General features: G+C 42.6%; 89 protein-coding genes (2 of these 89 running past the window's edge). 44 read left to right on the top strand and 45 right to left on the bottom strand.

The genetic code is table 11. The annotated features are described in order from the left end of the window. From HUW51_RS13030 to HUW51_RS12995, 8 genes are all read left to right on the top strand, one after another. A protein-coding gene (locus HUW51_RS13030) for a transketolase (RefSeq protein WP_185270080.1) crosses the window boundary here: on the top strand, positions 1 to 126 show its end. 732 nt of this gene lie to the left of the window's left edge; only the last 126 of its 858 coding nucleotides appear in the window; the start codon falls outside the window, past its left edge; it ends in the stop codon at positions 124 to 126. A 157-nt stretch (positions 127 to 283) separates the two neighbouring features. Then, positions 284 to 1,681 (top strand): vWA domain-containing protein, encoded by a 1,398-nt coding sequence (locus HUW51_RS13025; RefSeq protein WP_185270079.1) that lies wholly within the window; start codon positions 284 to 286, stop codon positions 1,679 to 1,681. A gap of 6 nt (positions 1,682 to 1,687) precedes the next feature. Then, complete coding sequence (locus HUW51_RS13020; RefSeq protein WP_185270078.1) at positions 1,688 to 2,641, top strand: transketolase family protein; 954 nt, start codon at positions 1,688 to 1,690, stop codon at positions 2,639 to 2,641. Between the two features lie 84 nt (positions 2,642 to 2,725). Further along, entirely contained in the window at positions 2,726 to 3,265 is a 540-nt protein-coding gene (locus HUW51_RS13015; RefSeq protein ID WP_185270077.1) for an RNA polymerase sigma factor, read from the top strand. 30 nt (positions 3,266 to 3,295) lie between these two features. Beyond that, entirely contained in the window at positions 3,296 to 3,727 is a 432-nt protein-coding gene (locus tag HUW51_RS13010; RefSeq protein ID WP_185270076.1) for a hypothetical protein, read from the top strand. Between the two features lie 8 nt (positions 3,728 to 3,735). Further along, on the top strand, positions 3,736 to 4,215 hold the full coding sequence (locus HUW51_RS13005) for a hypothetical protein (RefSeq protein WP_185270075.1): 480 nt from the start codon (positions 3,736 to 3,738) through the stop codon (positions 4,213 to 4,215). 183 nt (positions 4,216 to 4,398) lie between these two features. Further along, complete coding sequence (locus HUW51_RS13000) at positions 4,399 to 5,592, top strand: aspartate aminotransferase family protein (protein WP_185270074.1); 1,194 nt, start codon at positions 4,399 to 4,401, stop codon at positions 5,590 to 5,592. A 281-nt stretch (positions 5,593 to 5,873) separates the two neighbouring features. Further along, a complete protein-coding gene (locus HUW51_RS12995) occupies positions 5,874 to 7,631 on the top strand; it encodes an SLC13 family permease (protein ID WP_185270073.1) in 1,758 nt (585 codons plus the stop codon). 75 nt (positions 7,632 to 7,706) lie between these two features. On the opposite strand, the gene HUW51_RS12990 is transcribed toward HUW51_RS12995, so the two are convergent. Beyond that, entirely contained in the window at positions 7,707 to 8,099 is a 393-nt protein-coding gene (locus tag HUW51_RS12990; RefSeq protein ID WP_228466601.1) for a TerB family tellurite resistance protein, read from the bottom strand. Positions 8,100 to 8,466: 367 nt separating this feature from the next. Between HUW51_RS12990 and pfkA the strand changes: the two genes are divergently transcribed. Beyond that, on the top strand, positions 8,467 to 9,438 hold the full coding sequence (gene pfkA, locus HUW51_RS12985) for a 6-phosphofructokinase (protein WP_185270071.1): 972 nt from the start codon (positions 8,467 to 8,469) through the stop codon (positions 9,436 to 9,438). A 192-nt stretch (positions 9,439 to 9,630) separates the two neighbouring features. Here the strand turns inward: pfkA and miaA are convergent, their stop codons facing one another. Both miaA and HUW51_RS12975 read right to left on the bottom strand, forming a co-directional pair. Continuing rightward, complete coding sequence (gene miaA, locus HUW51_RS12980) at positions 9,631 to 10,560, bottom strand: tRNA (adenosine(37)-N6)-dimethylallyltransferase MiaA (RefSeq protein ID WP_185270070.1); 930 nt, start codon at positions 10,558 to 10,560, stop codon at positions 9,631 to 9,633. Continuing rightward, positions 10,536 to 11,642 (bottom strand): glycosyltransferase, encoded by a 1,107-nt coding sequence (locus HUW51_RS12975; protein ID WP_185270069.1) that lies wholly within the window; start codon positions 11,640 to 11,642, stop codon positions 10,536 to 10,538. The genes miaA and HUW51_RS12975 overlap by 25 nt, the downstream gene beginning before the upstream one ends. A gap of 170 nt (positions 11,643 to 11,812) precedes the next feature. Here HUW51_RS12975 and HUW51_RS12970 point away from each other — a divergent pair, with 170 nt between their 5' ends. The 4 genes from HUW51_RS12970 to HUW51_RS12955 all read left to right on the top strand — a co-directional run bounded on the left by HUW51_RS12970 (position 11,813) and on the right by HUW51_RS12955 (position 19,676). Further along, on the top strand, positions 11,813 to 16,399 hold the full coding sequence (locus HUW51_RS12970; protein WP_185270068.1) for a PAS domain S-box protein: 4,587 nt from the start codon (positions 11,813 to 11,815) through the stop codon (positions 16,397 to 16,399). 6 nt (positions 16,400 to 16,405) lie between these two features. Beyond that, on the top strand, positions 16,406 to 16,783 hold the full coding sequence (locus HUW51_RS12965; protein WP_185270067.1) for a response regulator: 378 nt from the start codon (positions 16,406 to 16,408) through the stop codon (positions 16,781 to 16,783). A gap of 284 nt (positions 16,784 to 17,067) precedes the next feature. Further along, a complete protein-coding gene (locus HUW51_RS12960; protein WP_185270066.1) occupies positions 17,068 to 17,829 on the top strand; it encodes an MBL fold metallo-hydrolase in 762 nt (253 codons plus the stop codon). Between the two features lie 266 nt (positions 17,830 to 18,095). After that, positions 18,096 to 19,676, top strand: a complete 1,581-nt coding sequence (locus HUW51_RS12955; RefSeq protein ID WP_185270065.1) for an NFACT RNA binding domain-containing protein — start codon at positions 18,096 to 18,098, stop codon at positions 19,674 to 19,676. A gap of 157 nt (positions 19,677 to 19,833) precedes the next feature. Here HUW51_RS12955 and HUW51_RS12950 read toward each other — a convergent pair whose 3' ends face one another. Continuing rightward, positions 19,834 to 21,072 (bottom strand): MFS transporter, encoded by a 1,239-nt coding sequence (locus HUW51_RS12950; RefSeq protein WP_185270064.1) that lies wholly within the window; start codon positions 21,070 to 21,072, stop codon positions 19,834 to 19,836. Positions 21,073 to 21,172: 100 nt separating this feature from the next. After that, positions 21,173 to 21,919 carry a 3-keto-disaccharide hydrolase gene (locus HUW51_RS12945; protein WP_185270063.1) on the bottom strand — a complete coding sequence of 249 codons (747 nt, stop codon included), beginning with the start codon at positions 21,917 to 21,919 and terminating at the stop codon, positions 21,173 to 21,175. A gap of 453 nt (positions 21,920 to 22,372) precedes the next feature. Between HUW51_RS12945 and HUW51_RS12940 the strand changes: the two genes are divergently transcribed. After that, positions 22,373 to 25,768: a ThuA domain-containing protein gene (locus tag HUW51_RS12940; protein WP_228466597.1), complete on the top strand. Its 3,396-nt coding sequence runs from the start codon at positions 22,373 to 22,375 to the stop codon at positions 25,766 to 25,768. Positions 25,769 to 26,098: 330 nt separating this feature from the next. Beyond that, a complete protein-coding gene (locus HUW51_RS12935) occupies positions 26,099 to 26,698 on the top strand; it encodes a hypothetical protein (RefSeq protein WP_185270062.1) in 600 nt (199 codons plus the stop codon). A 225-nt stretch (positions 26,699 to 26,923) separates the two neighbouring features. Here HUW51_RS12935 and HUW51_RS12930 read toward each other — a convergent pair whose 3' ends face one another. After that, complete coding sequence (locus HUW51_RS12930) at positions 26,924 to 27,970, bottom strand: sugar phosphate isomerase/epimerase family protein (protein ID WP_185270061.1); 1,047 nt, start codon at positions 27,968 to 27,970, stop codon at positions 26,924 to 26,926. A gap of 158 nt (positions 27,971 to 28,128) precedes the next feature. Next, the gene (locus tag HUW51_RS12925) at positions 28,129 to 29,268 is read right to left on the bottom strand and encodes a Gfo/Idh/MocA family protein (protein ID WP_185274529.1); all 1,140 of its coding nucleotides are present in this window, start codon (positions 29,266 to 29,268) and stop codon (positions 28,129 to 28,131) included. Positions 29,269 to 29,726: 458 nt separating this feature from the next. On the opposite strand from HUW51_RS12925, the gene HUW51_RS12920 reads away from it, so the two are divergent. Further along, entirely contained in the window at positions 29,727 to 30,659 is a 933-nt protein-coding gene (locus HUW51_RS12920; protein WP_185270060.1) for a hydroxypyruvate isomerase family protein, read from the top strand. Positions 30,660 to 30,683: 24 nt separating this feature from the next. Beyond that, positions 30,684 to 33,770: a PVC-type heme-binding CxxCH protein gene (locus HUW51_RS12915; protein WP_185270059.1), complete on the top strand. Its 3,087-nt coding sequence runs from the start codon at positions 30,684 to 30,686 to the stop codon at positions 33,768 to 33,770. 1,007 nt (positions 33,771 to 34,777) lie between these two features. Here HUW51_RS12915 and feoB read toward each other — a convergent pair. The 4 genes from feoB to HUW51_RS12895 all read right to left on the bottom strand — a co-directional run bounded on the left by feoB (position 34,778) and on the right by HUW51_RS12895 (position 40,127). Next, entirely contained in the window at positions 34,778 to 36,931 is a 2,154-nt protein-coding gene (feoB, locus tag HUW51_RS12910) for a ferrous iron transport protein B (protein ID WP_185270058.1), read from the bottom strand. 8 nt (positions 36,932 to 36,939) lie between these two features. Further along, the gene (locus tag HUW51_RS12905) at positions 36,940 to 37,170 is read right to left on the bottom strand and encodes a FeoA family protein (protein WP_185270057.1); all 231 of its coding nucleotides are present in this window, start codon (positions 37,168 to 37,170) and stop codon (positions 36,940 to 36,942) included. Positions 37,171 to 37,372: 202 nt separating this feature from the next. Continuing rightward, the gene (locus HUW51_RS12900; protein ID WP_185270056.1) at positions 37,373 to 39,538 is read right to left on the bottom strand and encodes a cation:proton antiporter; all 2,166 of its coding nucleotides are present in this window, start codon (positions 39,536 to 39,538) and stop codon (positions 37,373 to 37,375) included. Between the two features lie 4 nt (positions 39,539 to 39,542). Further along, a complete protein-coding gene (locus HUW51_RS12895) occupies positions 39,543 to 40,127 on the bottom strand; it encodes a hypothetical protein (RefSeq protein ID WP_185270055.1) in 585 nt (194 codons plus the stop codon). A 385-nt stretch (positions 40,128 to 40,512) separates the two neighbouring features. Here HUW51_RS12895 and HUW51_RS12890 point away from each other — a divergent pair, with 385 nt between their 5' ends. Beyond that, positions 40,513 to 40,827 carry a hypothetical protein gene (locus HUW51_RS12890; protein WP_185270054.1) on the top strand — a complete coding sequence of 105 codons (315 nt, stop codon included), beginning with the start codon at positions 40,513 to 40,515 and terminating at the stop codon, positions 40,825 to 40,827. Positions 40,828 to 41,207: 380 nt separating this feature from the next. Here the strand turns inward: HUW51_RS12890 and HUW51_RS12885 are convergent, their stop codons facing one another. Beyond that, positions 41,208 to 43,691, bottom strand: coding sequence for a bifunctional UDP-N-acetylmuramoyl-tripeptide:D-alanyl-D-alanine ligase/alanine racemase (locus tag HUW51_RS12885; RefSeq protein ID WP_185270053.1), 2,484 nt, complete (start codon positions 43,689 to 43,691; stop codon positions 41,208 to 41,210). A gap of 380 nt (positions 43,692 to 44,071) precedes the next feature. Here HUW51_RS12885 and HUW51_RS12880 point away from each other — a divergent pair, with 380 nt between their 5' ends. The 5 genes from HUW51_RS12880 (at position 44,072) to asnB (ending at position 48,452) form a co-directional block, all read left to right on the top strand. Then, positions 44,072 to 44,392, top strand: a complete 321-nt coding sequence (locus tag HUW51_RS12880; RefSeq protein ID WP_185270052.1) for an ArsR/SmtB family transcription factor — start codon at positions 44,072 to 44,074, stop codon at positions 44,390 to 44,392. Between the two features lie 565 nt (positions 44,393 to 44,957). Continuing rightward, positions 44,958 to 45,557, top strand: coding sequence for an RNA polymerase sigma factor (locus HUW51_RS12875; RefSeq protein ID WP_185270051.1), 600 nt, complete (start codon positions 44,958 to 44,960; stop codon positions 45,555 to 45,557). Then, positions 45,532 to 45,762 (top strand): hypothetical protein, encoded by a 231-nt coding sequence (locus HUW51_RS12870; RefSeq protein ID WP_185270050.1) that lies wholly within the window; start codon positions 45,532 to 45,534, stop codon positions 45,760 to 45,762. Before HUW51_RS12875 ends, HUW51_RS12870 begins: the two co-directional genes overlap by 26 nt. Before the next feature lie 19 nt (positions 45,763 to 45,781). Then, the gene (gene nth, locus HUW51_RS12865; RefSeq protein ID WP_185270049.1) at positions 45,782 to 46,456 is read left to right on the top strand and encodes an endonuclease III; all 675 of its coding nucleotides are present in this window, start codon (positions 45,782 to 45,784) and stop codon (positions 46,454 to 46,456) included. A 121-nt stretch (positions 46,457 to 46,577) separates the two neighbouring features. Further along, entirely contained in the window at positions 46,578 to 48,452 is a 1,875-nt protein-coding gene (gene asnB / locus HUW51_RS12860; RefSeq protein ID WP_185270048.1) for an asparagine synthase (glutamine-hydrolyzing), read from the top strand. Positions 48,453 to 48,529: 77 nt separating this feature from the next. Here asnB and HUW51_RS12855 read toward each other — a convergent pair whose 3' ends face one another. The 11 genes from HUW51_RS12855 to HUW51_RS12805 all read right to left on the bottom strand — a co-directional run bounded on the left by HUW51_RS12855 (position 48,530) and on the right by HUW51_RS12805 (position 60,579). Continuing rightward, positions 48,530 to 48,916: a co-chaperone GroES gene (locus HUW51_RS12855; RefSeq protein ID WP_185270047.1), complete on the bottom strand. Its 387-nt coding sequence runs from the start codon at positions 48,914 to 48,916 to the stop codon at positions 48,530 to 48,532. A 165-nt stretch (positions 48,917 to 49,081) separates the two neighbouring features. Then, complete coding sequence (locus HUW51_RS12850; protein WP_185270046.1) at positions 49,082 to 49,615, bottom strand: hypothetical protein; 534 nt, start codon at positions 49,613 to 49,615, stop codon at positions 49,082 to 49,084. 227 nt (positions 49,616 to 49,842) lie between these two features. Next, on the bottom strand, positions 49,843 to 51,252 hold the full coding sequence (aspA, locus tag HUW51_RS12845; RefSeq protein WP_185270045.1) for an aspartate ammonia-lyase: 1,410 nt from the start codon (positions 51,250 to 51,252) through the stop codon (positions 49,843 to 49,845). 157 nt (positions 51,253 to 51,409) lie between these two features. Further along, the gene (locus HUW51_RS12840) at positions 51,410 to 51,898 is read right to left on the bottom strand and encodes a hypothetical protein (RefSeq protein ID WP_185270044.1); all 489 of its coding nucleotides are present in this window, start codon (positions 51,896 to 51,898) and stop codon (positions 51,410 to 51,412) included. A 3-nt stretch (positions 51,899 to 51,901) separates the two neighbouring features. Further along, positions 51,902 to 52,255: a DUF6152 family protein gene (locus HUW51_RS12835; protein WP_185270043.1), complete on the bottom strand. Its 354-nt coding sequence runs from the start codon at positions 52,253 to 52,255 to the stop codon at positions 51,902 to 51,904. A gap of 321 nt (positions 52,256 to 52,576) precedes the next feature. Then, positions 52,577 to 52,804 carry a hypothetical protein gene (locus HUW51_RS12830; protein WP_185270042.1) on the bottom strand — a complete coding sequence of 76 codons (228 nt, stop codon included), beginning with the start codon at positions 52,802 to 52,804 and terminating at the stop codon, positions 52,577 to 52,579. Positions 52,805 to 52,990: 186 nt separating this feature from the next. Beyond that, positions 52,991 to 54,706 carry a M28 family metallopeptidase gene (locus HUW51_RS12825; RefSeq protein ID WP_185270041.1) on the bottom strand — a complete coding sequence of 572 codons (1,716 nt, stop codon included), beginning with the start codon at positions 54,704 to 54,706 and terminating at the stop codon, positions 52,991 to 52,993. Between the two features lie 113 nt (positions 54,707 to 54,819). Further along, positions 54,820 to 55,359 carry a DUF421 domain-containing protein gene (locus HUW51_RS12820; protein WP_185270040.1) on the bottom strand — a complete coding sequence of 180 codons (540 nt, stop codon included), beginning with the start codon at positions 55,357 to 55,359 and terminating at the stop codon, positions 54,820 to 54,822. Between the two features lie 81 nt (positions 55,360 to 55,440). After that, positions 55,441 to 55,884: a response regulator gene (locus HUW51_RS12815; RefSeq protein WP_185270039.1), complete on the bottom strand. Its 444-nt coding sequence runs from the start codon at positions 55,882 to 55,884 to the stop codon at positions 55,441 to 55,443. After that, complete coding sequence (locus HUW51_RS12810; protein ID WP_185270038.1) at positions 55,881 to 58,607, bottom strand: PAS domain-containing sensor histidine kinase; 2,727 nt, start codon at positions 58,605 to 58,607, stop codon at positions 55,881 to 55,883. Before HUW51_RS12810 ends, HUW51_RS12815 begins: the two co-directional genes overlap by 4 nt. Before the next feature lie 295 nt (positions 58,608 to 58,902). Continuing rightward, the gene (locus HUW51_RS12805) at positions 58,903 to 60,579 is read right to left on the bottom strand and encodes a dipeptidyl-peptidase 3 family protein (RefSeq protein WP_185270037.1); all 1,677 of its coding nucleotides are present in this window, start codon (positions 60,577 to 60,579) and stop codon (positions 58,903 to 58,905) included. 420 nt (positions 60,580 to 60,999) lie between these two features. Between HUW51_RS12805 and HUW51_RS12800 the strand changes: the two genes are divergently transcribed. The 4 genes from HUW51_RS12800 (at position 61,000) to lpdA (ending at position 67,454) form a co-directional block, all read left to right on the top strand. Next, positions 61,000 to 63,771 (top strand): 2-oxoglutarate dehydrogenase E1 component, encoded by a 2,772-nt coding sequence (locus HUW51_RS12800; RefSeq protein ID WP_185270036.1) that lies wholly within the window; start codon positions 61,000 to 61,002, stop codon positions 63,769 to 63,771. A 113-nt stretch (positions 63,772 to 63,884) separates the two neighbouring features. Beyond that, a complete protein-coding gene (odhB, locus tag HUW51_RS12795) occupies positions 63,885 to 65,612 on the top strand; it encodes a 2-oxoglutarate dehydrogenase complex dihydrolipoyllysine-residue succinyltransferase (protein WP_185270035.1) in 1,728 nt (575 codons plus the stop codon). Positions 65,613 to 65,647: 35 nt separating this feature from the next. Further along, positions 65,648 to 66,013, top strand: a complete 366-nt coding sequence (locus HUW51_RS12790; protein WP_185270034.1) for a four helix bundle protein — start codon at positions 65,648 to 65,650, stop codon at positions 66,011 to 66,013. 37 nt (positions 66,014 to 66,050) lie between these two features. Further along, positions 66,051 to 67,454 carry a dihydrolipoyl dehydrogenase gene (gene lpdA, locus HUW51_RS12785; RefSeq protein WP_185270033.1) on the top strand — a complete coding sequence of 468 codons (1,404 nt, stop codon included), beginning with the start codon at positions 66,051 to 66,053 and terminating at the stop codon, positions 67,452 to 67,454. A 119-nt stretch (positions 67,455 to 67,573) separates the two neighbouring features. Here the strand turns inward: lpdA and HUW51_RS12780 are convergent, their stop codons facing one another. Then, positions 67,574 to 69,754 carry a TonB-dependent receptor family protein gene (locus HUW51_RS12780; RefSeq protein ID WP_228466595.1) on the bottom strand — a complete coding sequence of 727 codons (2,181 nt, stop codon included), beginning with the start codon at positions 69,752 to 69,754 and terminating at the stop codon, positions 67,574 to 67,576. A gap of 452 nt (positions 69,755 to 70,206) precedes the next feature. Here HUW51_RS12780 and HUW51_RS12775 point away from each other — a divergent pair, with 452 nt between their 5' ends. From HUW51_RS12775 to HUW51_RS12765, 3 genes are all read left to right on the top strand, one after another. Beyond that, the gene (locus tag HUW51_RS12775) at positions 70,207 to 70,578 is read left to right on the top strand and encodes a DUF3471 domain-containing protein (RefSeq protein WP_185270032.1); all 372 of its coding nucleotides are present in this window, start codon (positions 70,207 to 70,209) and stop codon (positions 70,576 to 70,578) included. 329 nt (positions 70,579 to 70,907) lie between these two features. Beyond that, a complete protein-coding gene (locus HUW51_RS12770; RefSeq protein ID WP_185270031.1) occupies positions 70,908 to 71,999 on the top strand; it encodes a DUF3616 domain-containing protein in 1,092 nt (363 codons plus the stop codon). 33 nt (positions 72,000 to 72,032) lie between these two features. Beyond that, positions 72,033 to 72,497, top strand: coding sequence for a GNAT family N-acetyltransferase (locus HUW51_RS12765; protein WP_185270030.1), 465 nt, complete (start codon positions 72,033 to 72,035; stop codon positions 72,495 to 72,497). A gap of 7 nt (positions 72,498 to 72,504) precedes the next feature. Here HUW51_RS12765 and HUW51_RS12760 read toward each other — a convergent pair whose 3' ends face one another. Further along, positions 72,505 to 73,236, bottom strand: a complete 732-nt coding sequence (locus tag HUW51_RS12760; RefSeq protein WP_185274398.1) for a class I SAM-dependent methyltransferase — start codon at positions 73,234 to 73,236, stop codon at positions 72,505 to 72,507. Between the two features lie 268 nt (positions 73,237 to 73,504). Between HUW51_RS12760 and HUW51_RS12755 the strand changes: the two genes are divergently transcribed. From HUW51_RS12755 to HUW51_RS12745, 3 genes are all read left to right on the top strand, one after another. Next, positions 73,505 to 73,774 (top strand): hypothetical protein, encoded by a 270-nt coding sequence (locus HUW51_RS12755; protein WP_185274397.1) that lies wholly within the window; start codon positions 73,505 to 73,507, stop codon positions 73,772 to 73,774. Positions 73,775 to 74,010: 236 nt separating this feature from the next. Further along, positions 74,011 to 74,514 carry a DUF421 domain-containing protein gene (locus tag HUW51_RS12750; RefSeq protein WP_185274396.1) on the top strand — a complete coding sequence of 168 codons (504 nt, stop codon included), beginning with the start codon at positions 74,011 to 74,013 and terminating at the stop codon, positions 74,512 to 74,514. 269 nt (positions 74,515 to 74,783) lie between these two features. Continuing rightward, entirely contained in the window at positions 74,784 to 75,305 is a 522-nt protein-coding gene (locus tag HUW51_RS12745; protein WP_185274395.1) for a hypothetical protein, read from the top strand. Between the two features lie 146 nt (positions 75,306 to 75,451). Here the strand turns inward: HUW51_RS12745 and HUW51_RS24760 are convergent, their stop codons facing one another. The 3 genes from HUW51_RS24760 to HUW51_RS12730 all read right to left on the bottom strand — a co-directional run bounded on the left by HUW51_RS24760 (position 75,452) and on the right by HUW51_RS12730 (position 77,894). Continuing rightward, positions 75,452 to 75,577 (bottom strand): hypothetical protein, encoded by a 126-nt coding sequence (locus HUW51_RS24760; RefSeq protein WP_262891331.1) that lies wholly within the window; start codon positions 75,575 to 75,577, stop codon positions 75,452 to 75,454. 237 nt (positions 75,578 to 75,814) lie between these two features. Beyond that, complete coding sequence (locus HUW51_RS12735) at positions 75,815 to 77,314, bottom strand: HTTM domain-containing protein (RefSeq protein ID WP_228467029.1); 1,500 nt, start codon at positions 77,312 to 77,314, stop codon at positions 75,815 to 75,817. A gap of 109 nt (positions 77,315 to 77,423) precedes the next feature. Beyond that, positions 77,424 to 77,894, bottom strand: coding sequence for a hypothetical protein (locus tag HUW51_RS12730; RefSeq protein WP_185274394.1), 471 nt, complete (start codon positions 77,892 to 77,894; stop codon positions 77,424 to 77,426). 279 nt (positions 77,895 to 78,173) lie between these two features. On the opposite strand from HUW51_RS12730, the gene HUW51_RS12725 reads away from it, so the two are divergent. After that, positions 78,174 to 78,578, top strand: coding sequence for a thiol-disulfide oxidoreductase DCC family protein (locus tag HUW51_RS12725; RefSeq protein ID WP_185274393.1), 405 nt, complete (start codon positions 78,174 to 78,176; stop codon positions 78,576 to 78,578). Positions 78,579 to 78,650: 72 nt separating this feature from the next. On the opposite strand, the gene HUW51_RS12720 is transcribed toward HUW51_RS12725, so the two are convergent. Next, positions 78,651 to 78,944, bottom strand: coding sequence for a hypothetical protein (locus HUW51_RS12720; RefSeq protein WP_185274392.1), 294 nt, complete (start codon positions 78,942 to 78,944; stop codon positions 78,651 to 78,653). A 104-nt stretch (positions 78,945 to 79,048) separates the two neighbouring features. Continuing rightward, positions 79,049 to 79,720, bottom strand: coding sequence for a tRNA (5-methylaminomethyl-2-thiouridine)(34)-methyltransferase MnmD (mnmD, locus tag HUW51_RS12715; RefSeq protein WP_185274391.1), 672 nt, complete (start codon positions 79,718 to 79,720; stop codon positions 79,049 to 79,051). A 200-nt stretch (positions 79,721 to 79,920) separates the two neighbouring features. Between mnmD and HUW51_RS12710 the strand changes: the two genes are divergently transcribed. Continuing rightward, positions 79,921 to 80,358, top strand: coding sequence for an acyl-CoA thioesterase (locus HUW51_RS12710; protein WP_185274390.1), 438 nt, complete (start codon positions 79,921 to 79,923; stop codon positions 80,356 to 80,358). Positions 80,359 to 80,527: 169 nt separating this feature from the next. After that, the gene (gene rlmN / locus HUW51_RS12705) at positions 80,528 to 81,589 is read left to right on the top strand and encodes a 23S rRNA (adenine(2503)-C(2))-methyltransferase RlmN (RefSeq protein ID WP_185274389.1); all 1,062 of its coding nucleotides are present in this window, start codon (positions 80,528 to 80,530) and stop codon (positions 81,587 to 81,589) included. A gap of 352 nt (positions 81,590 to 81,941) precedes the next feature. On the opposite strand, the gene HUW51_RS12700 is transcribed toward rlmN, so the two are convergent. The 4 genes from HUW51_RS12700 to HUW51_RS12685 form a co-directional block, all read right to left on the bottom strand. Further along, entirely contained in the window at positions 81,942 to 83,276 is a 1,335-nt protein-coding gene (locus tag HUW51_RS12700) for an LVIVD repeat-containing protein (protein WP_228467028.1), read from the bottom strand. A gap of 41 nt (positions 83,277 to 83,317) precedes the next feature. Next, positions 83,318 to 83,476, bottom strand: coding sequence for a hypothetical protein (locus HUW51_RS12695; RefSeq protein ID WP_185274388.1), 159 nt, complete (start codon positions 83,474 to 83,476; stop codon positions 83,318 to 83,320). Positions 83,477 to 83,923: 447 nt separating this feature from the next. Further along, on the bottom strand, positions 83,924 to 86,809 hold the full coding sequence (locus tag HUW51_RS12690) for a T9SS type A sorting domain-containing protein (protein WP_228467027.1): 2,886 nt from the start codon (positions 86,807 to 86,809) through the stop codon (positions 83,924 to 83,926). A 543-nt stretch (positions 86,810 to 87,352) separates the two neighbouring features. Then, complete coding sequence (locus tag HUW51_RS12685) at positions 87,353 to 88,318, bottom strand: YihY/virulence factor BrkB family protein (protein ID WP_185274386.1); 966 nt, start codon at positions 88,316 to 88,318, stop codon at positions 87,353 to 87,355. Positions 88,319 to 88,665: 347 nt separating this feature from the next. Here HUW51_RS12685 and HUW51_RS12680 point away from each other — a divergent pair, with 347 nt between their 5' ends. Beyond that, entirely contained in the window at positions 88,666 to 89,418 is a 753-nt protein-coding gene (locus tag HUW51_RS12680; protein ID WP_185274385.1) for a hypothetical protein, read from the top strand. Between the two features lie 278 nt (positions 89,419 to 89,696). Here HUW51_RS12680 and HUW51_RS12675 read toward each other — a convergent pair whose 3' ends face one another. Next, positions 89,697 to 91,928: a heavy metal translocating P-type ATPase gene (locus HUW51_RS12675; protein WP_185274384.1), complete on the bottom strand. Its 2,232-nt coding sequence runs from the start codon at positions 91,926 to 91,928 to the stop codon at positions 89,697 to 89,699. A 224-nt stretch (positions 91,929 to 92,152) separates the two neighbouring features. Between HUW51_RS12675 and HUW51_RS12670 the strand changes: the two genes are divergently transcribed. After that, positions 92,153 to 92,974, top strand: a complete 822-nt coding sequence (locus HUW51_RS12670; RefSeq protein WP_185274383.1) for a cyanophycinase — start codon at positions 92,153 to 92,155, stop codon at positions 92,972 to 92,974. A 213-nt stretch (positions 92,975 to 93,187) separates the two neighbouring features. On the opposite strand, the gene def is transcribed toward HUW51_RS12670, so the two are convergent. Together def and ruvX are read right to left on the bottom strand one after the other, a co-directional pair. Continuing rightward, on the bottom strand, positions 93,188 to 93,754 hold the full coding sequence (gene def / locus HUW51_RS12665) for a peptide deformylase (protein WP_185274382.1): 567 nt from the start codon (positions 93,752 to 93,754) through the stop codon (positions 93,188 to 93,190). 268 nt (positions 93,755 to 94,022) lie between these two features. Beyond that, positions 94,023 to 94,436 carry a Holliday junction resolvase RuvX gene (ruvX, locus tag HUW51_RS12660; protein WP_185274381.1) on the bottom strand — a complete coding sequence of 138 codons (414 nt, stop codon included), beginning with the start codon at positions 94,434 to 94,436 and terminating at the stop codon, positions 94,023 to 94,025. Between the two features lie 488 nt (positions 94,437 to 94,924). Here ruvX and HUW51_RS12655 point away from each other — a divergent pair, with 488 nt between their 5' ends. After that, positions 94,925 to 96,592 (top strand): S41 family peptidase, encoded by a 1,668-nt coding sequence (locus HUW51_RS12655; RefSeq protein ID WP_185274380.1) that lies wholly within the window; start codon positions 94,925 to 94,927, stop codon positions 96,590 to 96,592. A 304-nt stretch (positions 96,593 to 96,896) separates the two neighbouring features. On the opposite strand, the gene HUW51_RS12650 is transcribed toward HUW51_RS12655, so the two are convergent. Then, entirely contained in the window at positions 96,897 to 98,072 is a 1,176-nt protein-coding gene (locus HUW51_RS12650; RefSeq protein WP_185274379.1) for a Gfo/Idh/MocA family protein, read from the bottom strand. 383 nt (positions 98,073 to 98,455) lie between these two features. Here HUW51_RS12650 and HUW51_RS12645 point away from each other — a divergent pair, with 383 nt between their 5' ends. The 3 genes from HUW51_RS12645 to HUW51_RS12635 all read left to right on the top strand — a co-directional run bounded on the left by HUW51_RS12645 (position 98,456) and on the right by HUW51_RS12635 (position 100,548). Continuing rightward, on the top strand, positions 98,456 to 98,743 hold the full coding sequence (locus HUW51_RS12645) for a hypothetical protein (protein ID WP_185274378.1): 288 nt from the start codon (positions 98,456 to 98,458) through the stop codon (positions 98,741 to 98,743). A gap of 119 nt (positions 98,744 to 98,862) precedes the next feature. After that, on the top strand, positions 98,863 to 99,729 hold the full coding sequence (locus HUW51_RS12640; protein ID WP_185274377.1) for an AraC family transcriptional regulator: 867 nt from the start codon (positions 98,863 to 98,865) through the stop codon (positions 99,727 to 99,729). Between the two features lie 81 nt (positions 99,730 to 99,810). Continuing rightward, positions 99,811 to 100,548, top strand: coding sequence for an SDR family oxidoreductase (locus tag HUW51_RS12635; protein ID WP_185274376.1), 738 nt, complete (start codon positions 99,811 to 99,813; stop codon positions 100,546 to 100,548). Between the two features lie 251 nt (positions 100,549 to 100,799). Here the strand turns inward: HUW51_RS12635 and HUW51_RS12630 are convergent, their stop codons facing one another. The 7 genes from HUW51_RS12630 to HUW51_RS12600 all read right to left on the bottom strand — a co-directional run bounded on the left by HUW51_RS12630 (position 100,800) and on the right by HUW51_RS12600 (position 111,842). Next, complete coding sequence (locus tag HUW51_RS12630) at positions 100,800 to 101,561, bottom strand: glucosamine-6-phosphate deaminase (RefSeq protein ID WP_185274375.1); 762 nt, start codon at positions 101,559 to 101,561, stop codon at positions 100,800 to 100,802. Positions 101,562 to 101,649: 88 nt separating this feature from the next. Further along, positions 101,650 to 102,924, bottom strand: a complete 1,275-nt coding sequence (locus HUW51_RS12625; protein WP_185274374.1) for a dienelactone hydrolase family protein — start codon at positions 102,922 to 102,924, stop codon at positions 101,650 to 101,652. A 388-nt stretch (positions 102,925 to 103,312) separates the two neighbouring features. Then, complete coding sequence (gene agaR / locus HUW51_RS12620) at positions 103,313 to 104,098, bottom strand: transcriptional repressor AgaR (RefSeq protein WP_185274373.1); 786 nt, start codon at positions 104,096 to 104,098, stop codon at positions 103,313 to 103,315. A gap of 190 nt (positions 104,099 to 104,288) precedes the next feature. Continuing rightward, complete coding sequence (locus HUW51_RS12615; protein WP_185274372.1) at positions 104,289 to 106,007, bottom strand: GMC oxidoreductase; 1,719 nt, start codon at positions 106,005 to 106,007, stop codon at positions 104,289 to 104,291. Positions 106,008 to 106,016: 9 nt separating this feature from the next. After that, positions 106,017 to 106,547, bottom strand: coding sequence for a gluconate 2-dehydrogenase subunit 3 family protein (locus HUW51_RS12610; RefSeq protein WP_185274371.1), 531 nt, complete (start codon positions 106,545 to 106,547; stop codon positions 106,017 to 106,019). Positions 106,548 to 106,922: 375 nt separating this feature from the next. After that, the gene (locus tag HUW51_RS12605) at positions 106,923 to 108,701 is read right to left on the bottom strand and encodes a RagB/SusD family nutrient uptake outer membrane protein (protein WP_185274370.1); all 1,779 of its coding nucleotides are present in this window, start codon (positions 108,699 to 108,701) and stop codon (positions 106,923 to 106,925) included. Positions 108,702 to 108,740: 39 nt separating this feature from the next. Further along, positions 108,741 to 111,842, bottom strand: coding sequence for a SusC/RagA family TonB-linked outer membrane protein (locus HUW51_RS12600; protein WP_185274369.1), 3,102 nt, complete (start codon positions 111,840 to 111,842; stop codon positions 108,741 to 108,743). Between the two features lie 1,131 nt (positions 111,843 to 112,973). On the opposite strand from HUW51_RS12600, the gene HUW51_RS12595 reads away from it, so the two are divergent. Together HUW51_RS12595 and HUW51_RS12590 are read left to right on the top strand one after the other, a co-directional pair. Next, complete coding sequence (locus HUW51_RS12595; protein ID WP_185274368.1) at positions 112,974 to 114,953, top strand: S9 family peptidase; 1,980 nt, start codon at positions 112,974 to 112,976, stop codon at positions 114,951 to 114,953. Positions 114,954 to 114,962: 9 nt separating this feature from the next. Next, a protein-coding gene (locus HUW51_RS12590) for a DMT family transporter (protein ID WP_185274367.1) crosses the window boundary here: on the top strand, positions 114,963 to 115,343 show its start. The gene runs 543 nt beyond the window's last position; the window shows 381 of its 924 coding nt (coding positions 1-381); the start codon lies at positions 114,963 to 114,965; its stop codon lies beyond the right edge, outside the window.

Below are 115,343 nucleotides of genomic sequence, written 5' to 3'. Positions count from 1 at the left end.
AATACCCAAATGGGATTTGGCGTTGACTTTATGATGGGTTCGCACAAATGGCATGGCGTAGCGCCGAACGATGCGCAATTACAAGAAGCTTTGTTGCAGTTAAAAGAAGCGCAAGACGATTATTGATTCATAAAAATTGATTCACTCAGAAGAAGCTTCTTTTATACGGCAGATCAGGAAGTTTCTTCCGAGTGAATTTTAATTTCTTCTGTTGTTTACGAGTTGCCTGGCTCGGCTTTTAGGTTCTGATTTATTAAAAATTTTAAAAATTTGCTTTTTCCGGTTGAAAGTAACGGTTAAAATAGGACTACTCATTGGCTTACTCCTGGCGGTTTACTCCGGGAGCTATGCCCAGACTGCCCTTAAAAAAATCGAACCGGTAAAGAAAACCCGCATCTTGTTCTTGCTCGACGGCTCAGGCAGCATGCTGGCCAAATGGGAAAGCAGCGACCGCATGAAAGTTGCCAAAGTGTTACTTTCTAAATTAGTGGATTCGCTGGCGCAATACGAAAACCTGGAACTTGCCTTGCGGGTATACGGCCATCAGTTTGATAGAGAAAAGAACAACTGTACCGACTCCCGGTTGGAAGTAGCTTTTAAAGAAGGCAACGAAGAGCAAATTAAAACCCGGCTGAAGCAAATTGTACCGCGCGGCAATACGCCCATCACGTATTCCCTGGAACAAGCGGCCAAAGATTTTCCGGTGGATAAAAATGCGCGAAACGTTTTGATTTTGATTACCGATGGCCTAGAATCCTGCGGCGGTGACCCATGTGCTACGGCAAAAGCGCTACAGAAAAAACGGATATTTTTAAAACCATTTGTGATTGGTATTGGCATCGAAAAGCAATTTGTACCCGAGTTGGCTTGTATGGGGCAGTACTTTAATGCCGCCGATATTAGTTCTTTCCGGCAGGTGCTGGATAATGTGGTAAAAATGGCCCTGAGCAAAACTACGGTATCCGTGGAGTTAAAAGACGAACAAGGCAAACCCGTGGAGAGCAACGTAAATTTAACGTTTGTTAATAACGTAACCGAAGAACCGGAGTACAACTACGTACATTATTTATCGGCAGCGGGCAAAACCGATGTGCTGGATATTGATGCTTTGCTGAGCTACGATTTAGTGGTAAATACGGTACCACCCGTGGTTTTAAAAAATTTAGATATTAAACCCGGCGAGCACAATGTATTTTCGGCTAAAACGCCGCAGGGCACTTTGTATTTGCGGCAAGATGCCGTATCGCCATTTGGCGTAACCGAGGCCATTGTGCGGGAGAATAATTCTAAAAATACCTTAATAGCCTTACGTTTCGGCAGCCGGCAAAAACTACTGGCTGGCACTTACGATTTAGAACTACTGACTTTGCCCCGCATCTACCTCAACAACGTGGAAATTAAGCAAGGCCAGACCAATACTATTACTTTTCCGCCGCCGGGTTTATTAAATATTCCCACAGAACTACAAGGCTTTGGCAGCTTGTACGTGCTGGAAAAAGATGGCACCCAGCGTTGGATTTACAATTTACCCGAGAGCAACAGCCGCACTAATTTACCTTTACAACCCGGCCAATACCGCTTGGTTTATCGCACCAAAACGGCCAATGCCAGTAAGTTTACCGATGTACAAAATTTTGAAATAAGATCTGCCGCAACCACAACCATAAAACTATTTCGCTAAATAATAATGAAAGACTTTCCTTACACCGAATCTAAAGACACCCGCTCCGGTTTCGGTGCCGGATTACACGAATTAGGCAAAACCAACCCCAACGTGGTAGCGCTTTGCGCCGATTTAACGGGTTCTTTAAAAATGGACGCTTTTAAAAAAGATTTTCCGGAGCGTTTCTTCCAGGTAGGTATCGCCGAAGCCAACATGATTGGTTTAGCCGCCGGTATGACCATAGGCGGTAAAATTCCGTTTACCGGTACTTTTGCTAACTTTTCGACTGGGCGGGTGTACGATCAAATCCGGCAATCGGTGGCTTACTCCGGTAAAAACGTAAAAATCTGCGCGTCGCACGCCGGTTTAACTTTAGGCGAAGATGGCGCCACCCACCAGATTCTGGAAGACGTGGGCATGATGCGCATGTTACCCCACATGACCGTAATTAATCCTTGCGATTTTAATCAAACCAAAGCCGCCACTATTGCTATTGCCGAGTACGATGGTCCGGTTTACCTGCGTTTTGGTCGCCCGGTAGTACCCAACTTTACGCCTGCCGATCAGAAATTTGAAATTGGTAAGGCTGTTATTTTAAACGAAGGCGCCGATGTAAGTATTTTTGCGACCGGCCACTTGGTTTGGAAAGCTATTTTGGCGGGTAAATTGTTAGCCGAGCAAGGCATCGATGCCGAAATAATAAATATCCACACCATTAAACCTTTAGACGAAGAAGCTGTCTTAGCATCGGTGAGTAAAACCCGCTGCGTAGTAACTGCCGAAGAGCACCAATTAAATGGTGGTTTAGGCGACAGCATCGCGCAATTATTGGCCCGGAAAATACCGTTACCAATAGAAATGGTAGGTGTAAACGACTCCTTTGGCGAAAGTGCTACGCCCGACCAGCTAATGGAAAAGTACGGCTTAAACGAAGCGGCCATAGTAAACGCCGTGCAAACCGTAATGGCCCGTAAGTAGTTTCGTTGTTTGTTGTGCGTTATTCGTTATTCGGGTAATAGCTTTATTCGAACAACGAATAACAAACAACAGATAACAACCTCTTTGGAAGATCAGGAAATAGTAGAAAAATTTAAAAATCCCGATTCCCGCAATTGGGCTTTTAACCAGCTGGTGCGCAAGTACCAGCAAAAAGTGTATTGGCACGTCCGGAAAATGGTAATTGACCACGACGAAGCCGATGATTTAACCCAAGAAGTTTTTATTAAAATCTGGAAGCACCTCCCCGACTTCCGCCAGGATGCCCAACTCTACACCTGGATTTACCGCATCGCCACCAACGAATGTCTCAGTTTTTTAAAATCTAAAAAGCGCCGGTTCTTTTTGCCCATCAACGATATCTCAGAAGAGTTATCTCAGAAGATAGACGCCAATGCCGGTCCGGATGCCGACCAAATTCAATTAAAACTGCAAAAAGCTTTGTTAAAACTACCCGACAAGCAACGCCTGGTGTTTAACATGCGCTACTACGACGAACTGAAATACGAAGAAATAGCTGAAATTTTGGGTACCTCGGTGGGGGCTCTAAAAGCATCGTACCACCACGCCGTAAAAAAAATCGAAGATTTTCTGACTAACTCTTAAACCTTTGGGCATTTCTATCATCTAAAAAGCATGAAACAAAATTTTAACCTGGAGGATATTCCGAAAGCAAACCTGTACCGGGTGCCGGATGATTATTTCCAGAAACTGCCGCAAGTAGTAATGAACCGGGTAGCTGGCCCGCAACAAACGCCGGCTAATTCCTGGTGGAGCGGCATTTCCTATGCTTACCGTACCAGTGTAGCTAGTTTTTTAATTTTAGTAAGTTTTGTGGCAGCTTTCTATTTTTCGCCAGGTTTAAACCAGGAAAATTCTAGCGCAAGACTGTCGGGTATTAACCAACAAGAAGCGCTGGAGTATTTTTTAACCCAGGATAATATAAATAGCAGCGAGTTAGCCGACTTAAACTTAGCCGATACAGATGTATCAGCGGATTTTATACATGTAACGTCCGGGGATATTCTGGAAACCGTGGATGATCAACAGTTAGAAGAAATATATTAACTAAAGTAATGAAATTTAAAAATTTTGCTTTTCTGATGTTCCTGATTTTTACCAGCGCACTTACCCAGGCGCAGCCCAGTCGGGGTTTTAAAGAACAAACCGACCAACAACGCCAGGAGCGGATGGAAAAAATTAAAAATGCCAAAATTGCTTACCTCACCGACAAGTTACAGCTAACTACCGAGCAAGCGCAAAAGTTCTGGCCCGTATACAACGCCTACGAAGCCGAACGCCGCCAGGCCCGGGTAAAGCCCCGGCTTATGAAAGAAGCAAACCTGGAAACCATGTCGGATACGCAATTACGCGAAGCCATTACCGAGATGCACAACGTGCGCCAAAACGAATTGAACGTAGAAAAACAATACGTCGACAAATTTCTGAAGGTAATTTCGGTGAAGCAACTCGCTACTCTGTACCGGAGCGAGCGGGAGTTTACCCGCGTACTACTCAAAAAATTAGATAATCATCGCCCGATGGGTTCAAGATAACTTAAAATACCTATTTTCTGTTTTGATTACTAGCCCGGCTTTTAGTAGAAGCCGGGCTTTTTTATGTTCTTTGCCGTACACTTGCGTAATGGGCATTTCTTGTTTAGTTAAATGCTCATGAAATTTAAAAAATTTAAAAAATGAACGTAGTCCGTAGACCATGGACTAAAAACTATTGACAACATGCTTTCACAAAGGCAATTATTTTTACAGTACCAGGCTCAAACCACCGATTTTCCTTTATTATTAGAAGTAGAACGAGCCGAAGGCGTTTACATGTACGGGCCTAACGGCGAACGTTATTTGGATTTAATTTCCGGCATTGGCGTGAGTAACGTAGGCCACCGGCACCCCGAAGTAATTGCGGCCATCCAACAACAACTCGATAAATACCTGCACTTAATGGTTTATGGCGAAGTAGTACAAGGCCCGCAGGTACAATTAGCGGCCAAACTAGTGGAAACTTTACCAGCGCATTTAAACAACGTGTACTTGGTTAATTCGGGTTCCGAAGCCGTGGAAGGCGCTTTAAAATTAGCGAAACGGTATACCGGCCGCACCGAACTTATTTCGTTTAATAACGCGTATCATGGCTCTACCCACGGTTCTTTATCGCTTAATGGCTCCGAAAATTTTAAAAATGCGTTTCGGCCATTATTGCCCGACGTGCGCCAGATTCAGCATAACAGCTTTCCGGGTTTAGAAAATATCACTACGCGCACCGCCGCCGTTATTCTGGAAACAGTGCAGGGCGAAGCTGGTGTGCGAATACCGGAACCGGGCTATTTACCGGCCTTGCGCGAACGTTGTAACCAAACCGGCACCTTACTGATTCTCGACGAAATTCAGGCTGGTTTTGGGCGAACCGGTACTTTTTGGGCTTTCGAGCAGTTTGGAATAAAGCCAGATATTCTGGTTTGCGCGAAAGGCATGGGTGGCGGTATGCCCATTGGGGCTTTTATCGCTTCGCAGGAAGTAATGGGTAGTTTAAAAAATGATCCTTTGCTGGGGCATATTACTACTTTTGGCGGACATCCGGTTTCTTGCGCCGCTTCATTAGCTACTTTACAGATTCTACAAAACAGTGATTTAATCGCGCAAGTACCCGCAAAAGCTAATTTATTCCGGCAATTACTGGTTCATCCCCGCATAAAATCTATCCGCAACTGTGGTTTATTAATGGCCGCAGAGTTCGAATCTTTTGCGGTTTTAAAACCTATCATCGACCGGGCTATCGAAAACGGAGTGCTCACCGATTGGTTTTTATTCTGCGATAATTCCATGCGGTTGGCCCCACCCTTAACTATCTCGGAAGAAGAAATTAAAGAAGCCTGCCAAATCATTATTCAATCTATCAACGAAGTCTTTCCGGATTAAAATTTTAAAATACTCCTGCCTAGTATTAGTGGTTTGCCGGCAGCACTGTTGTTTTACTCTGCTTTTTAACTCACTATGCCTAACCAGCAACGGGTAATTTTTAAATTTCACATCTATTGCTAGTATTTTAAGTAATCCACCAACTATCTTCTAAATTTCCAGTAAAAGGGTAGGTTTCACTCGGTAGGGTGGGCCGCCTTTTACCCGGTAAATTTTAAATAATTTAAAATTTACCGGGTTTACCTTAATTTGTCCGAAACTTTCCCCTTGGCTTCTATTCTATGGAAATAGTTATTGTGTTGGGTTTACTCCTGATTGCCATTATTCTGTTTGCTACCGAAAAAATCTCCGTAGATATCGTTACACTGATCATGCTGATCATTCTGTGTGCGACTCGCATTATCACGCCCGAAGAAGCTTTTGCCGGCTTTAGCAGCGATTTTATTGTAATTATTGCTTCGGTATTTGTATTAAGCGCCGCTTTGGAAGAAACTGGTATTTTGGACTTTGTTATTGTAAAGCTGGTACGGATAGCAGGCAAAAACGCGGGCTTTATGCTTTTTCTGGTAATGGTAATTGCGGGCGGCATTTCGGCTTTTATGAACAATACCACTGTAACGGCCATGTTTGTAAGTCCGCTGGTTTCGTTATCGCGGCAAATAAAAACCAGCAGTTCTAAATTACTCATGCCCCTCGCCTATGCTTCCATCTTGGGCGGCACCTGCACTTTAATTGGCACATCTACCAACGTGGCCGTAAGTGGTTATATTGATAAAGTAGGTTTAAACCCGGTTGGTTTATTCGAGATTACCCCCATTGGAATCGTAATTTTTGTGGTTGGCATTACTTACATGATGACCATCGGGAAGAAAATGCTGCCCGACCACCAGGATCATGGTTTAACCGAGGAATATAAAATCCAGAAATACATTACCGAAGTAGTGGTAATGGAAGAATCGCCGTTGGTAGGCCAAATTGCTTATTCATCGGACCTGGCAAAGCAAAAATTTAAAATTTTAAACATCATCCGGAACAAAGAAAAGTTTTTACCCGACCATCGCACCCGCATTCGGGCCAACGATATTATTCTGGTAGAAGGCGAAAAAGATGATTTGATAAAAATAAAAGAAACCAAAGGCGTAGAAATTATGGCCGATGTGATTTTGGAGGAAGCTTTGCAAAGCGATGAAATCCGGTTGGCCGAAATCCTGATTACCGCTCACTCCGATATGATTCGGCAATCTATTAAAGAAGTTGATTTTCAGCGGCGGTATGGTTTGGTGGTGCTGGCTATTTCGCGGCAAGGTGAACCAATTCGCACTAAAATTGGCGCGGTGCGATTAAAACTCGGCGATTTATTGTTGGTGCAAGGCTCGGCGCAGCGCCTCAGTTATTTAAGTTCTAATCAACACTTAGCCGTTCTGGATGCTTTTACCCCGGTTTTATTTAAAAAACAAAAAGGGCTCATTACCATTAGCTGTTTTATTCTGGCTATTCTGGTAGGTTCGCTTAATTTATTACCCTTATCCATTAGTTTTTTAACCGCGGCAGTTATTAGTATTTTGCTTAAATGCATTAACACCGATAAAGCTTACAGCGCTATTGACTGGCGCTTACTTATTTTAATTGGAGGCATGACGGCGTTTGGTACGGCGATGGAACGTTCCGGGGCGGCGGCTTATCTGGCCGAAAATATTGTATCACTCCTGGAGCCTTTTGGTAAGCTGGGTATTTTGGCGGGCTTTGTATTTTTAACGGTATTTCTTACGCAACCCATGTCGAATGCGGCCGCGGCTTTAGTAATTGTGCCGGTGGCGCTACAAACCGCTATTACCTTGGGGGCCAATCCGCGGTCTTTTGCCATTGCTATTATGCTGGCGGCTTCGGTATCTTTGGTTACGCCCTTCGAGCCTTCTTGTATTTTGGTTTACGGGCCCGGCAAATACAAATTCAACGATTTTATACGCGTAGGTTCTGGTTTAACTTTGGTGCTGGTGGTAATTATTTTAACCATGGTGCCTATTTTCTGGCCCTTATAAAACTTACCGCCTAAGCCATTCTACAACAACACAGAAAAAATCCGGCAAAGTAAAATTTTTAAAAAAATTAAATTATCAGGAATCCAGAAATGCCTGGGACTCTTGTTTAATGTGTTCGCGCGATTGGCCGTCTTTTACGCCCAAAGAAATATTGCGGACCAACACGCCCACAATCGCTTTTTTAAAACCTAGTTTTTCGGCCATCTCTACGCAGAAATCCATCTCGTTGTCATCCACAATCCCATCGGCGAGCATCATTTCTACCAAATCGTATATTTGATCAAACCGTTCGGAATCGTTGTGGGGCATCTCAAAGCTAATGGATTGTGCGTTGGCCAGTAAAGAACGTACTTCTTCTTGCCTTAAACCATTTTTTTTGCCAATGGCAATAATATAGTTCATCTCCGCCGAATCAACGTGGCCATCGATTTTAGCCAGAGCCCCCAGGTTTAAAATGTGACTCTTCACTCGTTTAATTTCCTCACTTTCAAAAAAGCTAAACATATCTTACAATATAGGTTTGGGATCAGGGCTTAATTACACTATTACTAATTTAACGAAAAACCGACAGGAATTATCTGCTTCATCTTAATTTTTTTAAGTTAAAAACAGACGCACCTGGGTGCGGCCTGTAAAGCTATACGCAAGTACCCGGAGTTGGTAGCAGCTTTTTGCACTAATTTTCAAGAAAGTAAATTTTTAAAAATTTTACTTATATTTTACTGATTTACAATAAACTAAGTAAAATCTGGTTAAATTTTACTTAAAAACTATTGGGCATTTACACGCTTTCACAAACTAAATTAGTTAATTTGCCGCCTTAACAAGATTAGCCATGAAACGTATTGCAGTACTAACTTCCGGGGGCGATTCACCTGGTATGAACGCTTGTATCCGGGCAGTTGTCCGAACGGCTATTTACTACGGGGTAGAGGTTTACGGTATTCGTAAAGGATATAATGGCCTGATTAAAGGCGAAATAATTAAAATGGATTCTGCCTCGGTTAGTAATACCATTCAAAAAGGCGGTACCATTCTAAAATCGGCCCGCAGCCAGACATTCATGACAAAAGAAGGCCGTCAGGAGGCCTACGAACAACTTCAAAAATTTGAAATTGAAGGTTTAGTGACCATTGGTGGGAATGGTACATTTACCGGTGCTACCTTATTTCACGAAGAATTTGGAATTCCGATTGTAGGAGCGCCCGGCACCATTGATAACGATTTATACGGCACCGATTATACCATCGGCTACGACACCGCGGTAAATACCGCCCTGGATGCCATTGATAAAATCCGGGATACGGCCGATAGCCACGAGCGGGTATTTTTTGTGGAGGTAATGGGCCGCGACTCGGGTTATATAGCCATGCCCTGCGCCATTGGCGGCGGGGCCGAAATAGTGCTGATTCCGGAAACCAAAACCACGATTCCGGATGTAATTTCTACGTTACAAAATGGCTGGAGCCGCTCAAAAACCTCGTTTATTATTGTGGTGGCCGAAGGCGACGAAGAAGGCAATGCCACCGAAATTGCTGCCCGCGTAAAAGAAGCTATTCCGCAAATGGATGCCCGGGTTACTATTCTGGGTCACGTACAACGGGGTGGACCTCCTACCGCCGCAGACCGGTTATTGGCCAGCCAGATAGGCATTGCCTGCGTGGAAGGCTTACTTAATGGCAAAAAAGACGTGATGGCTGGCTTTGTAAACAATCGTTTGGTATACACGCCTTTTAAAGACACCATCACCAAGAAAAAAATAATAAACCAACGCTTCGTGCGCATGGTCGAGATTTTAAGTGTGTAATTTGTTAGTTGAAAGGTTGGGAAGTTTAAAAGTTGGAAGGTTGATAAGTTGGAAAGTTGAAACGTTAATTTTCTGAAATTCTATAAGTTAAATATTTTGAATGTATTTTAACAGAAGTTTAAAAATTACTTCCAGAAGCACCAACACAGAATTGAATTTGAAGTATTACCAACTTTTAAACCTTCCAACTTTTCAACCATTCAACTCCTGCTCGATATAAGCCAGAATAGCATCCCAAGCCTGCGGGTGGAACCAGGTATAATCGTTGTTTTTGGTAAACCAGGTAAGCTGGCGTTTGGCGTAACGCCTACTGTTTCGCTTTAATAAGCGTATGGCTTCTTCCCAATCGTACTCCCCGTTTAAATAAGAAAAAATCTCCTGGTAACCTACAGTTTGTAAAGCATTATGCCCTTGATACGGTTTTAACTGTTCTACTTCCTGCAACAAACCGGCGGCTAGCATGTGGTCTACGCGGGTATCAATGCGGTGGTATAACTCGGCCCGTTCGCGGGTTAACCCGATTTTTAAAATTTTAAAAGGCCGGTCTACGGGTTGCTTCGTTCGAAAGGCAGAGTAGGGCTGGCCAGTAGCTAATGAGACTTCTAAAGCCCGGATAACCCGTTGGGAATTTGCCCGGTCTACCTGGTTGTAATAAACCGGATCCAGTTGCTGTAGTTGCTGCAATAAAGGCGCTAACCCGTGGACTTGTTTTTGCTGGTTGAGTTCTTCCCGAATGTGTGCCGGCACTTCCGGCATTTCGTCCATGCCGTCGGTAATTGCCCGTACATACAACCCCGAACCTCCCGTAAGGATTACACAGCGATGTTCTTCAAATAAGGTATCTAATAATGCCAGTACATCTTGCTCGTAGGCGCCGGCATTATACTCCTGGGTTATCGCATGCGAATCAATAAAATAATGCGTCACCCCTTGCATTTCGGCCGGTGTAGGTTTAGCCGTTCCGATATTCATTTCGCGGTAAAACTGCCGGGAATCGGCCGAAATGATTACCGTTTGCAAATGCTGGGCTAACCGGATGCTTAATTCTGTTTTACCTACTGCCGTGGGGCCAACCAGAACAATTAAAATGTTTTTTTTTAAATTTTCGGTGCTGGGCCCCATATGGTTTTATAAAAATCTAAAAGCTTTTTTTCTTCGTTTTGCCAATTCCAGTGCTGTCGGGCTATTAAACAATTTTGTACCAGTTTATCGTAATAAGCCGCATCGTGAATTAACTGATTTATCGCCGTGGCAATGGTTTCGGGGTCAAGAATAACTATTTTGGCTACCTCCCACTGGTTATTTAATTGCTGGTATTCCGGAAAGTCAACCACTAATTGCGGAACCCCGGCGTGCAAATAATCAAAAAACTTATTTCCTAAAGAGTAATAATAGTTCAATCCCCAGTTTTCCAGCAAATTTATACCTAAAAAAGCATTCCGGGTAATTTGCTTTAACTCTTCTGGCCGCACGTAATTTTTAAAAATAACTTTATCCTGCAGCCCCAGGTCTTTGCTTAACTTTTTTAAATAGTCGTATTTATCGCCCTTCCCGCAGAGTACCAGCTTTTTATCTACCAATACCATTGCCTGTAGTAATTGCTCTAATCCCCGGCCTTCGTTCAGCGCTCCCTGGTAAAGTAAGTAATCGCGGGAGTTAGGAGCGGGTAAAGTTAAATCAGGCTCCAGAATGGGGCAATTACGAATTACGGCAAACGGTACCTGGTAACGGTTGTAAAACAAACGGGCCAGCGAATCATTTACGGTGTAAGCAAAACGGGTGCGGGATAAAATAAACCGTTCGATGGCTAACCAAGTTTTTTGAATTATTGGCCGGTTAACTACCTCTACTACTTCGGTAAAATATTCGTGCGCATCGTATACAAAGGCTTTCTTACTAAGCCTTGCTTTTACATAAAGCGGCACGGCTGTATCTAAATCTATAGCTACAAACGCGTCGAAAGCTTTAAACAACAGGTAACAAAACAGCCGGATAGAGTATTCTAAATAAAACAACTTACCCTTGTTAAAAAAGCAATTTAAACGATGTTGTTTATACGTTCGCGGCAGCAGTGGCAGCGACTCCGGCCAGGTACGGCCCATTAGTAAAACCTGATAATCCGCTTGTGCCAGCGTAGTACAAATGCGTTGCATGCGTTGGTCATAATTCAGGTCGGTGGTTACTGCCAAAAAAATTTTTTTCATCAATCTTAGCTAAGTACAATACATTTCTAAGTTTTATGCACGTAATACACTAATATTAATGGTACCGCCTAGAAAGTTAAATTTATTTTCCTAAATTATTATTTATTTCGAAGCACCTTATTTGCTCTAACTACGTTGCGAATAAAACACAGGCTTATTTTTTGTTGCTCATGCCGACCAAAGATAATCAAATTACCCCTTTAGCTGACACCGTTGCCCTTGCCGAACAGGTGTTGGCAATAGCTACCGCATTAACCGCTCCCGAAACCATTATTTTTGTTTGTTTACCCAACGGAATAATTCAGGCGCAAAACGAAAATGCAGGTTTACTTTCAGATCCCAATTCTTTTTTCCGGGATAACAGGAACGTGTTAGAGCTGTTTGCGGATAGTACTCCCGAACTGGCCAGTACCTGGAATGTAGTACCAGGTTTTTCTGCGGTAAACGGCTCTTTACATTTAAAATCTACGACTAACCAAACCCGGAATTATACTTATCAGGTTTCGGCGTTGTTTTTAGATGGCCAGGAATTTAAAATTTTAAAATTAGACGGCGGTTCAGAGGATTCCCTGAAGAAATCCGCGGCACCGGAGCAAAATTTTAAAAATAATTCTATCTGGGATGCGGCCAATCCGGAAACTAAATTAAAAGAAGTAGAAGAAAAGTATCTTACTCTTTTTGAGAACGTTCCGGATGCCGTTTTACTGCTTAAAAATAAAACCATTATAGAGTGTAATTCCCAGGCGGCGGCTTTATTTAACACTTCTAAAAAAGAGTTACTGGGGGCGCCTCTGTGGAAATTTTTGCCTACGCAAAATACCGGGGTATTTTCCGGCGAACACCAGGCTCGGCAAATGAACGCCTACGCTATTGCGGATAAAGAATTAGCTCCTGGCCAAACTGAAAAAGTAGACTGGAAAATAATGCGGGCCGATGGCGTAGAACTGGACCTGGAAATTACTGTATCGGTTACGCATATAAACAACCAACGCTGCCGGCAAATTATTATCCGGAATGTTACGGCTACTAAATCAGAAGTGCTCTCGCAGCGACGTGAGGAAATTTTATACGAATCGGTAAAACACTTCCGCGATTTTCTGGGCAAAATAGAAATGGCCTACCTGAGCCTGGATGTGGAAGGCACCATTACTTTCGTAAACAATTATTTTTTAGAATACACCAATTATAACCGCGAAGAAGTTATCGGAGTTAACTTTTTCGACTCTTTTGTACCCGAATCGGAGCGCGAAGAACGGCGGCAGAATTATTTCGATATGATTCGCTCCAAAATCATCACCAGTTACAACGAACGCGATATCGAAACTAAATCCGGGATGGTGAAAACCTTGCGTTGGCAGCGCATGTTCGACTTTGACCGCGAAGGCAACATTATTGGCGTAACGCATTTAGGGCGCGATGTAACCGATAAAAAGATTGCCATGGAAGCGCTGAAAGACAATAAAAGCCGCCTCCAGGATATTTTTGATAATGCCCACGACTTAATTCAGAATATCTCCATCGATAATAAGTTTATTTTTGTAAACAAAGCCTGGAAAGAAAAACTAGGCTACGATGATTTTGATATTGAGCGTTTAACCCTGAACGACATTGTGCACCCGTATTACAAAGCTAAGCTTATTTACCAGCTTCGAAATTTGTACAAAGGCGAGCACGTTAACAAAATAGAAACGGTTTTTTTAACAAAAACTAATAAGCCAGTGCATTTAATTGGTAGTATTAGCTGCACCTGGCAAAACGGCAAACCGGTTTTATCGCGGGCCATTCTGCACGACATTACCGACCGGATTAAAGCCGAGCGTCTACAAAAAGTTTACTATAGCATTGCAAACCTGGCCATTAGCAGTAAAGATTTACAATCGCTTTATGGCGCCATTCACCGCGAGCTTAGTAAAATAATTGAAACCAATAACATTTTTATTGCCCTCTGCGACGACGAAAAAACTAAGTTACAATTTGTTTATTACGTCGATCAGTATAAAACCGAAGAAGAAAAGGTGGTAGAACGGCCTTTCTCTAACGGTATGGCGGAGTACATTATCAATACGGGTAAACCGGCGTATTTGCTCCGCGACGATATTATAGAACTGGAACAAAAGGGTTTGCTGCAATTAGTAGGCAAAATGCCCGAAGTAATGCTTTGCTCTCCGCTTTCGGTGGGAGAACGCATTATTGGTATTATTGCGGTGCAAGATTATAAAAAGCCGGATGTTTACGTTCAATCCGACATTGAAATCCTGCACTTTATCTCGAACCAGGTAGCCTTAGCCATTGAAAGAAAGCGGAACGAAGTTCAGATTAATAATCAGAACGCCCGCTTAAAAGCTATTTTCGAAAGTGGCTCGCACCAGATCTGGTCCATCGATAAAAATTCCTGCCTTACCTCGTTTAACCAAAACTATGCTACGGCCTTTTTAAAGCAGTATGGTTTTATGCCGCAATCAGAATTAAGTTTACGCGACATAAAAAACGATGACCTAAGCCCAACCCCGGCCGAAGAATGGAACGAATATTACGAGAGCGCATTAAAAGGAGTTCCGCAGCAATTTGAAATGAACTTGCCTTTACTGGATGGTTCCACCATTTGGCGGGAAGTTTACTTAAACCCAATTTACCTCGAAGACGGCTCTTTTGAAGAAGTATCCGGTATCGCCTTAGATATTACCGAGAAAAAACTTTCGCAAATGGCCCTGGCTAAAGAAGAAGAAAAATTCCGGAGTATTTTCGAATCTTTCCAGGATTTATACTACCGCACCGACGACGAAAACAAGGTGGTTCTGATGAGCCCATCGGTGCGGGATATGTTGGGCTACGCGCCAGACGAAGTAATTGGCAAACCGGCTACCAGCTTTTATGCTTACCCCGAAGAGCTCCTTAATTTAGTTTATACCTTAAAAAAAGAAGGAACGGTTCGTAACTTCGAAACCAACCTGGTAAGTAAATCGGGTACTATTATTCCTTTTCTTTTAAATGCCCACCTATTAAAAGATAAAGAAGGTCAGTATTTAGGAATTGAAGGGGTAGGCCGGGACATGACCGAACTGAAGCAAACCCAGTTAGAATTAATCCGCGCCAAAGAAGTTGCCGAAGATTCTGCACATGCCAAAACCTTGTTCCTGGCGAATATGAGCCACGAATTAAGAACGCCTATGAACGGTATCATCGGCATGATTGATTTACTGCATAGCACCGATACCTCCGAAGAACAGGTAGAATACATTGATACGCTCCGGAAATCTTCCGATGCTTTATTAGCTATCCTAAACGATATTCTGGATTTATCGAAAATACAGGCGGGCAAATTGCAACTGAGCGAAACCAGCATTGATTTACATTATTCCCTGGAAAAAATCCATTCGCTCTTTGCTAACCGGGCCAACCTAAAAGATCTGGACTTTAGCTATTCTATTTCGCCGCACACGCCCCGGTTTATTGTTACCGACGAAACCCGCTTGCTGCAGATTTTATCTAACTTAACTTCCAACGCCATTAAGTTTACTAATGCCGGTAAGGTTACGATTAATGTAAATAGCATTTTCTCCGACGGGGAATTCTATAACATTATGTTCCGGATAAAAGATAGTGGCATAGGCATTACGGATGCCGATAAAAAATTACTTTTTACTAATTTTACGCAGTTAGATAACACCTCCACTAAAACTTTTGGGGGAACCGGTCTGGGATTAGCAATTTCTAAACAATTAAGCGAACTTTTAGGCGGTGAGATTGGCGTAGAATCGGTTTATGGCCAAGGCAGTACTTTCTGGTTTACCATTCGGTGCCGGGAAGCGCACAACCACCAGGAAATACTGGATAACCGGAAGAAAAACAAAGAAAAACCTTTGGATACCGAAGTATTTAAAGACGAGCCGTACATTTTATTAGTAGACGATAACAGCATCAACCAAAAGGTAGCCCAAAAACTACTTGCCAAAATGGGATGCCGTACCGAACTGGCTTCTAACGGTTTTGAAGCCATTGAACAAGCTACTAAAAACCCGTACCAGGTAATTTTCATGGATATTCAAATGCCCGAAATGGATGGCATTGAAGCAACCGGCCGGATAAAAGAACAACTGGGTGATAAATGCCCACCCATTGTTGCCATGACGGCTTATTCCATGAAAGATGACGCCGAGAAATTTATGTCGCAGGGCATGGACGATTATGTGTCGAAGCCGATTAAAGCCGGCGACTTATACAACATGATTTTAAAATGGCGGCGGCAACCGGAACCCAGTAAAGATTGGGAAGCAGCCGAAGTTATTACGGAAGAACTTGAATCGCCCGCGCCACCGGTTATAGAAGCTACTGAACCAGCCGAACCAACCGCCGCAACACCAATAGCGGAGGAACAAAATAATGAAGAAGCCACAACAGAAAAAGCCATTGCGGAAGATGAACCTTTTATTGATGAAAAGGTAGTTCAGAGTTTGATTGACGTAGGCGACAAAGATTTTGCCCTGCAGTTATACATTGAATTTGAGGAAGAAGCGGAACCTTTAATTGCAGAAGCGAAAAAAGAAGTGGAAGCGAAACAATACGCTAATATTTTAAGTACTTTGCATCAAATGAAGGGTACGGGATTTACCTTGGGTTTAAACCAATTTGCCGAAGTTGTTAAAAAAATTGAGCACGATATTAAGCAAAAGAATGTAAGTACCGTAGAGCAGGATTTTCAGTTGTTAGAAGACCGCTTTGAATTTTATAAAAAAAATTATCGAAACAAATTTATATAAAATCAAATGGAAGAAAATAAAACCATATTAATTGCAGAAGATAGTTCTGTAATTCTAAACCTGACAAAAAAAATTCTGGAACTTCAAAATTATAAAATTTTAACTGCTAAAAATGGCACCGAGGTAATCAACCAGGTTCAAAACCAGAAGATTGATGCCATTTTAATGGATTTAAACATTCCTAAAAAAAACGGCATGGAATGTACCAAAGAAATCCGTAACAGCGATAATAAAGATATTGCCAGCATTCCGATTATTGCGGTTACCGGCAACGCCAATAATTATACCATGGAGCAGTTTAAAGAAGCAGGCATTAATGCTTACTTACCTAAACCGCTCGATTTTGATATGCTGGTGCAAACTGTTAAACAATACGTAGTGTAACCCAACTGGATGGAGTTAAAATATACACGTCATTTTTTAGGTAAGCTCGAAGAAATCTTTACGGAAGCGAACTATGTTTTGCGCTACGAAAAAGGAAATTTCAAATCGGGATTTTGCCTGATTAAAGATTCTAAAGTGGCTATTGTTAATAAATATTACCCGATAGAAGGTAAGATTAACTGCTTGTTTGATATTTTAAAAAACATGGCCCTGGATGAATCCTGTTTAAGTGAAAAAACCCGATTATTATACCAAGAAATTTGTCGGACAGAGCACTCCCATTAATGTTAACTTTTTTAGGTACCGGTACGTCGCAGGGTGTACCTGTTATTGGTTGTGAATGCGAAGTTTGCCAATCGGTAGACTACCGCGACAAACGTTTACGTACTTCGGCTCACCTGCAAATAGGGGGCAAAAGTATTATTATTGATTCAGGCCCGGATTTTAGGCAACAGGTGCTGCGGGAACGCATAAAAAGGTTAGATGCCCTTATTTATACCCACGAGCACAAAGATCATACCTCTGGCCTCGACGATATCCGGGCCTACAATTTTCTTCAAAACCGCGATATGCCCTTATACGGCGAGCCCCGGGTTTTATCGCAAATAAAAAACGAGTTTGCTTATATTTTCCATAATGCTTCGTACCCGGGGGTACCGCGTGTAGAGCTGTATCCCATTTCGGAAAACGCCTTTGAAGCCGAAGGAATTCTTTTTCAGCCTATCCGCATTATGCACCATAAATTACCTATCCTGGGGTTCCGGGTGGGTAATTTATCTTACATTACCGATGCCAACTTTATTTCTGACGAATCAAAAGAAATTATTCAAGGTTCCGAAATCATCGTGTTAAATGCCCTACGGCACGAACCGCACATTTCGCATTTTTCTTTAAGTGAGGCCATTGATTTATTACAGGAGCTAAAACCAAAAAAAGCTTATTTAACCCATATAAGTCATTTACTAGGCCTACACCACGAAGTTGAAGCCGAATTACCCGACTTTATTAAGTTAGCCTACGATGGCCTGAAGGTAGCCTTAAATTAAAAAAATGGAAGCTTAGGCTTTTACTTACCTCATAGAAAATCAGAAATTTTAAAATTTCAGGTAGTTAAGGCTAACCGTGAAACATTAGGTTAACGCAAATAGCATCATTGTTTAACTAACCGGCACTTATGAGAGTCTGAAAAACTAAATTTTCAAAATTTTAGTTTTTCAGACTTTTAGTTTCTAAACCATTGCCCGAAATTCTGTTATAACTTGCGGGTTTAATTCGCAGAAACGTTTGAAAAAGCTATTTCGTAAGTTGTACCGTGCATAATAACTACTATTTTCTACGCCAGTTAACTACCGCTTTAAAATCAGAACTGGTAAATTCCCGTATATCGGCTTGTTTTAGCCAGGATAAAGATGAACTTATTTTTTCTTTCGACCGGGCTGACCAAAGTAGTTCTTTTGTAATTAAAGCCATATTAACGGCTAATTTCTCCTCTTTGTACTTTCCCGATTATTTTAACCGGGCCCGGAGCAACTCCGTTAATTTATTTCCGGAAGTAATTGGGGAAACAGTGCTGGATATTATACAACACCAAAACGAACGAAGCTTTTATCTGGAATTAAGCAACCAAAAAGCCTTGCTTTTTAAATTATTCGGTAACCGGGCAAACATTGTTTATTTTGAGCAGGAGCAAGCAATAAGCTTATTCCATAAAAAATTTCCGAGAGATTTAGAGCTAAACCTGCAGCAAATGCACCGGCAATGGCAACCCGATAAGAATGAATTTATAATAAACCAGTCAGCGCCCGATAAGCTCTACCCTACTTTCGGCGATTTACCCGGAATTTATTTGAAAAATTGGGGATACAATGAGGCTTCGCCGGAACAAAAATGGAATTTGATTCAAGAAGTGAAACAAATTTTAGAAAATCCGCCGGCGTATTATATTGTTAAGGTAAATAATCAAACCCGCTTGTCGCTGCTACCCCTTGGCCAGATAAAAAAAGAGTTTGCTTCCCCAGTAATTACTTTAAAAGAATTTGTGCCGGCTTATTTGGCAGAATCTGGCTTTGAGAAAAACTACAAACAAGTCCATCAAAAATTACTTCGAAAAAAACAGCAGGCCGAGCAAATGATCCGCCACATTCAGAGTCGGTTAAAAGCCCTGCAATCCGAGGCATCTTACTCCCAAACGGCGGATGTGATTATGGCCAACTTAAGTAATATACCACAACGGGCGGAGGAGGTACTCTTGTTTGATTTCTACCAGGATCAGGAGCGCCTTTTTAAATTAAAAGCAACGGAAAGCCCGCAGAAGTTTGCCGAACGACTGTATAAAAAAAGCAAAAATCAGCAAATTGAGCTTGCCCAGTTACAGGAACGTTTAAGTCAAAAAGAAGAAGAACTGCTGGAAACAGAAATTTTGTTGCAGGAGCTTACGGCTATTGCGGATTACAAAACATTAAAGGCTTTTTTAAAAATTAACCTAGATGCCGTAGCCCCGCCGGACTCAACGGGCGAAAAGCCTTTCCGGGTATTTCAAACCAGTGGTTTTCAGATATGGGTAGGCAAAAGCGCCAAAAACAACGATGTACTTACGCAACAGTTTACTTATAAAGAAGATTTATGGCTCCACGCCAAAGATGTAAGTGGCTCGCACGTGGTAATAAAATACCAGGCTGGTAAAACTTTTCCGGAACCTGTAATTTATAAAGCAGCCCAACTGGCTGCTTACTATTCTAAACGCAAAACCGACTCACTCTGTCCGGTCTTATATACTCCCAAAAAATACGTGCGAAAACGCAAAGGCGCTGCCCCCGGCGAAGTAGTAGTGGAACGGGAAAAAGTTATTCTGGTACCGCCCGGTAACCCCTTCGAGAAAGTACCGGGTGCTTAAATGGAATAATGCGTGTTGCTTGTTAATGAAGCAAACCAAACCTTGTTTTTACTTTCTCTCCGGGAGAAATAAATTAAAAAAGTCCTTGCCAAAAGATATTAGCAAGGACTTTTGTTTAGCAAATAATTTGTACTAGAATACAATTTAAGCTTATTAATTAATAGTGACCTGCCATCTGCATTTCCTTTGTTTTTTTGGTATTTCTTTGCCAGAAGAACAGGATAGTAAATAATACAATTAAGATAGCTGGGAAAGCAATCATTTTTTGTAAAGTGTCCTGGCCCGTAGCTAACTCCAACGCATTTTCAGTTAATCCTTGCGCGGTAAATTTAGCTCGGGAACTATCAATCCAGCTACCAATAATCGGTTGGAAGATAGAAGAAGAAAACATACCTACGGCTCCAATAATAGACATACCCAAGGCACTGCTCAACGGCACTCGTTGCGCCACAGAACCTACCATTACTGGCCAGAAGTAGCAATAACCCAATGCAAAAATAACCGCAGCTAAGTAAGCGGTAGAACCCGTAACGGTACTAAACAAATAAATACCAATGGCCGAAAAGATTGCGCCAAATAAAAGCACCCCAGTTTGACCTAAGCTAGCTACTACTGGTCCGGCAAAGAAGCGGCCCACAGCTACTAATCCAGCTGTAAGTGCTAAAATTAACATTGGATCGGCACCGCTGCTGCTCAAAATAATACCTACCCACTGGCCAGGACCAAACTCGGTAATAGCTGTTAATGCCATACAAACAATCAAAAAGATGTATAACGGACTTAACATAGCCTTTAAGTTTTGGCCAATGGAGGTAGCACCTTCCACTTTTGGTTTTGGGAAAGTTTTTCCGAAGAATAAAAAGGCATAAATAACTGCAGGCAACAGGATAACCCACACTTGGGCTTGCCATGAAGTACCTAAATCAGTCATGAATTTTGATATAAGTGAGCCAATTAATATTCCACCAGGGAACCACATGTGGAACCGGTTTAGCATTTTATTTAGAGTTATGCCTGAGTACATATCCGCAATCATTGGATTACAAGCTGCTTCCGTACATCCGTTGGCAATCCCGATTAATAAGGTAGAAATAAGTAAACCGGTATATCCTCCAGCGTAAATGGTTAACAGAATACCCAATACGTGGCCAATTAATGCTACAGTCATAATAATTTTAGGCCCAACCGTGTGGTAAACTAACCCACCTATAACCATTGAAAGGGGAAAACCTAAAAACCACATGGAGTTGATAAAACCTAATTGTTCAGCGGATAAACCAAACTGTTCTCCTAACTGTGGTAAAATTCCGGCCCGGATTGAAAAAGTAAAGCCTGTGGTGATTAGCGCAAAGCAGCTCCCGTAAAACAGAGCGGATCTGTTAATGTTCTCGTTCATTATTATTTAAGTTTAGAAGTTTTTTAAATATAGATGTTCTTGAAAATTATAAAAGGAGGCATTTTATCTAAATAAAATAACCTCCTCTCATTAACAGCTTTTACAACTGCCGGATTTTAATGTTTTTGTACCACACCTTATCACCATGATCTTGCAGGGCAATATGGCCCTTTTTAATTTTACCGTAACCCGGCATAGAGGCAAATTTGCTTTCTTTTACCAATGCTTCCCACTCGGGGCTACCCAATTGGTACTCCACCACTTTTTTACCGTTTAACCAATGCTCTACGTGGCCTTTATTTACTACCAATTTTACGTGGTTCCATTGGCCTACAGGATTTACTGCCGGGGTAGATAACGGAATCATATCGTAGTTGGCACCCGCCTGGCGGTTGCCATTTTTACCTTGTTTCGCATCGGGGTGTTTTTCGTTATCTAAAACCTGCATTTCCGGACCGGTATGGTAAGTAGCGCCATACTGCGGGTCTTCCGACACGTTATATATTATACCGCTGTTACCGCCTTCCGAAATTTTCCAGTCCAGCAGTAATTCGTAATTTTCATATTGATTTTTGGTAATCAGGTCGCCGGCACCTTTACCCGTTAAAGTAATGGCACCATCTTCCACGGTCCAACCAGCCGGAACATTATCCTTCCGGAAACCACGCCACTGATTAATGGTTTTACCATCAAAAAGTAAGGTATAACCAGCCTTTTTTTCGGCGCTGGTTAAGGTGTTATCTTGTTTGGCCGCAGTCTTTTGTACCTGAATAACACCCGCATATGAGGCTGATACAGCTAAAACGGCAATAGCTATTAATTTTACTTTTTTAAGACTAATTTTCATTAAAACTTTTTTTAAGAGATAATCGTGTAAATGAAATTTGACTAAAAATAAAGAATTTAAAACGAAACAACGAAATAATTTTCCTTAATCTAGATTGAATTTTACTAATTTTGTAAAAAATACAATAATTAATTTACTTTAATAACACATTTAAAACAAAACAACCAAATCGTTGATTTTTGTTTAATTAGAGCCTAAATTGATTATTTTCTACTTATCTTTAAGCTACAATAAGGCTAAGCATCTAACCTTCTGAATTGTATTTGGGATAGACTTTATAGCCAACTATCTCGTTTGTATAGTAAGAAAAATATTTTATCATTTTTCTACAACGATTTATTTTAAAATAAATAATAATTTTAGAAACGCAGTATAATTTAGCAGTTGGTAGCCTCCCGTAAATAAATCGAATTACTTAAAACAAACAAATCCTTAATCGAATAAATAAACGTAATGAAAATTAAAAATTCCTGGCGGCTTATAGCCGGAAGTATCTTTGCGATGGTAATCGTTGGATTGTTTACTTTCAGCAAGCTGTTAGTCAAGCCAAAAATCCTGATTTTTAGTAAAACAGCGGGCTATCATCATGCTTCTATTGCTAAAGGCCAGCTTGCCCTTCTTAAACTAGCCCGCGAAAATAACATGGACGCGGACACTACTACTGATTCCACGGCTTTTAACGACAACAATTTAAAACAATATGCCGCTGTAGTTTTCTTAAGCACTACCGGCAACGTGTTAAACAACTACCAAGAAGCTGCTTTTGAACGCTATATTCAGGCGGGTGGCGGTTTTATGGGTATCCATGCCGCTGCCGACACGGAATACGATTGGGGCTGGTATGGCCGCTTGGTTGGCGCTTACTTTTTAAATCACCCCAAGCAACAAAATGCCGTTATTCAGGTAACTAATCGTAAACACGGCTCTACCAAACACTTACCAAAAAAATGGAAACGTTGGGATGAGTGGTACAGCTACAAAAAAATTAATCCGGATATTAAGGTGCTGATGAACCTGGATGAAAGCACTTACGAAGGTGGTAAAAACGGTAAAAACCATCCCATTGCCTGGTACCACGAGTACGATGGCGGCCGAGCCTTCTATACCGGTTTAGGCCACACCGACGAATCGTACGATGATCCGCAGTATTTAAAACACGTATTAGGAGGTCTTAAATACGCTATTGGCGAAAACAAACCACTGGATTACACCAAAGCTAAAACGCAGAACGTACCCGAAGATGACCGTTTTGTAAAAGTATTACTCGACCAGGGTAACTTTAATGAACCTACCGAAATGGCCATTCTGCCTAATCTGGATATTTTAGTAGCCCAGCGCCGGGGAGAGTTAATGCTTTACAGCCAGAAAGAGCAAAAAGTAAAGCAAGTGGGTGCCCTTAACGTCTATTTCCGGACGAATACTAAAGGAGTAAATGCTGAAGAAGGAATTTTAGGTATTGCCGCTGATCCGGATTTTAAAAATAATAATTACATCTACCTTTACTATAGCCCAGCCGATACATCAGTAAACCGGTTGTCGCGGTTTACTTTCCGGGGCGATTCCCTGGATCGTAAATCAGAAAAAATGATTTTACAGCTTTATTCACAGCGCGAAATCTGCTGCCATACCGGTGGTTCTATTGCCTTCGGCCCCGATAAATTATTATACTTATCTACCGGCGATAACTCTACTCCTTTTGATGAGCCTGGCCAGAAATACGTAAGCCACGGTTATGCGCCTCTGGACGACCGTCCCGGCCATTTACAGTACGATGTACGCCGGTCTTCGGGTAATACCAACGATTTGCGGGGTAAAATCCTACGCATTCGCGTAAAGCCAGATGGTTCTTACGAAATTCCGGAAGGCAACTTATTTCCGAAAGGCACTGCTAAAACCCGCCCGGAAATTTACACCATGGGCCATCGTAACCCGTACCGCATTACCGTAGACCAGAAAAACAGCATTTTGTACTGGGGCGAAGTTGGACCCGATGCCCGTGAAGACAGCATGGCCACCCGTGGCCCCCGCGGTTACGACGAAATAAACCAAGCCAAGAAAGCCGGTAATTTTGGCTGGCCATTATTTATCGGTAATAACTATCCTTACCGGGCTTATGACTATGCTACCGGCAAAAGCGGCGAAGCATTTAATCCGGCCAAACCAATTAATAATTCGCGCAATAATACTGGTTTAACCGAATTGCCGCCAACCACCCCAGCCTTTATCTGGTACCCATATGCAGAGTCGCCGGAATTCCCGCAAGTGGGTACTGGCGGCCGTAACGCTATGGCCGGGCCAGTTTATTACACTGATATGTTCCCGAAAGAAACCCGTTACCCGGATTATTACAACGGTAAGCTGTTTATCTACGAGTGGATTCGCGACTGGATAAAAGTAGTAACCCTGGATAAGGATATGAACTACGACAAAATGGAGCCTTTCATGCAAAACGCTAAACTAGCAGCCGCTATTGACATGGAAGTAGGTCCGGATGGCCGTTTGTACATTCTGGAATACGGCAAAGGCTGGTTCGCAAAAAACCCGGATGCCGGAATTTCCCGCGTAGATTACCTAGCTGGTAATCGCCCGCCAAAAGTATCTACAATAGATATCGACAACCTGAACGGCAATTTACCATTTACCTTTACGGCCAGCGTAAAAGCCACCGACCCGGAAAAAGATAATTTAACGTACGTGTGGAGCATTGGCGACATTAAAAAGGAAACCAAAGAACCGCAGTTAAAATACACTTTAAATAAAGCCGGCGACTACAAAGTACAAGTGCAAGTGCTAGACGATAAAAAAGCAGCAAGCAGCAGCAATGTGGTAACTGTTTATGCCGGTAATGAGCAGCCCGTGGTTAATATTACCATTCAGGGCAATAAATCTTTCTACTTCCCAAATAAGCCGGTTAATTACCAGGTTAAAGTAATCGACGAAGGAGCCAAAGTTGATCCTAAAAACTTGTTTGTTTCTACCGACTACATTCAGGGCCGCGATATGGCGGCAGCTTCTACCGGTCACCAGGTTATTTCGGAAGCTATTTTGGGCAAGAACCTGATGATGAATTCTGACTGTAAGGCTTGCCATAGCATTACCGAAAAATCCATTGGACCAGCCTTTACTGATGTGGCTAAACGTTACCAAAAAGATACCCGTGCCCACGATTACCTGATTAGCAAGATCATTAAAGGTGGTGGCGGTGTTTGGGGCGAAAACGTAATGCCAGCCCACTTAACCATGAAAGAAGGTGATGCCCGGCAAATTGTTACGTTTATTTTATCGTTAGCCAATGCCGACAATGCTAAAGCTAGCTTGCCAGCTACTGGTAAAATTGTGCCTACTGTAAATGAAGAGAAAAAGCGCAATAACGTATTCCGGTTAATGGCTACGTACACCGATGCCGGTGGAGCGGGTATTCAACCGCTTTCTGGTTCACAGGCTATTTACCTGCGCAATACGACTATGGACGTATCGGATTTCCAGGAAGTAAAAGGCTTTGCTCCTAAAGATTCGGCGGGTGCCCGTTACTTAACTCTGCCTACTACCGAAGGCTACATTAAAGGCGCACAACTGGATTTAACCGGCATTAGCCGCATTGAATTAGCTGGTTTTGGCAGCGGACGTCCGGGTAAATACCAGGTGGAGTTACGCAGTGGCCAGGCAAACGGCGCCGTAATTGGGCAAACTACCGTTGACTTTGCCGACAACCGGCAAAAAGTTACAGCTAGCGTGCCAGTACCTAAAAACGCCACGAATGGTCAGTTACAAGACATCTATCTGGTTGTAAAACCAGTGCAGCCGGGTGGTAGAGCTTACCTTAAAACAATTAGCTTTATACCCGAGTAAGATTTAGTTTAGTTCTTAAAAAAACCGCTTCAGCAAGTTAAATTTTTAGCTTCTGAAGCGGTTTTTTATTTTTAAATCATGCCTTACGGCTCCTGTAAGTTTAATTAAAGCGGCCTGCAGATTGCGTAACTACTTTTTACCGCTATTTTCCGGAATAATTTTTCAGATAGGCTTAGCCACAACAAACCGCTTATTTATAGTTATTTACAAGCCTCTAATTTTAAATCTAAGGTTTATACAGATAATAGAATCTGTACCTTGTTAAAACCTACTACTTATATTGTCGTTTTATAGGAATAAATGAAAGAACAATTTATTTAACGTAAAACTATGAAACGCACTTTTTCACTATTCTTATTTTGGTTGCTTTTGTTTTCCGGTGAACTTTCCGCACAAAACATACCTCAGCCACAAAACACTTCAGCAACGGCTTTTTCCTCCATTCAACGCGGTAATTGGTTAGTTGGTGCCGATCTTGGATCGATTGGCCAGAATTTTAAATCTAAAACTTTTAATTTCTCAGTACAGCCCCGGGCCGGCTATTTTGTTAGCGATAATGCGGTTCTCGGCGCCCAGATACAGCTAGGTTTTAACAGCGTTAAAGGGGGCGGTAATACGTTTATTTATGGTTTAACTCCTTTTGCCCGGTATTATTTCCCAGAGGGGGCAACGCCTACTCACAGATGGTTTGGGGAAGCACTAGCCGGTATTGGGGGCACCACTTATAAAAATGATGATATCGATCCGGTTGTTTCGGCAGTTTATGGGGTGCGTGCCGGCTACGCTCACTTTGTAGCATCTAATGTATCGTTAGAAGGTACGTTAAACTTAACCCGCAGCCATGCTGATATAGATGTAGGAAATGCGCAGACTGGTTTATCATTGGGCTTTGCCTTTCAGATATACCTGCCAGGACGAGGTAACCGATAAGGGCACTCTCCTTCGGATTTGAAAATTTTTAAATTTTAAAAATTCTTACCGTAATAAATAAACCCAGATGTTATAAAGGCTAACCTTTTAGTATTAAACCGGAGCAAAAAGCCCGTAGTTAATAACACCAGGTTGCCTATTTATCTGGTAAATAATAAAACCTTACCGGATACTCGTGTAAAACAAGTATCCGGTAGGGTTTTAAATTTTTAAGGATAGAAGAACTTAATCTAATCCCAGAACTTTGCGGTTGTACGCTTCGTCGGAGCCAGTGCCGGCAAAATCGTCAAAAGCTCGTTCGGTGCGGCGAATAATATGTTGCTGAATAAACGGCGCACCCTCCGCAGCACCATCCTCTGGATGTTTAATGGCGCACTCCCACTCCAACACGGCCCAGCCTTCGTAGTTGTACTGCGCCAGTTTACTGAAGATACCCATAAAGTCTACCTGGCCATCGCCTAATGAACGGAAACGTCCCGGACGATCAATCCAATCCTGGTAGCCACCGTACACCCCGGAACGGCCCGTAGGGTTAAACTCGGCATCTTTTACGTGGAACATTTTAATATGCTCGTGATAGATATCGATGTACTGTAAATAATCTAATTGTTGCAGCACAAAGTGGCTCGGATCGTAGAGTAAGTTTACTCGTTTGTGGTTACCGGTAGCGGCTAAGAAACGTTCAAAAGTTACGCCATCATGCAAGTCTTCGCCCGGGTGAATTTCGTAACATACATCTACCCCTACTTCATCAAAAGCATTTAAGATCGGTAACCAGCGATTAGCCAATTCTTTAAAACCAGTTTCTACTAAACCAGCCGGGCGCTGCGGCCAAGGGTAAACCGTATGCCATAGCAAAGCCCCCGAGAAAGTAGCGTGGGCCGTTAAGCCTAAGTTCTGGCTAGCTTTAGCGGCGTATTTCAATTGTTGTACGGCCCATTCGGTACGGGCTTTGGGGTTATTGTGGTATTCGGCCGGAGCAAAACCATCAAACATGGCATCGTAAGCCGGGTGAACGGCTACTAATTGCCCTTGTAAGTGCGTCGATAATTCGGTAATTTCTACGCCGGCGGCTTGGGCTATACCTTTAAACTCATCGGCGTAGGTTTTGCTTTCGGCTAATTGTTTTAAATCTACGATGCTGCTGGCCCAGGTAGGAATTTGTACACCTTTATAACCTAAACCGGCGGCCCATTTACAAATACTTTCATAAGAATTAAAAGGGGCTTCGTCGCCCAAAAACTGCGCTAAAAATATTCCGGGTCCTTTCATGAATAATTAGTCGATAGTCCATGGACGACAGTCCACGGAGGGGTTAAACAATATTTTATTTAGTCAATGATCCGTAAACCATAGTATACAAATGTTATTAAGTAATTTAGTCGATAACCACCTTCCTATTAGATTATCGACCATGGTTTGTTTATGGTCTAAATCACAAACTTCGTCCATTTCTGGTCGGAGTGGGCGGAAGCCAGGCAAGTATCAATAAACGCTAAGCCGCGAATACCCTCTTCAATGCCCGGAAAATCGGTGTAAATCGGATTAGGTTCTTCGCCGTTCATGCGGGCGCGTAAAGTAATGGCGAAATTGCGGTATAAATTGGCAAAAGCTTCCAGAAATGCCTCGGGATGACCAGCCGGTACCCGGATGTGGGCTTTGGTAGCTTCGGATTGCTGCCCTACTCCCGGCCGCAGGCGACGAGCACCTTCTTCGTTGGTTTTATAGATAAGCGTATTGGGGTCCATTTGCCACCACTGCAAGCCGCCAAACTCGCCGTAAACCCTGATATTTAAATCATTTTCCTCGCCGTTGGCAATCTGGCTGGCGTGTAATACGCCTTTGGCGCCGTTATCAAACCGCAACAACACGTTACCATCGTCTTCTAATTTGCGGCCTTCTACAAAAGTGGTTAAGTCAGCGCAAAGCTCCGTAATTTTTAAACCGGTAATGTATTCGGCTAAATTTTCGGCGTGAGTACCAATATCGCCCATGCAACCGGCAGCACCAGAACGGGCCGGGTCGGTGCGCCAATCGGCTTGCTTATTACCGGTAGCTTCCAGCAATTGGGCCAGCCAACCTTGCGGATATTCCACAATTACCTTCCGGATTTTACCCAGTTTACCACTTTGTACCATAGCCCGGGCTTCTTTTACCATAGGGTAGCCGGTATAATTATGCGTGAGGCAAAACAACAAACCGGTTTCGTCAATTACTTTTTTTAAATCTAAAGCTTCCTGCAAGTTTAAAGTAACCGGCTTATCGCACACTACATGGAAACCATTTTCTAACGCCATTTTAGCCGGCGGAAAGTGCATGTGGTTAGGCGTTACAATCGAAACAAAATCCATGCGTTCGCCCTCGGGCAGCTCTTTTTCTTTCAGGATCATTTCCTCAAAATTGGCATACACCCGATCCGGTGGTAAACGCAAAGCCTCGCCGGAAGCTTTTGATTTTTCTGCGTTGCTGCTGAAAGCGCCGCAAACAAACTCAATTTCACCATCTAAAGCAGCGGCCATGCGGTGTACAGCGCCAATAAAGGCATCTTTGCCCCCACCAATCATGCCCATTCTAAGTTTTCGGTTCATCATGTACAGTAAGCTTTTATCTTGTTTTGCTGATTTAATCAAATTTTAAGTACCAGTAGCACTAAAGTATGCTCCCTAGTTCCCAGCCTCGAAAATACGGCACTTTGCTTCTAAAACTAGTAGAAAATTAAAAAAATATAAAACCGAAACTTTTAAAAAAATTATAGTTTCCGAAATAGCGAACATCTTAATTCTGACGGATGCGGACAAGCGCAAACAGAAGCAAGCGAATAATAAAGTAAGACTACCATCTTATTGTACAATTAATACTAATTAGGTGTTTATACTACACTTCCTGCAACAAATAAGGCTTAGCCTTAGCTAATATGTAAAAAACCTAAGATAACGGTTCGCTCACTTGAAATATTTTAAATTAATATTCTATTTTAGATTCTTAAAACCGAATTATTTACTCTTTTAATAGCAAATACACCTTTCTTATGAACCGTAGAAATTTCTTTCAAAAAGGCTTAGCTGCCAGTGCTGCTGTGGCGCTGGGTTCGGCTTCGCTTAGTCCGGAACTACAGGCTGCTGCATCGGCAGTGGCTCCCAAACGCAAATTTAAGCTTAATTATGCCCCACACTTTGGCATGTTTAAAAATAGTGCCGGCGATGATGTGGTGGATCAGCTTAAGTTTATGGCCGATAATGGTTTCATGGCTCTGGAAGATAACGGTATGATGGGTCGCCCACCCGCCGAGCAAACTAAAATTGGCGACACTTTGGCTAAGCTGGGTATGACCATGGGCGTATTTGTGGTAGATAAAGGCGGAAATGGCCAAAACACCTTAGCCGCCGGCAAAAAAGAACACATTGATATTTTCTTGAATGGCTGCAAAAAAGCCGTAGAAACCGCTAAACGCGTAAACGCCAAATGGATGACCGTAGTACCCGGCGATTTTCACCGTAACATTCCGATTGGTATTCAAACGGGTAATGTAATTGAAGCTTTGCAACGCGGGGCCGAAATTCTGGAACCGCACAATCTGGTAATGGTACTGGAGCCGCTCAGCGATTCGCCAAATTTATTTTTACGCACCTCCGACCAAACCTACATGATTTGCAAAGGGGTAAAAAGCCCGGCTTGCAAAATCCTGTACGACGCTTATCACATGCAGAAAAACGAAGGACGCTTAATTTACAACATGGATCAATGCTGGGACGAAATTGCCTACATCCAGATTGGCGATGAGCCTGGCCGCAACGAGCCTACTACCGGCGAAATAAATTACAAAAAAGTATTTGAGCACATTTACAAAAAAGGCTACAAAGGGGTAATGGGCATGGAGCACGGCAACGCGACTCCGGGCAAAGAAGGCGAAAAAGCGTTAATTAATGCCTACGTTACTTCCGACGACTTTAGTGTAGCTTAATTTTTTATTTTTTAATTTTTAGTAATGAGTAAAAAAGGGAAATCTGCCGCACAACGGTCTGGGCAGTTAAGTAAACGGGTTTCGCTGGGAAGCACCAAAAACCGCTTGCTCGTTGGTGGCTTGCTATGCATAAGTGCTGCATTTAGCACCAATATTTACAAAATACGACCCGCCGACGACGATCTTACCAAAGGCTTTGAAGTAGCCAATGGTTTGGAAGTAAAAACGTTTGCCCAGGAACCATCGCTGCGCAACCCCACTAATATGGACATTGACGCTAAAGGCCGGGTGTGGGTGTGCGAAGGCGTAAATTACCGGCCTAAGCTCAATCCTAAAAATAAAACCCAGGAAGAAGGCGAGCGCATTTTAATTCTGGAAGATACTGACGGCGACGGCAAAGCCGATAAAGAAAAAGTATTTTACCAGGGCAATGATGTAAACTCGGCTTTAGGTATTGCGGTGCTGGGCAACAAGGTAATTGTATCGGTATCGCCCAACGTATTTGTATTTACCGATACCGACGGCGATGATAAAGCTGATAAAAAAGAGTTACTGTTTACCGGTATCGGCGGCGAGCAACACGACCATGCCGTGCATGCTTTTACCTTTGGCCCTGATGGCAAATTGTATTTTAACTTTGGTAACGAAGGCCAGCAAATAAAAGATAAAGACGGCAACCCCCTAAAAGATCGCGAAGGGAATGAAATTGCCAACAACGGCAAGCCTTACCGCCAGGGTATGGTATTCCGCTGCGACATGGATGGTTCTAACATTGAGGTACTGGGTCATAACTTCCGGAATAATTACGAAGTAGCCGTTGACTCCTACGGTACACTGTGGCAATCCGATAACGACGACGATGGAAACCGGGGTGTACGCATTAATTACGTGATGCCTTATGGCAATTATGGCTACCAGGACCAAATGACCGGCGCCAGTTGGCAATCGCCGCGCACCAACATGGAAGAAGAAATTCCGTTGCGCCACTGGCACCTGAATGATCCGGGCGTAGTTCCGAATCTGTTGCAAACCGGAGCGGGCTCTCCTACCGGTATGGTGCTGTACGAAGGTAATTTATTGCCTAGCCAGTTCCAGGGTCAGATGATTCACTCGGATGCCGGACCAAACGTGGTACGTGCCTACCCGGTGCAAAACGATGGCGCCGGTTATAAAGCTGAAATTGTAAATATTTTAAAAACCAAAGAAGATAAGTGGTTCCGGCCTTCGGATGTAACCATTGCCCCGGATGGATCTTTGTTTGTATCGGATTGGTACGATCCGGGCGTGGGTGGCCACCAGGTAGGTGATCTGGAAAAAGGCCGTATCTTCCGGTTAGCGCCTCCGGGTACCGCGTACACCGTACCTAAATTTGATTTATCTAATCCAGCCGGTGCCGCTGAAGCTTTAAAAAGCCCGAATTTGGCTACCCGCTACTTAGCCTACGAAAAACTCCAAGGCTGGGGTAAAAAGTCGGAGAAAGTACTGGCTAAAATGTTTAATTCCGATAGTAATCCCCGATTCCGTGCCCGGGCCTTTTGGTTGTTGAGCAAGCTGGATAAAAAAGGCAAAAAATATATTGATGCCGCCGTTAACGACTCCGATGCCAACATCCGCATGGCCGGTATACGCGCTGCCGAAGAGCTGAAGATGAACACCATTCCCATTTTAACTAAATTAGCTAAAGATCCATCGCCGCAGGTACGCCGCGAAGTAGCCGTAAACTTAAGGTTTAATAAATCGCCGGAAGCGGCTCAAATATGGACTACCCTGGCGAACCAGTACGATGGACAAGACCGTTGGTACCTGGAAGCATTGGGCATTGGCGCTGATCTGCAGTGGGATACTTTCTTTGCTAACTGGCAAAAACAAGGCAACCGCGATTTAAGTAACAAAGCCAACCGCGATATTATCTGGCGCGCCCGCACCCCGGAAGCTTTAAAAATGTTGCCTACGGTAATTGTTCAGGCTTCGGTGAACGAAAAAGAACGTCCCCGCTATTTCCGGGCTTTCGATTTTTACCCTGAAGATGACGCGAAGCAACAAATTTTAATTGGTTTACTAAACGGCAATAACCCGCAACAAGCGCAGATTACTTCGTTGGCTTTAAATCACATTGATGCTAAAAAATATGGTTCCGATCCGCAGGTACAAACCGCTTTAAAACGGGCCTTGCAAACTGTAAAAGGCCAGCACCAATTTGTGCAACTGGTAAAACGCTTTGATGTAAAAGACCAGAATGCCGAATTAGTACGCCTAGCCACCACCCAGCCCGAATCTGAAACTGGCGTAGAAGCTTCTAAAATCTTATTACGCACCGGACCCGACCAGATTATGCGTGTTTTAAACGGGAAAGAAGAAACCGCTTTAGCCATGATTACGGCCATGGGCCGCTACGAAGACAAAAAAGCGCAGGAACTGCTCGAAGATGTTGCCCTAAACGGCAACCGCACCCCGGAAGTTCGAAAAATGGCATTAAAGAAAATTGGCAGGGGTGGTTCCGGCGAAGCCCGGTTGCTTAATATTGTTAAAAACAATAAGCTTAGCCCGGAAATGCAGCAAGCGGCGGGTAGTGTTTTACTAAACTCCTGGCGCGAAAACATCCGGACCGAAGCGGCCCAATATTTAAAAACGCCTTCTCGCGAAGGTAACCCCCTGCCTCCCATCGACCAGTTAGCGGCTTTAAACGGCGACCCGGTAAATGGCAAGGCGGTGTTTTCACAATCATGTTTGGTTTGCCATAAAGTAAACGGCGAAGGTACTGCCTTTGGTCCGGAACTATCCGAAATTGGCAATAAATTACCAAAAGAGGCGCTTTACAAATCTATTCTGCACCCAGATGCCGGTATTAGTTTTGGTTACGAAGGGTATCAGTTAAAATTAAAAGATGGTAGCCAGGTAGTAGGTATTATTGCCAGCCAAACCGAAGACAAGTTAGACTTGCGCCAACCAGGTGGCTCCATTACCAGTTATGCCCTAGCCGATATAACTTCTAAAAAGCAAATGGATACCTCGTTAATGCCCTCTAACCTGCAACAAACCATGTCTGAGAAAGAACTGGTAAACCTGGTGGAATACTTAACTTCACTCAAAAAAGCTTCTGCTTCTAACTAAAATTTTTAAATTTTTGATAAAACACAAAAAAGCCTTCTGTTAAACAGAAGGCTTTTTTGTGTTTTATTGGTTTGTCTTGATTATCCTGATTACTTGGAGTCTTTTCAAGCCTCCAGGCTCTGGTTCCATCGTATTTGAACCGGCTGAGTTTGCCTCATGGCCGGCAGGCCTCGTTTAACCAGTTCGGACGGTCTAAGCTTCCTTTCCTCGACTCCGTCTGCGGAATTCTGCTGTGCAGAACCGAAACCTTAGAAGGTCCTCGCTGGCTATACTGGTATCTTTGCTTGTAGCTACTTAGTTGCAAGTATTAGAAAATACAGTTTTTGTTTTTGGTTTAGAATTAGCCTTTCTCCAAAACGATTACCAAAACCTAAGTACAAACTTGATCTACTCCCAAAGGCTGAAGTCAGAAAAGCCGTAGTGAAAAATAACTGATTCTAGTTTGGCTTTCTCGCACCTGCTACGGTTCCGTACTGCAAAGCAAAATTCCGAGAATAGGCAGTAATAAAGAAATAGCGCCATCTCCTCCCCTGTTTTTAGGGGAGGTTCCGCAGGGAGAGGGGTTTAACACCAGCCATGAGGCAAAATTTGAAGCCACCAAGCTAGAAGGCTCCACGTAAGGAAGGTAGAATATTAAATTTTTAAAAAATATGAAACTTCTAAAACTCACTTTTATCAACTTATTACAGCCAATGCGAGTTCTGCCTAAAGCCGGAGTAAAGTCAGAGACTTCACATGGCCGCTAGGCCCAAGTTGAATGGAAAACTTGCGCCAGAGAAAAAGGAAAACGTGCGTTAGGAAAAAGCTTGTAGCAATAAGGCAAACTTATTACTAATCAAATTAGATAGCACCAAGGCACGAAGGCTTGCAAAAGCTCCACGCAATCAAGATAAAACAATAAAAAGCAAAAGCCTTCTGATAAGCAGAAGGCTTTTGCTTTTTATTGTTTGGGTTAGTATAAGTTCAGCGTATGATTATAAAGAAAAGCTTTTCAAGCAATTACTAGTTTATTTAAAAATCTGGTACACGATAAACGAACACACGTAAGCTAAACCACTCATGTAAATTAACTGCATTACCGGCCAACGCCATGATTTAGTTTCGCGGTAAACTACGGCCAAGGTACTCATGCATTGCATGGCAAATACGTAAAAAATCAGCAGCGAAAAAGCCCGTGCTGGGGTAAAGAACGGATTACCAGCATCGTCTTTTTCGGTCATTAATTTTTCTTTAATGGTTTTGATATTCTCGGAATCACCTACGCTATAAATCGTGGACATGGTGCCTACAAAAACTTCGCGGGCAGCAAAAGAAGTGAGCAGGGCAATACCAATTTTCCAGTCGAAACCTAAAGGCCGGATTACCGGTTCTATCGCGTGCCCAAATACGCCGGCGTACGAAGATTCTAATTTCTCGGAGGACAAGCGGATGTTAGTTTCTTCTTGGGTCCAGTTGTTTTGCCGGGCTTGTTGCTGCACGGTTTGTTCGACCTGGGCCATGCGTTCGCCCGGTCCGTAAGAAGCCATCACCCACAAAATCACCGATATAGCAATAATTACCTTACCGGCTTCAAATACAAAAGCTTTTACTTTTTCGATAATAGTAAGTCCCACGTTTTTCCAACGGGGCATTTTATAAACCGGAAACTCCATGATAAAATAGCTGCGCTCCCGGGTTTTTAAAATTATTTTCATGACCCACGCCGAAAGTACCGCCGCTACAAAACCCAGTAAGTACAAGCCCATCAGCACCATACCTTGCAGGTTTAGAAAGCCCAGGTAATATTTTTCGGGCACTACCAAGGCAATTAAAACCGTGTAAACCGGAATCCGGGCGGAGCAACTCATGAGCGGTGTCACGAAAATGGTAATCATCCGGTCTTTCCAGTTATCAATGTTGCGGGCAGCCATTACCGCGGGCACCGCACAGGCTACGCCCGAAATAAGCGGCACAATACTTTTCCCGTTCAGGCCAAATTTGCGCATGATTTTATCCATCATAAAAGTAACCCGGGCCATGTAGCCGGTTTCTTCCAGAATGGCAATAAAGGCAAACAAAATAGCAATCTGCGGAATAAAAATTAAAATACCACCCAACCCGGCAATAACACCTTCGGTTAGCAAACTAATTAATGGTCCATCAAACCTTTCCTGAATAAATGCATTAACACCGGTCACACCAGCATCAATCAAATCCATCGGGTAGGTAGCCCAGGCAAAAATGGCCTGAAACATCATAAACAACACCGTAAAAAAGATCAGGTAACCCCACACTTTATGGGTTAAAATCTGATCTAAACGGTTGCTGAATTTTTCGTTATTATCGGCTTTTTCTACGCGTACCGAGTCGAGCAGTAACTCGTTAATCTGCGTGTAGCGCGTAATGGTTTCGTTGGCTTGTAAAGTGTTGGACGTAAACTCATATTGCTGGAGCAGATTCGAAATAAAACCTTTATCTGTCTCCGATAAAAATTTTAAATTTTGATATTGGTGGGCAAAATGCCAGGCCAGGTAATCAGTTTCCAGATCGAAATACTGGCGTATCTGCTGCACCAAGCCTTCTAAATTTTCCGGAATTTTAAAAAACGATCGTTTGGGGGCTTGCAGTTGCTGCGAGATTACAATTTTCAAGGCGGCAATACCGCTGCCATTGCGGGCATTTACAGGCACAATGGGCACGCCTAAATCTTGCTGCAACTGCTCCAGATTAATTTTTACACCTTCTTTGGTAGCAACATCCATCATGTTTAAGGCCAACACCGCCGGAATTTTTAAATCTACGAGTTGGGTAAACAAAAGCAGGTTGCGCTTTAAATTAGAAGCATCGGCGGTAACAATTACTAAATCCGGGTACAAATCCGACTGCTGGTTATACAGCAAATCAATAATTACTTTTTCATCGAGCGATTTAGGGTACAAACTGTACGTACCCGGCAAATCAATAATCCTGACTTTTTGATGCGAATTAAGCTGGCAAATACCGGTTTTTTTATCAACGGTAACGCCCGGAAAATTACCTACTTTCTGGTTTAAACCGGTTAACTGGTTAAATAAAGATGATTTCCCGGAGTTTGGATTCCCTATCAGCGCGATTTTGGTAATCGGCTTATTAACACTAGTACTTACTTCTATTTTCTCTTCCGGATGAATCAATTCGGCCATAGACGAAACTATTTAAGCTTGATGGTGGCGGCTTCGTCTAAACGTAAAGAAAGGGTATAATCGTTTACAATGATAGTAATAGGATCACCGAGGGGAGCTTTGCTGTTTAATTTAACCGGAGTACCGGGTATGCAACCCATTTCCAGCAGTTTTAAAGACATTTCCGGATCGCTGAGGCAGCAAATAGTACCGCTTTCGCCAATTTTTAAATCCCGGACACTTTTTTCGCGTTTCTGCACCTATACTTCCTTATTTAGACTTATTATAAACAGATGCAAGATACATTGTGTTCCGGGTTATTCCAAAATATGACGCTAAATCATTTACTTTTACCTGAATTTAAAGCTGAAAATAAAATTTAATTTAAGTAAAGCTTTGATTTAGCCAGCCTTACCTAAGCAATTTGCCAAATTTTAAATTTTTAAAATTTTTGCCTATCTCTTAAGCTTTGTTTTTAGAATTGTCCTCGTCGGGGTTAAAAATACTTTTTACGGAATCGCCCGCTTTATCTATTAGTTCTACATTTTCTTCCAGAGGTTTTAAATTTGGATCGGCGGTGTCTTCGGTTTGTTGCGGGTACAGAATGATATAACTATTCCGGACAAAGTATTTGGTTAGGTACTTCGGCAATTTTTCGGTTTCGGAGTTATAAGATAAATAGCCTTTGCGCGACGAGATAATAATAAATAAATCGTCTTGTTTTACTTCGCGGCTAAAAATTAAAAATTCTTCCCAGTTCTCGAAAGGCTCAAACACAATGGTGAGCGGGGTTTTGTTGTTTTCGTTTAGTTGCTGCAGTTCTTTTGCAGTTGCTGCGGTGGCATAAATAAACAAGGGCAAACCGGTTTCGCGGGCAATGGTTTTTACCCGATCAAACCATTGCTGAAAACCTAACTCAAACTCGGCTTTAGGCGGTACAGCCGTAACAATGCGTTTTAAAGTGTTAACCGGCTGCGCTACCTTATAAATAAAAATAGACTCGCTGGTTTTTTCCAGAATTCTTTCGGTTAAAGGCCCAAAAAATGCATTGCCCTCGTGGGCTAAATGGTGCAAGCCAATGATTACGTCGGTGATGTTGTGTTCTTTAATGGTGTAAATAATGCCATTGCTAATGTTTACATCAAACCGGGTTAAGGGCACAATATGGTTGTCGGTGGCGGCGGCGTGCTTAATTACTTTTTCCATCATTTTTTTTCCCGCCGATTGTTTGCTTTCCGAGGTATCTTGTTCGTCGCGCACGTGCAGGGCGTACACCGGCGCTTTGCTTTTGTGCGGTTTAATTAAAAAAGCCAGGTCCACTAAATCATTAACGGTTTCGGGGTAAGCCAAAGAAATTAAAATTCTTTCATCGGGGTCGCCTTCGGGGGTTTCGGCTGCTTCATTCTCCAGCAAAGCCATTTTGGCAGAAACTTTCTCTACAGTAAACGAGCTAATGGTGCAGGTAACCAAAATCATTAAAATAGTACCGTTCAAAACATCTTCGTTAAGTAAACGAATGGGCACCCCAGATGGCGTTTCACCCAAGATTACGTTGTACCCCACCAACACCACGGCCAGGGTTGCCCCCACCCGGGCATTGCTCAACCCAAAAATCATTTGCCGTTCGTCCTGGGATAAGCGAAAAGTTTTTTGGGTAAGCCAGGCTGCCAGAAACTTACCAATAACGGCCATCACAATCATAACGGCAGCTACTTTAAGCGCCCCGATGCCTTTAAACAGCACGCTAAAATCAACCAACATGCCTACGCCAATCAAAAAGAACGGAATAAATAAGGCATTACCCACAAATTCAATGCGGTTCATTAAAGGCGAAGAATGCGGAATAAACCGGTTAATGGCCAGCCCCGAAAGAAAAGCCCCGATAATCGCTTCCAAACCAGCCACTTCGGCCAGAAACGACCCCAGAAATACAATGGCTAATACAAAAATATACTGCGAGATATTGTCGTCGAATTTTTTAAAAAACCAACGGGCAATCAATGGAAAAACAAAAATAACGATCGCCGCAAAAACAATCGACGAAACAGCTAACCGGATCCAGAAAGCACTGCTTATATCGCCTTTGTACATGCCCACAATGGCCGCCAGAACCAATAAAGCCAGAATATCGGTAATAATGGTGCCCCCAATAGTGAGGGTAACCGAGCGGATGCGGTTAATACCGTAGCGGCTGGTAATGGGATAAGCCAGCAAAGTATGCGAGGCAAACATACTGGCCAATAAAACCGAAGAAGCAATATTAAACTCTAACAAATAAAAAGCCGCCGCGGTACCTAAAGTAATGGGCACAATAAAGGTAAAAATACCGAACACCAGGCTTTTTACCTGGTTTTTCTTAAACTCTTCCAGGTCTATCTCTAAACCGGCCGTGAACATGATGTACAACAGCCCAACAGTACCAAATAATACAATGCTGCTATCGCGGAGCAGTAAATTTAAACCGTAAGGGCCAATAATAATACCCGCCAGAATAAGCCCGATAATTGGCGGAACCTTTATTTTATTGAATACTATCGGCGCAAAAAGAATAATAAACAGTACCAGCGAAAATATAATTACCGGATTACGCAGGGGCAAGTCAAAGTTAAGCTCGCTTAATAATACCATAACCTTAATTTAAAAGAATAACGTTATTACCCTTGTCTAACTGCATGGAGTACACAATGCGGCAGTCGCCGGAACGTATAATTTGCCTTTGCCCTTCCAGCGTGTTATTAAGCAGCGTTAATCGTACAACTATTTCGGTAGCCGGGGTGTTCGGCGAAACCTCAATATTGTCTCTTAATTCCAGTAGATTATTATTGTAAGTACCTTCGTAAGTTCTTACTACTGTATTGTCGGTCATGGCTTTGGCTATTACCCGGTCGTTTTGGTAAGAAATATCCCAGATTTCGTTTTTTGTATCGCCAATGGCCGATCCGGTACAATTAGTTTCAACGCAAACCATACGTACGTTCCATGAACCGGTGATGCTTGGGTTATAAAACGCCGAATCGAGTTGCGTGCTATCCAATTTTTGTTGCTTTTTTGCCAGAGATTCTTCTTTCAGCCGCAAGGCTTCTTCGCGGGTTATTAACTCCTGCTCTTTCCGGGCCAGTTCTTTTTCTTTATTTTTCACTAATTTTTCGCGTTCCTGCATACCGCAACCTGACAGAACAATAAGGAGAAGAAAAGATAAAAAAAGAATTTGTTTCATGAGCAGCAATGGTTTAGGTAATTAATAACCAGCAAATCAGCAGCCGAACTGGTTACGTTGATACAGCTTTAAAAAGCGAATATAGAAACAAGGAGATTAAGCGCTTTCATAATTTTAAAATAAACACAAGGTAATTTATTAACCATAAGTACCGGCTTTAAGTTATTACAGTTACAAAACTGTTGGATTATGGGTTATTTTACCGTTCATTAAATTTTAATTTTTTTAAAATTTACAACTTTAAAACAGCCTGGAGTAAGTTCCAAACCAACCCAAACCTGGCCGGTGGGGCGTAACTTTTAGCCGAAATAAAAGTTTAATAACCTGTTATTATTTATAATGCTTGTTAAACGTAAAGTTTTATTTTTTTAAAAGCCTATCCTCTATGAAAAATTTAATTCGCCCGCTTGTTTTTAGCGTAATAATCTTTTTAGCTTCTGCCGGAGCCGGTATGGCCAATGACATTTACATCCCCAACAAGAAAAACATTTCGGCGCAACAGGAGCAGCGGCTACTGGAAATTCAGGCCCGGTTAGATGAAATTAAGGCGCTGGATAAATCAAAATTAACAAAAGCAGACCGAAAAGATTTACGGGCGGAGTTAACCGAATTAAAAAAAGAAGCCCGCCGGGGTGGAGGCATTTATCTTTCTACGGGGGCTGTTGTTATCATTGTTTTATTATTGATTTTACTGTTATAAATGCTTCGGTTTGGGTAAGCCCCACTAACAATATTTGCATTGTCTTTAGAAATGCATTTTTTAAAAATTAATATTTTTCCGGATAATCGCAGCTTCCTCCGCCATAGTTACGTACAGCCAAATAAACAAAACCAGCAATGCTATGGCCACGAAAAAGAAAACTTCCGAAAAGAAAGATCCGTGCTGGAACGGCTACGAACAAGAAGGCATGAAAAACAAGAACGGTAAAAAAGTACCGAACTGCGTGAAAAAAGATTAAAAATTTAAAAAATTAAATAGAAAAGCAGCTAATGAATCTATTAGCTGCTTTTCTATTTTAAACCTGTTGCCGTTCTTAAAAAGCTAACGAAAGCTATCCTGCATGCGCCGTTTTTAAAATTTTACTCTGAATAAAATACCCGCTTTACCCGGCTGCTGATATTGGTAAGCAGCTCGTACGGAATAGTACCAATGCGTTGCGCCATATCGGTAAGGGTACTGTTTTTCCCGAATATTTCTACGCTATCGCCTGCTTTTACCGAAAGGCCGGTTACATCTAGCATGCACATATCCATGCAAATATTACCAATGGTAGGTACTTGCTGGCCGTTAATAAATACCTGCCCTACGCCGTTCCCAAACCGGCGATCGTAGCCATCCGCGTAGCCAATGGCAATGGTGGCAATTTGTTTAGGTTCACGGGCAATTCCCCGACGGCTATAGCCCACTGTTTCGCCGGCAGCTACTACTTTTACCTGCGATACCGTGGTTTTAAGCTGGCTCACCATCCGCAGTGCATCTTGTTCTGAGCCAGTTGCCTCTACCCCGTACAAACCAATTCCCAACCGAACCATATCCAGTTGGTGTTCCGGGAAACGCACAATGCCCGCCGAATTTAAAATATGTTTAATTATGGCATAACCCAATCGTTGTTCTATTTGGCCAGTCATGGCCCGGAAACGGCTAATCTGCAATTGCGAGAAATCGTTATGCAGGGCTTCGTCGGCACCGGCTAAATGGCTGAACATACTTACTACCCGCAGTTGCGGTACAGCGGCTAATCGCGTAAATAATGCTTCTAAATCGTTTTCGGTAAAACCTAAGCGGTGCATACCGGTATCCAGCTTTAAATGAATTTTTTGATGATAGCTCTCATCGTCCGGTAAAGCCTGGATGCAGGCTTCTAAAATTTCTAAAGAATAAATTTCGGGCTCTAGCTGATATTGCTGCAATTTACCAAAAGACTCGGCAGAAGGGTTCATGACCATAATGGGCAAACTAATGCCGTGTTCCCGTAGTAAAATTCCCTCGTCGGTATAGGCTACCGTTAAATAATCTACCCGGTGGTACTGCAGCAGATTCGCAATTTCGTAGGAGCCGCTACCATAGGCAAAAGCTTTTACCATTACCATTAATTTAGTTTTGGGAGCAAGCCGGGCCCGGTAAAAATTTAAATTATGTACCAACGCATCCAGGTTTACTTCCAGCACCGTACCATGAATTTTCTGTTGAAAGGCTGCTACTATTTTTTCAAACTCAAATACCCGGGCGCCTTTTAACAAAATGGTTTCGTTACGAAAACTCTCGTTTTTAAAATTTTTTAAAAATTCAGCAGTGCTTGAATAAAATTCCTGGGGTAAATGAAACAGCGGCTGGTGCTGGCTAATAACCGGGCCAATGCCCACCAACCGATCAATGCGGTGAATCCGGACTAACTCGGCTACTTGTTGATACAAAACAGCTTCGGGCAAACCGGCTTCGAGCAAATCCGATAAAATCAGGGTTTTCTTTTTGGTGCGGGTTTGGTTTTGCAGAAAGTTTAAGGCAATGCTTAAGCCGCTTAAATCATTATTATACGAATCATCAATTAAATAGCAGCCGTTTATGGCCTCTTTCATTTCCAGGCGCATAGCTACCGGCGATAGCTTTAAAAACCGCTGCTGAATTTCGGATACGGGCACTTGCCGGCTCAGTAAAACCGCCAGGCAGTGCAAACCATTTTCGATAGATGCCTCATCGGTAAAAGGCAATACAACTAACCCGTTTTGATTCTGATACGCAAATTCCAGGGTATATTGGTTGCCCCGCACCGAACCCGTAAGTATACGTACATCTGCAGTTTGCTTGCGCGACCAGGTAAAAGCCGGAATTTGCGCAGCCGTAACCGCCGCGTGGATAGCAGCATGATCGCGGCAGTAAAACAGTTGCTTAACGTTTTTAAATAATTTTAATTTTTCCTCAATTTTCTGCTCCCGCGAAACAAAACCTTCGGCGTGAGCCTGGCCAATGTTGGTGAATATACCCCAAGTAGGCTGGATTATTTTTTCGAGTTTTTCCATTTCGGAGGGGCGCGAAATCCCGGCTTCGAAAATTCCCAGCGTGTGGTTCTGGTTTATTTGCCACACCGATAGCGGCACGCCAATTTGCGAATTATAACTCCGTGGGCTTTTCACGACGCGCTCGTCGGGGCTTAATAACTGGCTCAGCCATTCTTTTACAATGGTTTTACCGTTGCTCCCGGTAATGGCAAAAACCGGCAAGCTAAATTGCTGCCGGTAATAGGCGGTTAGTCGCTGCAAAGCCGCTAAACTGTTGCTTACCTGTAAAAAATTAGCTTCCGGGAAAAGCTGCTGCAGGGTAGTATTGTGGTTAATTTCCGGAATAGCCAGGTAATCTTCCAATACAAATTGCCGCACGCCTCTTTGGTATAAATTAAAAATATACCGGTGTCCATCGTTAAACGGGCCTTTTATGGCAAAAAACAAAGAACTAACCGGGTGGGCCAGTCGCCGGCTATCCGTTAATAAATGCTGAATGCCGTATTCTTGTTTTAATTGCAATAATGTGCCTGAAGTCAGGCCCGCAAGTTCTTCGAAGCGTATCATATGCTGTACTAATTCCTGCAAAGGTAAAGAACCCCGGAAGATTTTGATTCATGTGGGTTCTGGTTTATGATGGGTAAACAAAACCAGGTTCAGGAAACTTACCCAGCAAGATATCTTAAGTTGATTTTTTAAATTTTTTAAAATCTGGCTTATTTCGCCGGCAACTTAAACGACCCGATTTTGTTAGTTAACGTATTTTTATTTAAGCAACTACCCAAAATTGATTTGACACTCTAGTTCGTAAGATTGTTTTAATATTTGCTGAAAATCAAAATTAAAAAAAATAAAACTCTACCAGCTAATATCTACATACTTGCGCCTTTTTACTTCATTAAATTACTTGCTACCTTTCTAAAAATTACGGTTCATAAAAAACAATCATGTCTACGTCTAAAGCGGCTGCATTCGGGCAAAACGAAGTTACGCTGGCTGCCTATGCAAAAGCATTGGCGCATCCGGCCCGGATTGCTATTTTACGTATGCTCCACCAAAAGCAGATTTGCATTTGCGGCGACATTGTGGAAGAGCTTCCTTTATCGCAGTCTACGGTTTCGCAGCATCTAAAAGAATTAAAATTGGCTGGCCTGATTACCGGCGAAGTAAACGGAGCCTGCGTTTGCTATTACCTGAACGGGGAACAAATGCAAAAAGTACGTGAGCTTTTTAGCCAATTTTTAAATGCGCTAACCCCCGAAGAGTAAATAATAAATGAGTGAAGTGGGATTTACCGCAGCAAAAACTGGCAGTTAATTTTTAAATTTTGGCTGCTTTAGGTTTACTTGATTTCGAAAAAACAGGCTTTTGCTATCTTCCGGAAGCACAAAAAACCAAAAGGTTACAATTAAAGCCCTTGCTTTAAAATTCACGCTATTATTCTGGCTTTACTTCCCTGATTGAAAACAACTTACCAGACACTTTTTATAAAAATTTCAAGCGTAATTCAAATCTGGTTAAGTAAAGCAAACTTTATTCTAAAAAAGCGCTCAGATGTAAATTTTACCTTACTAAAAACCGGGTAGGTTAATCTATATTCTTTAACTTTGCACAGAAAAGCAGGGGTAATTACTCAATTTTTCTAATATGGGATGGTTTTTGCAGAGCTTTATAAAAAAAATTTCAAAAAAATAACATCTACTTAGGTTTACACTTTGCAATTCTAAAAATACTTCTATATATTTACATAAACACCTCCTTAATATATCCTTAAAAGTTTTTAATCTGTACAATATGATATAAAGCTCTACGTTAATTTTATGTAGCTTTTGTATGAACACAATCCAACTTAGCGATTCTGAACTGGTATCGCTATATATTGCAGGTAATGAAAACGCTTTCGAACTTTTAGTTAAAAGACACAAGAACAAAGTTTTTACCACGATTTTATTAATCGTAAAGGATACTTATACCGCCGAAGATTTGTTGCAGGATACTTTTATTAAAGCCATCCACACCATGAAAAGCGGCCGGTATAACGAGGAGGGTAAATTTTCTTCTTGGATTTGCCGCATTGCCCACAACCTGGCAATCGACTTTTTCCGGAAAGAAAAACGTAACCCCACCATAGAAATGGAAGATGGCAGTAATGTTTTTAACACGCTGGCATTTGCCGAAGAATCAATCGAATCCCTGCAGATCAAAGAAGATACGCACAAGCGGCTTCGCGAATTGATCCAGCAGTTGCCTGAAGCACAAAAAGAAGTTTTGATTATGCGGCATTACGCCGATATGAGCTTTCAGGAAATTGCCGAAACTACGGGGGTAAGCATTAATACAGCCTTAGGCCGTATGCGCTATGCTTTGATTAATCTTCGGAAGAAGATGACAAACCCTAGTATAGATTATGATAAAAACCTCTACTCACAATGATCTCATCCAATACATTTACGATGAATTGGCATTGGGTGAGAAACAACTATTTGAACAAACCCTTGCCCAGAATCATGAATTGGCTGAGCATTGTGCAGAGTTATTGATTTTGCAGGAAAAGTTAAACACAGAACTGAAAGTACCCAGCGAAAAAACGATCAATTCTATTTTAACTTATTCAAAAAACTTAAGTTTGCAGCAGTAAAACGCTGCAAACTTTTTTTATGCGCAAAAAAGAACGGTACCAACACTTAATCGAGTATTTCACCCAAAACTTTCCCGAAGCTGAAACCGAGCTGGATTACGGCAACGCTTACGAATTAATTCTGGCAGTGGTACTTAGTGCCCAATGCACCGATAAGCGCGTAAATATGGTAACCCCGGCTTTGTACGCGCAATTCCCAACGCCGCAGCACCTGGCCGCCGCTACTCCCGAAGATATTTTCCCGTTTATTAAAAGCATTTCGTACCCAAATAACAAAGCCAAACACCTGGCTGGTTTGGGCAAAATGCTGGTAGAGCAGTTTAACGCCGAAGTACCCAGTAGCGTAGAAGAACTGCAAAAACTACCCGGCGTAGGCCGCAAAACCGCTAATGTAATTGCCTCGGTAATTTATAACCAGCCCGCCATGGCTGTAGATACCCATGTATTCCGGGTATCGAAACGTTTAGGTTTGGTTACGCAAAACGCGCATACGCCTCTGGAAGTGGAAAAGCAGCTCATGCAAAATATTCCCAGAGAGCTGGTTCCGAAAGCCCACCATTGGCTAATTTTACATGGCCGCTATATTTGCGTAGCCCGCAAGCCCAAGTGCGACCAGTGCCCGCTCACGCATTTTTGTAAATTTTACCAGGCGCACTGGCCAGCCATCCCCGACGACCCCGAAAACCGCTTGTAAATTACCCGCCGTTACAGCGGCAATATTCCACAAAACAAAAAGCCTTTGTTTTAGTTTATTCCGTAATACGGGGCAAAGAATTTCCGGAAAGTAAATTTTTTAAAAATTTAGCCAGAAGAGTTTGTGCGGCATTAATCTTATTATCAGTAAAACGGGCAAAGCGCCGGATTCAGCCATTCTATCGCTTACGCAAGCCAATAAGCATCGAGGCCCAGATGCTACGGCGTACTTTACCGATAATTACGGAGCGGGCAAAATTTACTTTGGCCACAATCGCTTAAAAATAATTGATCTGTCGTCGGCAGCAAACCAACCTTTTTTCTCTGCGGATAGGCGTTATTTGCTTTTGTACAACGGTGAGCTGTATAACTATCAAACGCTTCGGCAAGAACTGCAAACTACCGGCTATCTTTTCCGGACTAACTCCGATACAGAAGTACTGCTGGCAGTATTAATAACTTACGGGCAAGCGGGTTTAGAAAAATTAAACGGCATGTTTGCTTTTGTTTTTTACGATACGCAAACCCAACAACTATTGGCCGCCCGCGACCGTTTTGGAGTAAAGCGCTTGTATTACGTACACTCCCCGGAGTACTTGCTTATATCTTCTGAAATAAACAGTTTGCTGACATCGGGTTTAGTAGCCAAAGAGCTAAACGAGGCACAGCTTCTCTCCTACTTGCATTACCGCCATGCCTTAAAACCGCAAACTTTTTACAAAAATATTCTGGAACTGGAAGAGGGGCAGGTGCTGACGTATGCAAACCAGCATCTAAAAATTTGCTCTTATTTACCCGGGAGCACGCTGCTTACCAATACCTACCCAGAAACAGAAATTATTAAAAAAACCGAAGATTTATTGCTGCAGGCTGTAGAAAAAAACTTACAGGCCGATGTACCCGTGGGTTTGTTTTTAAGCGGTGGCATTGATTCTACTTTAATTCTGGCTTTGGTGCAGCAACTGGGTTATACGCATTTTCCGTCTTTTACCATTAGCAACAAAGCCACAGAGAGCGTTTTTGGCTCCGAAGATTACCGGTTTTCGCGGGTAGCGGCTAAACAATTTAGAGCCGATCATTATTCCTTTGAAATAGATGCCTCTATTTTACATTACCTCGACGAGTTAATTACTACCCTTGATCAACCCATTGCTGATGGCGCGGCTTTGCTTACGTATTATCTATCAGAACAGGTTAAAGGCAAAATTAAAGTGGCGCTTTCGGGAGCCGGCGCCGACGAGCTTTTTGGTGGGTATAACCGGCACCGGGCCTTTTACTATTTTCTGCAGCATCGTTCTTTAGCTCGTTTTATCTTGCCTTTGTTAAAGCCCGGCGCCCCTTTGCTCGTTACGGGGGTAAAGCATCCGTTGCGCAAACAATTTTTACTTTTAAGAAAGTTAGCTTACAAAATAAAGCCGCATCAGCCGGAGCAAACTTTTTTAAATTTTACGGCCATGGACCGGCACCTGCAGCAATTATTGCTTCCCGATTATCAGTTTTTGCTGCAACCTAGCGCGCAACCCGGCGCAACAACCGGGTATTTGCGGTGGAGCTTAGACCACGATTTACACCAGTATTTAATTTCAGATATTCTGGCAATGACAGATAAAACCAGCATGGCGCATTCCCTGGAAGTCCGGACACCGTACCTGGATAATGAGTTACAAGCTTTTACCCAAAGCTTACCAGCTGAGTTGTTATTTAAAAACGGCTCGAAGTGGATTTTAAAACGTATTCTGGAGCAGCATCACGGTCAGCAGCTTACCCAACGCCCCAAAGAAGGCTTTGCCATGCCCTTAGGCCAATGGCTAAAACAAGCCTCTAACCAATGGCTTTTTGCCGATTTGCAGAATCCGCAGCATCTTATTTTTAAATTTTTAAAATTTCCGGAAACCCAAACCATGATCCGGGCTTTGCGCCAGGGCCGCCACGATTACAGTACCGAGCTGTGGGCTTTGCTGGTGCTCGCCAAGTGGCTTCACAAGAACTTTGCGTAGTGCCTTCTACCGGAACCTGCAACCATAAAAAAAGCGGCCGATTAAAGCCGCTTCTTAACTATTAGTTCATTAGTTTTTTAATCTAAATCTTCTTCCCGGATGAGCATCAGCACGGCTGCTTGCGGCACAATAAAATAACGCTCCTGCTGGTAGTTAATTTCAATGGCATCGCGTTGCAGGTAAATGGCTAAATCGCCTTCTTTGGCTTGCAACGGAATATAGCGCACATCTTCTTCCGGATCGTTTTGGTTCCACGATTCCTCTTCGAAAGTATAATCGGCCGGAATCGGATAGCCGGGCCCAACTTTCATGACGTAACCTTCCTGTACTTTTTCTTTTTCCTGCACGCCCGGCGGTAAAAACAAGCCACTTTTAGTCTGGTCTTTCGGAGATTTTGGCTTAATTAATACCCGATCCCCCACAATAATAATTTTCTGTAACTTATTTGTTTCGGATATATGCATAATTAATTTCTATTTTGGCTGGCAAATATACGGATAAACTTTTTTTAACCGGCCTGTAATCCGGATTGCCTAACCGGAAAAACTTATTTTTCATGGTATTAAAGAAAAAATCCCTCCTAAAATTCGGCCTCTTAACTAAGAACAAAACAACTTACCGGAAAGTTACTACAAAGGGTCGGCCATGACGCTAAACTTCATGTCGGCGCGTAAAGTAATGGGGCTGGTGATGGATTTGTCGAAGGTAGTTTTGGTGCGTACTTTAAACGAAGGCGATTTTACGTACTTATCCAGTTTTTCGTTAGTAGAAATCAGTTCCATGGTGTTGCCAATATCATCCGGAATGTTTTCGCGGTAAGCCAGTAATACTTCGTTGGTGTTATCGGGTAAGGCAATGTACACGTAGGCGTTTTTTAAAAAACTAAAATTTTCGGTGGGCGGGTTGGTAATAGTAAGTTTAAAACTTTTTAAAGTAACGTCTTTTACAAACTCGGCCTGGGTGTTATTGCTTTTAAATTCGTCTTCGGAGTTGGTAGTTACATCCATCGGCAACGAAACTACGCTACTATTTAAAGGTAAACCTGTATCCAGAGTAATGGTCTGGCTATTTTCAATTTCAAAGGTGAGTAGCTTTTTAACTTCTTTACACGATACCATAAACCCCAATAAAGTAAGCAGCAGAAAAGCGACATGTTTAAGCATACTTTTAAATATTAATGATGAATCCGGAATTTTTCAGCAGCAAATTAGTTAGTATCCCGGCCTGTTGATTTTATTTTTCAGGTAGTTTTTTACTAGTAATGCCCTGGTAATTGTACGGTTTAAAGTGAGGGTAGTTGGTAAGTATTTTCTTAACACATATAAACTAAAACCCGTTTAATTCTTAAAAATCAGACGGGTTATTGTAATTCAAAATGAGCGAATAGTGCTTAACTCTGCATAAACTTGGGTTTTATTAAATTTTCGAAAGAATAAAGTTCATCCCACTTTTGCTGGGTTATTAATTGCTTTTCGTTCACTACAATCTGTTGCACCGATTTACCGGTTTGCAAAGCTTCTTTAGCGGTAGCGGCCGCCGCCTCGTAGCCGATAATGGGGTTGAGTAAGGTAACAATGCTTACGCTGTGCATAACCATATCCTGGGTGCGGGCGCTATTGGCCACAATGCCCAGCACGCATTTTTCACGGAGCGTGTAACAAGCATTGGTCATGTAACTGATAGAAGTAAACAGTGCAAAAGAAATAACCGGCTCCATAACGTTTAACTGCAACTGGCCTGCTTCGGCGGCCAGGGTAATGGTTAGGTCGGCGCCAATAACGTAATAGGCCGTTTGGTTTACCACCTCCGGAATTACCGGGTTTACTTTGCCCGGCATAATAGATGAACCCGGCTGCATTTGCGGCAAACTAATCTCGAACAAGCCCGTTCGCGGCCCGGAAGATAATAAACGCAAATCGTTACAGATTTTTGAAATTTTAACCGCCGTCCGTTTTAAAACGCCGGAAAGCTGCACGTAAGCACCGGTATCAGATGTAGCTTCGATTAAGTCGGGGGCCAGGTAAAGCGGCAAACCGGTTATTTCGGCTAAGTATTTGGTTACCAGTTTGGGGTAACCTTCAGGAGCGTTTACGGCCGTACCAATAGCGGTGGCGCCCATGTTAATTTCGGCCATTAACTGCTTGGCATCTTCCAGGCGACCTACTTCTTCGGCCAGGGTATTGGCAAAACCCCGGAACTCATCGCCCATCGACATGGGAACCGCATCTTGTAACTGCGTGCGGCCCATTTTTAAAACATTTTTAAATTCTACGCCTTTGGCCTCAAACGCCGCCGATAAAGCCGTTAAAGCCTGGGTGTAGGCGGTGAGTTTATTCAGAATAGCAATCCGGAAAGCGGTGGGATAGGCATCGTTGGTAGATTGCGAAAAGTTAACGTGGTTGTTTGGGTGACAGTATTGATATTCGCCCTTAGCGTGCCCCATTAGTTCCAGGGCTACGTTGGCAATAACTTCGTTGGCATTCATGTTTACCGAAGTGCCGGCGCCTCCCTGAATCATATCGGAAGGAAATTGGTCTAGATATTTACCGGCTATCAATAAATCGCAGGCTTTAATAATGTACTCGGCAATGGTTGGATCCAGTACGCCTAGATCGCGGTTAGCCATGGCGGCTCCTTTTTTTACGTAAGCCAGCGCCTGCACAAAAAAGGGTTCCTGCGAAATGCGCTGGCCGGTAATATTAAAATTTTCGAGGGCGCGCAGGGTTTGTACTCCATAATAAACGTCGGCGGGAATTTCTTTTTCCCCGAGAAAATCGTGCTCAATGCGGGTGTTGTTCATAATACAGCGTTGCTTAAACAGAATGATGTTAATACTACCGGGAGTAGAATAAGTTTTAACATCGCTGAGTCCTTCTAACCTGACAACCACCAAATAGCCATTGGCACCTTAGTTTTAGTACCGGGAAGAGCATAAAAAATTAAAAATTTTTAAAATTTTAGTACGCTAACAAACGCCCGCAGGCAATAATGGCGGTCCAGAGTACCAAAGAGAAACCAGCGGCGAGTTTCGCTTTCGGGGGCGTGGAACGATTAACATCCCAGCGTACAACTGTGGTAAAAGTTATGGTGTGAAAAATGGTGGCATTGAGGCCTGCCAGTATTAATAAACCCATTTTTAACCAAAAGGTAGGATCGTGGCCTAAGGCTGCGGCGTTGGTAATAAACAATAAAATACCCGTGGGCACTACTAAAATTAAGCCACGCCGCGACCAAGGCAATAAATAGCGTACCAAGCCCGTAACGGGTAAAAAGCGGGAATTGCCCAGCAAGCGTAAGTCAAACAAAAAAGCCGCCCCTACCAACAAGGCAATGCCTGTAATATGGCCAATTTCCAGCCATTGGTATAACCAGTTCGATTGCCGGATAGTGGCCGCCCAGCTAGATTTTTCTAACCAGGTCAGCCACTCCGTATATGATCCTGTCAATGCCTAACGCAATTCAAATTTCTTACCGTCCACAAAAATGCGCTCGGCCCGCATTTCGTCGGCTACTTCTTTATGCGGATAACCTACTACCCGCACCGTATTTCCTTTGGCCAGTTTTGCTTTAGGAACACCCCGGCTTTCCATGCGGCTGGTTGGAGCCAGATAAACCGTCCAGACTTTATCGTGTTGTTTTACTTTAGCTAAAGCGTGCGGATTTTCATACGTAAACTCTTCGATGGTACCCGTGTAATCGAGCACTTTGGTTTGGTCGTAATCGGCCCAACCGTGGTGGAAGAGCGTGAAAGAAGTAAGAACTAAAAAAATAAAAGCGGCGAAACTGTTGCGAAGTAAAACCATGGCTGTTAAAATTTTAGTGAAAGGTATATGTTATAAAACGTACCCTAGTCAGAATTCTGTATGTGTTAAACTAGTACGGGTAAGTTATCTAAAAGATAAGCAAAAAACGGGTTAAACCGGCACTCTTATTCCCCGGAAATTTAAAATTTTTTAAAAATTAACCTTCATCAATAAATTACCCCATATAGCTATTCAGCAAACAGCTACGTTTTAGTATTTTGTTTTTTTAGAAATTAGAATTTAATTTGAGCAGTACTAAAAACAAACAAAAAAGCCTTGCTCTTTAAAAAGAACAAGGCTTTTGTATAAAATTAGTTTAGCTTATTTGGTAGCCGTAGAATCTACTACTCCATCTTGTACCGGCTGATCTTGTACTACGGCAGTGTCACCCTCGGTAGGAGTAGTAGCTGAATCTAACTCAGCACCCGCAGCATCTGCTGCTCCTTCTACAGCATTCTCGGTAGTTTCGGCGGGTTTAGAGTTGCACGAAGCAAATGTAAAAGAAAGAGCCGTAAAAGCTAATACCGTGATCTTTGCTAAATTTTTCATAATGGTTTATTTAAAGTTCTTAATACCAAATTTTGATCTTAATACTTTATTTCTGAAAAAGTAACCCTTGCCCCGGATTATCTGGTCAATCTTAACAATATTACCTTTTATTAATAGTAGCTGGATTTCGTAGACTTTAAAAAGCAAAAAGGCCTAAAATTTAAAAATTTAGACTCTTTTACATATTTACTGCACTTTTAACATGGCCTCTCGCTTGGCTTTAAACTCCGTGCCGGGTTTCCATTCGGGGTATTTATCACCTTGGGCCACGTCGTAACCCACCATAAAGTACAACTGCAAATCCTCTACGGCTCCTGCAAAATCCCAGTCGGTTTTAATATCGTCGGATACTTTGTGGTAATCGTTGGTGGTGTAAGCCTCCGCTTTTTTCCGGAAGTAATCCTGCGGTTTGTCTACCGCTTCTTCCCCGGATTCAGCGTACAAAGCCGGCACCCCTTGCTTGGCAAATTCAAAATGATCAGACCGGTAGAACGAGCCTTTTTCGGGGGTAGCTTCCGGTACAATCCGGCGGTTCTGGGTTTGAGCTGCCCGGGCCAGAATATCATCCAAAGTAGAGTTGCCGTATCCAATAATAATAACGTCTTTGGTACGTCCGTAGGCATTTAGTACGTCCATGTTAATATCGGCTAGCGTTTTGTTGAGCGGGTACAAAGGATTAGCCGCGTAATATTTAGAGCCCAGCAAACCTTTTTCTTCGGCAGTTACCGCCAAAAATAAGATGGAGCGTTTGGGCGGCGTGGGTAATTTTTTGTAAGCTTCGGCCAGTTCCAGCAAACCGGCAGTGCCGGTGGCATTATCTAGCGCACCGTTATAAATCTGGTCGCCGGTTAGTTTGGGGTCTTTGCCCAGGTGGTCCCAGTGAGCAGTATACACTACGTATTCGTTTTTTAATTTTGGATCACTGCCTTCCAGTTTGGCAATTACGTTGCGACTTTTTAACTCGCGCAAGGTCATTTTTAAATCAAAATTAGCTTTAGCGGGCAAGGTAAACGGTTTAAAATCTTTCTGGATCGCCATTTTTTTAAGTTTAGCAAAATCCTGACCCGAAGCGGCAAACAATTCTTTGGCTTTATCGGTGGTAATCCAGCTTTTTACGGCTACCTGGCTGGCATTTTTGTCGGGAGTTTGAATATCTACGTTTTCGCGGCTGTTGCTGCCCGAAACTACTTCGTAAGGGTAACCGGCCGGCCCCGTTTCGTGAATGATAATGGCGGCGGCCGCTCCTTTTTCCGAGGCGATTTCGTATTTATAAGTCCAGCGGCCATAATACGTCATAGCCCGGCCGCCAAACATCGTGCTATCCAGTTTAGTGGTATCGTTACCTACCGGAATAGGCGGATCGTTTACCAGCATTACAATCGTTTTACCTTTTACATCTACGCCTTTGTAATCGTCCCAGCCGTACTCAGGAGCCACAATGCCGTAACCCACAAACACCATATCGGAGTTGGTAACCGTAACTTGCGGTTTGTATTGGTGCGAAAAAGCTACGTAGTCATCGCGAAAACGCAGGCTGATTTTTTTGTTGTTGGCGGTAAAAGAAGCCGTAGGTTGTGAGGTAAAACCATAAAGGGGCACATCCTGAATGTAGGTGCCATCTGGATTGCCCGGCGCTAAACCTAATTGCTTAAACTGGCGGGTTAAGTAAGCAATGGTAGAATCTTCGCCTTTGGTACCGGGCGCCCGGCCTTCGTAGGCATCCGAAGCTAAAACTTTGGTATGCTTTAAAATATCATCTGCGGTAAAGCTGGTAAGCGCTGGTTGAATGGCTTCGGTGTTTAAAGCGCTGTTTTCGGTAGAGTCGGTTGGTTTCCGGTTGTTTTCGCGGCAACTTCCTAAAAACAGCGAGCCAATTAATATAAAAACAAGTTTTCTCATCATCTTCTAAAATCAATTTGCTTGTGTCTGGTTAAGGCAGTAAAGATTTTGCTTAAAAATAACAAATCAGTAAACGGCCTTGGTAAATTTTTAAATTTTAAAAAATCCGGAAACCATTACGCTTTCGAACTAACAAATTCTTTAGCTTGGGTTGAATTTATCTTAGCCCGGTGTGTTTTATGCTGGTTCTGAAAATTATGCGTGAGCATGCTAATATTACCATCTATTTCCAATATTGCTAAGTCAACTTCGCTTAGGTCTTTAATGCCGTGTTCCCGGGCAGCTACTTCCAGTTCGGTTACAGAAAGGCGTACTTTCTGCAGGTTCTGTTCTTTTAATTCACCTTTATAAATAAGCATTACCGGCTCTCCCTGAATTAATCTGCTCCACAGGCGCGAGCGGTAAATGGTTAATTTTAAAATATAGTTTACTAAAAACAAAGTAGCTGCCGCCACTAAACCGCCGGTTAAAGTAACATCCGGACCCACCATGGCGTTTTGCACCGCATTACTGATTAATAATATAAATACCAGATCAATAACGGATAATTGCGTAAGTTCTTTTTTACCGAAAAACCGGATGGCCAGAATAATAAATAAATATACCGCTACGGCCCGGCCAACAACCTGTAAATAAGCACTATATTGTATATCCATAAACCAGTACTGGTTTAGAATGTAAGCAGATAAGATTGGAGGTATTCACCTTTTTGCTACTTGGGTAAAACACCGGGCGCGCTACTGCCGGGTAATGTGATCTGGAAAATATTCTTCCAGTATTTCTTTTACATCCGATTCGGTGAGGGCTTTGGAATAATGTTTTTTTACCGCTTCGTACTTTTTTAAGCGTTCTAAATCGTAGAAACTGGCAGAAGAGGTAAGCATTAAAATAGTTACCTTATTTTTTAAAGCCAGATTGGATTGCTGGTACATTTCCAGGAACTCAAAACCATCCATTACCGGCATTTTAATATCCATTAATATTAAATCCGGGCAAGGATGCGTGGCATTGTTTTCCTGATCGCAGGCCAGGCTTAAGTACTCAAAAGCTTTTTCGCCGTCGGTAATTACTTTTATTTCTTCAGCAGCATTTAGTTTGGTTAATAAACGATGGTTCAGGTAATTGGTAGTATCATCGTCGTCTACCAACATTATTAATTTAAGGGGTATTATTTTTCTCATACGGTTGCAGGAGGGTCAATTTGATCTTTTAAGTACACTTTAAAGGTAGTGCCGGTATCTACTTCGCTAGCGACTTCAATATGCCCACCGTTATTCTGCACAATTCTGTTTATGATGTATAGCCCAATGCCCGAGCCACTTACATGATTATGAAAGCGCTTGAACATCTGAAAAAGTTTGCCTTTATGCCGGTCTAAATTAATACCTAAACCATTATCTTGTATCGTTAAGAGCGTAAAATCATTTTCCAGGGTGGTTTTTATATATACAACAGGCACCCGATGCGGCGAACGGTACTTAATGGCATTGCTCAATAAATTGTAAATAATGCTTTTTAAATTAACCCGCGAAAAGTAGATAGAAGGTGCCGCACTAAAATCCGTGATAATCTGGGCTTGTGATTCTTTAATTATATCCTGAATGCTGAGCTTTACTTCGTCGGTGATAGCGGCAAACGAAGTATTTTCCCGGCTCGACTCAATGTTTTTCTGTACTTCCACAATGTCGGCTAAATCGCGGATGGTAGTATGAATCTGATCTAGTGATTTGTGAAACATGGAAACCAGAATCTCGGCATCGGGGGTATTAAACTGCGCCGTTTCGGTTAACTCGCTAAAGATACGCGACATGCTGATAATAGGCAATTTTAAATCGTGCGAAGCGGTGTAAACAAAGCTATCCAGGTCTTCGTTGGTTTTGCGGAGTTCCTGATTTATCTGCAATAATTCTGCTTCGGCTAGTTTTTTCTCTTCTATATCGGTGCAGGAGCCAAACCACTGGGTAATGTTGCCTTGCTGATCGCGCATGGGAATGGCCTGGCCCAAAAACCACCGGTAAGTGCCGGTTTTACTTTTAAAACGGTATTCTACTTCGTAAAAGTCGCCGGTTTGCAGCGAATGTTGCCAGCGGGCCTGCACACGCTCCCGATCATCCGGGTGCAACAAATTGCGCCACATTTCGGTGCCTTTGCTGGCTTCTACATCGTAGCCGGTATAATCAATCCAGCGCTGATTAAAGTATTCGTGATAGCCTTGCGAGTCTGTAGTCCAGATAAACTGCGGAATAGCTTCGGTTAAAAACTGAAAACGTTCTTTTTCGGCCCGCAGTTGTTCCGTTAATAATTCAGTCTGGCGTTTGGCTAGTACCTGGTTGGTAACTTCCAGCGCCATAATTAATACTCCTTCTACGGTGTCCTGGCCTTCGCGGAACGGCTGGTAAGTAATATTAAAATATCCTTCTTGCAACTGCCCGTTATTATTACGATCAACCAGCACCTTTATTTCTTCAAAAGCCAAGGGTTCGGCATTGGTATATACTTGCTCCATCAGGCGGGTTAAACCTTGCTCTTCTATTTCGGGCCAGGCCACGGCAATGGGTAAACCCACACAGGCACGATTACCAAATAAGCGCTGGATACCGGGTGTAGCAAAGTCAATGATTAAATCGGGTCCCTTTACTAAACAGAAATGGGCTGGGGCCAGACTTAATATCCGTTGTAATTTTTTGTCCTGGCGTTTTAGTTCTTCCTGGTAACTTTTATGAACTTCAATATCGGTATGAGAACCTATCCAAAGAGTAATATCATTATTTTCGTCGCGAATAGGTACAGCCCGGACTAAAAACCAGCGATACTTCTGGCTATTAGCAGATCGCCACCGGTTTTCCATTTCTAAATTGGTACCGGTAGTTATGGCATGCTGCCAGTGCCGATGCGTAGTTGCTAAATCATCCGGGTGGATGTAACTCGCCCAGCCCTGCGTTAATAATTGGTTCACCGGCACTCCTAAATACTCCGACCAACGCTCATTGTAATAATTTACTTCGCCAGTAGGCAATGCTGTCCAAATCATTGAGGGCAGGGTTTCCATTAAACCTTGAAACCGAAGCGCACTTTGCCGTAACTCTTGCTCGACCTGCTTAACATCGCTGATATCCACCATAGCCCCAATCATGCGGTAAGGCTTTTGATTTGCATCCCGGAGCACAAAGCCTCGGTCCAAGATGTCGGCGTAAGAGGCATCTTTGCGTTTAAACCGGTACGTATCGCTCCAAACGTCTAAGTTGTGTTGAATAACGTTGAAGATGCTTTGCTTAACGCGCCCTAGATCTTCCGGGTGAATGCGGGAATACCAGGATTTTACGGTGGGGTCTGTTTCTTGCTGGCTAAAACCAAATTTAATATTAAAGCCATCACTCCATTTTATCTGGTTATTTAGTAAATCCCAATCCCAGATAACGTCATTAATCATTTGCATGGCCACTTGCAGCAATTCTTCGTTGCGGCGTTGGGCTTGCTTTTCAATATAATAGCGGGTAATGTCTTTTACCTGGTGAATAATGTATAGTAAGTCCCCGTTGGCATCTTTTATCGGCTGATTTTTTACTAGCCAGAAACGCTTCTCAAAACCACCCCCACGTTCTGCCGGTAACTGAATATCGTAACGTTGCACAGGCATTTTCTGCGCTTTTTTTTGTTGAATTACCTGCTCCAGCGATGCCCGTAAATTACGTACAGCGTTTGCTTCCGGTGCGTCCGGGTTATCAGGAAAAACATCAAATAGGTACTTATTTACTATTTCCTTTCGCTTGGTTAAGGTAGCTTTTAAGTAGGCATTACTAACTTCGGCAATAGTTAAATCTTTATTTAAAATAAGATAACGCCCGGGCAAATTATGGAGTAATAGCTGTGAATCAATTGAAAGCGCCAATTTGGATGATGTCATAGGTAAATGGATCGTTTGCACTAAGTAAGGCTACCGGAAAGCTATCAAAAAGCGAACAGCTTAATGGTACATTTACTTTGGTGCATCGGGGAAAGTTACGGCCAACAGAGTTGTTTCTGCTTTTTATCCGTAAAAAGAAAATTGTATTGGGGTAAGTTTAAGACAATGGCTTACCCCAATACAAAAAATTTAAAAAATCAGCTTTAATCCGGCTCAATTAGAACGGATAATAAATTAAAATAGTCTTTTTTGATAATTAATAATACAGGATACCAGACCTCCTGTAAGACTTAACTTAAAGCCCTAGAACTTCTTTACCTTGCTCAAACACTACATCAACGGGTATTTCTGCCTGCGCGAGGCGGTTTAAGTCGTTTTGTAGTTCCGGGCTTATTTGGCCTTGCTCGGTGAGCAATTGTTTTACTCCCGCATAATCGCCATCACCTTGTAGCGTCAGAATTTTCTCGGATAACTTGTTCATGGCTTGTTCCATTTTTTCAAAATCTACCCGGTAGGTGCCGGTAGCTGCATCGCGTACAAAAGCGCCATTTTGCTCGAAGAAGTTAAACCGCACCATATTGGCCTGGCCGTGAGCACTAGCCGCCCCAAACCGTACCGACCGGAAAATACCCGCCAGAAATGTTGTAAAATAACTTTTTAGATCGCCTTCTATCTGGCCTTTCTTATGGAGCTGGGTGATCATGTACAAACCCAGGATATCTGCTTTCCCCTCTTCCAGCGCTGATCCCTGTTCTTTTAACGCATCGCGCACCGTTCCTTTTTTATTTATGGTGTTTTTAATTCCTAAGCCATGAGCTACTTCGTGGAACATGGTAGTGGCAAAAAAAGCATCGAAATTAACGAGTTGTTGCTGATCCGGAGCAATTAAGGTTTTGGTAATGGGCACCATAATTTTATCAAATTTGGCCTGCATGGCATTTTTTAATTGCAAGCGGCGGGTACCTTTTTTCAATTGCACTTCTTCATCGTTTGGCAAATTTATGGCAATGGTTTTACTGCCCGCATTGCAATCGCCGGCGTAATAAATTACATCGTACGCATTTAAATCCGAGTCGGTGCCGGGAGTTTCGGTTTTGTATTTAGCTGGTACGGGTAACCCTTTTTGCAGCTCCGGTAAAAAAGCCGCGTATTTTGCCAACCGTTTACTCCAAGCCTGGTCTTTTACCAGCACATAGGCTTCGTGTGCGGCTTTGTAGTTATACAGTTTATCTTCGTATACTTCAATGGGGCCCACTACAAAATCAATATTGTTGGTTTTCATATCCATCCAGGCTAAGTCGCTGGGTTGGTAGTTATCGGTGAGCAAGGCTTCGGCGCGTAAAGTCAGGTATTTTTTTAAACCGGCATCTTCGGCTAAACCGGCGGCTTGGCGCAGCAACGATGCGGCTTTTTCAATTTGGGGTTTAAACTGCACATGGTACGGCACCGTTATTAGCTTGCCCTGCGCATCACGGCGCAAAAAAGTATACTGGCTTTTTTTATCTTTTAAGTCTGCCTTTTCGAATTCAGCTTTGGTCATATCCTTTGGGTAGAAGTTGGCTGTTTCGGGTTTAGGTCCTACACCCGGTATAAATGGTTCATTGTTTTCTAACCGGTCCCAGGGGCCATAGTTTACTTCTACAAACTTGCGGGTAGCCCCATCTTCAACGGCGGCTAATAAAGAGTCGCGGTTGCCATAGGCTTCGTACCAAAAAAGGTCATCCATTATTTGAGCTACTTCTATCAGCAAAGGCAGCATTTGCTTTTCTTTGGCAGATAATCCGTTTAAATCGGAAGTAAGTTTTACCTGCACATACTTACCTAAACGTTTGTGAATAGGAGTTGCCTGTGTCGTCTCGGAACCCAAGGTAGTTGCTTGCTGGTCAGCGGTCTGTTCATTTTGATTTTTACTGCAGCCGAATAAATAAAAAGCACTTATTAAAAACAGAATTTGAAAATATTCCCTTTTCATACGATTTAAAATTTATTTTTTCGTAAGATAAATTTTGTTTTGGAATTAAAAGACGGCTAACTATAGGCATTTTATGAGTAATGCCAGACAGTTAATTAAAATTCAACTAATTTTTTGTTAGAAATTATTCAAAAAACAACCTGATGAATTTACCCGAAACCTGTTGTTTGTTAGAAAAAAATCATCAAATTTTACCGGTAAAGCATTCATCTTGATTGTTTTAATTCGTATAAACCCGTAACTGTTGCAAACACAATTTTTAAAATACATCGTAATTAGCACCAGTTGCCCGCAAGATCAAAACTGCACTTATGCGCGTATTTAATTGTTTTACAGTTATATTTGCTTATGCGAATACGAATTTTTTAAATTTTACTAAAGTATTTACATTTGAAAACCGTTTAATAATAACCAGTATTCATGAGTAGTTTCTCGTATATTGCTAATGCAGACGCATCGTACATTGATGAGCTGTATAAAGCCTATCAACAAGACCCAGAATCTGTAGATTTTGGCTGGCGTAAGTTTTTTGAGGGGTACGATTTCTCCGTTAAATATACGTCAGAAAATGGACACTCCGCCCCTTCGGCTAATGGTTCCAGTAAAACCGCTTCTGCACCCGCTACTTCTACTTCCGACATTGACCGGGAATTAAAAGTACGGAACCTGATTCAGGCTTACCGCAGCCGGGCCCACTTACTTTCTAAAACAAACCCGGTACGTCCGCGCAAAGACCGGAAAGCGCTTTTGGATTTAAAAGATTTTGGTTTATCCGACGCCGATCTGGATATTGTTTTCCAAGCCGGCGAAGCTATTGGCATTGGTGCTTCTTCGCTGCGCGACATTATTACGGCGCTTAATAAAATTTATACTGAAACTATTGGTTTTGAATACATGTACATCCGCGATCCGGAAGTACTGGATTGGTTCCGGGATAAAATCGAGAAAGAATTTTTAAATTTTAACCCACCTCTGGAATACAAAAAGCGGATTCTGAAAAAATTAAACGAAGCCGTTGTTTTTGAAAACTTCTTACATACCAAATTTTTAGGCCAAAAACGTTTCTCGCTGGAAGGCGGCGAAACTACCATTCCGGCCCTGGATGCTATTATCGACAAAGCTTCGGAACTGGGAGTAGAAGAAGTAATGATCGGGATGGCCCACCGCGGTCGTTTAAACGTGCTGGCAAACACTCTGGGAAAAACCTACGAACAAATCTTCAGCGAGTTTGAAGGAACGGCTGTACCCGATTTAACCATGGGCGATGGCGACGTAAAATACCACATGGGTTATTCCAGCGAGGTAACTACAGCTTCAGGTAAAAAAGTAAATTTAAAACTGGCGCCTAACCCCTCGCACTTAGAGGCCGTTAACCCGGTAGTAGAAGGTTTTGTACGGGCTAAAATTGATAGCATGTACAAGAACGATTACAAAAAAATCCTCCCGATTCTAATTCACGGCGATGCCGCTCTGGCGGGCCAAGGCATTGTGTACGAAGTAACGCAGATGTCGCAACTGGAAGGTTATAAAACCGGTGGTACCATTCACTTTGTAATCAACAATCAGGTTGGTTTTACTACTGATTTTGAGGATGCCCGCTCTTCCATTTACTCTACCGATGTAGCTAAAATTATTGATGCGCCCGTGTTGCACGTAAACGGCGACGATCCGGAAGCGGTAGTTTACGCCGTACAGGTGGCTACCGAATACCGCCAGCGTTTCCAGGCCGATATTTTCGTGGATATGGTTTGCTACCGTCGTCATGGCCACAACGAAAGCGATGAGCCTAAATTTACGCAGCCGCAATTATATAATCTGATTTCAAAACACCCGAATCCACGGGAAATTTATAATAAAGTATTAATTAACCGGGGCGAAGTAGACGCGCAACTGGCCGAAAACATGGACAAAGAGTTCCGTGATTTGCTGCAAGACCGTCTGAATTTAGTAAAACAAAAGCCTTTGCCTTACAACTACCAGGTGCTGGAAAAAGAATGGCAAGTATTACGCCGCTCTAAGCCCGAAGATTTTGATAAATCGCCGGATACCAGCATTAGCCAGGAAGTAGTAGAAAAAGTAGGTAAAGCACTTTCTACCATTCCGGAAGGATTTAAGCCTTTAAAGCAAATTGAAAAACTGCTAAAAGAACGGCAGGACATGTTTTTCAATACCAAAACCTTAAACTGGGCCGCGGGTGAATTACTGGCCTACGGCTCGTTGTTACTCGAGAATAAAATTGTGCGTTTAGGCGGACAAGATGTGCAGCGCGGGACATTCTCGCACCGTCATGCCGTTCTCCACGACGCCGAAACCAACCAGGGCTATAACAGCTTAAATTACATAGACGAAAGCCAGGAGAAAATGCGTATTTACAACTCCTTGCTTTCGGAATATGGTGCTTTAGGTTTTGAATTTGGCTACGCCATGGCTAACCCCAATGCTTTAGCTATTTGGGAAGCGCAGTTCGGTGATTTTGCCAATGGTGCCCAGGTAATGATCGATCAGTTTATTACGCCTTCCGAGTCGAAATGGCAACGGATGAACGGCGTAGTGATGTTATTACCGCACGGTTACGAAGGCCAGGGGCCGGAGCACTCCAATGCCCGTCCGGAAAGGTTTTTACAGCTAGCCGCCGAATACAATATTTTTGTAACCAATATTACTTTCCCGGCTAACTTCTTCCACGTGTTGCGCCGCCAATTGGCATTACCGTTCCGGAAACCGCTAGTAAACATGTCGCCAAAGTCAATGCTGCGGCATCCGTTAGCAGTTTCACCGATAGCTGAGTTTACTTCCGGCTCTTTCCGGGAAGTAATTGGCGATTCGTATGCCGAAGCCAGTGCGGTAACTAAAGTAATTCTATGTTCCGGTAAATTTTATTACGATTTATTTGATGAACAGCAGAAAAACAACCGGAAAGATGTGGCTATCATTCGCTTGGAGCAATTGCATCCGTTCCCGCACCTGCAACTGGAAGCAGAATTAAGTAAATACAATAATCCGAAGGTATACTGGGCGCAGGAAGAGCCATCTAACATGGGTTACTGGGCTTATATTTTACGGGCTTTACGTTTCAAAAACATTTTACAAGACGTGGTTGCCCGAAAAGCCAGTTCATCGCCGGCTACCGGTTACCTTAAAATCCATAACAAAGAACAACGCGAACTCATCGAAAAAGCATTCGCGATTTAAATTATGAATTAGAAATTATGAATTAGAAATTGTTTGCTTTAAATAGGATGACTTTTCTAATTCATAATCCATTCATAATTTCTAATTTCTAATTTCTAATTTAAAAGAAAACTATGTCATTGGAAGTAAAAGTGCCCGTGGTGGGCGAGTCGATAACCGAAGTAACTATTGCCAAATGGCTTAAGAAAGACGGCGACCAGGTAGCAATGGACGAAGTTATTTGTGAACTGGAGTCGGATAAAGCTACCTTTGAGCTCCCAGCCGAAGGAGCCGGTATATTGCGCATTATAGTAGCCGAAGGCGAAACCATTCCAATTGGTACCGTGCTCTGCAGCATTGAGGATGGCGGTAGCAGCAACGGAACCGGTACTACTGCCGGTGGCGGAAATGCCGAAAGTAAAGGCAGTGGCTCTGGTTATGGAGGTGCCGTAACGGAACCGCAACCTGCCGAGGCTAAAACCATCACGGATCCGCAGAGTACCCCGGCTGCCGAAAAAGCGCCAGTTGCCGAAAGCTCTTACAATCCAGTGTCAACGAATAATAATCCGCAGGTAGGTAATGCGGCCGCTACCGCTGCTGGCAGCACTAAAGAAATTAAAATTCCGACAGTTGGCGAATCCATTACGGAAGTAACCATATCAAAATGGCTCAAAAAAGATGGCGAAGTAGTAGCCCTGGACGAAGTTATTTGCGAGCTGGAATCCGATAAAGCTACTTTTGAATTACCCGCCGAAGTTGCCGGCACCTTACATATTATTGCTCCGGAAGGAGAAACCGTACCAGTAGGTTCCGTTATATGCACCATCGAAAGTACTACGGGTGCGGTATCTGGCGCTCCTGCGGCTCCGGCCAATACCCCAACCACAGCATCGCAGCCTGCACAAGCAGCGGCCGCAACCAGTGGTGGCGCTCAAACCTACGCGAGTGGTACTCCTTCGCCGGCTGCTGGTAAAATACTAGCTGAAAAAGGCATTAATGCTACCGATGTAGTGGGCTCCGGTCGGGATGGCCGCATAACAAAAGAAGATGCTATAGGCACCCAGGCAAAACCTGCTGCTCCGGCAGCACCAGCACAATCGGCGGCTCCAGCTTCTAAGCCAGCAACTTCGCAACCCGCTGCTGCTCCGGCCACTTCGGGGAACCGCAACCAGCGCCGCGAACGGATGTCGAGCTTACGGAAAACGGTAGCGCGCCGCTTGGTAGCCGTGAAAAATGAAACGGCCATGCTTACTACTTTTAACGAAGTAGACATGAAACCGATTATGGACATCCGGGCGAAGTACAAAGATAAGTTCAAGGAGAAATTTGAAGTAAACCTGGGCTTTATGTCGTTCTTCGTGAAGGCTTGTACCGTGGCCTTACAGGAATGGCCTGCCGTAAACGCGCAACTGGAAGAAAACGAAATTGTATTTAATGATTTCTGCGATATATCTATAGCTGTATCAGCGCCAAAAGGATTGGTAGTGCCGGTAATTCGGAATGCCGAAAGTTTATCGCTGGATGGCATTGAAAAAGAAGTAGTGCGTTTAGCTAAGAAAGCCCGCGAAAATAAAATTTCGATTGAGGAAATGACTGGTGGTACCTTCACAATTACCAACGGGGGCGTGTTCGGTTCCATGATGTCTACTCCGATTATCAATGCGCCGCAATCGGCTATTCTGGGTATGCACAACATCGTTAACCGCCCTATCGCCATCAACGACCAGGTAGTTATTCGCCCCATGATGTACGTCGCCTTATCGTACGACCACCGCATCATCGACGGTCGTGAATCAGTAAGCTTCCTGGTACGCGTAAAAGAATTGCTGGAAGACCCAATGCGGTTATTAATAGGCGTGTAGTAAAATTATGAATTAGAAATTAGAAATTAGAAATTGTGGCGGAAGGCAAGAAGGAGAATGTAATTTGTGATAAGAGCTATGCCTTCGCCCTTCGGATTATTAAGCTTTACAAGTATTTAACCTTGGAACAGAAAGAGTTTATTCTTTCTAAGCAATTGTTACGTAGCGGAACATCCATTGGGGCTAATGTTGAAGAAGCAATAGCTGCAAGTTCTAAAGCTGATTTCGTTCATAAATTAAATATTGCAGCAAAAGAGGCAAGAGAAACGGCTTACTGGTTACGCCTGTTAAAAGATAGTCACTACCTGCCTGAAAATGCGTTTGAATCCATTTATGAAGATGGTATAGAAATCAGACGAATTATAAGTAGCATTCTAATATCCATGAAATCGAATGCTTAATTTCTAATTTCTAATTCATAATTTCTAATTAAATACAATGAAATACGATGTTGTAGTGATTGGTTCTGGTCCGGGCGGCTACGTAGCGGCCATCCGGTGCGCCCAGGTGGGCCTGAAAACCGCGATCATTGAAAAATATAACGTACTGGGTGGTACTTGCTTAAACGTAGGTTGTATCCCTTCTAAAGCTTTACTCGATTCTTCGGAGCATTACCACAATGCGGCGCACACGTTTAAAACGCACGGCATTGAACTGGATAACCTGCAGGTGAATCTGGAGCAAATGATCAAGCGCAAAGGCGAAGTAGTAAAATCGAACAACGATGGCATTACCTACCTGATGAAAAAGAACAAAATCGATACATATTTCGGCTTGGGCTCTTTCGTAGATAAAAACCGCATTAAAATTACCGCGCAGGATGGTACCTCGCAGGAAATTGAAACCACCAATACCATTATTGCTACGGGTTCTAAGCCAACCGTTTTACCGTTTATTCCGGTAGATAAACAGCGGATTATTACTTCTACCGAAGCCTTGGAACTGAAAGAAGTACCCAAGCACATGGTAATTATTGGTGGTGGCGTAATTGGCCTGGAACTAGGTTCGGTTTACGCACGCTTAGGCGCCAAAATCACCGTGATTGAGTTCCTCGACAGCATTATTCCGACCATGGATAAATCGTTGGGCAAAGAACTACAACGTATTTTAAAGAAAACCTTAGGCTTCGAGTTTTTCTTCCAGCACAAAGTAACTGGCGCTACCAACAACGGCGAGGGCGTAACTGTAACAGCTCAAAATCCGAAAGGCGAAACCGTAACGTTTGAAGGCGATTACTGTTTGGTATCGATTGGCCGCAAACCTTACACCGAAGGATTAGGGCTGGAAAATGCCGGCGTGCAGATGGGCGAACGGGGTATGATTGCCGTGGATGATCATTTACAAACCAATGTGCCGGGCATTTACGCCATTGGTGATGTTATCCGGGGTGCCATGCTGGCCCATAAAGCCGAAGAAGAAGGCGTATTGGTAGCTGAACAACTCGTAGGACAGAAGCCGCACATTAACTATAATTTGATTCCGGGAGTAGTGTATACCTGGCCGGAAGTGGCTGGCGTGGGCTTTACCGAAGAACAATTAAAAGAACAAGGCCGCGCTTACAAATCCGGTTCGTTTCCGTTTAAAGCTTCTGGCCGCGCCAAGGCTTCTATGGATACCGATGGTTTTGTGAAAGTACTGGCGGATAAAGAAACCGACGAAATTTTAGGCGTTCACATGATTGGCCCCCGGATTGCCGATTTAATTGCCGAAGCGGTAGTAGCAATGGAGTTCCGGGCCTCGGCCGAAGATGTAGCCCGCATGAGCCACGCCCACCCTACTTACACCGAAGCCATGAAAGAAGCTTGCTTGGCAGCTACAGAAAACCGGCCGATTCATATTTAAAATTTAAGAATAGTTAATTTCGTAATTCAGCAAAAATTAAATTTTTTAAAAATTTAATTTTAAAACATAAAAAGGTAGCCCGTAGGTTACCTTTTTATGTTTTAACTGGCCGGAATATTTTAGATAGAAATAGCAATAGAAGCATTAACACTACGCCCATTCGAAGGCCAAATACCCGGACCAGGATAAAATGTAGGGCGCTTTGTAAAATATTGCTTATCGAGCAGGTTATTAATATTTACTCTTAATTTAACTTGTCGCGAAACCCGGTACGAGGCATTTAAATCAAAAATACCATAGGCTGGCACTAAGCCAACCGCTCCATTGGCCGAAGGTTTACGGGTATTCAGCGCATCAGCGTAGCTTTTGGCGGTATAACTGTATAATCCGGAAATACTAAAAAGCTTAAAGTTATAAGTTACCCCATTACGACTAATCCAGGACGGTGTACTTTCTACGTGGTTATTTCTGACTGAAATATTTTCGTTGCCTTGCCGCACCTGCGCATCCAGGTAACGGGCATGCATGTAGGCGGTAGAAGTGAAAAAGGTTAGCTGGCTATACGAAGAAAAAGGATGCGTGTATTCCACAAAAAGCTCGGCCCCGTTAGTTAAAGAATTGCCGATATTAGTGCGGTACAAGTAAAAATTACCGGCTTCATCCGTTTCATTTAAACTGCCTAAGCGATTATTGTACCGTAACTGGAACCAGCTAACATCCCATTTTAAACCCGATTTTTCTCCCCGGAAACCAATCTCGGCATTATAGCCCTTGGCATCTTCCAGGTCTTTATCAATCCGTTCGTAGGTAGTAGCCGGTATTATATCTTTGAAAATTACCGGACGGTAAGCTTGCGAAAATCCCGCATAAAAGTTTTGACTGGTTCCGAGTTGGTAATCGGCGTTTATACCCAGAAGCGGAAAATGGTGTTTGATTACGGTGGGCAATTCTTCGTTTTGGTAATACGTAATTTTTCCTCCTAAATCAGATTGACCACGCTCTACCCGGATACCTGGGCTAAGCGAAAATGCGGGGCTAAGTTGAAATCGGTTTTCGGCAAAAAATGCTACATTCCGAGTTTTAAAATGCATATCCCGACCCCATTCGGGCTGCGTTAAAGTTAAATCAAAATCGCTGCCGGTGGTGCCTTTGCCTAATTGTTGCCGGTGTAAATTGTTGCGCATTATTTGGAAGCCGCTTACCAGCGTAGAAGAAACAGACCCGATCTGGTAATTATGCGACACCCGTAACTCTGAGGTATAGCTGTTAAAATGGTCGATATCTACTTGCCGAGACGCATAAGCCAGCGTAGCCAGATCAATTACATCGGCAACGTTGGCTGGTTTATCAAACTGCACGCTGTTACGGGTTCCCAATACTGCCGAAGTAACCCATTTAATTTTTGTTCTTTCGGATAAGGTATAATCAACGGTAATAGAGGGCACATAAATATCGGGGTTAAAATAATTGCGGCTGCGGGTAGATTGGCGCGGATTTGCCTGAAACATGCTATCGGTAAGCGGGCCCGGAATCTGATAAATATAATTAGAACGGCCCAGTTCAGCGGTTAAGCTTAAAGCTTTACCGGGCTGGTAGCGAAGCAAAAATCCTTGGGCATCGTAATCGGTGCGGCTATTATCGCGGTAGCCGTTAGATACCCTTTTACTGTAATAAGCATAATAACTAAATTTACCTTTAGTACCACTGATGGCATTATACGTGCTCAGCAAACCGAACAAACCCGCCGCATTTACACTCTCCAGGCCTAACACGCGAGTAGAATCGGGCTGTTTGGTTACGTAGTGCAGCAGGCCTCCAAACTGTGCGCCGTATTGCAAAGCGCCGGTACCCCGTACCAATTCAATACGTTCCACAGCTTCCATAGGTAAACTATAATGCGATGCCGGATACCCATACATATCAGAATTGGTAATAATGCCGTTTTGGCGAATATTAAATTCCCAACCCCGGTGCGGGTCTAGACCCCTCGTGGAAATATTTATTTGATTACCCGAGCCATCCATATCGTACACAAACACGCCTGGTACTTTCGCAAATAATTGGCGGGGCGTTTTTTCAGTAATATTGGCGTTTAAGCCCCCTAAATTAATAACCTCCGTTTTTTTACCGGAAAAAAGAAATGTGCCTTTTAATTTGGGCAAACGCTCTAAATCAGATTTGCGACCAGTTACAGTAACTTCGTTTAGTTTTTTAACATTTAAACTGTCGATTGTAGTTTGAGCTTGGCTCATGCTGGTTATTACCATACAGAAACTTAGCAGGGTAAAAAGTTTTTTCATAATAGGACTAAGTATAAACAGGAATAAGCACGTTATTCAATATTTGCGAATAAATATTTAACAAGCTCAATAAAACCCTTAATAAGAAGGTGTAACAGTCTGCCGAATTTCTATGAAGTATTGCTTATTTCCTTACCTTGCTTGTGTTGTAAAGTGCTTTGATAATGAATAAACTGTTTTTTTAAATTTTTTAATTTCCAGAAAGTCTATTTACCTAGTAGCAGAACTAATGGTGATCGCTTAGATGCTTCAGAGAAAATACAAGCCTACTCTTACCAGTTAAATTGTACCAGCAGGTTTAATCTATAGCAAACCAACTTTAGCACTTTTGATTTAGTAAATTTTTAAAATTTACAATTTTATCCATAAAAAGAAAGTTGATTTTAACAATTTACTAATTCTATTTTTTATATTAGCTAAATCAGTAATAACTAACTGCATTTATCTGTTTTATGAAAAAGCTTTTTGCAAGTACCGCATTTTTAGTTTCGTTTTCGGCTGTTTACGCGGCAGCTCCGGCGGTGCGTATAGCCCCTTCGTCTATTATAATATCCGTTGATGATCCCGTGGACCTTAACCAATACGTTGGCAAGTACAAATTTGAAGGCCTGCCTTTTGAATATTTAACTGTTGCGGTAAAAGATGGGAAACTAATGGCCAACACCGGAGAGGAAGAAGCAGAACTAACGCCTCTAAAAGAAACAGATAGTTTTGATGCCGCCGGGCGGGCTATTTTAAAATTTAGACGAGACCCCAACAAAAAAGTAAACGCCATTACACTGGATGCCGAAGGTTCTAGCTTTGAAGGCAGAAAGGAATCCTAAGCCGTGTTTCCCGTTTTTTGGCATCCGGATACAGCTCCTTATCAGATCAGGGAAGCGCGGTACTTGGATATTACTACTCTAAATTCTTTTGCTTCTGTTTTTGGTAAAAATTATAAAAAAGCCTGTTCCCGGACAGGCTTTTTGGTTTATAGCCCCTCCTTTTGCACAAACAAATAGCCTCTTAAAAGTAAGCACCTACTTAATTTTTTAAATTTTTTCTTTTTACCTGTATTAATTCTACGCGGAACAAAATAGCTTAGCACTGGTTACGTTCCTATTATTCGCTTATTGTCATCAGGCACTTAATAAACCCACGACGCCTTATAATTATGAGAAAAAGTACCATAAAGTTAAAATTTAATCCAGAGTTCAGCATTAACGCCGATGGCAAACATGTGCGCGATGGATTATCTACTATTTTAAGAACCGGCGATTATTTATGGGTAAGTTGCGACGAACGATGCACCCTGGAACGGCTAAAAAGAATTGATGAACTTACTTTTGGCGAACACCACTCCTTCGACTTAAGTCAATATTTAAAATTGCCCGCCGGTTCTGATAGTGAAATTGATATTGAAGGCATTGCCCTGGAAGAACATTACCTGTGGCTGATAGGATCGCACAGCTTGGCTCGCCGAAAACCCAAAAAGAACCAAGAACCCGAAGACCAGATTAAGCGCTTAGCCAAACTAAAAACCGATCCTAACCGCTATTTACTGTCTCGTATTCCGTTAAGCCGCAACAAAGAAACCGGCGAAATAAGTTTAGTGAAACACGTAACGCATCCATACGAGCCAAACTTTATGTTATCGGCGGCGCAGTTAGCAGGCAATAACGCTGGCACCAACCAGTTGCTGGAAGCCTTAAGCAACGACCTCCACGTGCAGGATTTTTTAAAAATTCCGGGAAAAGACAATGGTTTTGATATTGAAGGTTTAGCCGTTCACGGCGATCGTATATTTATTGGTTTGCGTGGGCCGGTATTACGGGGCTGGGCCATTATACTGGAAGTAGCCGTGCAAGATATCCCTGATGGCTTTTTTAAATTAAAGCCCATTGGGCCCAAAGGCGAACTTTACCTGAAACATTTTTTACACCTGGAAGGCATGGGTATCCGGGAGTTGGATCTAGACGGTGATGATTTGTTAATTTTAGCAGGCCCATCGATGGACTTGGACGGTACCATTGCACTGTACCGCTGGCCACAAGCTTTGCGGCAAACCGGCCAAACCATTACCCACCGCAAAGATTTAATTCGTTTATTTGATGTTCCGAACGGTTCCGGACTAACGTCGGGCCAGGACAAAGCCGAAGGCATGACTTTATTTGATAAAAACCACGCCATTATTGTTTTCGATAGCCCTACCAACGATCGCAAGTTGGATACCGATGCCGTAATGGCCGATTTGTTCGAAGTATAAACTTGATAATTAATTTTTAAAATTTCTTTTTTTATGTTACAAATAGAGGCCTATACGCCGGCGGATGCGGAAGCCTTCCGGACTTTAAACCACGAATGGATTACCAAATATTTTGAACTGGAAGAAGTAGATAACCAAATACTGGATAATCCGGAAAGTTACATTTTGGCAAAAGGCGGCGCTATATTAATGGCCCGCTACAACGGCCAAACCGTAGGAACTTGCGCCTTGTTAAAAATAAACGAAACTGAATTTGAATTAGGTAAAATGGCCGTAACCGCCGCAATGCAAGGCCTAAAAATAGGCCAGCAATTGGTAACGGCAGCCATTAGCAAAGCCCGGGAACTCGGCGCTAAAAAGTTAGTTTTACTTAGCCACCGGTCGCTGGAGCAAGCCTTGCACGTATACCAGAAAATGGGCTTTAAACAAGTACCCTGCGCTCCCAATGGGTATAGACGAGCCGATATTCAGATGGAAATGGAAATGGAATTGGTATAAGACAACCTTATTTTTTACCAACCCGCCGGAACAAGATAATGCCATTGTGGTACGTAATGTGGCCGTTGCGGTAGGTTTTTTCATCCAGCAAAACTTCGTACTGGTAAGCACTATTCTGCATAAAATCGTAAGTAGCCTGGCGCGGATCTGGCCAGTTGGTATCGTCTACCAGAATAATGCAGTTATCTGAAAAATGCGGTTCGGCAATTTGCAGGCCTTTGATCTGGTCTTCGTATTTATGGTCGCCGTCGTAAATGTAAAACCCGATTTTAGCGGTATGCAGGCGGTTAAAGTACTCGATATAATCCATATCAAAGAAATGGTGATTAGTACTTTTCAGGGCGTTAAAGCGTTTTAAAAAAGCTTCGCGCGGGCCACCAAACTGCGAAAAATTATCGACGCCAATGCAGGTTTTGGTAGGGTTATGCGCTACTCCCGATAAAAAAGTAAAGCCATTCCAGACACCTACATTTACAAAAACTTCGCCCGGCTTCATTTCCGAAACGCCGCGGTTAATCATGGCGCCAACGGCAAACGTAGACATCCGCGGAATTTTGCATACCGTTTTTAATTTATTTTTAAATTCCGCGTGTCTTTCCGGCAGTTTTGTATTTAGCACATCCAACGAAAGCCCCAGCTTAGGCAAAGTGCGTTTTAAAGTACCAAAGCCAAGGGGTTGTTTGGTGCTGGGTTTCAAGAACCGGAACGAAATATTTTTTACAAATTCGGTGTAGGTCATAGAGAGCAGGTCCTTACAAATTAGCCTGCAATTTAGTAATTGTTTTGTAATGCTAAGCTTAAGTTATAACCAGATTAATCGGGCGCCGACCGGAGAATTAATAACTTAGAATTACCTCTTTATAGGAGCTTTTTTAAATAAAATTAGTTTACCGTGTAACCAAATTAGTTGTTTCTCCGATAATATAAATCTGGTTATTATACGGTTTTATCTTTTTAAGGCCATTAACCAGAATAAATAAAGTGCAAAATTTTAAAATTCTACAACTATGGAAAATAATGCAAATAATCAGAATCAGTCGCAAGACAACGTAAATAACATTTTAGGTACTGCTGCTTCTTACTTCAAAAATATCAATTTAAATCAGGTACCCGATCAATTAAAACAATTTGGCACTACGGCCGCCAACAAAGTAAAAGGCCTGAGCACTACTCAAAAAGTAGTTGGCGGAGCTTTATTATTGTTAGGAGCCGGTTATCTGTCCAGACGTTCCCGGATGAGTTTCCGGAATGTAGCGCATATGTCGCGGGAATATTAATACCGAAATTTAGTAAAAATTAAAAAAATGCCTGATGTGCGTTGCATCAGGCATTTTTTTTAAACTGATAGAGCTGCGGTGTTATGCTCAAATTACTGCTGCCCATTTTATTCGTAATATTTTAAAAAATAACCTTCTACGTAAAATGGGTTGCCTGCTCAGCAGAGTAGTTTTAATTAAAAAAACTTAAAAAAATCCGCTTCGTTCATTAAGGCAGCAAACCGTATTGTTGATTAATGGAGGAAACATTCCGTCATCTGATCGGGCCGGATTCCAATGCCATTAACTGGTGGCAAATGTGCATTCGCGGAAGTCTGGTGTTTTTTTTAGCGCTGGTGTTAATTCGCATCGGCGACCGACGCATTTTTAGTAAAAACGCAGCTTTTGATATTGTAATGAGTATTATTCTGGGCTCGGTGCTTAGTAGGGCTGTAACCGGTAACGCCCCTTTTGTACCAACCATAATTACCAGCGTAGCCTTGGTTGCGCTGCATTGGGTATTGGCATTGGTAGCGCAAAAACACCATCGGTTTGGCATATTAATTAAAGGACAAAAAATATTGTTGGTTAAAGATGGGCAGGTACAAGAAAAAAACATGCGGAAACAAAAAATTACCATTCATGACCTGCACGAGATGTTGCGCTTAAATGGTAAAACAACCAAGATAGAAGAAGTGCAGGAAGCTTACCTGGAGCGCAGCGGTAACGTAAGTGTTATTATCCGCAACCAAAAGCCTTAAAGTTAATATCCTGATTAAATTATAATTTTTTAAAAGACAAAATAACCAGTTAGGCAATGCCAGTTGTTGGTGCAACCAAGCTGTAACAATATAATAACCTTGGTATTAATTATATACGCATTACTTAAAACCACTAGTGGTGATTTGCCTTTGTTCGTTGTAAGGCATATTGCAAATAAGTTCGGCGGAAATGTTTTTTTTTTAAAATCAGTGCTTCCTGACTTAATTATTGGCAAGTAAAAAGCTGCTTATTTAAATTAAAAAGAACTATGAAAAATTACCTGAAAAGACAAAAAAAGAAACACACCCGAAATCAGCAAAACAGCATTTGGCAAGCGTTGGCGAGTGGCTTAGCAGGAGCGGTTGCCGTGACCCTGGTGCATGAAACCGCCCGTCGTTTTATACCCAATGCGCCGCGCATGGATGTTTTGGGTATGCGGGCTATTGCCAAAGGATTATACAAAATGGATGAACAACCGCCCGAAAGCGAAGAATTGTTTAAATGGTCTATTGTGGGCGATCTGGTATCAAACACGTTGTATTATTCTTTTGGCGCCAATGGGCAGCAACCGTGGGTGAAAGGAGTGTTATTGGGTACGCTGGCTGGCGTAGGTGGTGTAGTATTGCCGGGCCCAATGGGCTTAGGTACAGAACCCAGCGGACGAACGCTGCAAACCAAAGCCATGACGGTAATCTGGTACTTTTTAGGGGGTTTAGTAACAGCCGCAGTAGCGCAAGGTTTCCGGGAAACAAACAAAAAAAGAAAACTACCCGAAGACTGGGCTATGTAAGCACCTAAAAAAAGCGCCGGTAGTTTACTTATTTTACAATTACCAGCGCTTTTTTAATTTTTTAGATTTTTAATACTCCGCCTAAGGTTATGTTTTGGCTGCGCTCCGGCCGGAGCCACTTTTTTTACCGCCGGGGTCTTGTTTGTTTACAGTGGCCAAGCCCGCTTTTCTGCTTCTTCTTCGCTGAGGCCTTGTTTTTCGTAGCTTTCTTCTATGTGCGCAGCTTGCCGCTTTTGTTTATCGGTGTACGCCGATTTGTCTCCTCTGGGCATAATTTTTAAATTTTAAGGGTTATAAAATAAAATTGCCTTCACCCAGAATATACGTATAACGCCATTTTATAGCTAAAACAACGTGAATTGCACGTAAGTTTTTAGTTGTACAAACCACAAATAATACCACTAAACCCAATAGCTTACCTTCCTATAGGCCGTTTTGGGATAGAGAAGAATAGCTTATCCCGAACTCAGGTTAATTGGTTGCTCTTAAAAACAGAAAAATTTAAAAAATTATGGGGTACCGCAAACACAAAGTACCTGCCGCTGGGGTATTATGGGTTGATAATTAGGCAAGGTACGTTCCAGCATGTAAACTACCTGTAATTCTTTAATCTGATCCGCGGGCGCATGCGATTCGTTCCATATCCGGAGACGATAATTGCAAAAATAAGGTCGCATAAAGGCGTTATTTACAAACAAGTAATTTTCGCTGTATTTGCGCCAGCGGTCGTTTTTAAATAAAGCTACCACCGATTTCGGTTTTTTCTCGGTAACGGGTTGGCCTTGCCGGTTCAGGTCGATGCGTTTGTTTTTGGTAGTTAAACCTTCCAGAATGTACCACCCATCGTCTTTAAAAACTTGCGGCGCAAACATGCCCCAGTGTTGGTCTACCCGCAATAACATACCCAGCCAACGGGCAGCCACCGGAATTGGGTGATTAATTTGCGGTACATTTGATAAATTCCACCAGATAACATAACCCAGTACGGCAATTACAAATCCTTCTTTAATGGCACTTAATGCTTCCCAGCGAGCCGGCGATAAATGCCAGGTAAAGCGTAGCTCAAACAACTTTGGTACGTTGGCAGTGTAGCGCCTTAACCGGTAGCCCAGGTTTTCAAAATAAGGCAACAGCTTGGCCTCGAACCAATCCATGGCTACAGGGGGCAATAAACCCAAAATAGAAACCCAGTTAATTAAATAAAATAAGCCTACAAAAAGCGTTAAACTAATGCCTAAATGAAAACCAGCTAATACACCCACCACTACTAACCGGAAAAAAGAGTTAAAAACGGGTATTAATAAAAGAAACGGCAGGTAAAACTCGGTATAATATGTACCTAGGGTTAAATATTTTAATAAAACCGGGTACGGATAAATCAGTTTACCACCGGGAAATAAAACTTGATCGAGGCTCAGCGCATTATACAAGGCAGTACCGGTAGTATGCCACTCCGGCGAATCTTTAAGTAAAGCTGTACAGATATAAACCAGCATGATCTGGATAACAAAACCTGCCGAAGCGGCACTAAAATGCGAAACCGGTTTTGGATATGCCGTACTTTTTTTAGCATCCAGGCTGTAGTGGCGTCCCCAAGGCAAAAATATGGCCCAGAATAAAAGCATCCGGAGCAAATCGTCGCCCCCCTGCCCGATTAACGTATTGCGGTTTTGCAGCGATAAAAGCATAAACCAGCAAACAATAGTAACCAGCCGGGTACGATACCCCAGTAAAAGACAAAAAGCAAAGAAAGCCGCTATTAAAAAAAGAAGAGCCTGTATTTGCCACAAGCCGCTTAAGGTATGAATGGAAATTAAATAAGGGTCCCACACATACTTAAAAAGTACATGCAGCGGCAAAACCCCCATGTTGGAATAAAAAGCCTCCAAGTCCGAAGCCCGTATCGCCAGATCTACTAATAATACAAACCCAACGCCAATGCGCATGAGGGCCAATGCCCGATAGTCTACGCTAAAAACTTTTTTAAAATAAAGTAAAATGTACGCCATGGAAGCACTGTGCTGAATAATATTGGTACCAGCAGAAGCTGAGAAATAAAAAAAGGCAAAAACCAAAATGGTAATTGCCTTTTAACGCTTTCGCGAATATATCTAAATACTAGTTGCCGGTTGTTGAACCTCCAGCAGTTGTACCACCTGAGGTTGTTGAACCACTGGTAGTGCCTGCAGTAGTACCAGTAGTGGTAGTACCTGTTGTTGTACCGGCAGTAGTGCCACTGGTAGTACCAGAAGTGGTGCCGCTAGTAGTACCGCTAGTAGTTCCAGCAGTAGTACCCATAGTGGTTGTACCAGAAGTGGTACCGCTGGTAGTAGTGCCATCGGTAGTACCGGTAGTAGTGCCAGAAGTAGTGCCGCTGGTGGTAGTACCATCGGTAGTACCAGAGGTAGTAGTACCGGAAGTGGTGCCATCGGTGGTGCCGCTGGTGGTACCAGAAGTAGTGCCGGTAGCATCGTCAGTGGTAGAAGTACCGGTTGAAGTACCAGTGTCGGTATTCGTGCTGGAGCATGACGTAAACGTGGTTGTTGCTACAAATGCGGCTGCTAAGATGCTTAAATAGGTCTTTTTCATAGTTTTACTTTAACTAATGTTACAATTTTTAGTATTTAATATAATATTATTAGTTGCCTGCTATACGTTTGGGATTGTTTAAGGTTAAGTATTCCCAAAAAAAATTTGTACTTACAGGTAATCCAACTCTTAATACTATTAATTTATAAAAGGTAACCCTAATGAACCTAAGATACGAGCAGAATATAATTTTGGTTAATCTAAGCTGTAATATTATACTCAGTAATAACCAAATAGCAGCAAAATTTGTAATTATAATAAGTTTTATGTTTTTAAACAATGCAAGTATTTAATCCGCCTATTATCCTGTTCGATGGAGTTTGCAACCTTTGCAACAGCTTTGTTCAATTTGTAATTAAGAATGATCGCCGGGGTTATTTTAAATTTACAGCCTTACAATCCGAAGCTGGTAAGGAAGTTCTGCAACAAGTTCATTATTCTGATTTCTCGCTGAGTACGGTAGTTCTGGTGGAAAACGGAAAAGTATACGTGCGCTCGGCGGCGGCTTTAAAAATACTGTCCCGGTTAGATGGTTTATGGCCTTTAGCGTACAGCTTTATCATATTACCCACATTTTTGCGCGATTTTATTTATAAAGGTATTGCCCAAAACCGGTACCGCTGGTTCGGCAAGCAAGAAAGCTGTATGCTACCTACTCCCGAACTAAAAGCCCGTTTTTTGTAAATTACCAACCGGAATCCGCCTCCAGCATAACTATTTTTTAAATTTTTACTTTTTCAGCTCCTGTCCGCACGATTATTTTTCATCTGCATCGGTCAGGGCGGCTATGCCTTGTTTAACTTCGTTGTTATTGGAGTTGTCTTTAATTTCTTTATTTCCGGTATTTTCTAGAGCAGCGGCCAGTAAATTAGCCGGGTTAACTTGGGGCACCAGGTTACCCGCTTTTTTGCCAAAAGATTTTAGCAGCTTTTTCGTACTCTTGCGGGCTAAATTGGCCACCACATCCGCTACCATATCCGCAACATTAAGCTTGTTTTTCTTTTTCTTATTCTTTTTGCTTTTACCTTTTTTGCCTTTCTTCTTTGCCATAAGTTTATCTTTGATTTAGTCTACTTTTTTTAAATTTGTTTTTACCTGTTAGTAAACGAACAACAAAAATTCAGGTTATCATCCATCCAAAAATGTACGTTGGGTTATCTTTTTAGGGCGCGGGTCATTTCGCGTTTACCGGGCGGCCCGGGCAATGCTTCTACGGTAAAGCCAGCCGCTTTTAAGCTGCGTTTAAAGCTGCCTTTGGCGCAGTAGCTCACCAAGCAACCGTTTATTTTTAGCGCATTATATAAATTTAAAAAAATAGCATCGGTCCAGAGTTCCGGCTGCTTTTCGGGGGCAAAGGCATCAAAATAAATTAAATGGTAATGCTCCATCGGAAAAAGGTAGGTCTGCAAATCTGCCTCCGATTTTAACAAAGTAAACTCCGGTGTTAGGTTTACGGCTTCATTCCAGGGAGCACGATGCAGCGGCCCCAAATAATCTAACAGTTCCGGGTTTAAGATAAATTGCTCAAAATGCATCTGGTTAATCAGCTCCAGCGTTAGCGGATATTTTTCTAGGGTATGGTAAAATATATTTTTTTTTAAAAGTAAGGTTTGTTGCAAAGTAAGCAAAGCGTTTAAGCCCGTACCAAAGCCCACTTCCAGAATGTTAATTTCGGGCTGGTTTTGCCAGGCAAATTCTAATCCGGCCCGGATAAAAACATGCAGCGACTCTTGCAAAGCGCCGTTTACGGAGTGGTAATGCTCATTCAGTTCGGGTACATATAAGGTGGCCGAACCATCTTTGGTTTGCCGGATTTCCGTTTTCATGCGATTTAGGTTAGAGGTTGCAAGTTACAGGTTGCAGGTTGCAGGTTAACATGAAACGTTGAAAAAGATTATCAATCAAGGGATTTCTTACTTGTAACCGAATAGTATTAGAAAAAAGAAAAGCCGCAAGCCAGGCTTATTTATGAATATAAAACTTGCAGTTTAAAACCTGTAACTTGCAACCTCTAACCTGCAACTCTATGGCCCGGATAAAAATAGACTTACCCTTACATTTTGCTTTTTCTACGGAAATAAAAGTACGCGTTTCCGACATAAACTACGGCGGCCATTTAAGCAACGACGCCTTATTAAGCATTCTGCACGATGCCCGTTTACAATATCTGCAATCCCTGGGCTACACCGAATTACAATTAGGCGGCAGTTCATTAATTATGGCCGATGTAGCCATAGAATATAAAGGAGAAGGGTTTTTAGGCGATATCCTGACTATACAAATTTCTCCCGCTGACTTTAACAAATACGGGTTTGATTTGCTTTACCAGGTTACCAACCAAAACCAAAAAGTGATCGCCCACGCCAAAACGGGCATGCTCTGTTTTAGTTATGATAGCCGTAAAGTAATGTCGGTGCCGGCTGAGATACGCTCCAAAGTGGAAGCAGGCATTTCTGCGAAGTAATTTTTTAAAATTTATTAAAACTAAAAACAAAAACTACCCTGCAACTATTGGCCGTCTGCTTTTGTTTTGCCCTTGTACCAGGTAATTAGTGTTTAATTCAGCTTTTTGGTTATCAACCAACTTTTGGTTGCCAGCAAACATTACCTGATATATTTTATAACTTTGCATTATGATAACGACGAGCAAGAAAACTGATATTCGCAAACTTACGCTGGATGAACTAAAAGTTTGGTTCACCGAAAATGGCGAGAAACCTTTCCGGGCCAAACAGGTATACGAATGGCTTTGGAAACACGCGGCTCGTTCGTTCGACCAAATGAATAATATTTCGTTGCCCCTGCGCGAAAAACTGAACGCTAGCTTTACCATAAATACCGTTTCGGTGGCCAAGCAGCAACATAGTACCGATGGCACCATTAAATCGGCTTTTCAGTTGTTTGATGGCAATTTGGTAGAAGGTGTGCTAATTCCGCACGAAGAACGTAAAACAGCTTGTGTTTCCAGTCAGGTAGGTTGTTCCTTAACTTGTAAATTTTGTGCTACCGGCTACATGGAACGGAAGCGTAACTTAGATGCCGCCGAAATTTACGACCAGGTAGTACTTATAAACCAGCAAAGCCTGGAAGCATCGGGTATTCCGTTAACCAATATTGTTTTTATGGGTATGGGCGAACCGCTTTTAAATTACGCCAACGTAATGAAAGCCATTGACCGGATTACCTCTTCAGCCGACGGTTTAAATATGGCGGCCCGCCGCATTACCGTAAGTACCGCCGGTATTGCCAAAATGATAAAGAAAATGGCCGACGATAATATTAAAGCCAACCTGGCTTTATCGCTGCACGCCGCCAACGATAAAAAACGGAACGAGATTATGCCCATTAACGAAACCAATTCGTTAGAAGCATTAACCGACGCTCTAAAGTATTACCACCAGGTTACTGGCCGCAAAGTTACCTACGAATACATTGTTTTCGAAAATTTTAATGATACCCTGCAGGATGCCGAAGAACTATACCGGTTTACCAAAGTAATTCCGTGTAAAGTAAACATTATTGAATATAACCCCATTGCAGCGGCCTTGTTTAAAAACACCGACGACGACCATTTATCTAAGTTTGTGTATTATCTGGCTGACCGGGGCGTACAAGTAAACGTGCGCCGAAGCCGGGGTAAAGATATTGATGCGGCCTGCGGTCAGTTAGCCACCAAAGAAGAGCAAGTAGCTTAATTTTTTTAAAAATAGCTTAAAAAAAGAAACGCCTGGTATACGTACCAGGCGTTTTCATTGAACAGTGAACAAGTAAAGCAAAGTCGGTATAAAAATCTTCTTCAGAAGAATTAATTAAGAAATTATCTGGTAAATTTTATCTTCTAATTTTAAATTCCTACCTCATTTACCCAGAACAAATATATCTCTATTTTTCAATAAAAAAATAAGATTTGTAAATTTTTTACAACAAAACTATATTGCAATTAAATATATTTTAAAAAATATGCCTTTACAGGCTTCAAATAGGGTTTCTGTTATTAAAAAAATTACGATCCTGTTTTTTTAATAATAAGTAATTTTCCTTTCAAGTTTAGTTCGGCGAAACCGGAATTTTACTCAGGAACTGTAAACTTTTGGGGTTAGAATAATCGTACTGCCGAAAGCCATCTTCGCCAATTACCAGTAGGTTTTTACCCAAAGGTATTACATCAAAAGCATGCAAATCTTTTTTATGCGCCAGCAAATTATCAGCAATAGCATCGGGATTGGCAGCATTAAAAACTTTTAACCCGTAATTTCCCTCGCAGATAAACAACGTACTTTTATCAATTCCTAAACCATGCGGGTTTTGCATCGGATAAGTTTTACGTACCTGGGGCAAAGCGGCATTGCTAATATCCACTACATCTAATTGGTTGGCATTTCCGCCGCAAAAACTATTGGGATTGGTTCGTAAAGTAACGTAAGCGTAATTTCCCTCTACTACCACTGGGTCGCAAGCCCGCAGGTGCGAGTAACCACCAATGTGCGTGGGTGCAGCCGGATTGGCAAGACTATAAATAAGCATACCAGCATTAGAACCTATAAACAATTTATTTTGGTACGGAAAAATAGTTTCGATGCCGCCGCCCAGATATACCGGTTCACCTTTTTGCGGATTAGTTGGATTTGCCACATTAAAAACCTGCATCTGGCTGGGACCTACGGTGTATAAGAAATTACCGTATAATGTAAACCGGGCCATGGAACCTGCTTTACCCGTTGCGCCACCACTATTTGCTTTACCCGCATCATTGCTTACAAAATTACTATTCGGATTTGCCGAGTTCCACTCCCACCAAGCGACCGGACGACGGTTAGGTATCATTTCGTCGCAGGATCGTTGCTCGGTTACTAGCCGCTCTTTGTAAGCTACTACAATGCCTTTGCTAGGATCAGCGTTTATAAATGCCCCATTAGCAGCCATTAAGGATGCAGGCTGAAACACATTTTCCAGGTGCTTGATTACTTTTATTGCTTTCGGAATAGTTATATCCAGAACCAGCAAGTCGGTACCGGCATCGGCGTATAATACATTACTGCGCACGGCCATATCTACATTACCCGGAATGGCAATAAAGCCTATATTTTGCGGATTACGGGGATTACTGTTATCAATTACATGTATGCCTTCGTTAAGTTCGTTTACTAAAATGTACTGGTCTACGGCATAAATTTTACCGGTTTTACGCAAAGCTTTAGCCGGCTCTGATTGTATAGCAGCAGCCAATTCGGCCCGCGTTTGATAAACTGGTTCGTATACAGTATAGGTATACGTTCCTTCGCAAGGTTCTGTACAACCAGCTATTAACCAGGAAAAAATTAAAAAAATCAGGTATGCCGCCGGCCGGCTACATAACAAACGCAGGGTATCTTGTTCTTGCATAGTGATTTAGTTTAGTAATTTCCTGATTGGGGCAAAACTTATTAACTGATGAGCGGTAATAAGCGGTTAAAAGCGAGCCGACCCGCCGGTAAATACAATTGGCCAATAGCAGCCAGCGTACTAAAAAAACAGAAATAATAAAAAAGCATGTACAACAAGCTTAAAAAACCCTGGGATAAAGCTACACGTGGTTTTATCATTTTAAGAGAACGGAATCGGTACACTAAACTGACCCACCTTTGCAGAGTTTGGTTGCAAGCACCATAAAATAATTACCTTAAAGCCATAAACTTACCGGCGCCAAACCAGAACAGCATATTTTTTAAAAACCACAAAAGTGCGCGCTGGCTTTTTATAATTTTGTACCCGTTTCGCCTTTATTATCTGATTTAATTGTAACCGTTATCCGGTGTTTTCCTAAGAGCCATCAACTTAAAAATTCCATTACTCTATCTGCTCCAAATTTAACCCAGTATGAAGGAAGTTATCGATGATTGCCAGTTTTCAACTGGCCGGAAGTGGAACACTTCCGCTTATTAGGACCCAGCAGGTGGTAGCTGGCGAAAGTTGATACTGTTTTATAAAAAAGCGACAGCGCGCCCAAATACTTAGACGCGCTGTTGCTTTTTAGCGGTTATTAGAAATGATTATTGTAATACCTGGTGTTGTTGAATAACGCCATTGGGTGTAATTACGCGCAAGATCATATAACCGCGGGGCAGCTTAGCTATCGAGAAGCTTAGATCTAAATCAGGCGTGGTACTTTCCACTTGTTCCTGCCATACCTTGCGGCCAGCAGCATCATACAAGTAAACGGTAACTAAGCCAGGTCCAACACCAGTACCTTTAACGAACAACTGCGTAGTAGCCGGATTTGGATAAGCAGATAGGGCAACCACCGGAGTCTCCGGCTTTGGTTTTCCTGCTTCTATAGTTTCCTTACTGATGTTTTGCCCCCCTGACGCTACCGAAAGGCAGCTATTTGTTCCTACCCGCACGGAATAATCACCAGCTTGAGTGGCAGTGTACGTTTTGTCTGTTGCATCTGCAATGGGTTCACCATTAAAATACCATTGGTTATTCGTATCACTGCTGGAGGTAAGAACGTTGCCGTTTACGGTAATTGTTGGCTGCACTGGAGTAACGCAGAAAGTTAATTCTACCGGAGGAGCCGCAGCATAATCTTCGTTGCCTGGCTGCGTTGCTTTAATTTTAACTTCGCCGGTACCGGTAATTTTTAAATTATTTCCTTCCAGCACGGCCGGACCAGACACTACTTCGATGGTAACAGGTAAACCAGAAGATGCCGTAGCAGAAACCGGTACTGAAGTTCTTTGATCAGTTACATCTGCTACGGGTGATAACTTTATGATCTGGGGAGCTTTAGCGGAGAGCATAGCAATCCGGGTACGTCCTTTACCCGTGATCATAGTAAAGTAACCTCCTAAAAGCAAGCGCTGATCCGGCATTAAAGCCAGCGTATTTACTTCCCGGTTGGTGCCCGCATTACTTCCAATACGGGGATCAAATGTAGGATCTAAACTACCATCTATTTTTAAACGAGCCACCCGGTTCCGGACTTTGCCATCAATTTGTGTAAATATACCGCCAATCATAATACGACCGTCTTCCCGCAGCAATACGGTGTAGATAGCATTATTGGAATTGGTATTAAAAGAAGCATCCAGTGAACCATCTGTATTCAAACGGGCGATATTCTTTTTAACTTCTCCATTTACGGACGTAAATAAACCCGCAAAAATTAGCTTACCATCGGGTTGTTGAACCAGCGCTTCAACGGCACCATCCAAGCCAGTTCCCGGATAATAATTGTTATCCAATTTACCATCAGAATTTAAACGGGCTAAATACTTACGATTAAAATTATTAACTTTAGTAAAGGCTCCGCCAATTACGATTTTACCATCGGCATTCACGAGCATGGCTGATACTGTATTATTAATACCAGTAGCCAGGTTAAAGCTTTCGTCCAGGGTACCATCAGCATTTAAACGCGCAATCCGGGTTCTAGCCTGGCCGTTTACCTGCGTAAAGCTACCGGCAATTAAAATACGGCCATCTTTTTGAATCACTACTGCTTCTACTGCCGCATTGGTTTCGGCATTAAATTTACTATCTAAGGTACCACTGGCGTTATACCGCGCTATATAGCTATGATTAATTCCGTTTACAGTAGTAAAACTACCGCCAATTACTACTTTCCCGTCAGATTGTAATCCAAGCGCATTCACAAAATCATCGGGCCCTGCACCAGCATTAAAATTTTTGTCTAATGTACCACTCGGGTTCAGACGCGCCACATGGTTGCGGGAGATGGTAGTTACGGCCGAAAAGCTGCCGCCAATTAAGATTTTACCATCCGATTGAATCTGGATAGCTTTTACTTTACTTCTATTACCTTTAGCAATATTGTAAGCCGTATTAAGCTTTCCGACCGGTGTTATTTGCACAATGTTCTGGCACTCCACATCAGAATAAGAAGTAAAGCTACCGGCAGCTACAATGTTGCCATCCGGGAAAAGAGCTAACGTTACAATTTTGCCATCCGCACCAGATCCCGGCACAAAGGTGTTATCCAGGGTACCATCGGCATTTAAGCGGGCAATGTGCTGGCTAGATACTTCATTGATATTTTCAAAATCACCGGCCAGAACCACTTTCCCATCGGGCTGTAACAATAAATAACTAACAACGCCATCGGCACCGCCCCCATTATTAAATGAGGCATCTAAGCTGCCATCACTGTTCAGGCGGGCAAAATAACGTTGCGGGTGTCCTTTTACCGAAACAAAATCGCCGGCTATCAGCACTTTGCCATCGGGCTGTAACAGCACCTTATCTAGTTTTGTAGTTGCATCGGAGCTTACTTCCATACCGGCATCAAAGCTGGTATCCAGGCTGCCATCGGTGTTCAAGCGGGCAATCCGTACCCGGCTGATATTGTTTACAGCGGTAAAAGAACCACCAATAATTATCTTACCATCAGGTTGAACCGCTACCGTGTTTACGGTATTATTAACGCCAAAGCCCGGGTTAAACGAAGTATCAATGGTACCATCCGGATTTAAACGGGCAATTTTACTTAAGTAAAATCCGGAAGTAGTGGTGAAATAGCCACCTACTATTATTTTACCATCGGCTTGTAGCTCAATAGCGTTAATGTAGTTATTACCTCCGGTACCAATCGAGAAATTGTTAGCCGATGCTTTACCCGTATGAAAAGTTTCGTCCAGGGTACCGTTTTTATTTAAGCGGGCTAATTTATTCTGAGGTTTACCATCGTAGGAAGTAAACATACCACCAATAATTATTTTGCCATCGGGCTGCACCGCTATGGCCGTAATACTGGCATCTACACTGTTTCCGGGATTAAAATTAAGGTCCAGACTACCATCCGACTTTAAACGCGCCAAAGATTTGCGGATAGAGCCATCTATCTTGGTAAAATCACCCGAAATAATCAGGTTTCTATCTTCGGGCTGCAAAGCGCTGGCTAAAACTTGGCCATCCATCTCGTAATTACTGTAAACGGATGGTTTAAAATTGGCATCCACAGTCTGTGCTTGAACGGACGGTAATAGAGTTAGGAGGAAAAACAACAAGCCAACGAACCTCTGTAAGAAAAAGGTTTTGTTTATTACATGAAGTAGAATTTTGTATAACATAGGCTAAAATGAAATAGATATTAGTAAACCAGGCTAAGTATGTGTGTAAAAAGGCTTTTAAGTAGTCGAAACTTTTGTTTTAATAAATGTTTTAAAGTGGAAGCACTTGGGTATATAGCAGGAATAATCATGCCAATTAGTCTAAAATTGTTATATATTTATTTTATTATATAAAATTTTTAACTTATTGCGCTAAGTTTTAAAAGAAGAGCCGTTTTAAGAATCGCAACCTTGCTTATTTTTAACGAAACAAGCCCTCGCACAAATGGAATACATTTCAGATGCGGGAGCGCTTGAATAGTCATTTACTGGCTTATAAACCACTAAAATTAAAAAGCCAACCCGGTACTTGACCGGGTTGGCTTTTTAATTTATGTACACTTAGTTATTTTATTCTTTACGGAACCTGCCCTGGGCGGGCGGGCGGCCAGCCTCCTTATCCTGGCTTTCGTCGTGGGTAACTTCTTGCAAACGCACCTCTACAGCATGCGATTTCGGACGTACTCTTTCCCCAAACCGATCGGCGTATTCCTGGGTAAACTCCGCGCCAAAAAAGATAATTAGCGAAGAATAATAAATCCAAACTAAAATAATGATAACCGAACCAGCCGCTCCATAAGCCGAGGCTACATCGCTATTACCCAGATAAAAGCCGATCAGGTATTTACCAATAACAAACAGCAGCGCCGTTAAAAAAGAGCCTACCCAAACATCTTTCCAGCGGATAATGGCATCGGGCAGGTATTTAAAAGTAAGGGCAAATAAACAGGTAATAAACCCGGTAGAAAAAGCAAAATCAATAATTTGCATGAAAACAACCGCTACATCCGGGAAAATTTGTTTTAAAATATCCATCATGGCCGTTAAAGCAGCACTTATTATAAATGAAATTAACATCAGGATGGAGATACTCAGGATCAAACCGAAAGATAAAAACCGGTCTTTTACTACTTTTACAATGTTGTTTTTGGGCTTAGCCTTTATGTTCCAGATGGTATTAAGCGCATCTTGCAAGGTTATAAAAAAAGTAGTAGCGGTAAAAATAAGCGCCCCGATGCCGACAGCTCCCATAATGCCTTTGGCATCGTTGCGGTTGATATTATCAATCATTTTTTGCACTTCAATGGCGCTGTCTCTCCCAATCATCCCTTGAATTTGCAACCCTAATTTACTAGACCAGTCTACATCGCCCAGAAAAGTACTGGCGGCCGTAATAATAATTAATAACAGCGGCGGCAAAGCAAATATGGTATTATAGGATAAAGCTGCGGCCAAACGAAAAGAGTTATTTTCCATGAACTCCGACACAGCATGTTTGCCAATAGAGAGTACATCTTTAAAAGTATATTTTGCCATTTTTTTAAAAATTTCTGTTTTTGGTTTATATATAGCTCCCTTGTACCGGAAATAGTTGGCAACAAACACCAATTAATGTTGCTTTTAGCGCCTGCTTCACGTGTTTTATACGGGGCTATTTCAAGCACGCTTACGCAAGGCACCCCAGACAGGTTAATTTTTTGTACTTATTACGATTTACGGATACCAAAAAGAGGGAGTCTGGCCTGAAGCAAAACCAGTAGAATTTACCGGTGTAAATACTGCCCGAAATAACAAGAGAAACCTGGCTAAATTCTAATTTTTTAAATTCTGTTTTTTATCTTTAATCAGTTGAAAGAAAGCTTAGTTTTACCTGCTGCAAAAGAATGTTTCGAAAAACGATTACCCGACTTTTAGTTGCTTTATTTACTTTTTTACCCGGCATTTTGCTGGCCCAAAACACGGCAAATACTTCGGATGAGCAAGCCCTTGCCCTAGCCGATAAAGTAATTAAAAACATGGGCGGCACCAAAAACTGGAACAATACCCGCTACATTGCCTGGAGTTGGCTGGGGCAGTATCATATCTGGGATAAATTTGAAAACAAATTCCGGTATGAAAAAGACACGTTGGTAGTAGTGTCGGATTTAAAAACCAAAGAAGGCACTGTTTACAGCAAAGGCAAAGTGCTCACCGACGAAGCTCAAAAGCAAAAAATACTGGATAAACAATACGCTATTTGGGCGAACAACTCCTACTGGCTACTCATGCCTTTTAAGCTCCGCGACAATGGGGTTACATTAAAATATAAAGGAGAAGGAAAAACCCAGACCGGGGCTGATGTTGATTTAATAGAGCTTACTTTTAAAGATGTAGGCGTAACACCAAATAACCGCTATATTCTTGGAGTTGATAAAAAATCCGGCTTGGTAACAGAATGGTCTTTTTTCCGGAATGCTACCGACGAAAAGCCGACATTTACCCGGCCATGGGCTGATTACCAGAAATACGGAAAGTTTAAAATTGCCTCGAACCGCGGCGATGCCAAAATGAGCATGACCGATATTGTAGTGAGCCAAAATTTAAATAGTGATTTATTTAACAGTCCTACGCCAATTAACAAAGCACTGGTGAAGTAGTAACCAGATGCTGGATATTGGATATTAGACACTAGACGCTAAACACTAGATTATCCTACTATAATCAACTGTTTGCTAATACTAAACTACATCCATTTCGAAATTAATGCGGTCAGAATATTTCCATTATGTTTGTTACTTAAAAGGTGGGGAGAACGCTTACCTGTTTCGAATGATAGCACAGAATTAAAAAATAAAAGAGGCGGAGAAAACTCCGCCTCTTTCGTTAGGGCATCTAATGTACTATTTTTAAATTTTTACTTTTTTACTACCACTGATTAAAGTGTTTTTTGTCGTAAACGCAAACTATTTGCCACAACCGATACCGAACTTAAAGCCATGGCTGCGCCCGCCAGCATTGGGTTTAATAAATATCCATTTACCGGATACAATACCCCTGCGGCGATAGGTATGCCAATTAAGTTATAAATAAAGGCCCAGAACAAATTTTGCCGAATCGTGCGAACGGTAGCCCGGGAAAGTTTAATAGATTTGGCAATGTATCGCAGGTCAGATTGCATTAAAGTTAAACCTGCCGTTTCCATAGCCACATCGGTACCATGCCCCATGGCAATACCTAAATCTGCCTGGGCCAAAGCCGGTGAATCATTTATGCCATCGCCCACCATGGCTACAACTAAGTTCTTCTGCTGTAATTGTTTTACGTAATCGGCTTTACCAGTGGGTAAAATTCCAGCTGCTACGTTACTGATGTTGGTTTGACGGGCAATTGCCTCGGCCGTTTGCGCGTTATCGCCGGTAAGTAAGTACACTTGCAGACCTAAGTGCTGTAATTCCTGAACTGCCTGAGCCGAAGTTTCTTTTATGGGGTCTGTTACCGGAATTAGGGCTACTAGCTCCTGATCAGCCGCAACGTAAACCAAGGTTTTAGCTAATTTTGTTTGCTTTTCGGCTATTTGCGCCGCTTCTGCCGAGATAATTACTCCGGAATCAAGTAAAAACGCGCGGTTACCAATCCGAAATAAATGGTCTTTTACTTTGGCCTGCACACCTTGCCCGGTAATGCTGGTAAATTGGGTAAGTTCAACCTTTTCTACTTCTTCCTGGTTTAATTTACGTGTAATAGCTTCGGCCAGAGGATGCTCCGAACGGCTTTCTATAGCTAATACCGCTTCTTTTATCTCTACCTGATTAGCACGAACTAACCAGATAAAAGCTTCTGCTTCGGGCTTACCCTTGGTTAAGGTACCGGTTTTATCCAGAACTACCGCGTTTACCTGGTGGGCCGTTTCTAAGCTTTGCGCATCTTTCACTAAAACTCCATTTTCGGCGCCTTTGCCCACGGCCACCATAATGGCGGTAGGAGTTGCCAAGCCCAAAGCACAAGGACAAGCTATAATTAATACCGTAACAAAAGCCTGCAAAGCAAAGGTTAAACTATTGTTTGGCCCAAAAAAATACCAGATGCCAAAACTTAAAAGCGCCAGCACCAACACCACGGGTACAAATACCGCGGAGATTTGATCAGCTAGTTTTTGAACCGGTGGCTTACTAGCCTGGGCTTTTTGCACGGTTTGGATAATTTGCGCCAGCATGGTTTCGGAGCCGGTTTTTTGCGCCACAATTTCCAGGCTACCTTTTTGGTTAAGCGTGCCCGTAAATACCCGATCGTTTGCTTTTTTGGGCAAAGCAAGCGGTTCTCCCGTAAGCATACTTTCATCCACGAACGATTCGCCTTCTTTTACTACGCCGTCCACGGGTATTTTCTCGCCCGGCCTTATGCGGATGCGGTCGCCGGCCTGCACTTCTTCAATTGGAATTTCAATTTCGGTTAAATCGGCTTGCAGTATTTTTACCTTTTTGGGTTGCAGCCCAATTAATTTTTTTAGAGCAGCCGATGTACCCCGGCGCGCCCGTTCTTCGAGCAATTTACCGAGTAAAATAAAAGCGATTACTGCCGCAGCAGACTCAAAATACACCTGGGGTTCCAAACCCTGTTGGCGCATAAACTGCGGATAAATGGTGTTAAAAGCGCTAAACACAAAGGCTACGCCGGTACTAAGAGCCACCAGCGTATCCATGTTAGCAGTGCCATGGCGCGCTTTTTTAAAACCGCTCACAAAAAAGTCGCGGCCGAACCACATTACCACCGGCGTGGTAAGCGCCAATAATAGCCAATTTGATCCGGGGAAACCTTCGTGAAAAAACATGCTGATTACAATTACCGGCAGCGCGCAGATAAAAGCACCCCACGTTCTTTTCTTTAAACGGGCGTAATGCTGCTTTTCTAATTCTTCGGCTGTTTCGGGATTTGCCAGTAAATCATAACCAATCTGGCGTACCGCTTTTTGCAATTGAGTAAAATTAGTTTTACCGGGCTCTATGGATACTGCTACCGAACGATTGGCATAAGACACGGCGGCCGATACCACACCCGGTTGCGCTTGCAGCATAGACTCTACGCTGGCAGCACAAGCGGCGCAAGTCATGCCATCAACCGGGTAAGTAGCGGTAATAGCATCGGGGGCGAGAGTGGCAGTTGCGTTCATATCAATTTATTTAGGCATGTTAAACTTACCAGCAATCATCTACCTGAAATACTGGTTTATCTTTTAGTAACTATGCAAAATTACGCAGCAAGTAAGGGCTAAGCATTACACAATTTCAGCACATTTTTATAAAATTAGTGGCACTATACTTTTGCCAGGTTGAATTTAAAAAACCTACCGGCCCGGGAGGGAGTATGCACAATAATATGTTTTAAATACAACCCATGACAAAACCCAAAGGTACGCTTATTGCTCTCGGGGGCGGCGATGATGATGGCTTGCTTCAACTTATCCGGGCAGATTATTGCCACCCTGACTCGGTGGTGGAAGTAATAACTACAGCGGCTCCTTCGCCGCAGGAATCAGGCGATGCTTACCAGGAAGCCTTTGTAGAGTTGGGTTTAACAAATGCCCGGGTAATGCACATTGATGAACAAAATGAAGCCGATAAACCTGAGTATTTAGAGCGGATAAAGCAAGCCGATATTTTCTTTTTTACGGGCGGCGACCAACGCCGGATTAACCGCTTTTTGTTGGATACCCAGGTGCAGCAATTAATGCAGCAACGGTATCAGCAAGAGGAAATTGTAATTGCCGGCACCAGCGCTGGGGCTAGCGCCATATCTAACCGCATGATTTACGAAGGTTACGGCTCTAACTCTTTGGTTAAAGGTGAAACTAAAACCTGTTCCGGCCTATCGTTTGTGCAAAAAGTATACATCGATTCCCATTTTACGGAACGTGGCCGGTTTGGCCGTTTAGCCGTAGCCATTGCCAAATGGCCCGACTATATTGGTATTGGCTTGGGCGAAGAAACCGGGGTAATTATTAAAGAAGGCAGTTTAGTAGAAGTTTTTGGCCCCGGGGTAGTTACCATTATCGATGGCAGCCAGATTCAATATTGCAACATTGATGAAGTAGCCTACGGCTCGCCCATTGCCGTGGAACACTTAGTAATGCACTTGCTGGTAGAAGGCCACCGGTATTGTTTAAGCGATAAAAGATTACAGCCCATCTTAAAGTCGGTTAATAATGCGGGCAACTAGATGTTAGATGTTCAAATAATTTGGGAATTACAGATTAGTCCCTTTGTACAATAGTTTTTATAGCAACTAATTCCACCTGTTTTTTCCTAGAAATGGAAATTTTAAAAATCTGATTTTCTGGCGGGCTTTAAACAAAGAACTCCGGCAAGTTAAACCGGCCGGAGTTCTTTGTTTTAAGCTAGTGCCAACTTAAGGTTAGCTGAACTTTTTAAATTATCTTTTATTTCCGTAAAACCGCATTACGTAATCGGCATCTACGTCGCCTTTGCTAATTTTGGTAAGTTTGCTTTTAATTAAGCGTTTGCGGAACCCAGATAAATGATCAGTAAATAATACGCCTTCAATGTGATCGTACTCGTGCTGAATAATCCGGGCAACTAATCCGTCAAAAGTTTTTTCGTGCTGGTTCCAATCTTCATCAAAATACTGGATTAACACTTTTTCGGGGCGGAATACATCTTCCCGCACGCCAGGAATGCTCAGGCAGCCTTCTTCAAAAGCCCATTCGTCGCCGGTTTCTTCTATTATTTGCGGGTTAATAAAAGCTTGCTTTACGGCTAATTTTTTCTTTTCCTCGTCTTCTTCAAAAGGGGCTGAATCAATTACAAACAACCGCAGGCTTTTGCCAATTTGGGGGGCGGCTAAGCCTACGCCATGCGCGTGGTACATGGTTTCGTACATATCGGCAACCAGTTTTTTTAAATCCGGATAATCCTGCGGTATATCAGTAGCCTTGGTGCGCAAAACCGGATCGCCATAAGCGGTAATTGGGTATATCATAAAAATTAACTAAGTCTATTTACGGTAAAACCAGGTTGACTTTAAGGAAGCTGTAAGCATTTTTCCATCTTTCTTCTTGCTAAACCGCTTCCTTAATCAAACAAGAATATTGCGGCAAAATTAAGAAGAAATCTTTAAGTAGCCTTACAGCAAATAAAGCCTGCTCAAAAAAAACGACCAGAATAAAAAAATATTACCTGTTTAAACACGGTAAAATCAGTGAAAAGAGTTTAGAATTTCGTTCTACCGGCAATGGCCCCAGTAGCATTTAAGGATTAGCCTCTAAAAAAGATTGCAGAATAATAGCAGCGCTTACCTTATCTACGGTGGCTTTGTTTTGCCGGTCTTTCTTTTTCAAGCCCCCGGCCAGCATGGCCCGGGAGGCCATCCGGGAAGTAAACCGCTCGTCGATGGTATGCACGGGTATGGTGGGTATTTCTTTTTGCAATTTGCGTACAAAGCCAATAACGGCACTTGTTACATCGGTAGGCGTGTTATCTAGTTTTTTCGGCATTCCTACTACAAAAGCTTCTACTTCTTCGCGCTGCACGTATGCTTTCAGGTACGTGATAACTTCTTGGGCGTGCACCGTTTCTAGAGGGTTAGCGATTAATTTTAACGGATCGGTTGCCGCTAAACCAACCCGTTTATTGCCGTAATCAATTGCCACCACACGTGCCATAATTCTAAATTAAAAACGTACCGAAAATAATTTGCTTTAAGAAGAGCAAGTTTAAGATTTTAAAATGAGGATTTTTTGAAAACGCAACATTTTTACAGCGGTTAATCTTGTATGCATGTCTGGTTTTTATTACCGCTCACTTAAATAATTAAAGTTAACCCAAACTGCTCACAAGCAAATTTTTAAAATTTTAAAATATTTTGCAGCAAACGATCAACTAGGTAATAGTAAATTTCCGTAGAAACGGATACTAATAACCTAAACTATACGGATCAATCAGGTTATAAACAGTTTACTAAATTAATCTATTTATTTTTAAGGTTTTACCTTCGGCGCAGTACCTCTAAAAATGCAACTCTATTTTAAAGATCTTTGTATGCCGAAGGAGTAAATTACCACTAGCATTGTAATTAGAAATATTATATATTGGGTTACATTTACCCGCCATTAGTCTTCGCGGATTTTTGACGGCAATACATTTAGTAATTATGAGCGAAAAATTTAAAAATACCCCTTTTCAGGTAAAACTACCTTTGTTTTTGGGTTTAGCTATGGCCGTTGGCATTTTAATTGGCGCTAATGTTTTCCAGGCTTCCAGTAATAATCCGCAGAGCACCGCTAAAAGTTACTTAAAGTACCGCGATATTCTTTCTTACATTGATCGGGATTATGTAGATACGGTAAACATAGAAGAGTTATCCGACTTTGCCATTAATAAAATGCTGGAGAAATTAGACCCGCATACGGCTTATATTCCGGCCAAAGAAATGGATGTAGCCCGTTCTTACCTGGAAGGCGACTTTGATGGCATTGGGGTAGAATTTAATATTTTTAAAGATACGGTTTTTATTGTGGCTCCCCTGAGCGGCGGCCCTTCCGAAGCGGTGGGTTTGCAAGCCGGCGATAAAATAATTCAGGTTGATAAGAAAAATATTGCTGGAGTAGGCATTACCACGCAAGGCGTGTTTGAAAAACTACGCGGAAGCAAAGGCACCAAAGTAAACCTGACCATTATGCGCCGGAACGAGAAAAAACCTATGGATTTTGTGGTTACCCGCAATAAAATACCTACCGTTTCGGTAGAAACCGGCTATATGGTCGATAATCATACGGGTTATATTAAAGTGTCCCGCTTTGCCGCCAATACTTACGACGAATTTAAATCTACTTTAGTAAAGCTCAAGAAGAAAGGCATGGACCGCCTGATTCTGGATTTACGGGGCAACCCGGGCGGCTACATGGATCGCGCTACCCGCATGGCCGACGAGTTTATTTCGGGGAATAAAAAAATTGTGTATACCGATGGCAAAGGCACCAAGTACGACAACGAAACCTACGCCCACGTACGCGGCGAATTTGAAGAAGGACCGGTAATCGTATTAATAGACGAAGGCAGCGCCTCGGCTTCGGAGATTGTGTCGGGGGCGCTCCAGGACAATGACCGGGCTTTGATTGTGGGCCGCCGTTCGTTTGGTAAAGGTTTGGTGCAAATGCCTATTCCGTTAAACGATGGCTCGGAGCTGCGCTTAACTATTTCGCGGTATTATACCCCCAGCGGCCGCTCTATCCAAAAACCGTATACAGAAGGCTCCGAAGATTACGAAATGGATATCTTAAACCGTTTTCAGCACGGCGAATTTTTCCACCCGGATAGCATTAAATTTAATGATTCTTTAAAATATAAAACGGCGCACGGCCGGATAGTTTATGGTGGCGGCGGTATTATGCCGGATGTTTTTGTGGCCCGCGATACCATGGAACTTACCAATTACCTGAACGAGCTATACAGTAAAAACCTGGTGCGGGAGTTTGCCATTAATTACTACCAGGATCATAAAGCTGAACTACAGAAAATACCTTTCGAAAAATTTAAAGCTACTTTTGAGGTGACAGATAAAATGCTGGATGAAATTAACAAAGAAGCTAAAAGTTTAAAAATCACCTATAATGATAAGGAATTTAAACGTTCGAAGAACTTACTAAAGAACAACATTAAAGCCTACATTGCCCGCAGTGTATACGGACCCGAAGGCCTCTATCCTATCTTCCACGAAACCGACGCTGATTTTCAGCAGGCGCTTAAATTGTTCGATCAGGCCAATAAACTCAGCAAAGGATACGTGCAACTAGGCATTAACAAATTCCGGGTAGATTAATAACATTTGATTCCAACCTAATCCAAGTGCTACCCATACAAAGAGAAGGGCTTAACCTATTAACCAGGTTAAGCCCTTCTCTTTTTTTAATTTAGATTACAAGCCTGCGTTACCTTTACTGCATATTTTACTCGCAAGCAGCCCAGCTTGGAGATAGAACTGGTTTGTGAAGACACCAACCAGGGCGATTGGTTGCTAAACTTTTTTAAAATTTTCTATTTTACAGATTATTAAAATCTTCCAAAACGCAGATCATCGGCCGGGCTACTTTTATGTAATTTGAAAATTTTAAAAAATTAAAATTTTAGATGCTGATTGATTTTGCTTGCTGTTGGGCTTTAAGCGCTAATTCGGTGGCTAAAAAGCAGTGCTCCTGGGTCATGGCGGTTTCGGTGCGGTTTACAATATCGTTTACTAATTGTTCGCCGTAAGGCAAAGGCTCTTTGCTGCAGTCCACGTAACGCATTTCTTTTTGATCCGTCAGAAACAAGTGGTTACCACCTTCCCTACCACCAATATCAATGTTTTTCCGGATTTCAATGAAACCTTCGGTACCCAGAATAGTAAGCCGGCCATCGCCCCAGGTTTTTAGCCCATCGGGCGTAAACCAGTCTACGCGGATGTAGCCCATACCTTTGTTTCCGCGCAGCATGGCATCGCCAAAATCTTCGAACTTCGGGTACTGCGGATGATTAACGTTACCCACCTGAGCGGCCACCACATCGGCTTGCGTAGACCCTGTAAAATATAAATATTGATCAAACTGATGCGAGGCAATGTCGCAGATTATACCACCAAAACGCTGCCGGTCGAAAAACCAATCGGGGCGGGTTTTTGGGTTCATGCGGTGTGGTCCCAAACCAATGGTCTGAATAACTTTGCCAATTGCGCCCGCTTTTACCAATTCGCCGGCTTTTACGGTAGCCTTGTTCTCCAAACGTTCGCTGTACATAATCGAATAAATCCGCTTGGTTTCTTTTTGTACCCGGCGCACTTCCGCCAGTTGCTCCAATGAGGTTATACCTGGTTTATCTACCATAAAATCTTTGCCGTGGCGCATTACCCGAACACCCAGTGGCGCCCGCTCATCCGGAATAGAAGCGCTTACCACCAGTTGAATAGCTTTATCCTCTAGGATTTCTTTTTCGGAACGGGCCTTTTTTACCTGGGGGTACTTTTTAGTAAATGCGGCGGCTAAATCATCTTCTTTCGCGTAAAACGAAATTAACTGCCCCCCGCCTCTAATTACCGCCTCCACCTGCGAGTAAATGTGCCCGTGGTTAAGCCCGATTACCGCAAACTTAATTTTAGGAGGCAAAGATGGCCGCACTTCTCCTGAAGTTGTAGATTCTTCCGAAACAATAATTTTATTTGGAGCGGCCAGTAAATCTAACGGCAACGTAGTTAACCCGGCTATACCAGCGGCTCCGGCTAAAGTATCTTTTACAAACTTTCTGCGATTTAAAGAAGTATTTTTCATAAGTTTTTATTTACAACCTGAACTGGCAGTGGTTTTATTTCAGATTCAAAATATACCAATTTTCTCTGGTTTTCCGCTGCACCAACGGCAATATGAAATAAAGTAATGCAAATTTTGACGCTCTAATTCGTTTTTGGGCTAAACCTATCCACTACTTCGCTGTTTTTTTTACTCTGGTGGTTAATAAAATTTAAAAAATTTCAATCTGGTTTGGCTTTGTTTTTGTCAGAATACATAAAGCTTGGGTTACCTTTTCTAATTCGGGCGATAAATGTATATGGCGCATTAAAAACGCAGTAATTTTTTAATTTAAAAACAAGAGCTTCTACGCAACACGAAGCCGGAATTAAGTAGCATACAAAGTACAATAAATTGGTAAGACCATGGCAGGCATGATTCAGTACGTAATTTTTAACATGAAGGAAGAAGCGGATGCATTTTGTAAAACAGTGGATACGGCCTTGGGCTATCCGCGCTTAGTTCCTTTATCGCCCGAGAGCACCGACACCGACGAAAATTTTAAAACTTATTCTACCTTTGCCACGCCTATAAAAAAATACAATGCCGAGAAATATGCTTATCCGGTTACCGAAGCCATTCAGCATTTAATTCCGGCCCAAAAAGAAATAAAATTTGATTTAGAAAACTGGTACTGCGATGCCATAATTTAGTAACACATAAACTTACTTGCCTGTAGATCTTATTAATAAGCGCATATTTTAAAATTAAATAAGCCCCGGAAGCAAAAAACTTCTGGGGCTTTATATTTGTATAAAGTACTAAAAGATAAATGCAAGAACTCGCAGGAATTATTAACCGGATGAAGCATCACCCCCGGTTGGAGCTTACGGTGAACGAAAATTGCCAAGTTGCCGTACCACCGGATATTCTGGAAAAGTTGCTGCAGCCGCATAAGCTATCTTTTTACTATTTTGTATTTCTGGAAGAAGGCTCCGAAACGTATAAAATAGATTTACAGGATATTACCATTGCCGGCAGCCAGTTAATTTTTGGTTTACCCAATCAAATCTTCTGTAACCCGACCCAAGTGCATCATTACCCGAACTATAAAGTAGGGTTTGATGAAAGTACGCTGGCGCTCTTGCCAAATTCTTTTCCGTTTTTGTTAAACCCGCTCAATACCAACACCATCACCTTCGATCCGGAGGCTAAAGAACGGGTAAAGTCTGTTTTTTCTAATTTGTTCCAGTTGCTGCATACCAAAGGCAAGCCACCCAAAACAGAAATTGTTTTAGCCCACCTAAACACCCTTTTAACTGAGTTTAACAGCGCTTATTTTGAACAAAGCAACCAAGTAATAGTAGCCAATCCGAAGCTGAACAAATACATCGCCTTTAAACTAGCCGTAGAAACGCACCTGACGGAGCAGCACGATGTACACTCCATTGCTGAAAAATTAAACATGACTACCAGCAGCCTGTATGGGGTTGTTAAAGAATTTGCGGGTGTATCGCCCAAAGAATGGATGACAAACCGGCTCATGCTGGAAGCGCAGCGTAAACTGCAGTATTCCAATTTTTCGGTGAAAGAACTTGCCTACGAACTGGGCTTCAACGACCCCGATTATTTTTCACGGTTATTTAAAAAGTACACCGGCAAAAGCATCAGCACATACTTAGCCGAGCACCACGATTAATCCAGCTATTCTCATGATTTGTCCGCCTCGCCCGGTTTCTTGACCGCTACTTTTGCTGTTGTAATTTAAATAATTTGTTACATGAAAACAGCATTAATTACCGGCGCCAACAAAGGCATTGGCTTGGAAGTAGCCAAACAACTTACCCAAAAAGGTTTCTTTGTTTATGTAGGCAGCCGCAACCTGGAAAGCGGCCAAGCGGCCGTAGCAAAACTTAAAGCAGATGGCCTACATAACCTAGAAGCCGTGCAGTTAGATGTTACCGATCAGGCATCTGTAGATGCTGCGGCAAGAGTAATAAGCAAAAAAACAGAAGTTCTGGATGTATTAATTAATAATGCGGGCATTTCGGGCGGGTTTCCGCAATCGGCCTTGGATGCTACCATGGACCAGTTCAGGAACGTGTACGAAACCAATGTGTTCGGGATAGCGCGGGTAACCCAGGCGTTTATAGAATTTTTAAAAAAATCGCCGGTACCCCGCATTGTAAATGTAAGTACCGCCATGGCCTCGCTTACTTTAGCCGCCGACCCAGCCAGTAGCGGTTACAACTACAAACTGGCCGTATACCAATCCAGCAAAGCTGCCCTGAACATGTATACCATTAATCTGGCTTATGAACTGCGCGATACTTTGTTTAAAATAAATATGGTTTGCCCGGGATATACCAAAACCGACTTTACCAATTACCAAGGCACCAGTACTGTGCAGGAAGCCGGTGCCCGGATTACAAAATATGCCTTAACTGGTCCGGATGGACCAACCGGAAAATTTATAAGCGAAGAATACTTTCCGGAACCAACCAGTTGCCCTTGGTAAAAACAGCCACTTAGGGATTTGCCACCTATCCGGAGCCTTGCTGGGCAAGGCTAAACTTGAACCAATGGTACGATTCAATTTGACAGAAATGCGGTTCTGAAAGAATATCTAAAAGGCCTTTCTAAAGTAGAAAGGCCTTCTAAATTTTAAGTAGCGGGAACAAGACTCGAACCTGTGAGCTTTGGGTTATGAACCCAATAAATTTAAGCGGCTCAACCCTTATAAACTATTTAGAACAGCATATAAACCACTCAGTTTTTTAAATTTTCTTGCACATCCGCTGATAGCAAGGAAGCGGATGCTTCGTCTAAATAATAGCTGCAGTTAGAATGCAGTTGCAAAATACTGGCAGGGTACTGGTTGTCAACGGCTTCTTCTAAACAGTTGCGTACGGCGGTTGCTTTGCGGCTATCCGGTACCGAGCAGATAATATGCTTCGCTTTCATAATTTGCTTCACCGACATACTGATAGCTTTATTGGGCACATCTTCCAAAGTATCAAACCACCCCTCATTAAATTGCTGCCGACGACATTGCTCATCTAATTCCACAATAATGTAGGGCTGCTCCGTATCAAAATCAGCAGGGGGATCATTAAAGGCTAAATGGCCATTCTCTCCTATTCCAACCAAGGCCACATCAATCGGATGCAAATTAATGGCAATACCTAAACGTTCACATTCTGCTTCTGGATTATTTTCTCCGTTTACCAGGTAGGTTGCTTTTAAGGCCGGAACCTTGTCCAGGAAACGTTCTTTTAAATATCTCCGAAAACTGGCTTTGGCCGTAATGGGTAAGCCAATATATTCATCCAAATGGAACATGGTTACTTTAGTCCAATCAATATCCTTTTCAGCAATAAGCTGATTTAGAGTTTCGAACTGGCTCGTACCGGTGGCTAATATTACATTCGCGTAACCCTGATCAGCTATCGTTTGCCGAATTAAGTCAGCCGCTGCTCTGCCCGCAGATTTGCCCAACTCCATCGGATTTTTAAAAATTTTTATTTCCATTAAATTTTTGATTTACTTTTCTATTGTCTTGAAAGCAGACACATGATGGCTAAAATTTTAAAAATTCTCTCTGGCTGCTTATTTAAAATCAGGCTTTTAACCATTGGTCAAACCAATTAAAAGCTTCCTGCTGCATTTTGTCATCAAACTTATGGGGTCCCGGGTAATAAGAGCACTTAAAACGATCTTCCGCTCCGGCTTTTTTATATACCTCCGCTAACACTTTTTCGGCTTGGTTCATTTCGGGCAAAGTATACAATTGGTCATCACTATCATTTAAAACCAGGATTGGTAGTGGCGCCCTTAAACTTAATATATCCGGAAAATCTAACTCATTTGGGAGTAAAGGAACATACGTCATCCAGGTATGGGTATAGGATCTATTAAGGAGAAAATCTTTCCAGGTACTCATAAAGCCAACATCAACTGCACACTTGATTCTTGGATCAAGGCCAGCCAAAAAAACGGTTCTAAGGCCTCCACCCGAAAGTCCTCCACAGCCTACTTTATCTGCATCCACATCTGCCCGGGCACACAAAACGTCCAGCGCTTTTTGGTCTTCGGCATAAAATACTCCGGGCCAGGTGGTGCCGGCGCAAAATAAAGATTTAGCCATTATATGCTCGTGATCGGCGGCCCAAGTGTTATAACTTGCAATACCTTCCGAATTTTCCAGGCCGGGATCCGTTAAACCATTTCGCTGTCGGGTGGGCACATCCTGTAGCATTACCCGGCGGCTGGCAAACGCAAAGGCATCAGCAACCAAAACCACATACCCGCGTTTGGCTATTTCATTCGCCCAGGCAATACCGCTATAGTAGTGTTCCTGGTGGTATTTCATCAACGAATGTTGCTTATCCGAAGTCCGGGTGATTTTATGACAACCAAAATATTTGTTGGCGGCATGATCGTGTAAAGCCAGAATACCGGGCAGCTGGCCTTTCGCGTTCTGCGGCTTTAATAAAATCGCTTCTGTTGGGCGGCCATAAGGTAATTGCCAACTAAGTTCTTCTATATGTAAGCCGTCATAGTTGTACTGCTTCTTTATTGTTACTTTGGGTAAACCGCCTATGTCCGGAATAGCTAATCGTTCCACTACCCGGTCTTTCGCCGCTTTTCGCCATTTTTCCAGATCCGGCCATTTTTGGTTTCTAAAAGAAAAGGGAGGCAATTTGTTTGCGTTTAAAGAATTTGCCCAGGCACCGTATAACCCAATGATGCTTTGATCTTTTTCATCTATTTCCCTATCAGGGATATTCCCTTTATTTTTTTCGTTAGCAAAGCCGGGCAAGATACTAGCCCCCGCAACGCTTATACCTGCAAAACCGGTTATTTTCAGGAATTCCCTGCGATTTTTTTTCATAGCTATTAAGGTTTATTAAGGTGGTTGTACTTTCCTGATTGCACAATGCAGGAAGTATTTAAGTTTAATGATTTTATAAGCTCAGGTATTTTCCGGTCAAAAAAATAGGGCAATAGATCGCCAGCATCCTACACCCGGATGCATAACAGAGCATCTACTCTTTCTAAATAATAAAAATTTAAAAAAAACAGAAAAGCAGAACCAGAAGTAACACAATGTTATAAACAGGTATGTTTCAAATACCTATAAACTGCTATACCGGAATCAAAATCGACTCTGTTTTTGAACCGGAAACAGAATAGTTACATTTTACCTCGCCGGTTGCACCTGAACATATGTAGTAACTTAGCAGGTACAATAGCTTGTATTAAAAGAAAATCCGAGGCACTTATGCGATTAGCACTTCTATCCCCATGCCTATGAGTTTATTTTTCACTTCCAGCGGGATACCGCTATCCGTAATCAGGGCATGGATGCGGTTGATGGGGGCAATAAAGGCAAAGCCCCGCCGCCCGAATTTGCTGGAATCGGCCACCACAATCACTTTTTGTGACATTTCTATCATGATCTGGTTCAGGTGAGCTTCTTCCACGTTGGGCGTGGATAAACCATAACTGATATCAAATCCATCTACGCCCAGGAAGAGTTTATCGCAAAAATAGTTCTTGAACCCTTTTTCCGCCAGATTACCTACCAAAGAAAGAGAATTATTACGAAGCGTGCCGCCCGGTACGATTACGGTGATATTTCTTTGCTCCGCCAGGTAATTGGCCACATTAATGGCGTTAGTAATAACGGTTAATTCTTCAAATTTCCCTAGGTTCTTGGCAATTTCAAAAGTGGTGGATCCGGAATCCAGAATAATGGTATTGCGCTCTTCTATCAGCTCCGTGGCTTTCTTGCCAATCTCCTTTTTTTCAAGCAGGTGTTTTTTCTGTTTATCCGACAACGGAAAATCAAGACTAACGTGATCCTGCGAAATCTTCATGGCCCCACCCCTGGCGCGCAACAGCATATTTTTCTTTTCCAGTTGCTCCAGGTCATTCCGAATAGTTACGGTACTCACCCCGAGCGATGAACTAAGGTCATTGATATTGACCTCCCCGTTCTTTTCCAGCTGACTTAGTATTATCATCCGTCTGCTGACCGTGGACTTTGTTTCGTTACTCTTCATAGGGCTCAAAAATGACTATAAACTATTGGGAATAATGGTTTCAAACATACTAAATTAAATTCTTTTCTTAGAAACTGTTTTAAAATCATAAAAATCTTTTTAGAATGCTACCAACCTTAGAATGCTGAAACTCACGCTGTAGTTAATTTAAGTTTTTACTAATTCATGCTTCAATAAACCTAGCTTACATTTATAAATCGCCTCGTTTTAATTGATTTACGGCATGGTCTACTGCTCGCGCGGTAAGGGCCATATAAGTAAGGGACGGATTTTGCGTAGAGGTAGAGGTCATAGCCGCACCATCTGTTACGTACACATTTTTACACAAATGGAGCTGGTTCCATTTATTCAACAAAGAGGTTTTAGGGTCATTTCCCATTCTAACCCCACCCATTTCATGAATATCGTTACCCGGATTTGGCGAAGAACTTTGTATCTGGATATTAGTAAAACCGGCTCGCGTAAACATATTTGAGAATTGTTCGAAATAATCCTGCTTCATCTTCTCATCATTGTCGTCGTAAGCGACCGAGATCTTTAATAATGGAATTCCCCAGGCGTCAGTCGTGGTGCGGTCGAGGCTTACCCGATTGGTTTCTTTGGGGATAGTTTCCCCCATCATGTGCGACCCAATTTTCCAGGGCCCGAGTTTGGGATTTAACAATTGTTCCTTTAAATCCGGCCCTACACCTGATAAACTAGAAGATGAGCTGCGGTAGGCGGACACCCCTGCAGAATAGCCCCGTAGGAAGTCGGTTTCCTGCTTAAAAAGATTTCTGAAACGCGGCATGTAACCTCCCCCGGCGGGGTTGGTGCCCACCGGATTATATTCTTCAAATCCTTTTTCCAGGGTGGCGCTAATGCGCGCGCTGTAATTATGGAAAGCCACAAATTTACCCATCAGGCCATTATCATTACCAATCCCGTTGGGGAAGCGATGCGAGGTAGAATTAAGCAATACCAAATTAGAATTTAAAGCGCCGGCGTTTACAAAAATTACCTTGGCATAATATTCAATCATCTCTTTGGTATTGGCATCAATCACGCGCACGCCGGTTGCTTTGCCCTTGTCGTTGTTGTAAATAATAGAATGCACAACGGAAAAAGGCCGTAAGGTCATGTTACCGGTCTTGGCTGCCCAAGGAATGGTAGAGGAATTACTGCTGAAATACCCACCGAGCGGGCAACCCCGCGCGCAAAGATTACGGGTAAGGCATTGCCCCCTCCCCTGTTCGTGATGGATGGGGTTTGGCTTAGTTAAATGTGCCACCCGTTCGCTGATTACATGGCGGTGCTCATAGAGTTCCGTTAACTTATTTTTAAAATAATCTTCTACTACGTTCAAGGGAAAAGCCGGAAGAAATTCGCCGTCCGGCAATTGTTTTAATCCGTCGCGGTTACCGGCAATACCCACAAACCGCTCCACATGGCTGTACCAAGGGGCCATATCCTTTTCCCGGATGGGCCAGTCTACGGCAAAGCCATCCCTGGCCGGACCCTCATAATCGAAGTTACTCCAACGTTGGGTAGCCTTGGCCCACATCAGCGATTTACCGCCAACCTGATAGCCGCGGATCCAGTCGAATGGCTTTTCCTGTACATACGGATGCTCGCTGTCTCGCACAAAAAAATGTTTGGTATCTTCCCCATAGGCATAACAACTGCTGATAATCGGATCCTTTTTTTTCTCCTCCAGCGGTATTTCTCCCCGGTGCTCAAATTCGTAGGGCAATTTGTTTGCCGTTGGGTAATCTTTTATATGTTTAACGTCCCGACCTCGCTCCAGCACCAGGGTTTTTAATCCTTTTTCGGTAAACTCCTTAGCCGCCCAGCCCCCGCTCATACCAGAACCGATCACGATGGCGTCAAACGTCCGATTCTTCGCCGAATCGTATTTTAATTCTTCCATTCTCTCAATTTAATTTTCAATCCGGTGGTACCCGTCGTATTTAACAGCAGGAATAATGGTATAATGCTTGATGTTGTCCAACACATACCGGGAGGTCATATACCCCTGAATGGTGCGTTGCTTCATAATCTGGTAAAAGGCATAAACTTCCGGCGCGAATCCATCTTTATTTTCTACCTCCTGCAACAACTTTTGACGATCAGCCACCGAACATTTTAGCATTGATTTTCCAAAACGTTTTTGAGCAGCCTGCTCCAATTGATCCAGCCCCCCTACAAATTTATCCTGATCCGCTTTCTCGTAGCAATCGTCTACCATTTTCAGGACAAACAGATGGGCGCCTGTTTCGTCGGCACCTGGTGTATCGGTTTTTGGGATGAGAGTAGCAGCAATAATGGCTAGAAGTTTTTCCTGTTGCGCCGAAATATTGATGTTGTTAAGGGCCACAGATGCTCTTCCTTCCGATCCTGCGTAAGCAGGCAAGAAGGTTACCCCGCCCGTAAAAACGATTATATTCCGGATAGCCTCTCTTCTGTTCATGGTTGTTCTATTGATAAATAGGTAAGCCGGATTTAGAATCTGGCTTTTTAAATATTTCGCCCGCTGTATTAACCGACGACTGGTTACCTTTTCTGTATAATCCGTAATTGATGGAAAACGTTTCCTTTATTTTCGGTCTTTTTAGTTTCACAATCTCACACTTGGCAAAGGGCATAATCTTCCGCTATTCTGGATATCCCAGGTCCTTTTCCAGGTAGAAATATCCATTTTTCAATGCATAACTAGATTATGCTTCTGCTATAGGAAGTCCTGCACACTAAAAATTTAAAAAATAGCATATTTATAAATTTAAGTGTATTGCCAAACGGTATTCTTCTGAATACCATTTGGCAATTATTTAGCACTTAAAGAATATTAATTATAACCCGGATTCTGTTCCAGTTGAGGGGCTTTGTTTATTTCTATGCGTGGGATCGGAATCCATAGCATTCGGTCAACGGCTACCCGGGTCTGGGTAACAAATCGTTTCCAGGTAGTTGAAATAACGCCGTTATTTGTTACTTCATCAATCTTAATTCCATAAACATTGGTAAGTTCCGGAACCAAGATTTTCCACCTTCTCATGTCATACCAACGTTGGTTTTCAAAAGCCAGCTCAATCTGTCTTTCATAACGCAAGGCCTGGGTTATGTCTCCGGTAAAATCAGGCATACCCGCACGATTGCGAATCATGTTTATATAGGTAGCTGCTTCCGAAATTTCCCCTAATGCGATGCTGGCTTCTGCATAATTTAACAGAATCTCCGGGTATCGGAATTCGATATAAGCATTATTATTCCGGTTTAGCGGATCAGTTAAATTTGCAATCAGCAATTTCCGAAGGCTATAGCCCGTTACGGTGGCATTGTGCGCATTGTAAGTACTGTTTTCGGTATCATAGCCAAAAACCCGTTTGGTTTCCACCCCATTTTCAATGGTTACCCGGGTACGGATATCAACACTTCTTCCGTTCCAAAGAGCGCTATCGTAGAGTATGGTGGCGTAGAACCGGGGATCTCGGTTTTTGTAAATATTTTCATTTTTATACTTACCGGAAATGTTTCTATACACGTCGTTATCCACTGCGAAATGCTCATAGAAATTACTGCCGTCTTCCATCTGATAAGTATCAACCAACTTTTGCGATGGATTGGTGGAAGTGGCAAATCCGGTGCCGCTCGGCGCATTCTGTCCATTCATCGAATTTATATCGCCGTCAATAGTCGAATACATTTTGCCCCAGATCACTTCAGGGCTTGCCAAATCTCTTTTTTCAAAAAAGGCAGCCATCCTATTACTTACCTGCTCTTTGTCAGGGGCGCCAAAACTTTCCAGACCAACTTCAGGCAAATCCATTACTGCTTTAGCAGCCAATTGGGCCGCCTTCCAGAGCACCTGTCTATTTGGGTTGGTATAACCAACAAACTTGCTACCAGCAGTGCCATCGGCCGTTAAATCACTGGCGGCAAACAACAAAATCCGAGACTTTAAAGCCAGCGCCGCCGCTTTGGTTGCTTTACCCATCTCGGTTCTGCTTTTTTCCAGCAAGAGGGCAGCCGCATCATCGCAATCTTTTACAATAAAGTTTATCGTTTCCTCAAAAGAGGCCCGCGTTATCGACTGGAAATCCTGATTTATCTGGCTTTCTTTGGCCAGCAAGGGAACACCGCCGTAGATGCGAGCAAGCTCCGAATAGGCATACGCCCGTAAAAACAAGGCCTCGCCCCGCAAAACATCTACCTGAGCCTGTACCGAAGGCTTATTATCGGCGGAAGCAGCTTCCACCGCCCGTCCTACATTGTCGAGAAATTTGTTCAGCTTTTGGATATTTTTGTAATGGTCGTTCCAGCCCGGAAGGTAGCTTGATAATCCCCAAGGGGCGGCATTATCGGGCGAGATGTCACCTCTCACGTAAAAGTTCTCCCGGAATTTAATTTGTGACTCATCCGATACCCCGGTAACCATATACTGCCGGTAACCAATACCGGTACCCCGGTAGGTATCCAGCAAATAAGCCTTAGATAAGTTAATATCTTCCCAGAGAACCGCATCGGTATACCTATCTACCGGCGTTATATCGAGGATGTCGTGGCAGGAAGACATCCCAAACACGAGGGAGCCGACTACTGCTATAAATATTTTTGAATATTTCATAAGAGCGAATTCAAACTTTAACTGTAAAATGTAGATTTTTTAAAAAGAAACCCGGGCACCTATGGTATAAACCTTCATGATTGGGTAGTTATCCCGGTTGCCGCTGAATTCCGGATCCCAGATACCTTGCGAGGCATACAGGAGGAATAAATTTTGGCCGGATAAATAAATCTCGGCATTAGCCATTTTAAGGGTGTTCTGGAATTTTTTAGGCAAGGTATAACTCAGCTCCACATTTTTTAGCCGGGCAAATTCCATATTCTGATACTCCATATCGGTCCGGAAGCTATTATTTCTCCAATAAGGCTGCCAGCCATTCGGGGTTCTGGGTTTGGTAGCATTCGGGTTATCAGGTGTCCAGCGTCCGTCGGCCTGATACTGGTAGTAATTTCCTTGCAAACCTTGCTGGGAACCTAGCATTTGCCGCCAGGCCGTTCCAACTCCGGTAATCAAAGCACTTAAACGAAAGGCTTTATAGCCTACATTAAGCGATGCGGCATAGGTTATTTCGGGAACGCTCGTCTGATCAAATAATATGCGGTCATCGGCGGTGATTTGACCATCTCCGTTCACATCTTCAATAATCACGTCTCCGGGTATGGCTCCGGTCACATGCGGCATTGAATTTACTTGATCTACATTTTTAAAAATACCCGCGGATTTATGAAGCAGTATGGCGCCGATGGGATGTCCGGTTCTTCTCTGCCATTCTACTACCTGCTTGGGCTCGTCGAACTCCACTATCTTGTTGCGGGCAAATGTAAAGTTGCCGGTTATCCCGTAGGTTACATCCGATTTACCTTTTTGGTATCCTAATTCCACTTCTAAACCTTTGCTATCCACGATACCAAAGTTTTCGTTCGGAAGAGAGATACCGGTAAAGTCTGGCACCGAAGCATTCCGTGCCACTAGAATCCGGCTTCGGCGCTGATAAAAGAAATCGGCATTTAAAAAGAAATCATTAAAGAACGCCGACTCAAAACCAACATTGGTCATGTTGGCAATTTCCCAGGTAATATTGGGGTTCGGGGTTACGTTCTGAAAAAGACTGTTACTATAATTTAAACCGGTGCCATAAACGCCGCCCGTGCCAAACGAATAGCTAGCCAGGTACTGGAAAGGGTCTACCTGGTCATTACCCATTCTTCCCCACGATGCCTTCAGTTTTAAAAAATTAACAAATTTATCCTGCATGAATCCTTCCTTGGAAATTACCCAGCCGGCCAATGCACTCGGGAAGGTTCCCCAACGTCCACTTTCTTCCGAAAAACGCACGGAACCATCGCGGCGTAGAGTAAATTGCAACAGGTATTTTTCTTTATAATTATAACTTAGTCTTCCGAAGTAATTAACCCGGGTATCAATCCCTACGGTTTCATAATTATCTTTATTTTGGTTGCCACCAGCAAATAGGTAAGGCAGCGCGCTGCTGACAAAACCGGTACGGAACGCCGATGTACTATTGGTTTCGTTTTTAAATTGCTCATAGGCCACAAAGGCACTCAGGTTATGCGCCTCATTAAAGGTCTTCGCGTAATCCAACTGCAAATGATAGAGCTTGCGGGTAGCGTTGCCATTCGTATTTTCCAATGTCCGGGGAGCATTGTTTGAAATCTTGGTCAAAAACGCGGAGCCGTCTTCCTTGCCAGTATTGCCAGCGGCCAAATACGCGGCCCGATTAAAGGTATACCCTTCCAGAGGCTGGGTAAAAAGCTTCCCTTTGTTAAAGTCCACGTCATAAGAATAGTAAGTTGTCAGAGCCAGTCCTTCCACACCCGGGATCTTTAAAGAAGCATTGAGCGTGTTGTAACTCATTAAGTTTTTCCGGTCGTTAAAACCATAATCCAGCGTGGAAATAACGGCCGGATGATATCCTAACCCAAAAGAACCAGTAGCTAGCTGACCATTGGGCCAGTAAGCAAAATCAGTAGGTCGGCCTTGGTTAACAACATTGAAAATTGTTTCTCGGTCCATGGACGAGGACATCCGGTTTTCCTGGATTTCGTTTAATGCTACTCCTACCGTTAAGTACTTATTAACGTTAAAATCAACGTTCACTTTGATGTTAAACCGCTTAAAATCATTCGCATCCCGTTTATAAATACCATCGGAATGAAAATAGCCGATACCACCGTAGTAGGTAACTCTATCGGTACCACCACTAATAGAAAGGTTATGGTTAGAGGTATTGGCAAAATTCCGCAAGGTAACGTCATTCCAGTTAGTATTCGGATGGGTCCAGGGGTATTCGCCCGATCTGTATTTTTCGACATCTTCCGGCTTATACCGCAAGTTGGCTTCCGCAACCCCGTCGTAGGTTTGCATCTCCCGCACCATTTGGGCGTAAGTAGCGGCATCCGTCATTTTGGGTAACCAGGTAGGTTTTGATAAACCTTGATACATGGAATAATCTATTCGGGGCTTGCCCTGGGCACCTTTTTTAGTAGTAACCAGAATTACACCGTTGGCCGCCCGGGCGCCATAAATAGCAGCGGAAGCATCTTTAAGAACGCTGATACTCTCAATATCATTGGCATTTAAAGCATTAATGTCCCTTCCTTCGGTGCCGTCAATTATAATTAAGGGTGCACTATTACCCAAGGTACCTCTACCACGAATTAACAATTGCGCTGCGTCAGCGCCCGGTTCCCCTTGCGGCTGTTGCACCACCAGACCCGGCAACCGTCCGGCCAAAGCATTGGACACGGAACCAACAGGCGAGGCCTTAATTTCTTTTGTGGAGATTGTTTCGATAGAACCAATAACGTTTACTTTCTTTTCTGCTCCAAACCCAACGATCACCACCTCCGAAAGATTTTGCATGTCTTCCGACATGTTAACATCAATTGTTGTCCGGTTTCCTACAGGGACTTCTCTGGAAACATACCCGATGATTGAAAAAACCAGAACCTCGTCCGGAGAAACCTGCAAGTTAAATTTACCACTTACATCAGTAGTAGTTCCTTTAGAAGCTCCTTTTACTAGTACTGTTACTCCTGGTATTGGAGCAGACCTTTCATCTTTCACAGTGCCAGTAACCGTTTTTTGCTGCGCAAAAGTATTCGATTGCACTCCGAGGATAAGAATACAACTTATCCAAAATACCAGAAGAGCCTTGCCAGGTGGTTCTGACCAACACATTTTTGTAGAAGTTTTTAATTTCATAATTGCTTTTTTGAGTTGTAGAGAAGAATATTAGCTTTCGTTGCCTAAATAAAATTGTTTTTAACAACAAATCATAACAAAAAAAATATTTTTTTTTAAATTATTAATGTTTTGAAACCCAAAATCTTCAAATTAATAAAGGTAATGGAACTTACTAGTTAATAAAATGAAACAAACCCTTAATACACCTAAACCCAAACTCGATTATTCATTGTATGTTGTTGTTTTTATATATCAACATATTCATTTACCAACTAAAACCATAAAAAACCTGCCAAGCACGTTAGCTCTGATCTCTTATTTCAAATTGGTCTATCTGTTTAAAATAATTTTTTAAAAAAGCAGATTATTTAATATGCTTTATGTAGCGAGCAGACAAGCCTATTCTAAGTAATAACAAGTTGATTAAGGAGTATAATGGAGTAAAAAGATTATGAAGCATTCTGGCAAAATAAATTAACTACTGATGGTCAATTAATTAAACTAACTAAAGCACAGGCACCTAGAATCTTTTTAGCATTTTAATTTAGCAAGCCTAACTAGAGGCTACAACAAAGAGAAAGTAGCTTAGAACATTATTTGTCTTTAGTTATTTACTTAATCCCTATCCGCACCACGTCGTTCTAGTCATTCATTCTATTCAACCAAATGACTTTAACCACTTGCACACCTCACTCAGCAATACAAAGCTGGTCTAGACGACGCAGACACCATAAAACAAGTATTTAAATATTAACTACTTATATATTTAAAAAAAAACAAGATTTACGAAAAACAAATAAAGCAGGCAATAATATATATCAGGAAGTTCATACGGGTTTGTATAAAAATATTGCAATAAAAACGTGATGTAAGAAATAAAAAGGACAGAAAATTATTCTTTAATTTTTTTGTAAATAAAAGATTTATTTCGCAACCTTACGTAAGGTTGTGAAAAATAAGCACCAACCAATTAGTACATAATCTGAAAGAAAGTTTGTAAGAAAAGAAAGCTGATTAAATCTTTGTATTTACTTATAAACCTTGGCCTAGTGTATCCACTAAATATTTTAATATTAAAAAAAAGGTCATTCATTAGAATAGCTTCAGTGAATTACCAATTAAATCATGAGAGAAACGGAAAATAAAGAGACGGGTAACCTTATTTTTCATATTAATGACATATTTGAAATTCGCACTCTAAGTGGTATCAAGATTTCTCCTGATGGCAGTAAAATCGTTTATGTAAAAACTGTAAGCGATTTAAACCACAACACCAGACAAGATTATATTGTATTAACATCTACTTCCGATAACAAATCAGAGATTTTAACCCAAGGATCTTCCCCAGTATGGTCGCCGGATGGTTTATCTATTGCTTATCACGCATCCCAAAACGGAAGCTCCGGAATATGGATTTATAGTTTACAGGATCATACAACCCGTTTCCTAACAGAAGTGTATGAATCATCTTATTTTATTAATCACCTAACCCAAACAGATTTCTGCTGGTCGCCGGATGGACAGTATATCGCCTATGTAAGTACCGTTCCTCCTACTGTGCCGGAAGCCCAGGATAACCAGATTATGGTGGTAAACCGGCTGCTTTACAAAACAAAAGGCGGATGGGGCCGGCCATTTTTCGCGGATGCGTATACGAGCCATATTTGGATTATTCCTGTTAAGGGCGGCGAACCGCAAATCATAACTCCGGGGGATTATAACGAACATTCTATATCGTGGTCTCCGGACAGCACCCAAATAGTGTTTATCAGCAATCATACCGCTGATCCGGATAATAATCAAAATTGCGATTTATGGACCGTTAGTATCCAGACAAAAAAAATAGAAAAACTTACAAACCATGCGGGTACCGCCTTTCAACCTGCCTGGTCGCCGGACGGGAAGTATATTGCGTACCTGGCCACGACAAGCGCCATTAGCACAAACGACAGCCCGGCGGACGATACACAATTATATATCGTACCAGCAACGAGCGGATCGCCGCAATGTTTAACCCAAACCTTAGACCGAAGAATAGAAAATATCCAATGGCATCCCCTTGGCGATTGGGTTTACTTTACCGCTGGCAACCAAGGCTCCACATCGCTGTACCGGGCCTCTATAAGCACCGGTGAAATTGAAAAAATCCTGGCGGGTAATTCCCAGGTGCAAGAATATTCCTTAACTGCCGATGGAGATGCTCTGGCCTATATTTTAACAGACATTACCCATCCGTCTGAAATTTTCCTGAAAAAAACCAGCGAGCCTTCCCCCATTCAAATAACAGATGAAAACAAAGATTTGCTGGATAAGTGGGCCCTGCAGGAGGTTAAGGAATTCTGGTTTAATAGCTTCGACGGAACTCCGGTACAAGGCTGGCTCATGCCGCCTTGCTCTTTACAGGATTCAAAAAAGTACCCTTTAATCCTGGTTATTCACGGCGGTCCGCACAATATGTTCGGCTATTCTTTTGATCCGTTCATGCAGTTGCTAGCGGCGCACGGATATGGGGTGCTTTTCATGAACCCCAGAGGTAGTAGCGGCTATGGCCAGGCATTCTCAAGAGGCACTGTCCTGAACTGGGGTGGCGGCGATTATAAAGACCTGATGCTCGGACTAGATTATGCTGTTGCTACTAATTCCTGGATTGACGAGGGAAATTTGGGAGTAACCGGCCAGAGCTACGGCGGCTATATGACCAACTGGATCATCACGCAAACCAATCGCTTCAAAGCAGCTGTTGTCGATGGCGGTATCAGCAACCTCATCAGTTTCGCGGGCACCTCTTTGTACCATTCACTCATGGAATCGGAATTTAACGGGAGTGTTTATAATAATTTTCCCCTGCTTTGGCAATGGTCGCCGTTGCGGCATGTAAAAAATGTTAAAACTCCTACGCTGTTCCTGCATGGCACTAAAGACAATGAGGTTCCGGTAACTCAGGCGGAAGAAATGTACGTCGCCTTAAAAAAATTAGGAGTAACCGCATCTTTCGTCCAGTATCTCGAAGAAGGGCATGGCTGGCGGCCCGATTTGCAACCGAAAAGCAGATATGATTTATACAGCCGCGTGCTGAACTGGTTTGATGAATTTATAAAGAGTTAAATTTTTAAGATGAACAAAGGAAAAAATTGGATCAGTTTTGTAGTTATCCATGTAATTTTTATGGGCGTGTGGGGTGCGCTTATCGAGATACCTGAAAAAAATGGTTTTCCGGCCACCCTGGGCTATGTGGTATGGGCCTTAACCATGATTCTGGCGGCAATTTTTGCCTTGGCCATAAACCGCTGGCAACTCGAGCATGACAAGCGTTCTATTTTACTGGGCACCGGTGCCGGGATTATGGGTGCAGGCGGCCAATTGGTTCTTTTCTTTACCCTGAAAATAGCACCGGCCTACCTTGTTTTTCCATTACTTTCCTTAACTCCGGTTATTACCATTTTATTGGCGGTAATTATATTAAAAGAAAAAACAGGGCGCTTGGGATGGCTGGGC

The sequence above is a fragment of the Adhaeribacter swui genome, from assembly GCF_014217805.1.
Lineage (GTDB): Bacteria > Bacteroidota > Bacteroidia > Cytophagales > Hymenobacteraceae > Adhaeribacter > Adhaeribacter swui.
The sequence above is the reverse complement of the archived record's forward strand: the minus strand, read 5'-3'. Positions and strand labels throughout refer to the sequence as shown.

Excerpts from the sequence above, each read along its gene's own strand:
- HUW51_RS13020 (WP_185270078.1), top strand. The coding sequence starts at position 1,688 with ATGAAAGACTTTCCTTACACCGAATCTAAAGACACCCGCTCCGGTTTC.
- HUW51_RS13010 (WP_185270076.1), top strand. The coding sequence starts at position 3,296 with ATGAAACAAAATTTTAACCTGGAGGATATTCCGAAAGCAAACCTGTAC.
- HUW51_RS13005 (WP_185270075.1), top strand. The coding sequence starts at position 3,736 with ATGAAATTTAAAAATTTTGCTTTTCTGATGTTCCTGATTTTTACCAGC.
- HUW51_RS13000 (WP_185270074.1), top strand. The coding sequence starts at position 4,399 with ATGCTTTCACAAAGGCAATTATTTTTACAGTACCAGGCTCAAACCACC.
- HUW51_RS12995 (WP_185270073.1), top strand. The coding sequence starts at position 5,874 with ATGGAAATAGTTATTGTGTTGGGTTTACTCCTGATTGCCATTATTCTG.
- pfkA (WP_185270071.1), top strand. The coding sequence starts at position 8,467 with ATGAAACGTATTGCAGTACTAACTTCCGGGGGCGATTCACCTGGTATG.
- miaA (WP_185270070.1), bottom strand. The coding sequence starts at position 10,560 with ATGGGGCCCAGCACCGAAAATTTAAAAAAAAACATTTTAATTGTTCTG.
- HUW51_RS12975 (WP_185270069.1), bottom strand. The coding sequence starts at position 11,642 with ATGAAAAAAATTTTTTTGGCAGTAACCACCGACCTGAATTATGACCAA.
- HUW51_RS12970 (WP_185270068.1), top strand. The coding sequence starts at position 11,813 with ATGCCGACCAAAGATAATCAAATTACCCCTTTAGCTGACACCGTTGCC.
- HUW51_RS12965 (WP_185270067.1), top strand. The coding sequence starts at position 16,406 with ATGGAAGAAAATAAAACCATATTAATTGCAGAAGATAGTTCTGTAATT.
- HUW51_RS12960 (WP_185270066.1), top strand. The coding sequence starts at position 17,068 with ATGTTAACTTTTTTAGGTACCGGTACGTCGCAGGGTGTACCTGTTATT.
- HUW51_RS12950 (WP_185270064.1), bottom strand. The coding sequence starts at position 21,072 with ATGAACGAGAACATTAACAGATCCGCTCTGTTTTACGGGAGCTGCTTT.
- HUW51_RS12945 (WP_185270063.1), bottom strand. The coding sequence starts at position 21,919 with ATGAAAATTAGTCTTAAAAAAGTAAAATTAATAGCTATTGCCGTTTTA.
- HUW51_RS12940 (WP_228466597.1), top strand. The coding sequence starts at position 22,373 with ATGAAAATTAAAAATTCCTGGCGGCTTATAGCCGGAAGTATCTTTGCG.
- HUW51_RS12935 (WP_185270062.1), top strand. The coding sequence starts at position 26,099 with ATGAAACGCACTTTTTCACTATTCTTATTTTGGTTGCTTTTGTTTTCC.
- HUW51_RS12930 (WP_185270061.1), bottom strand. The coding sequence starts at position 27,970 with ATGAAAGGACCCGGAATATTTTTAGCGCAGTTTTTGGGCGACGAAGCC.
- HUW51_RS12925 (WP_185274529.1), bottom strand. The coding sequence starts at position 29,268 with ATGGGCATGATTGGTGGGGGCAAAGATGCCTTTATTGGCGCTGTACAC.
- HUW51_RS12920 (WP_185270060.1), top strand. The coding sequence starts at position 29,727 with ATGAACCGTAGAAATTTCTTTCAAAAAGGCTTAGCTGCCAGTGCTGCT.
- HUW51_RS12915 (WP_185270059.1), top strand. The coding sequence starts at position 30,684 with ATGAGTAAAAAAGGGAAATCTGCCGCACAACGGTCTGGGCAGTTAAGT.
- feoB (WP_185270058.1), bottom strand. The coding sequence starts at position 36,931 with ATGGCCGAATTGATTCATCCGGAAGAGAAAATAGAAGTAAGTACTAGT.
- HUW51_RS12900 (WP_185270056.1), bottom strand. The coding sequence starts at position 39,538 with ATGGTATTATTAAGCGAGCTTAACTTTGACTTGCCCCTGCGTAATCCG.
- HUW51_RS12895 (WP_185270055.1), bottom strand. The coding sequence starts at position 40,127 with ATGAAACAAATTCTTTTTTTATCTTTTCTTCTCCTTATTGTTCTGTCA.
- HUW51_RS12890 (WP_185270054.1), top strand. The coding sequence starts at position 40,513 with ATGAAAAATTTAATTCGCCCGCTTGTTTTTAGCGTAATAATCTTTTTA.
- HUW51_RS12885 (WP_185270053.1), bottom strand. The coding sequence starts at position 43,691 with ATGATACGCTTCGAAGAACTTGCGGGCCTGACTTCAGGCACATTATTG.
- HUW51_RS12880 (WP_185270052.1), top strand. The coding sequence starts at position 44,072 with ATGTCTACGTCTAAAGCGGCTGCATTCGGGCAAAACGAAGTTACGCTG.
- HUW51_RS12875 (WP_185270051.1), top strand. The coding sequence starts at position 44,958 with ATGAACACAATCCAACTTAGCGATTCTGAACTGGTATCGCTATATATT.
- HUW51_RS12870 (WP_185270050.1), top strand. The coding sequence starts at position 45,532 with ATGATAAAAACCTCTACTCACAATGATCTCATCCAATACATTTACGAT.
- nth (WP_185270049.1), top strand. The coding sequence starts at position 45,782 with ATGCGCAAAAAAGAACGGTACCAACACTTAATCGAGTATTTCACCCAA.
- HUW51_RS12855 (WP_185270047.1), bottom strand. The coding sequence starts at position 48,916 with ATGCATATATCCGAAACAAATAAGTTACAGAAAATTATTATTGTGGGG.
- HUW51_RS12850 (WP_185270046.1), bottom strand. The coding sequence starts at position 49,615 with ATGCTTAAACATGTCGCTTTTCTGCTGCTTACTTTATTGGGGTTTATG.
- aspA (WP_185270045.1), bottom strand. The coding sequence starts at position 51,252 with ATGAACAACACCCGCATTGAGCACGATTTTCTCGGGGAAAAAGAAATT.
- HUW51_RS12835 (WP_185270043.1), bottom strand. The coding sequence starts at position 52,255 with ATGGTTTTACTTCGCAACAGTTTCGCCGCTTTTATTTTTTTAGTTCTT.
- HUW51_RS12830 (WP_185270042.1), bottom strand. The coding sequence starts at position 52,804 with ATGAAAAATTTAGCAAAGATCACGGTATTAGCTTTTACGGCTCTTTCT.
- HUW51_RS12825 (WP_185270041.1), bottom strand. The coding sequence starts at position 54,706 with ATGATGAGAAAACTTGTTTTTATATTAATTGGCTCGCTGTTTTTAGGA.
- HUW51_RS12820 (WP_185270040.1), bottom strand. The coding sequence starts at position 55,359 with ATGGATATACAATATAGTGCTTATTTACAGGTTGTTGGCCGGGCCGTA.
- HUW51_RS12815 (WP_185270039.1), bottom strand. The coding sequence starts at position 55,884 with ATGAGAAAAATAATACCCCTTAAATTAATAATGTTGGTAGACGACGAT.
- HUW51_RS12810 (WP_185270038.1), bottom strand. The coding sequence starts at position 58,607 with ATGACATCATCCAAATTGGCGCTTTCAATTGATTCACAGCTATTACTC.
- HUW51_RS12805 (WP_185270037.1), bottom strand. The coding sequence starts at position 60,579 with ATGAAAAGGGAATATTTTCAAATTCTGTTTTTAATAAGTGCTTTTTAT.
- HUW51_RS12800 (WP_185270036.1), top strand. The coding sequence starts at position 61,000 with ATGAGTAGTTTCTCGTATATTGCTAATGCAGACGCATCGTACATTGAT.
- odhB (WP_185270035.1), top strand. The coding sequence starts at position 63,885 with ATGTCATTGGAAGTAAAAGTGCCCGTGGTGGGCGAGTCGATAACCGAA.
- lpdA (WP_185270033.1), top strand. The coding sequence starts at position 66,051 with ATGAAATACGATGTTGTAGTGATTGGTTCTGGTCCGGGCGGCTACGTA.
- HUW51_RS12780 (WP_228466595.1), bottom strand. The coding sequence starts at position 69,754 with ATGAAAAAACTTTTTACCCTGCTAAGTTTCTGTATGGTAATAACCAGC.
- HUW51_RS12775 (WP_185270032.1), top strand. The coding sequence starts at position 70,207 with ATGAAAAAGCTTTTTGCAAGTACCGCATTTTTAGTTTCGTTTTCGGCT.
- HUW51_RS12770 (WP_185270031.1), top strand. The coding sequence starts at position 70,908 with ATGAGAAAAAGTACCATAAAGTTAAAATTTAATCCAGAGTTCAGCATT.
- HUW51_RS12765 (WP_185270030.1), top strand. The coding sequence starts at position 72,033 with ATGTTACAAATAGAGGCCTATACGCCGGCGGATGCGGAAGCCTTCCGG.
- HUW51_RS12760 (WP_185274398.1), bottom strand. The coding sequence starts at position 73,236 with ATGACCTACACCGAATTTGTAAAAAATATTTCGTTCCGGTTCTTGAAA.
- HUW51_RS12755 (WP_185274397.1), top strand. The coding sequence starts at position 73,505 with ATGGAAAATAATGCAAATAATCAGAATCAGTCGCAAGACAACGTAAAT.
- HUW51_RS12750 (WP_185274396.1), top strand. The coding sequence starts at position 74,011 with ATGGAGGAAACATTCCGTCATCTGATCGGGCCGGATTCCAATGCCATT.
- HUW51_RS12745 (WP_185274395.1), top strand. The coding sequence starts at position 74,784 with ATGAAAAATTACCTGAAAAGACAAAAAAAGAAACACACCCGAAATCAG.
- HUW51_RS24760 (WP_262891331.1), bottom strand. The coding sequence starts at position 75,577 with ATGCCCAGAGGAGACAAATCGGCGTACACCGATAAACAAAAGCGGCAA.
- HUW51_RS12735 (WP_228467029.1), bottom strand. The coding sequence starts at position 77,314 with ATGGCGTACATTTTACTTTATTTTAAAAAAGTTTTTAGCGTAGACTAT.
- HUW51_RS12730 (WP_185274394.1), bottom strand. The coding sequence starts at position 77,894 with ATGAAAAAGACCTATTTAAGCATCTTAGCAGCCGCATTTGTAGCAACA.
- HUW51_RS12725 (WP_185274393.1), top strand. The coding sequence starts at position 78,174 with ATGCAAGTATTTAATCCGCCTATTATCCTGTTCGATGGAGTTTGCAAC.
- HUW51_RS12720 (WP_185274392.1), bottom strand. The coding sequence starts at position 78,944 with ATGGCAAAGAAGAAAGGCAAAAAAGGTAAAAGCAAAAAGAATAAGAAA.
- mnmD (WP_185274391.1), bottom strand. The coding sequence starts at position 79,720 with ATGAAAACGGAAATCCGGCAAACCAAAGATGGTTCGGCCACCTTATAT.
- HUW51_RS12710 (WP_185274390.1), top strand. The coding sequence starts at position 79,921 with ATGGCCCGGATAAAAATAGACTTACCCTTACATTTTGCTTTTTCTACG.
- rlmN (WP_185274389.1), top strand. The coding sequence starts at position 80,528 with ATGATAACGACGAGCAAGAAAACTGATATTCGCAAACTTACGCTGGAT.
- HUW51_RS12700 (WP_228467028.1), bottom strand. The coding sequence starts at position 83,276 with ATGCAAGAACAAGATACCCTGCGTTTGTTATGTAGCCGGCCGGCGGCA.
- HUW51_RS12695 (WP_185274388.1), bottom strand. The coding sequence starts at position 83,476 with ATGATAAAACCACGTGTAGCTTTATCCCAGGGTTTTTTAAGCTTGTTG.
- HUW51_RS12690 (WP_228467027.1), bottom strand. The coding sequence starts at position 86,809 with ATGGATGGCCAAGTTTTAGCCAGCGCTTTGCAGCCCGAAGATAGAAAC.
- HUW51_RS12685 (WP_185274386.1), bottom strand. The coding sequence starts at position 88,318 with ATGGCAAAATATACTTTTAAAGATGTACTCTCTATTGGCAAACATGCT.
- HUW51_RS12680 (WP_185274385.1), top strand. The coding sequence starts at position 88,666 with ATGTTTCGAAAAACGATTACCCGACTTTTAGTTGCTTTATTTACTTTT.
- HUW51_RS12675 (WP_185274384.1), bottom strand. The coding sequence starts at position 91,928 with ATGAACGCAACTGCCACTCTCGCCCCCGATGCTATTACCGCTACTTAC.
- HUW51_RS12670 (WP_185274383.1), top strand. The coding sequence starts at position 92,153 with ATGACAAAACCCAAAGGTACGCTTATTGCTCTCGGGGGCGGCGATGAT.
- def (WP_185274382.1), bottom strand. The coding sequence starts at position 93,754 with ATGATATACCCAATTACCGCTTATGGCGATCCGGTTTTGCGCACCAAG.
- ruvX (WP_185274381.1), bottom strand. The coding sequence starts at position 94,436 with ATGGCACGTGTGGTGGCAATTGATTACGGCAATAAACGGGTTGGTTTA.
- HUW51_RS12655 (WP_185274380.1), top strand. The coding sequence starts at position 94,925 with ATGAGCGAAAAATTTAAAAATACCCCTTTTCAGGTAAAACTACCTTTG.
- HUW51_RS12650 (WP_185274379.1), bottom strand. The coding sequence starts at position 98,072 with ATGAAAAATACTTCTTTAAATCGCAGAAAGTTTGTAAAAGATACTTTA.
- HUW51_RS12645 (WP_185274378.1), top strand. The coding sequence starts at position 98,456 with ATGGCAGGCATGATTCAGTACGTAATTTTTAACATGAAGGAAGAAGCG.
- HUW51_RS12640 (WP_185274377.1), top strand. The coding sequence starts at position 98,863 with ATGCAAGAACTCGCAGGAATTATTAACCGGATGAAGCATCACCCCCGG.
- HUW51_RS12635 (WP_185274376.1), top strand. The coding sequence starts at position 99,811 with ATGAAAACAGCATTAATTACCGGCGCCAACAAAGGCATTGGCTTGGAA.
- HUW51_RS12630 (WP_185274375.1), bottom strand. The coding sequence starts at position 101,561 with ATGGAAATAAAAATTTTTAAAAATCCGATGGAGTTGGGCAAATCTGCG.
- HUW51_RS12625 (WP_185274374.1), bottom strand. The coding sequence starts at position 102,924 with ATGAAAAAAAATCGCAGGGAATTCCTGAAAATAACCGGTTTTGCAGGT.
- agaR (WP_185274373.1), bottom strand. The coding sequence starts at position 104,098 with ATGAAGAGTAACGAAACAAAGTCCACGGTCAGCAGACGGATGATAATA.
- HUW51_RS12615 (WP_185274372.1), bottom strand. The coding sequence starts at position 106,007 with ATGGAAGAATTAAAATACGATTCGGCGAAGAATCGGACGTTTGACGCC.
- HUW51_RS12610 (WP_185274371.1), bottom strand. The coding sequence starts at position 106,547 with ATGAACAGAAGAGAGGCTATCCGGAATATAATCGTTTTTACGGGCGGG.
- HUW51_RS12605 (WP_185274370.1), bottom strand. The coding sequence starts at position 108,701 with ATGAAATATTCAAAAATATTTATAGCAGTAGTCGGCTCCCTCGTGTTT.
- HUW51_RS12600 (WP_185274369.1), bottom strand. The coding sequence starts at position 111,842 with ATGTGTTGGTCAGAACCACCTGGCAAGGCTCTTCTGGTATTTTGGATA.
- HUW51_RS12595 (WP_185274368.1), top strand. The coding sequence starts at position 112,974 with ATGAGAGAAACGGAAAATAAAGAGACGGGTAACCTTATTTTTCATATT.